General features: G+C 65.3%; 96 protein-coding genes and 4 tRNA genes. 54 read left to right on the top strand and 46 right to left on the bottom strand.

All coding sequences use genetic code 11. The features are described from left to right. From CH278_RS11520 to CH278_RS11510, 3 genes are all read left to right on the top strand, one after another. Positions 1-193, top strand: a 193-nt coding sequence (locus CH278_RS11520; protein WP_143536242.1) for an MBL fold metallo-hydrolase, incomplete at its 5' end; no start/stop codon positions are given. A gap of 145 nt (positions 194-338) precedes the next feature. Continuing rightward, positions 339-1,013, top strand: coding sequence for a DUF5642 family protein (locus CH278_RS11515; RefSeq protein WP_371129016.1), 675 nt, complete (start codon positions 339-341; stop codon positions 1,011-1,013). A gap of 169 nt (positions 1,014-1,182) precedes the next feature. Continuing rightward, the gene (locus CH278_RS11510; RefSeq protein ID WP_094621939.1) at positions 1,183-2,298 is read left to right on the top strand and encodes a DUF4192 domain-containing protein; all 1,116 of its coding nucleotides are present in this window, start codon (positions 1,183-1,185) and stop codon (positions 2,296-2,298) included. Between the two features lie 12 nt (positions 2,299-2,310). Here the strand turns inward: CH278_RS11510 and galE are convergent, their stop codons facing one another. Together galE and CH278_RS11500 are read right to left on the bottom strand one after the other, a co-directional pair. After that, positions 2,311-3,291 carry a UDP-glucose 4-epimerase GalE gene (galE, locus tag CH278_RS11505; protein ID WP_027496874.1) on the bottom strand — a complete coding sequence of 327 codons (981 nt, stop codon included), beginning with the start codon at positions 3,289-3,291 and terminating at the stop codon, positions 2,311-2,313. 46 nt (positions 3,292-3,337) lie between these two features. Beyond that, on the bottom strand, positions 3,338-4,024 hold the full coding sequence (locus tag CH278_RS11500; protein WP_027496875.1) for a metal-dependent transcriptional regulator: 687 nt from the start codon (positions 4,022-4,024) through the stop codon (positions 3,338-3,340). A gap of 185 nt (positions 4,025-4,209) precedes the next feature. Between CH278_RS11500 and CH278_RS11495 the strand changes: the two genes are divergently transcribed. Beyond that, complete coding sequence (locus tag CH278_RS11495; protein WP_052054723.1) at positions 4,210-5,478, top strand: acetoin utilization protein AcuC; 1,269 nt, start codon at positions 4,210-4,212, stop codon at positions 5,476-5,478. Positions 5,479-5,542: 64 nt separating this feature from the next. Beyond that, a complete protein-coding gene (locus CH278_RS11490) occupies positions 5,543-8,200 on the top strand; it encodes a bifunctional acetate--CoA ligase family protein/GNAT family N-acetyltransferase (RefSeq protein WP_094621946.1) in 2,658 nt (885 codons plus the stop codon). A 138-nt stretch (positions 8,201-8,338) separates the two neighbouring features. Here the strand turns inward: CH278_RS11490 and CH278_RS11485 are convergent, their stop codons facing one another. From CH278_RS11485 to CH278_RS11475, 3 genes are all read right to left on the bottom strand, one after another. Further along, on the bottom strand, positions 8,339-9,310 hold the full coding sequence (locus tag CH278_RS11485) for a sigma-70 family RNA polymerase sigma factor (protein ID WP_027496878.1): 972 nt from the start codon (positions 9,308-9,310) through the stop codon (positions 8,339-8,341). 169 nt (positions 9,311-9,479) lie between these two features. Beyond that, positions 9,480-10,961: a N5-glutamine methyltransferase family protein gene (locus CH278_RS11480; protein ID WP_094621945.1), complete on the bottom strand. Its 1,482-nt coding sequence runs from the start codon at positions 10,959-10,961 to the stop codon at positions 9,480-9,482. Positions 10,962-11,006: 45 nt separating this feature from the next. Beyond that, positions 11,007-11,375, bottom strand: coding sequence for a DUF3099 domain-containing protein (locus tag CH278_RS11475; RefSeq protein WP_027496880.1), 369 nt, complete (start codon positions 11,373-11,375; stop codon positions 11,007-11,009). Between the two features lie 91 nt (positions 11,376-11,466). Here CH278_RS11475 and CH278_RS11470 point away from each other — a divergent pair, with 91 nt between their 5' ends. Beyond that, a complete protein-coding gene (locus CH278_RS11470) occupies positions 11,467-11,703 on the top strand; it encodes a DUF3039 domain-containing protein (protein WP_027496881.1) in 237 nt (78 codons plus the stop codon). Positions 11,704-11,741: 38 nt separating this feature from the next. Here the strand turns inward: CH278_RS11470 and CH278_RS11465 are convergent, their stop codons facing one another. Beyond that, positions 11,742-12,842 carry a YihY/virulence factor BrkB family protein gene (locus CH278_RS11465; protein WP_052053314.1) on the bottom strand — a complete coding sequence of 367 codons (1,101 nt, stop codon included), beginning with the start codon at positions 12,840-12,842 and terminating at the stop codon, positions 11,742-11,744. Positions 12,843-13,033: 191 nt separating this feature from the next. Between CH278_RS11465 and CH278_RS11460 the strand changes: the two genes are divergently transcribed. Further along, complete coding sequence (locus CH278_RS11460; protein WP_032400812.1) at positions 13,034-14,773, top strand: DEAD/DEAH box helicase; 1,740 nt, start codon at positions 13,034-13,036, stop codon at positions 14,771-14,773. A 149-nt stretch (positions 14,774-14,922) separates the two neighbouring features. On the opposite strand, the gene CH278_RS11455 is transcribed toward CH278_RS11460, so the two are convergent. Next, entirely contained in the window at positions 14,923-15,117 is a 195-nt protein-coding gene (locus CH278_RS11455) for a DUF7455 domain-containing protein (RefSeq protein ID WP_027496884.1), read from the bottom strand. A 233-nt stretch (positions 15,118-15,350) separates the two neighbouring features. On the opposite strand from CH278_RS11455, the gene CH278_RS11450 reads away from it, so the two are divergent. Together CH278_RS11450 and CH278_RS11445 are read left to right on the top strand one after the other, a co-directional pair. Continuing rightward, positions 15,351-16,280 carry an EamA family transporter gene (locus CH278_RS11450; RefSeq protein WP_052053313.1) on the top strand — a complete coding sequence of 310 codons (930 nt, stop codon included), beginning with the start codon at positions 15,351-15,353 and terminating at the stop codon, positions 16,278-16,280. A 71-nt stretch (positions 16,281-16,351) separates the two neighbouring features. Then, the gene (locus CH278_RS11445) at positions 16,352-16,711 is read left to right on the top strand and encodes a DUF952 domain-containing protein (RefSeq protein WP_032370442.1); all 360 of its coding nucleotides are present in this window, start codon (positions 16,352-16,354) and stop codon (positions 16,709-16,711) included. Positions 16,712-16,789: 78 nt separating this feature from the next. Here the strand turns inward: CH278_RS11445 and CH278_RS11440 are convergent, their stop codons facing one another. Further along, positions 16,790-18,118 (bottom strand): RNA polymerase sigma factor, encoded by a 1,329-nt coding sequence (locus CH278_RS11440; RefSeq protein ID WP_032365052.1) that lies wholly within the window; start codon positions 18,116-18,118, stop codon positions 16,790-16,792. Between the two features lie 160 nt (positions 18,119-18,278). After that, positions 18,279-19,103 carry a polyphosphate--glucose phosphotransferase gene (gene ppgK, locus CH278_RS11435; protein WP_052053353.1) on the bottom strand — a complete coding sequence of 275 codons (825 nt, stop codon included), beginning with the start codon at positions 19,101-19,103 and terminating at the stop codon, positions 18,279-18,281. Between the two features lie 198 nt (positions 19,104-19,301). Here ppgK and CH278_RS11430 point away from each other — a divergent pair, with 198 nt between their 5' ends. After that, a complete protein-coding gene (locus CH278_RS11430; RefSeq protein ID WP_373557324.1) occupies positions 19,302-20,201 on the top strand; it encodes an inositol monophosphatase family protein in 900 nt (299 codons plus the stop codon). A 48-nt stretch (positions 20,202-20,249) separates the two neighbouring features. On the opposite strand, the gene cei is transcribed toward CH278_RS11430, so the two are convergent. Next, a complete protein-coding gene (cei, locus tag CH278_RS11425) occupies positions 20,250-20,930 on the bottom strand; it encodes an envelope integrity protein Cei (protein ID WP_027496890.1) in 681 nt (226 codons plus the stop codon). Positions 20,931-21,475: 545 nt separating this feature from the next. Here cei and CH278_RS11420 point away from each other — a divergent pair. Beyond that, positions 21,476-21,778, top strand: a complete 303-nt coding sequence (locus tag CH278_RS11420; protein WP_027496891.1) for a DUF4193 domain-containing protein — start codon at positions 21,476-21,478, stop codon at positions 21,776-21,778. A gap of 86 nt (positions 21,779-21,864) precedes the next feature. On the opposite strand, the gene CH278_RS11415 is transcribed toward CH278_RS11420, so the two are convergent. Beyond that, the gene (locus CH278_RS11415) at positions 21,865-22,359 is read right to left on the bottom strand and encodes a DUF3093 domain-containing protein (protein WP_032365098.1); all 495 of its coding nucleotides are present in this window, start codon (positions 22,357-22,359) and stop codon (positions 21,865-21,867) included. Between the two features lie 196 nt (positions 22,360-22,555). On the opposite strand from CH278_RS11415, the gene dut reads away from it, so the two are divergent. Together dut and CH278_RS11405 are read left to right on the top strand one after the other, a co-directional pair. Further along, a complete protein-coding gene (gene dut / locus CH278_RS11410; protein ID WP_027496893.1) occupies positions 22,556-23,023 on the top strand; it encodes a dUTP diphosphatase in 468 nt (155 codons plus the stop codon). 78 nt (positions 23,024-23,101) lie between these two features. Continuing rightward, positions 23,102-23,929: a DUF3710 domain-containing protein gene (locus CH278_RS11405; protein WP_094621937.1), complete on the top strand. Its 828-nt coding sequence runs from the start codon at positions 23,102-23,104 to the stop codon at positions 23,927-23,929. Positions 23,930-23,935: 6 nt separating this feature from the next. Here CH278_RS11405 and CH278_RS11400 read toward each other — a convergent pair whose 3' ends face one another. Next, positions 23,936-24,646, bottom strand: a complete 711-nt coding sequence (locus CH278_RS11400; protein ID WP_256991961.1) for an alpha/beta fold hydrolase — start codon at positions 24,644-24,646, stop codon at positions 23,936-23,938. Between the two features lie 167 nt (positions 24,647-24,813). Between CH278_RS11400 and CH278_RS11395 the strand changes: the two genes are divergently transcribed. Together CH278_RS11395 and CH278_RS11390 are read left to right on the top strand one after the other, a co-directional pair. Further along, positions 24,814-25,191 carry an OB-fold nucleic acid binding domain-containing protein gene (locus CH278_RS11395; protein ID WP_027496896.1) on the top strand — a complete coding sequence of 126 codons (378 nt, stop codon included), beginning with the start codon at positions 24,814-24,816 and terminating at the stop codon, positions 25,189-25,191. A 112-nt stretch (positions 25,192-25,303) separates the two neighbouring features. Further along, the gene (locus CH278_RS11390) at positions 25,304-25,963 is read left to right on the top strand and encodes a DUF3159 domain-containing protein (protein ID WP_027496897.1); all 660 of its coding nucleotides are present in this window, start codon (positions 25,304-25,306) and stop codon (positions 25,961-25,963) included. On the opposite strand, the gene CH278_RS11385 is transcribed toward CH278_RS11390, so the two are convergent. After that, positions 25,937-26,596 carry a potassium channel family protein gene (locus tag CH278_RS11385; protein ID WP_032365054.1) on the bottom strand — a complete coding sequence of 220 codons (660 nt, stop codon included), beginning with the start codon at positions 26,594-26,596 and terminating at the stop codon, positions 25,937-25,939. The genes CH278_RS11390 and CH278_RS11385 overlap by 27 nt on opposite strands. Positions 26,597-26,645: 49 nt before the next feature. Further along, the gene (locus tag CH278_RS11380) at positions 26,646-27,311 is read right to left on the bottom strand and encodes a potassium channel family protein (RefSeq protein ID WP_027496899.1); all 666 of its coding nucleotides are present in this window, start codon (positions 27,309-27,311) and stop codon (positions 26,646-26,648) included. Positions 27,312-27,491: 180 nt separating this feature from the next. Here CH278_RS11380 and CH278_RS11375 point away from each other — a divergent pair, with 180 nt between their 5' ends. Genes CH278_RS11375 through CH278_RS11365 form a run of 3 tightly spaced genes read left to right on the top strand, consistent with a single transcriptional unit; the run spans position 27,492 to position 31,797 of the window. Further along, the gene (locus CH278_RS11375) at positions 27,492-29,489 is read left to right on the top strand and encodes an APC family permease (RefSeq protein ID WP_032365101.1); all 1,998 of its coding nucleotides are present in this window, start codon (positions 27,492-27,494) and stop codon (positions 29,487-29,489) included. Continuing rightward, positions 29,486-30,757 carry a class I SAM-dependent RNA methyltransferase gene (locus CH278_RS11370; protein WP_094621935.1) on the top strand — a complete coding sequence of 424 codons (1,272 nt, stop codon included), beginning with the start codon at positions 29,486-29,488 and terminating at the stop codon, positions 30,755-30,757. Before CH278_RS11375 ends, CH278_RS11370 begins: the two co-directional genes overlap by 4 nt. 44 nt (positions 30,758-30,801) lie before the next feature. After that, a complete protein-coding gene (locus tag CH278_RS11365; protein WP_256991960.1) occupies positions 30,802-31,797 on the top strand; it encodes an iron-siderophore ABC transporter substrate-binding protein in 996 nt (331 codons plus the stop codon). Here CH278_RS11365 and CH278_RS27210 read toward each other — a convergent pair. After that, positions 31,749-31,946: a hypothetical protein gene (locus tag CH278_RS27210; RefSeq protein ID WP_143536241.1), complete on the bottom strand. Its 198-nt coding sequence runs from the start codon at positions 31,944-31,946 to the stop codon at positions 31,749-31,751. The genes CH278_RS11365 and CH278_RS27210 overlap by 49 nt on opposite strands. A gap of 25 nt (positions 31,947-31,971) precedes the next feature. Between CH278_RS27210 and CH278_RS11360 the strand changes: the two genes are divergently transcribed. Next, positions 31,972-32,493 carry a CGNR zinc finger domain-containing protein gene (locus tag CH278_RS11360; RefSeq protein WP_027496903.1) on the top strand — a complete coding sequence of 174 codons (522 nt, stop codon included), beginning with the start codon at positions 31,972-31,974 and terminating at the stop codon, positions 32,491-32,493. 22 nt (positions 32,494-32,515) lie between these two features. On the opposite strand, the gene CH278_RS11355 is transcribed toward CH278_RS11360, so the two are convergent. After that, entirely contained in the window at positions 32,516-33,355 is an 840-nt protein-coding gene (locus CH278_RS11355) for an ABC transporter permease (RefSeq protein ID WP_027496904.1), read from the bottom strand. Next, positions 33,352-34,365: a daunorubicin resistance protein DrrA family ABC transporter ATP-binding protein gene (locus CH278_RS11350; RefSeq protein WP_045841783.1), complete on the bottom strand. Its 1,014-nt coding sequence runs from the start codon at positions 34,363-34,365 to the stop codon at positions 33,352-33,354. The genes CH278_RS11355 and CH278_RS11350 overlap by 4 nt, the downstream gene beginning before the upstream one ends. A 164-nt stretch (positions 34,366-34,529) precedes the next feature. Between CH278_RS11350 and CH278_RS11345 the strand changes: the two genes are divergently transcribed. Next, positions 34,530-35,285 carry a sigma-70 family RNA polymerase sigma factor gene (locus CH278_RS11345; protein ID WP_027496905.1) on the top strand — a complete coding sequence of 252 codons (756 nt, stop codon included), beginning with the start codon at positions 34,530-34,532 and terminating at the stop codon, positions 35,283-35,285. After that, positions 35,282-36,040 (top strand): anti-sigma factor, encoded by a 759-nt coding sequence (locus CH278_RS11340; RefSeq protein WP_094621934.1) that lies wholly within the window; start codon positions 35,282-35,284, stop codon positions 36,038-36,040. Before CH278_RS11345 ends, CH278_RS11340 begins: the two co-directional genes overlap by 4 nt. A 42-nt stretch (positions 36,041-36,082) precedes the next feature. On the opposite strand, the gene glsA is transcribed toward CH278_RS11340, so the two are convergent. Further along, positions 36,083-37,909: a glutaminase A gene (gene glsA, locus CH278_RS11335; RefSeq protein WP_094621933.1), complete on the bottom strand. Its 1,827-nt coding sequence runs from the start codon at positions 37,907-37,909 to the stop codon at positions 36,083-36,085. A 180-nt stretch (positions 37,910-38,089) separates the two neighbouring features. Between glsA and dxs the strand changes: the two genes are divergently transcribed. After that, entirely contained in the window at positions 38,090-39,970 is a 1,881-nt protein-coding gene (gene dxs, locus CH278_RS11330) for a 1-deoxy-D-xylulose-5-phosphate synthase (RefSeq protein WP_094621932.1), read from the top strand. Here the strand turns inward: dxs and CH278_RS11325 are convergent. The 9 genes from CH278_RS11325 to CH278_RS11280 all read right to left on the bottom strand — a co-directional run bounded on the left by CH278_RS11325 (position 39,957) and on the right by CH278_RS11280 (position 50,594). Further along, the gene (locus CH278_RS11325; RefSeq protein ID WP_094621931.1) at positions 39,957-41,189 is read right to left on the bottom strand and encodes an MFS transporter; all 1,233 of its coding nucleotides are present in this window, start codon (positions 41,187-41,189) and stop codon (positions 39,957-39,959) included. The genes dxs and CH278_RS11325 overlap by 14 nt on opposite strands. Positions 41,190-41,417: 228 nt before the next feature. After that, positions 41,418-42,815, bottom strand: coding sequence for a sugar porter family MFS transporter (locus tag CH278_RS11320; protein ID WP_032365061.1), 1,398 nt, complete (start codon positions 42,813-42,815; stop codon positions 41,418-41,420). 218 nt (positions 42,816-43,033) lie between these two features. Continuing rightward, positions 43,034-43,780 (bottom strand): SDR family oxidoreductase, encoded by a 747-nt coding sequence (locus tag CH278_RS11310; protein WP_094621929.1) that lies wholly within the window; start codon positions 43,778-43,780, stop codon positions 43,034-43,036. Next, positions 43,777-44,280 (bottom strand): flavodoxin family protein, encoded by a 504-nt coding sequence (locus tag CH278_RS11305; protein WP_094621928.1) that lies wholly within the window; start codon positions 44,278-44,280, stop codon positions 43,777-43,779. The genes CH278_RS11310 and CH278_RS11305 overlap by 4 nt, the downstream gene beginning before the upstream one ends. Positions 44,281-44,319: 39 nt before the next feature. Then, a complete protein-coding gene (sigJ, locus tag CH278_RS11300) occupies positions 44,320-45,201 on the bottom strand; it encodes an RNA polymerase sigma factor SigJ (protein ID WP_094621927.1) in 882 nt (293 codons plus the stop codon). Between the two features lie 112 nt (positions 45,202-45,313). Further along, positions 45,314-47,419, bottom strand: a complete 2,106-nt coding sequence (locus tag CH278_RS11295; RefSeq protein ID WP_094621926.1) for a 3-hydroxyacyl-CoA dehydrogenase NAD-binding domain-containing protein — start codon at positions 47,417-47,419, stop codon at positions 45,314-45,316. Then, a complete protein-coding gene (locus CH278_RS11290) occupies positions 47,416-48,642 on the bottom strand; it encodes a thiolase family protein (RefSeq protein ID WP_094621925.1) in 1,227 nt (408 codons plus the stop codon). The genes CH278_RS11295 and CH278_RS11290 overlap by 4 nt, the downstream gene beginning before the upstream one ends. 72 nt (positions 48,643-48,714) lie before the next feature. Continuing rightward, positions 48,715-49,992 carry an HRDC domain-containing protein gene (locus CH278_RS11285; RefSeq protein ID WP_094621924.1) on the bottom strand — a complete coding sequence of 426 codons (1,278 nt, stop codon included), beginning with the start codon at positions 49,990-49,992 and terminating at the stop codon, positions 48,715-48,717. Between the two features lie 59 nt (positions 49,993-50,051). Next, the gene (locus tag CH278_RS11280) at positions 50,052-50,594 is read right to left on the bottom strand and encodes a DUF3000 domain-containing protein (RefSeq protein ID WP_239536507.1); all 543 of its coding nucleotides are present in this window, start codon (positions 50,592-50,594) and stop codon (positions 50,052-50,054) included. Between the two features lie 221 nt (positions 50,595-50,815). Here CH278_RS11280 and hemE point away from each other — a divergent pair, with 221 nt between their 5' ends. The 5 genes from hemE to CH278_RS11255 are packed head-to-tail and all read left to right on the top strand — an operon-like array spanning position 50,816 to position 56,961. Beyond that, on the top strand, positions 50,816-51,889 hold the full coding sequence (gene hemE, locus CH278_RS11275; protein WP_032387502.1) for a uroporphyrinogen decarboxylase: 1,074 nt from the start codon (positions 50,816-50,818) through the stop codon (positions 51,887-51,889). Beyond that, the gene (locus tag CH278_RS11270) at positions 51,886-53,241 is read left to right on the top strand and encodes a protoporphyrinogen oxidase (RefSeq protein WP_094621922.1); all 1,356 of its coding nucleotides are present in this window, start codon (positions 51,886-51,888) and stop codon (positions 53,239-53,241) included. Before hemE ends, CH278_RS11270 begins: the two co-directional genes overlap by 4 nt. 5 nt (positions 53,242-53,246) lie before the next feature. Then, positions 53,247-53,942, top strand: coding sequence for a hydrogen peroxide-dependent heme synthase (gene hemQ, locus CH278_RS11265; protein ID WP_027496920.1), 696 nt, complete (start codon positions 53,247-53,249; stop codon positions 53,940-53,942). Next, positions 53,939-54,643 carry an HAD family hydrolase gene (locus CH278_RS11260; protein ID WP_256991959.1) on the top strand — a complete coding sequence of 235 codons (705 nt, stop codon included), beginning with the start codon at positions 53,939-53,941 and terminating at the stop codon, positions 54,641-54,643. The genes hemQ and CH278_RS11260 overlap by 4 nt, the downstream gene beginning before the upstream one ends. Then, positions 54,640-56,961 carry a molybdopterin-dependent oxidoreductase gene (locus CH278_RS11255; RefSeq protein ID WP_256991958.1) on the top strand — a complete coding sequence of 774 codons (2,322 nt, stop codon included), beginning with the start codon at positions 54,640-54,642 and terminating at the stop codon, positions 56,959-56,961. The genes CH278_RS11260 and CH278_RS11255 overlap by 4 nt, the downstream gene beginning before the upstream one ends. Here CH278_RS11255 and CH278_RS11250 read toward each other — a convergent pair. The 6 genes from CH278_RS11250 to CH278_RS11225 all read right to left on the bottom strand — a co-directional run bounded on the left by CH278_RS11250 (position 56,939) and on the right by CH278_RS11225 (position 62,613). Continuing rightward, the gene (locus CH278_RS11250) at positions 56,939-57,397 is read right to left on the bottom strand and encodes a MaoC family dehydratase (RefSeq protein ID WP_027496923.1); all 459 of its coding nucleotides are present in this window, start codon (positions 57,395-57,397) and stop codon (positions 56,939-56,941) included. The two genes, CH278_RS11255 and CH278_RS11250, sit on opposite strands and share 23 nt — an antisense overlap. An 88-nt stretch (positions 57,398-57,485) precedes the next feature. Then, entirely contained in the window at positions 57,486-58,298 is an 813-nt protein-coding gene (locus tag CH278_RS11245) for a polysaccharide pyruvyl transferase family protein (RefSeq protein WP_094621921.1), read from the bottom strand. A 125-nt stretch (positions 58,299-58,423) separates the two neighbouring features. Then, a complete protein-coding gene (msrB, locus tag CH278_RS11240; protein ID WP_027496925.1) occupies positions 58,424-58,852 on the bottom strand; it encodes a peptide-methionine (R)-S-oxide reductase MsrB in 429 nt (142 codons plus the stop codon). A 27-nt stretch (positions 58,853-58,879) separates the two neighbouring features. Continuing rightward, entirely contained in the window at positions 58,880-60,157 is a 1,278-nt protein-coding gene (locus CH278_RS11235; RefSeq protein ID WP_371832503.1) for a glycosyltransferase family 87 protein, read from the bottom strand. Positions 60,158-60,204: 47 nt separating this feature from the next. After that, positions 60,205-61,779: an alpha/beta fold hydrolase gene (locus CH278_RS11230; protein WP_032365068.1), complete on the bottom strand. Its 1,575-nt coding sequence runs from the start codon at positions 61,777-61,779 to the stop codon at positions 60,205-60,207. A 48-nt stretch (positions 61,780-61,827) separates the two neighbouring features. Next, positions 61,828-62,613, bottom strand: a complete 786-nt coding sequence (locus CH278_RS11225) for a pyrimidine reductase family protein (RefSeq protein WP_032372512.1) — start codon at positions 62,611-62,613, stop codon at positions 61,828-61,830. A 34-nt stretch (positions 62,614-62,647) separates the two neighbouring features. Here CH278_RS11225 and zapE point away from each other — a divergent pair, with 34 nt between their 5' ends. Then, the gene (gene zapE / locus CH278_RS11220) at positions 62,648-63,661 is read left to right on the top strand and encodes a cell division protein ZapE (RefSeq protein ID WP_032391468.1); all 1,014 of its coding nucleotides are present in this window, start codon (positions 62,648-62,650) and stop codon (positions 63,659-63,661) included. A 21-nt stretch (positions 63,662-63,682) separates the two neighbouring features. Here zapE and CH278_RS11215 read toward each other — a convergent pair whose 3' ends face one another. From CH278_RS11215 to CH278_RS11190, 7 genes are all read right to left on the bottom strand, one after another. Then, a complete protein-coding gene (locus tag CH278_RS11215) occupies positions 63,683-64,210 on the bottom strand; it encodes a GNAT family N-acetyltransferase (protein WP_256991957.1) in 528 nt (175 codons plus the stop codon). Then, positions 64,207-64,659, bottom strand: coding sequence for a hypothetical protein (locus CH278_RS27965; protein ID WP_032382104.1), 453 nt, complete (start codon positions 64,657-64,659; stop codon positions 64,207-64,209). The genes CH278_RS11215 and CH278_RS27965 overlap by 4 nt, the downstream gene beginning before the upstream one ends. A 17-nt stretch (positions 64,660-64,676) precedes the next feature. Continuing rightward, the gene (locus CH278_RS11210; RefSeq protein WP_032370465.1) at positions 64,677-65,384 is read right to left on the bottom strand and encodes an alpha/beta hydrolase family protein; all 708 of its coding nucleotides are present in this window, start codon (positions 65,382-65,384) and stop codon (positions 64,677-64,679) included. Beyond that, positions 65,377-65,727 carry a hypothetical protein gene (locus tag CH278_RS11205; RefSeq protein WP_032370466.1) on the bottom strand — a complete coding sequence of 117 codons (351 nt, stop codon included), beginning with the start codon at positions 65,725-65,727 and terminating at the stop codon, positions 65,377-65,379. Before CH278_RS11205 ends, CH278_RS11210 begins: the two co-directional genes overlap by 8 nt. 126 nt (positions 65,728-65,853) lie before the next feature. Further along, positions 65,854-65,928 (bottom strand) — tRNA-Val (locus CH278_RS11200). Between the two features lie 38 nt (positions 65,929-65,966). Continuing rightward, positions 65,967-66,037: transfer RNA gene (locus tag CH278_RS11195), tRNA-Cys, on the bottom strand. Positions 66,038-66,054: 17 nt separating this feature from the next. After that, positions 66,055-66,126: transfer RNA gene (locus CH278_RS11190), tRNA-Gly, on the bottom strand. Positions 66,127-66,391: 265 nt separating this feature from the next. Here CH278_RS11190 and CH278_RS11185 point away from each other — a divergent pair. From CH278_RS11185 to pdxS, 9 genes are all read left to right on the top strand, one after another. Beyond that, positions 66,392-66,463 (top strand) — tRNA-Val (locus CH278_RS11185). A 147-nt stretch (positions 66,464-66,610) separates the two neighbouring features. Next, positions 66,611-67,003, top strand: coding sequence for a TIGR02611 family protein (locus CH278_RS11180; RefSeq protein WP_094621941.1), 393 nt, complete (start codon positions 66,611-66,613; stop codon positions 67,001-67,003). Positions 67,004-67,104: 101 nt separating this feature from the next. Then, positions 67,105-69,165: a threonine--tRNA ligase gene (gene thrS, locus CH278_RS11175; protein ID WP_032365075.1), complete on the top strand. Its 2,061-nt coding sequence runs from the start codon at positions 67,105-67,107 to the stop codon at positions 69,163-69,165. 1 nt (position 69,166) lies between these two features. Then, positions 69,167-69,721, top strand: coding sequence for an HIT family protein (locus CH278_RS11170; RefSeq protein ID WP_032365076.1), 555 nt, complete (start codon positions 69,167-69,169; stop codon positions 69,719-69,721). Positions 69,722-69,746: 25 nt separating this feature from the next. Continuing rightward, a complete protein-coding gene (pgsA, locus tag CH278_RS11165) occupies positions 69,747-70,430 on the top strand; it encodes a phosphatidylinositol phosphate synthase (protein ID WP_027496936.1) in 684 nt (227 codons plus the stop codon). Then, positions 70,427-71,332 (top strand): phosphatidylinositol mannoside acyltransferase, encoded by a 906-nt coding sequence (locus tag CH278_RS11160; RefSeq protein WP_032370467.1) that lies wholly within the window; start codon positions 70,427-70,429, stop codon positions 71,330-71,332. Before pgsA ends, CH278_RS11160 begins: the two co-directional genes overlap by 4 nt. Next, positions 71,329-72,453 carry a glycosyltransferase family 4 protein gene (locus CH278_RS11155; RefSeq protein ID WP_032365078.1) on the top strand — a complete coding sequence of 375 codons (1,125 nt, stop codon included), beginning with the start codon at positions 71,329-71,331 and terminating at the stop codon, positions 72,451-72,453. The genes CH278_RS11160 and CH278_RS11155 overlap by 4 nt, the downstream gene beginning before the upstream one ends. After that, positions 72,453-73,478, top strand: a complete 1,026-nt coding sequence (locus CH278_RS11150; RefSeq protein ID WP_032365079.1) for an NUDIX hydrolase — start codon at positions 72,453-72,455, stop codon at positions 73,476-73,478. The genes CH278_RS11155 and CH278_RS11150 overlap by 1 nt, the downstream gene beginning before the upstream one ends. Positions 73,479-73,717: 239 nt before the next feature. Continuing rightward, a complete protein-coding gene (gene pdxS, locus CH278_RS11145) occupies positions 73,718-74,593 on the top strand; it encodes a pyridoxal 5'-phosphate synthase lyase subunit PdxS (RefSeq protein ID WP_094652899.1) in 876 nt (291 codons plus the stop codon). A 22-nt stretch (positions 74,594-74,615) separates the two neighbouring features. Here the strand turns inward: pdxS and CH278_RS11140 are convergent, their stop codons facing one another. Beyond that, entirely contained in the window at positions 74,616-75,269 is a 654-nt protein-coding gene (locus CH278_RS11140; protein WP_230591905.1) for a hypothetical protein, read from the bottom strand. Positions 75,270-75,309: 40 nt separating this feature from the next. On the opposite strand from CH278_RS11140, the gene CH278_RS11135 reads away from it, so the two are divergent. The 12 genes from CH278_RS11135 (at position 75,310) to CH278_RS11080 (ending at position 88,511) form a co-directional block, all read left to right on the top strand. Beyond that, entirely contained in the window at positions 75,310-76,161 is an 852-nt protein-coding gene (locus tag CH278_RS11135) for an acyl-CoA thioesterase (RefSeq protein WP_027496942.1), read from the top strand. Further along, positions 76,158-76,760 carry a pyridoxal 5'-phosphate synthase glutaminase subunit PdxT gene (pdxT, locus tag CH278_RS11130; RefSeq protein WP_027496943.1) on the top strand — a complete coding sequence of 201 codons (603 nt, stop codon included), beginning with the start codon at positions 76,158-76,160 and terminating at the stop codon, positions 76,758-76,760. Before CH278_RS11135 ends, pdxT begins: the two co-directional genes overlap by 4 nt. 88 nt (positions 76,761-76,848) lie before the next feature. After that, the gene (locus tag CH278_RS11125) at positions 76,849-77,607 is read left to right on the top strand and encodes a YebC/PmpR family DNA-binding transcriptional regulator (protein WP_027496944.1); all 759 of its coding nucleotides are present in this window, start codon (positions 76,849-76,851) and stop codon (positions 77,605-77,607) included. 106 nt (positions 77,608-77,713) lie between these two features. Then, positions 77,714-78,331: a crossover junction endodeoxyribonuclease RuvC gene (gene ruvC, locus CH278_RS11120; protein WP_032370470.1), complete on the top strand. Its 618-nt coding sequence runs from the start codon at positions 77,714-77,716 to the stop codon at positions 78,329-78,331. Next, on the top strand, positions 78,328-78,933 hold the full coding sequence (gene ruvA / locus CH278_RS11115) for a Holliday junction branch migration protein RuvA (protein ID WP_027496945.1): 606 nt from the start codon (positions 78,328-78,330) through the stop codon (positions 78,931-78,933). The genes ruvC and ruvA overlap by 4 nt, the downstream gene beginning before the upstream one ends. A 54-nt stretch (positions 78,934-78,987) precedes the next feature. Further along, positions 78,988-80,016: a Holliday junction branch migration DNA helicase RuvB gene (gene ruvB / locus CH278_RS11110; protein ID WP_045841916.1), complete on the top strand. Its 1,029-nt coding sequence runs from the start codon at positions 78,988-78,990 to the stop codon at positions 80,014-80,016. 138 nt (positions 80,017-80,154) lie between these two features. Next, entirely contained in the window at positions 80,155-80,580 is a 426-nt protein-coding gene (gene yajC / locus CH278_RS11105) for a preprotein translocase subunit YajC (RefSeq protein ID WP_027496947.1), read from the top strand. Between the two features lie 160 nt (positions 80,581-80,740). Further along, positions 80,741-82,495 (top strand): protein translocase subunit SecD, encoded by a 1,755-nt coding sequence (gene secD, locus CH278_RS11100; RefSeq protein ID WP_094621917.1) that lies wholly within the window; start codon positions 80,741-80,743, stop codon positions 82,493-82,495. Between the two features lies 1 nt (position 82,496). Further along, entirely contained in the window at positions 82,497-83,678 is a 1,182-nt protein-coding gene (gene secF / locus CH278_RS11095; RefSeq protein ID WP_027496949.1) for a protein translocase subunit SecF, read from the top strand. Positions 83,679-83,698: 20 nt separating this feature from the next. Then, positions 83,699-85,402 (top strand): ABC transporter substrate-binding protein, encoded by a 1,704-nt coding sequence (locus CH278_RS11090; protein WP_094621916.1) that lies wholly within the window; start codon positions 83,699-83,701, stop codon positions 85,400-85,402. Further along, positions 85,399-85,956: an adenine phosphoribosyltransferase gene (locus CH278_RS11085; RefSeq protein WP_094621915.1), complete on the top strand. Its 558-nt coding sequence runs from the start codon at positions 85,399-85,401 to the stop codon at positions 85,954-85,956. Before CH278_RS11090 ends, CH278_RS11085 begins: the two co-directional genes overlap by 4 nt. 224 nt (positions 85,957-86,180) lie before the next feature. Beyond that, positions 86,181-88,511, top strand: coding sequence for a RelA/SpoT family protein (locus CH278_RS11080; RefSeq protein ID WP_179274574.1), 2,331 nt, complete (start codon positions 86,181-86,183; stop codon positions 88,509-88,511). Between the two features lie 72 nt (positions 88,512-88,583). Here the strand turns inward: CH278_RS11080 and CH278_RS11075 are convergent, their stop codons facing one another. Both CH278_RS11075 and CH278_RS11070 read right to left on the bottom strand, forming a co-directional pair. Beyond that, positions 88,584-89,381, bottom strand: a complete 798-nt coding sequence (locus CH278_RS11075; RefSeq protein WP_051365143.1) for a peptidylprolyl isomerase — start codon at positions 89,379-89,381, stop codon at positions 88,584-88,586. After that, complete coding sequence (locus CH278_RS11070) at positions 89,378-90,241, bottom strand: peptidylprolyl isomerase (RefSeq protein ID WP_027496954.1); 864 nt, start codon at positions 90,239-90,241, stop codon at positions 89,378-89,380. Before CH278_RS11070 ends, CH278_RS11075 begins: the two co-directional genes overlap by 4 nt. A gap of 191 nt (positions 90,242-90,432) precedes the next feature. Here CH278_RS11070 and CH278_RS11065 point away from each other — a divergent pair, with 191 nt between their 5' ends. Genes CH278_RS11065 through CH278_RS11055 form a run of 3 tightly spaced genes read left to right on the top strand, consistent with a single transcriptional unit; the run spans position 90,433 to position 93,027 of the window. After that, positions 90,433-91,125 (top strand): MBL fold metallo-hydrolase, encoded by a 693-nt coding sequence (locus CH278_RS11065; protein ID WP_027496955.1) that lies wholly within the window; start codon positions 90,433-90,435, stop codon positions 91,123-91,125. A gap of 2 nt (positions 91,126-91,127) precedes the next feature. Next, positions 91,128-92,399 (top strand): histidine--tRNA ligase, encoded by a 1,272-nt coding sequence (hisS, locus tag CH278_RS11060; protein WP_027496956.1) that lies wholly within the window; start codon positions 91,128-91,130, stop codon positions 92,397-92,399. Beyond that, positions 92,389-93,027: a hypothetical protein gene (locus tag CH278_RS11055; RefSeq protein ID WP_027496957.1), complete on the top strand. Its 639-nt coding sequence runs from the start codon at positions 92,389-92,391 to the stop codon at positions 93,025-93,027. Before hisS ends, CH278_RS11055 begins: the two co-directional genes overlap by 11 nt. An 11-nt stretch (positions 93,028-93,038) precedes the next feature. Here CH278_RS11055 and CH278_RS11050 read toward each other — a convergent pair whose 3' ends face one another. Continuing rightward, on the bottom strand, positions 93,039-93,509 hold the full coding sequence (locus tag CH278_RS11050) for a DUF3237 domain-containing protein (protein ID WP_032370476.1): 471 nt from the start codon (positions 93,507-93,509) through the stop codon (positions 93,039-93,041). A gap of 128 nt (positions 93,510-93,637) precedes the next feature. Here CH278_RS11050 and CH278_RS11045 point away from each other — a divergent pair, with 128 nt between their 5' ends. Beyond that, complete coding sequence (locus CH278_RS11045) at positions 93,638-94,666, top strand: Rv2578c family radical SAM protein (protein WP_027496959.1); 1,029 nt, start codon at positions 93,638-93,640, stop codon at positions 94,664-94,666. A gap of 11 nt (positions 94,667-94,677) precedes the next feature. On the opposite strand, the gene ypfJ is transcribed toward CH278_RS11045, so the two are convergent. After that, positions 94,678-95,595, bottom strand: coding sequence for a KPN_02809 family neutral zinc metallopeptidase (gene ypfJ / locus CH278_RS11040; RefSeq protein WP_032365115.1), 918 nt, complete (start codon positions 95,593-95,595; stop codon positions 94,678-94,680). A gap of 169 nt (positions 95,596-95,764) precedes the next feature. On the opposite strand from ypfJ, the gene aspS reads away from it, so the two are divergent. Further along, positions 95,765-97,552: an aspartate--tRNA ligase gene (aspS, locus tag CH278_RS11035; RefSeq protein WP_027496961.1), complete on the top strand. Its 1,788-nt coding sequence runs from the start codon at positions 95,765-95,767 to the stop codon at positions 97,550-97,552. 81 nt (positions 97,553-97,633) lie between these two features. On the opposite strand, the gene CH278_RS27455 is transcribed toward aspS, so the two are convergent. Continuing rightward, the coding region (locus CH278_RS27455; protein ID WP_094621914.1) for a hypothetical protein at positions 97,634-98,478 on the bottom strand (845 nt) is incomplete at its 5' end.

Raw genomic sequence — 98,478 nt, 5'->3', positions numbered from 1 at the left:
GGACACGTTGTTCTCCGGTGGGCCCGGTGCGACGGGTCGGTCGTATTCGGATTTCCCGACGATCATCGGCTCGATCCGGGATCGGTTGTTCGCGTTGCCTGCCGAGACCCGAGTCAACACCGGGCACGGAGACGGAACGAGTATCGGGGACGAGTCCCCGCACCTCGAAGAATGGATAGCCCGCGGAAACTGACACCGACGACACTGCCGTAGCTCGCCTGCCGCGTTCGAGGTAGGTGGAATGAGACAGTGGTGGGGACGCCGAAGCGCTCGCTGCGGCGTCCCCACGAACTCGAAGAGGACTTCACGTGAGCCGCGCCGCACAGACCCGCCTGACCATCGCTGCCACGTCGGCGGCGATCGGAGCATTCGTGCTGGTGGGGTGCAGCTCCACCGTCACCGGAACAGCCGAGCCCACTGCCGGTGGCACCACCGCATCGCAGCCCGGCACGGACCTGAACACACTGCTCATCGACCCGGCGAGCTTCCCGGCCCCGTACGACGCGTTGGTTCTGCCCCAGCAGGCCATCTCGCAGGCCGCTCCCGATCTCAGCGGAATACCGGCCGGCGCCGAGGTCAGCCCGGCGGGGTGCAAACCAGCGGACCAGGACTTCGGCCCGACCGGTACGGCGATGATCGTCGGCACCGACAACGACAGTCGATCCACGATCTCCATCGAACTGACCGCTGTCGACCAGCCGCTCTCGGCGCGCAAAGAGCAGCTCGAACAGTGCGGCGAAGTGACCGCAACCAAGTCCGGTGCCACCTCCACGGTCACGTCCACGCTGACACCCGCACCGCCGATAGACGCTGACGACACACTCGCCGTGCGACAGACCGTCTCGTCGGGCACCGGCGGGGATGCCGTCACCCAGTCGATGTTGACCCTGATGGCGCAGGTCGACGGCGTGCGGATCTCGGCGACATTCATGTCCTTCGGGTCCGCCACACCCGATGCAATGACGTTGGACGAGCTGTTCACGGCCGCGGTGCAGAAGGTGAACCAGAGCTGACGTTCTCCCGCCGGAGTGGCGGCCTCTCTAGCAGAGCGGACCGACACGGTCCGCTCGGCGGAGGCGGGTGGACGCCGTTTCATCCACAGAGAGTCCGGCATGCACAGGGTGCTGCTCGGCCCCTGGTCGAGCCGGGAAGGCACCACGGAGCCTCGTAAGACTTCGAGGCATGTACACACCCACGAACTCCCACGACCCCTTCTCCGGTCGACACCGCGTACGGATCGGTGACGCGAGCGAACTGTTGGCCGCGATCCCGGCGATGCTCGGCTTCGATCCCCATCGATCCATGGTGCTGATCGCGCTCGAGGACGGCGGCACCAGCATCGGCCCGACGATGCGGCACGACCTCGTGCTGGCCGGCGAGCACACCGATCGACGTGCGGGTAGCGACACTCGCGCCACGCCGGACATGCTCGACGTCATCGACTACCTGGCGGGCTACTGCGCATTCGAGAACATCGTCTCGGTGATCGCTGTGTTCGTCGACGACAGACTCGGCCGCAACGAGCGAACGCACTACACACTCGACGTTCAGGATCTGGTGAACGAGCTCGAGGTCACCCTCCCGACGTTTGGCGTGCGGCTCGAAGCCGCCTTCGCAACCTCGGCCATTGCCGATGCCGCGCACTGGTGGTCGCTGCAGGGCCCACGGCAGCACGGTCGTATCGCCGATCCGACGGCATCGCCGCTGACGGTGGCCAGAGTGCTGGACGGCTATCCGGTGCGACGATCGAGAGACGAGCTCGCCGAATTCATCGCACCCGGCCCGGTCGAGACGGTGCAGGCAGTCGCCGCCGAGATGGCAAAGTTTCGGCGCAGCGGTGCACTGTCGCTGACCGACCACCTGACAGCGGTGTTGTCCTACCTCGCGCGGTCTCCCTACGACTCCGAGCTCGAGACCACCGACTTCGCGCGGGTCGCCGTCGCGATCGGGCATGTGCAGGTCCGGGACGCGGTGCTGGCACTGACTCTCGGTGAGGATGCAGATGTCGTCGAGGAATTCTGGGCGCACCTCGTCCGTGTGGTTCCGAACCACGAAAGAGCAATAGCAGCAACACTTCTCGCGTTCAGTGCCTACGTGCGAGGAGACGGACCGATGGCCCGAATCGCGATCGATGCGGCCCTGAAGGCAGACAGCTCCCACAGTTTGGCGTCGCTGTTGGACCGGTCGCTCGGTGTCGGTGCCAGTCCTGCCCTGGTTCGCGAAGTCGCCGAGAGTGGGTTCGCCTGTGCGCGAGCCTGTGGCATTCGGCTACCGGGCGACCCGTTCGGTCGGCGCTGATCTGGAGTCTGCTCAGCGAGCCGCGTGAGAACGGTCGCCGAGCTGCTGCAGAAAGTCCCACGCATCGGACACGATGCGATCGAGATCGGTCAACTCCGGCGTCCAGTGCAGTTCCTCGACGGCACGGGCGCTCGATGCAATCAGTACGGCCGGATCACCGAGCCTGCGAGGCGCATGTTCGACGGCAATGGGCAGTCCGGTGACGCGCTTGCACGACGAGATGACCTCGTCGACGGAGAATCCCGTTCCGCTGCCGAGGTTGTAGATGGAGTGCCGACCGGGTTGGGCGGCATCGACGGCGAGGATGTGCGCTTCGGCGAGATCGGCGACGTGGATGTAATCGCGGACGGCTGTGCCGTCGGGAGTGGGCCAGTCCGTGCCGAACACCGAGATCTTCTCTCGCTGACCGAGGGCGACCTGTAATACGAGGGGGATGAGATGGGTCTCGACGACGCGGTTCTCACCGAAACCCTTGTACGCGCCGGCCACGTTGAAGTACCTCAGACTGGTAGCGGCGAGACCGTAGGCCGCTGCGTACGAGGTGATGGCGTGGTCGATCGCGAGTTTCGTCGCACCGTACGGGTTGGTGGGACGTGTGGGGTCGTCCTCGGTGATGGGAGTCTTCTCGGGCTCGCCGTAGGTGGCCGCGGTGGAGGAGAACACCAACTTGGGGGTGCCGGAGGACCGGATCGCGTCCAGAAGAGCCAGGGACGTCACTACGTTCCCACTCCAGTACTTGTCCGGCGACACAACCGACTCGCCCACCAACGACTGCGCTGCGAAATGCAGAACTGCATCGAAGTCGCCGCCCGTCAATACTTCCGCCGCGACGTCTTTGATGTCACCCTCGACGAAAGTGACCCCGGCGGGAACGGCATCCCGATTACCGGTGGACAGGTTGTCCACGACGACGACCTCATGGCCGCGTTCGTCGAGTACCGCCGCGCACACACTGCCGACGTACCCTGCACCACCGGTAACGAGAAGCTTCACTGTTCGATCTCCCTCACACGCGGCAGAGGCCGTCCGTGGGAAGAGATCAGACCTTCTTCACCTGAACGGCATGCGCCATTTCGTCGGATATGTCGACACCACTGTGTCCTGGCACCGTGATCGTCACCGACCCGGGCTTGGCTTCGACTGTAACCCGGGCATCGGGAACCACGCCCGCCTCGCGTAGCTGAGCGATGACCTCGGGGTCGGACTGAACGTGCTCGGCCAAGCGGCGAACGACGACCGCCGTAGGCTCGCCGAGCGGTACGTCGGTGAGACGAATGAGAGCCTCCGGTGCCAGTGTCGTCTGACCCAGACCCAACTCCGCCAGACCAGGGATCGGATTACCGTAGGGCGAGGTCGTCGGGTTGTTCAGCACGGTGACCAACCGGCGCTCGACCTCCTCGCTCATCACGTGTTCCCAACGGCACGCCTCGGCGTGCACATCTTCCCAGCGCAGTCCGATGATGTCGACGAGCAGACGCTCCGCGAGACGGTGCTTGCGCATGACCGCGACGGCCAGGCTGCGGCCCTTCTCGGTCAGCTCCAGATGCCGGTCGCCGGCGACGGACAGAAGACCGTCGCGCTCCATTCGGGCGACGGTCTGACTGACGGTGGGACCACTCTGCTCCAGCCGCTCGGCGATCCGCGCGCGGAGCGGGATGACGCCTTCTTCTTCCAAATCGTAGATCGTCCGGAGGTACATCTCCGTGGTGTCGACCAGATCCTTCACACTCAACCCCTTCGTCGGGTTCGATCCTACCGTCAGCGGCTCTGAATCGGCGCTGCACCCGATGGCGGCGGGCGCGGCGCATCACAACCCCGGAAGCCGCTCGCCGTGGCGCGTCACAACCGGGTACCGAACACAACACCGGAACCCGGCAACACCATCCCGCGCGGCAACGTAGTTTTGTCCGTATGTCTGATCAGGCGACACGCGCCGCCGTATCCATTCCGAACCGTCCCGAGGACATCGTCGTGTGGAGCGCGGACTATCTCGGTTACCGGTGGAGCGACGACCATCCGATGAACCCGACGCGGCTCGATCTGACGATGGCCCTCGCCACCGATCTCGGTGTGTTGGCGGGCGTGGAGCTCGTCGAACCGTCGGCGGCACCGGACTCGGAGCTGCTGCGTTTCCATACCAGCGCGTACATCGAGGCCGTCAAGCGCGCGCCGTCGCAGGGTCCGGCCCTGCGAGACCCCGACGACGTCGTCCACGGTCTCGGTTCCGACGACAACCCGGTGTTCGAGCACATGCACGAAGCCAGCGCGATGCTGACCGGCGGCTCCTTGGCGGCCGCGCGTGAGATCGCGTCGGGGCGGGCCAGGAGAGCAGTGAGTATCGGCGGTGGAATGCACCACGCGATGGCCGATTGGGCCTCGGGCTTCTGCGTCTACAACGACGCCGCCATTGCCATTTCGTGGTTGCTGGACAACGGGTTCGACCGCATCGCCTACATCGACGTCGACGCACACCACGGTGATGGCGTCCAAGCAGCGTTTCTCGGTGATCCTCGGGTGCTGACGGTCTCGTTGCATCAGCACCCGGCAACACTGTGGCCGAACACCGGATGGTCGACGGAGGTAGGGACCGAACGCGGCGAGGGTTCCTCGATCAACGTCCCACTGCTGCCCGGAACCGCAGATCGGCTCTGGCTGCGCGCTTTCCACGCGATCGTTCCGGGCGCGATCGGAGCGTTCCGGCCGCAGATCATCGTCAGTCAATGCGGCGTCGACAGTCACCGCGAGGATCCGCTTGCAGATCTCGCGCTCACCGTCGACGGGCAGAACGCGGCCTTCCTGGCGATGCGCGACCTTGCGGACCGTTACTCGGAGGGACGGTGGTTGGCCGTCGGGGGAGGCGGGTACGGCCTCGTTCGGGTGGTTCCACGGGCCTGGACTCACCTGATCGCCGCTGCCCTCGGCCGCGACATCGATCCGATGGCACCCCTACCCGACACCTGGCGCGAGCGAGTGAGAACCATGGCACCGAGCGTGGATCTGCCCCAGACCATGGGCGACGGTGGGGATGTCGACTATCCCGCCTGGGACGGTCCCGGCGGATCGTTGGCCGGAACGGACGGCACCGACCGGGCACTCGAACGCGTCGACTCGGCCATCATCGCCACTCGTCGAGCAGTGTTTCCGCTGCTCGGACTCGATCCGGAGGACCCGCGTGACTGATTCCACCGGTACCGACCCGGCCGCCGAACAGGCCGCCGCGACAGACGAGAAGAGCAGCAAGGAACTGGCACGAGAGCGCGCGGAAACAGAATTTCCGCGGCACTGGGTCGCCGACGTTCTGACGTCGGACGGCGGCGTCGTGCACCTGCGGCCCATCGTGCCCTCGGACTCCGAGGCCATCGTGGCTTTTCACGGACGACTGTCGGAGCGCACCAGATACCTTCGGTACTTCGGCCCCTATCCGACGATGCCGCAGCGGGACGTTCTGAACTTCACCACTGTCGACCATCACGACCGTGTGGCCTTCGTTGCAGTACTGGGCGACGACATCATCGCGGTCGGCCGGTACGAGCGGCTACCCGAGGGCGACGGCAACTCGGCCGAGGTTGCATTCGTCGTCGCCGACGCCCACCAGGGCCGCGGACTCGGACCCATCCTGCTCGAGCACCTCGCGGGTGCGGCCGCCGAGAACGGCGTCAACATGTTCGTCGCCGAGGTGTTGGCCGAAAACCGCAACATGGTCACCGTGTTCCGGGAGGCCGGATATCAGGTGAGCCGTTCCTTCGAGGGCGGTGTTCTACGGCTGGAATTCGCCATCGATCCGAGCGAGGCGTTGCTGTCGGTGCGGAACTCTCGCGAGCGCGCGGCCGAGGCCCGTAGCGTTCGCAACGTACTCAGCCCTCGATCGGTCGCCGTCATCGGCGCATCGACCGACAGCTCCAAGGTGGGCAACGCGGTGCTGGCGAACCTGCTCGCCGGTAACTTCACGGGCCCGGTGTACCCCGTCAACGCCGACCACCGCTCGGTGCGCGGTGTCCGCGCGTACGCCACCGTGCACGACATCCCGGACCCGGTCGACCTTGCTATCGCTGCGGTTCCGGCCGATGCCATCGACGCAGTGCTCGGCGACTGCCTGGACAAAGGTGTCAAAGCACTGCTCGTGGTGTCGGGTGGATTCGGCGAGACCGGGCCAGCGGGGCAGGAGAGCGAACGCAGGCTGGTGCTCGCCGCCCGTGCCCACGGGATGCGATTGATCGGGCCCAACGCGCTCGGCGTCGCGAACACCGACCCTGAGTTCGGGTTGAACGCCACATTGGCACCGCATCTGCCGACCCCGGGCAACGTCGGCTTCTTCTGCCAGTCCGGCGCACTCGGCATCGCAATTCTCGACGAGGCAGCCAATCGCCGACTGGGTCTGTCGACGTTCGTCTCTGCCGGCAACCGAGCGGACGTCTCGGGTAACGACCTGTTGCAGTACTGGGACTCCGACCCGGCGACTGAGGTGATTCTGCTGTACCTGGAGAGCTTCGGAAATCCCCGCAAATTCACCCGAATCGCTCGACGGGTAGCGCGCAGCAAGCCGATCATCGCGGTCAAGAGCGGCCGCGGAGCCGTACCACCCGCACACGCCATCGGTGCCGACATCGACGATTCCATCGTCCGAGCGTTGTTCGCCCAAGCCGGAGTGATCCAGGTCGACACCATCTCCGAACTGTTCGACTGCGCAGTACTGTTCGGCAACCAACCCCTCCCGGCCGGCCCACGCGTCGCCGTCGTGGGCAACTCCACGGCCCTGGGAGTCCTGGCCGTCGACGCCGCTCGCGCCAAAGGCTTGCATGCCGATATCCCGACCGACGTCGGACCGCAGGCCGGTCCCGAGGATTTTGCCGCGGCCGTCTCGTCGGCACTGGCCGCCTCCGACATCGATGCAGTGATCGTCGTGTTCGTGCCCCCGGTCGCGGTCGAGGTCGAACCGTTCGCGACTGCGCTGGGCAATGCGGTCCGGGGATCCGACAAGCCGGTGCTGTCGACTTTCCTTGCCACCGAAGGTATCCCGGATGTGCTGGCTGTACGCGGGCCCGGCGGGCACCCGGTTCGGGGCTCGGTTCCGTCCTATTCGAGCCCCGAACGAGCCGTGGCGGCACTCGCCGCCGCGTGGCGGTATTCGTCCTGGCGCTCGCGGCCGGTGTCGAATCTGGTTCGGCCCAAGAGCATCGACGGCGATCGCGCCAAGCAGCTGGTCCGGGATTGGCGTTCGGCAGGGGGCCAAGGGCGCTGGCTGTCGGATTTCGAGACTGCCGAACTGTTGGCCTGTTACGGCCTCGACGTCGTGGCGTTCCGCGCCGTCACCGACGAGAACGAGGCCGTCGCGGCGGCCGACGAACTGGGGTACCCGGTTGCCGTGAAGGCGACAGGGAAGCGGTGGCGGCACCGGCCCGATCTGGGCGGTGTCCGCTTGGACGTCGCCGACGCCTCGGCAGTACGGGTGGCATACCGCAACCTGGCCGCCGAATCCGGAGAGCCGCTACTGCACGTCCAGCGCATGGCAGTCAAGGGAATCGGCTGCGTGGTGCGGGTTCAGGACGACCCGTCGTTCGGATCGCTCATCTCGTTCGGTCTGGCCGGAGTGATCTCGGATCTGTTGGGCGACCGTGCCTACCGTGTGCTGCCGTTGACCGAGGACGAAGCGGCACAGTTGATCGACGCGCCGAAGGCTGCTCCGCTGCTGTCGGGCTACCGAAACGCCGTGCCGGTCAACAAGAGTGCGCTGATCGACCTCGTCCAGCGCATATCTGCGCTGGCCGAGGACATTCCCGACATCCGTGAGATTTCTTGCGAACCGGTGCTGGCATCCGCCGACGGCGCATACATCACCGATGCGCGAGTACGAATCGGGCCCGAACCGACGAAGGCAGACCTCGGTCCCCGACGATTGCGTTGACGAGGACTGTGTCGCCGAAAACGAGAGAAGCGGCGACCGAGCCGACGTCCCGAGGGGAAAAGAACGTCGGTTCGGCCACCGCGTCGGATGGCGCGAACGGGAGTGGTCACCGTCGCTCCACCGGTCGGAGAACCGGAATCAGCTGGCGTACGAACGCAACTTCTCGGCGCGGTCACCCTGGCGAAGCTTGACCATCACCTCGCGCTCGATCTGACGCACGCGCTCGCGAGACAGTCCGAAGAGCTTGCCGATCTGATCGAGGGTGCGCGGCTGGCCGTCGTCCAAGCCGTAGCGCAGACGAATGACCTGCTGCTCACGTTCGTCGAGGGTGCCGAGCACGACGCGAACGTCGCTGTGCAGCAGCCCGGCGATGACGGCGTTCTCGGCGGACGTGGCTTCCGAGTCCTCGATGAAGTCACCCAGCGGCGCTTCCTCGTCGCTACCCACCGGCATGTCGAGGCTGACCGGATCCCGGCTGTGGTCGAGCAGATCCGCAATCTTCTCGACTGCGATGCCCGATTCACTCGACAGCTCTTCGTCGGTTGCCTCGCGTCCGAGCTGCTGATGCAGCTCCCGCTTGATCCGGGCGAGTTTGTTGACCTGCTCGACGAGGTGGACAGGGAGCCGAATCGTTCGGCTCTGATCTGCCATGCCGCGAGTGATGGCCTGACGGATCCACCACGTTGCGTAGGTCGAGAACTTGAAGCCCTTCGCGTAGTCGAACTTTTCCATGGCGCGAATCAGGCCCAGGTTGCCCTCCTGGATCAGGTCGAGCAACGGCATTCCGCGACCGGTGTAGCGCTTGGCGAGCGAGACGACCAACCGGAGGTTTGCTTCGAGCAGATGGCTGCGCGCCGCGCTTCCGTCCCGCACGATGATGGCCAGGTTGCGCTTCTTGACTGCGCTCAACCGCTTCGTGTTCTCGAGAACCTGCTTGGCGTACAGACCTGCCTCGATCCTCTTGGCCAGGTCGACCTCTTCTTCAGCCGTCAGCAACGCGGTGCGGCCGATGCCGTTGAGGTACACGCGAACGAGATCGGCTGCTGGGCTCTGGGCGTCCAGATCGGCATCGGTGGGCCGCGGACGAATCGTGGTGCTGGGGCTGGTCATGACTTGCCTCCTGGTCGGTGGTGTCTCACAGGTTCAACGCTCGGGACGCTCCGATAAGTTCCCACGCCGATCCTTGTGATACCCGCCTGACCAGGGAATACGGCGGGTCCGTCCTGAGAAGTTGCTGAGAACGTTCGCAGCGGGAACGGCAGCGCAGCCCCAGGTCCGTTCAGCGAGCCGGCAACACGAGTCCGTGCCGCACCAGACCCTGCATCAGCGTCACCGCATGCCCCGCCAGTTCGTCGGCATCCTCACCGTGCGCGGCGGCGAGCAGCTCGACCAGTTCGCCCACCGCGAGCCCATCCGGACGCAGGCCCGCCAGAAGCGCGGCACCGAGCTCGTCGACGTCGTGCTGCCACTGTGGTCCGTTTCCCCGGTGGACACGGATCGCCACTGGAGCCCAGCCCTCGTCGCCGGGAAGAAACACCCGTTCGAGCGCGGTGTTGGGGTCGAGAGTCAGTACCGAGTCGAGAATGTCGTTGTCACGGAGCCACTCGAGCCGAGAGAAATACTCGAGCGACTCGTTCCCGAGCGGGTCGGAGAACCCGTGCGTCAACTCCTCGGCGAGCAGATCCGTCGGAGAGTCCGTCTTGCGTAGATAGACGAACCCGAAACCGACGCCCTCGACACCCGCGGCGGCGAAATGATCGAGCCAGGACTGGGCCACCGCGGCCGCATCGGGGTCGCGCGGGTCCAAACCGCCGTCGCGCATCCAGGTGCCCACATACAGAGCGGGGTCTGCCACGTCACGCTCGACCACCCAGGCGTCGACGCCGTGGGCGGGAAGCCAGGACGCCACTCTCGTACGCCAGTCCTCGCCCTCGAGGTGCACCCACGACGCGAGGATGGCAGCAGTCCCACCGAGGGTGAGGTGCTCGGGTGCCTGGGCGATCATCAACGCGCTCGCGCCGTCGAGGTCGAGGCCGGAATCTCGGTACGAGTGCAGTACTTCGGCGCGTCCCACGACGAACGGGGGATTGGCGACGATTCGATCGAACGTACGTCCGGCCACCGGCTCGAACCACGAACCGTGCAGCAATTCGACGTCGAGACCGTTGAGGGCCGTCGTCGCTGCCGCCAGATCCATCGAACGCGGGCTGATGTCGGTCGCGGTCACCGTCGTTGCGTAGTCGCACGCGTGGACGGCTTGGACGCCGCATCCGGTCCCGACGTCGAGGACGGTGTCCACTGGCGAGGTCGGTGTACCGCGCAACAACGACAGCGACGCCTGGCCGACGCCGAGCACATGATCGGTGGCCGTGTCGGCGACGCGCATGCTGCCGTCGGGATCGGAGACGATCCACCGGGTTCCGTGCCCGGCGTCGAGGGGCCGGATGTCGAGCAGGGTGCGCACCGTGGATCCGGTACGAGCGAGAATGCCGGCCGAGATGGCTTCGGAGACGGTCAGCGGTGCGAGAGCGGCCGCGACCTCGTCCTCGGGGCAGTCGTCGACCAGCAGGAACAATCGCACCAAGACACCCAGATCTCCGCCGCCGAGGCTCGCATTGCGGACCGGTACCGGTTCGCTGCGTCCCAGTGCGGCGTGGGCGTCGGAGCCCAGCAACCTCAGGACGCCGTCGGCGTCGTATCCCGCGCGATCGAAGGCTTCACGGAGGGCAGCGGCGGCAGCGACCAGTGGGGACGGAAAAATCTGTGCGTTCACCGAGCAAGTGTCGCACCGCCTGTCGGCTTCCTGTCAGTCCTCGCCGGCTTCGATCACGCGGTGATTGCTCGATTCGATGGCCGGACTGTCGATGGTCCGGTAGTCGTACCGGCTCATTTCGTCCTTGGTACGCGGCGGCCGATCGTTCGCGATCAACACCGCCATCCATGGGAGCGGAATGGACAGACCGACGATCGCCATGGATATCCATGGGTTCATCCACATTCCGTATGCCAGTGCAGCGAGCACCAAGGCCGGTATGCGGAAGGACATGATGAACATGTACTTGCGGACACGCGCTTTGTGCTGCTCTTCCACCGACTGTTGCGCCTCGGTGATCAGGACGGGCCCATCCGGCGAGTCGCTGTACGCGCTTCCGTCGAACCCTGGGGTTCTCGTCATACCTCCACTGTGGCACTACCGCTCACAGATTGCATACGACGAGCTGTGCGACCGGTTCGAACACAGTGTGGCGACGGATTAATCTGTGTTCATGAGCACTCAGACGAAGGACCGTCCCGACATCGCTCCGGACGAAACCACCGACGATGACCGGCCGAAATTCTTCCATTACGTCAAGAAGAACAAGATCGCCGAAAGCGCCGTCATGGGTACCCATGTGGTAGCGCTGTGCGGCGAGGTGTTTCCGGTCACCAAGTCTGCAAAACCGGGCTCACCGGTGTGCCCGGACTGCAAAAAGGTCTACGAGGGCCTCAAGAAGGGCGAGTGACGGCTCACGTTCGACGGTGACTCCGCCGGGCCCGACCGTCACTGAGACGGTTCGGGCCGGTCGGATCGCTGCCGATCGCCGACGACTCCGATCGGCCCTGCGGGTTTGATCGGCCCTGTGACTTTGATCGGGCCTGTAGCCAAACGCCGTGCTACCGCGGTCACCGGTCCCGACGGCTTGTCGTCCGCCGCTGCCTGCGCTGCGAGCCACTCACGCATTTGATCCATTCGGGTTGCTCTGGCCGGCCAGAACTCCTGGATCGTCGCGTTGAACTCGGCTCCGAGGACCACGGCGAAGCCGAGAAAGAACGTGAAGAGCAGAAACGCGATCGGAGTTGCCAGCGCACCGTAGGTGTAGCCGGTGCTGGTGACCCAGGTCAGGTACCGGCGGAGTACGGCGCTGGCAATCATGAAGAACACCCCGGCCAGCAGTGCTCCGCCGAGCAGACGATGCCAGGGCAGTGACGTGTGCAACGCCAGCTTGTACAACGTGGTCAGGCCGATGATCAGCAGCAAGCCGACGGCCGGGTAGTACAGGAAGTCGACGAGTTCGCTGCCGACGGTCAGCCACGAATCGGGCAGTATCTGCTGGACGTACACCGGTCCGAGTGCGACGAGCGGAAGCACGAACACCGCGATGATCAGGAAGCCGACGTACAGGAGCAGCGCGAAGAACCGCTGCCAGACGGGATTTCGAGCGTCGGCCTGTCCGTGTGCTTCGACGATGGAGTCAACGAACGTCGAGATCGCCGACGAGCCCGCCCACAGCGAGAGCAGAAAGCCGACCGAGACGATTTCGCCACTGCCCTGTGCGAGTACGTCTCGGACGGTCGGCGCGATGATCTGATCGACGACACTGCTGCTGAAGAGCGTGTTGCTGAAGGTGATGATCTTCGACTCGATGATGTCGACGGTGTTGGGGCCGAACCATCCTCCGACGAAACCGAGACTGCCCAGCACCCCGAGCAGAAGGGGCGGTAGCGACAGCGTCTGCCAGAAGGCGGCGGTCGCGGCCTTGCTGAAGATCGAATCGTCCCAGGCCTTGCCGAGCGTGCGCAGAGTCACTTTCCACACCGCACGTAGCGGGTTTCTCGCCGACAATCGCGGCGGCGTGGGAGTTGGGCCTGCAGACTCGCTCATGGTGCCTCCAGCATTCCTGACCGATGCCGACTTCGCCTAACGACCGACGCGCCGTGTCGCGTCCGACATCACCCCAGCGATGCGGGATCCGTCGGTACGGAGCGATAGGCTCCTCGGCGGACACTGCAGGGCTACCGAGAGCGCGAGGAATTTACATCGATGCCAGGAACCGGCGGCCAGTGAGCGCTGACATGTTCGATCCCACACCACCATCCACCGATCAGACGGCTGCGCCCGTCGCCGGCGGGGCACCTCTACGTGCCTGGCAGCGACGCGCGCTGACGAAGTATCTCGTCGCCTCGCCCAAGGACTTCCTGGCGGTGGCGACCCCGGGTGCAGGTAAGACCACGTTCGCCCTGCGCGTCGCCGCCGAACTGCTCGCGCACCGCACCGTCGATCAGGTGACGGTGGTGGCACCCACCGAGCACCTCAAGCATCAGTGGGCCGAGTCGGCGGCGCGGGTGGGCATCGCGTTGGACTCACGCTTCTCCAACTCGACCGGGCAGACCTCGAGTGACTACCACGGTGTGGTGGTGACCTACGCCCAGATCGCCTCGCATCCGTTCAAGCACCGAGTGCGCACGGAGGCCCGCAAGACTCTGGTGATCCTCGACGAGATCCACCACGGTGGTGACGCGAAGAGCTGGGGCGAGGGCATCCGCGAAGCGTTCGGCGACGCCACCCGACGCCTTGCGTTGACGGGTACTCCGTTCCGCAGCGACGACAGTCCCATTCCGTTCGTCAATTACGAACCGGATCAGGACGGCCTGATGCGGTCGAAGGCCGATCACGCGTACGGCTACTCCGACGCCCTCGCCGACGGAGTCGTTCGCCCGGTCGTCTTCCTCGCGTATTCCGGGGAGGCACGGTGGCGGGACAGCGCAGGCGAGGAGTACACCGCTCGGTTGGGCGAGCCGCTGAATGCGGAGCAGACCGCACGGGCCTGGCGTACCGCCCTCGACCCGCAGGGCGACTGGATGCCTGCGGTGCTGTTGGCTGCGAACACACGATTGGCACAGTTGCGGTCGGGCGGTATGCCCGACGCAGGTGGTCTCGTGATCGCGACCGACCAGACGGTGGCGCGGGCCTACGCCAAGCTGATCGAGGTGATCACGGGGGAGACGCCGACCCTCGTCCTCTCCGACGACCCCACATCCTCGGCTCGTATCGCCGAGTTCGGCAAGAGTGATCAGCGGTGGATGGTTGCCGTTCGCATGGTGTCCGAGGGTGTCGACGTTCCGCGTCTCGCCGTCGGCGTCTACGCCACCAGTGCATCCACTCCGCTGTACTTCGCGCAGGCAATCGGTCGTTTCGTGCGATCACGCCGTAAGGGCGAGACGGCGAGCGTCTTCCTGCCGTCGGTACCGGTCCTGCTCGACCTCGCCTCACAGCTCGAGGCTCAGCGCGACCATATTCTCGGCAAGCCCCACCGCGAGAAGGACGGCTTCGACGACGAGCTGCTGGCCGACGCCAACAAGCAGAAGGACGAGCTGGGCGAGGAAGAGAAGGCGTACACCTCCCTCGGCGCGGATGCCGAGCTCGATCAGGTGATCTACGACGGTTCCTCGTTCGGGACCGCGACGTTCTCGGGCAGCGACGAAGAGGCCGACTATCTCGGGCTCCCCGGCCTGCTCGACGCGACGCAGATGCGCGACCTGCTTCGCCAGCGTCAGCAGGAGCAGATCGACAAACCCGCTCCGGGCCCGGCGGTCCCCGCGCCTGCCGTCGTCAACGACAGGGCCACCAGTGCCGGCCAGTTGGCCGGCCTGAGGCGGGAACTGAACAGTTTGGTTGCGGTGTACCACCACCGGACGGGGAAGCCGCACGGCGTCATTCACGGCGATCTGCGTCGAATCTGCGGTGGCCCGCCGACGGCGATGGCATCGGCGGAGCAGCTGGGTGAGCGAATCGCGCAGTTGCGCAAGATGTAGCACCCGACGGACGAGTGCTGCCGGCGGACTGTGCCGGTGACACGACAACGACGGACGGTCCAGAGACCGTCCGTCGTTGTGATCGTGCGTTGATGCAGTTGTATCGGTACAGCTGTGGCGAACTGGCGTCCCCCGACGTGTCGGTGGGGTTACACCGTGGAGTCCGATTCGGTCATCACCGTTGCGTTCACTTCACGCAAGCGGGCTTCGTGCTCGGTGGCGTGGTGACCGCAGAAGAGAAGCTCTCCACCGGTCGAGAGCACGACACGCGCGCGAGCCCCTGCACCGCACCGGTCGCACCGGTCCGCTGCTGTCAATTGTGGGCTGGTCAATGTTCCGGGCATGACTCCTCCGTACTGGCTTGCAGGTATGTCCCGTTCGCCTGGGGCCGGTCCGCCGCGTCGGTATGGCGCGGTTCGTTCACTCTGTCAGACGTATGGCGGTCACGCGTTGTTCCCGAGCGCGTTTCTTTGTGTTGTCACTAACACGAAACATGTCCTACGAGCAGGAACGCCGTGGATCCTGTTCGCTGACAGCTGATACGGAATGGGACGGGTGGCGGCAGTAGGGTCCCGGTGTGGCTTCGACTTCTTCTTCACTGTCCGGCGCTTCGAGGCTGGGTATCCCCTCGCTGTTCGTGATCGGTGCCGTATGCATGTACGTCGGTGCGGCCATCGGAGTGTTCCTGTTCGACACGGTGAACCCGGCTGCGGTGGCCTGGCTGCGGGGCTTCGGTGCCGCTGTCGTCCTGATCGCCTGGCGTAGGCCGTGGCGTCGACGCGGCGGTGCCGGATCCGCATGGACGGTACGACGCGCGGTGACCGCTGCCGCGTTCGGAGCGGCCACCATCGGCATGAACGTGATGTTCTACGAGGCCATCGCTCGGCTGCCCCTGGGTGCGGCGGTCGCCATCGAGTTTCTGGGCCCGATCGTCGTCGCCGCAGCAGGATCTCGGAAGCTCACCGATGCACTCGCGGTCGTTCTGGTGGTCGCCGGCGTTGCTGCCATCGCGTCGGCTCAGTTCGAGGGCGGCGAGGTGGGATTGATCGGAATCGCGTTCGCGCTCGGTTCGGCGGCTCTGTGGGCGGCGTACATCGTGCTGGGCAAGTCCGTGGCCGACGCCGGGCAGGGGCTCGACGACATGGCCGCCGGTTTCGGAATCGCATCGGTGGTTCTCGCCGTGCCGCTGTTCGCACCGTTCGCATTCGCGCACACCGACGTTCTGAGCGACTGGCGCATCTGGGTTCTGGGCCTGGGCGTCGGATTGCTGTCGAGCGTCGTTCCGTACGTTCTCGACCAGTACGTCCTGGTCCGAGTGGGTCGGGCTCGCTTCGCGTTGCTGTTGGCGTTGCTGCCCGCGACCGCGACTGTCGTCGGTGCCGTGGTGCTGACCCAGGTGCCGACGCTGCTCGAGTCCCTGGGAATCCTTGCCGTCATCGCCGCAGTGGTGCTCGGCGGCCTGCCGGGCCGAACGCGCGGTGGGGCACCCACGCTGCCCCCGCCCTGACTTCCAGGACACGGCTCGGGGACGCGCGGGGTAGGGGACACGAGGCCCCGAGAACCCGGCACAATGGCGGTGTGACCGAACGAACCGACGTCCTCGTACATCTGTGCACCACGGAGGAGTGGTCGAGAATCCGGGGCGGTACCGAGTACACGCCGGAGTCGTTCGCCGAACTGGGTTTCGTTCACCTCTCCACGCCCGAGCAGGTGCATCTGCCCGCGAACCGGCTCTTCCCAGGACGCACCGATCTGGTGCTGCTGGCGCTGGACCCAGCGCGGTTGAGTGCGCCGGTGCAGTGGGAGCCGGGTGTGCCGTCCGACCCGCAGTCGATGCTGTTTCCGCACCTGTACGGACCGCTACCGCTCGAGGCCGTCACTGCCGCCGTCGAGTACCGACCGGGGCCCGCCGGGGATTTCGGGACGCCCGTGCTCTGACCGAAAGCCTGGCAGTCGCCAGCAACGAGAAGCGACCGCCGATCCGAAGATCGACGGTCGCTTGTCGTTCGAAGATTGTCAGTCCAGGTAGTCGCGCAGAACCTGGGACCGCGACGGGTGCCGCAGCTTCGACATCGTCTTGGACTCGATCTGACGAATTCGCTCGCGGGTGACTCCGTACACCTGCCCGATCTCGTCGAGGGTGCGGGGCTGTCCATCGGTGAGGCCGAAGCGGAGGCGAACTACGCCTGCTTCGCGCTCGGAGAGCGTCTCGAGCACCGACTGCAGCTGATCCTGCAGAAGCGTGAACGACACCGCGTCGACCGCGACGACAGCCTCGGAGTCCTCGATGAAGTCCCCGAGCTGGCTGTCACCCTCGTCACCGATGGTCTGGTCGAGGGAAATCGGCTCGCGAGCGTACTGCTGGATCTCCAGCACCTTCTCGGGCGTGATGTCCATCTCCTTGGCGAGTTCCTCCGGAGTGGGCTCGCGGCCCAGATCCTGCAGGAGCTCACGCTGGATGCGTCCGAGCTTGTTGATGACCTCGACCATGTGCACCGGGATACGAATGGTCCGGGCCTGGTCTGCCATGGCACGGGTGATGGCCTGGCGGATCCACCAGGTGGCGTACGTCGAGAACTTGTAGCCCTTGGTGTAGTCGAACTTCTCGACCGCGCGGATCAGACCCAGGTTACCCTCCTGGATGAGATCCAGGAACGCCATGCCGCGGCCCGTGTAGCGCTTGGCCAGCGAGACGACGAGGCGGAGGTTTGCCTCGAGCAGGTGGTTCTTGGCGCGGTTGCCGTCACGGCAGATCCAGGTCATGTCACGCCGCTGGGCGACGGGGAGCTTCTCGCCCTTCTCCGCGGACTCGCGCATCTTCTCGACGGCGAACAGTCCTGCCTCGATGCGCTTGGCGAGTTCGACCTCTTCCTCGGCGTTGAGGAGGGCGACCTTGCCGATCTGCTTGAGGTACGCGCGAACCGAGTCCGCTGATGCGGTGAGCTCGGCGTCCTTGCGGGCCTGACGCAGGGCTTCGGATTCCTCTTCGTCCCAGACGAAGTCGCCGGACGCCTTGTCCTCGGCGGTCGGCTCGCTCGTTGCGTCTTCTTCGGTGTCGTCGCCTGCGGCGACGACCTCGACGACGTCGTTCGCTGCGGCGGCGAGATCACCTTCGGAGATGTCGATGTCTTCGATTCCCGGGGTGCTCTCGTCGACGTCATCGCCGGTGGCGGGAGCAGCTGTCTTCTTCGCTGCGGCCTTCTTGGCCGGTGCCTTCTTGGCGGCGGCGCGTTTGGCCGGTGCCTTCTTAGCCGGTGCCTTCGCGGCGGGTGCCTTGACAGCAGGTTCAGGTGTCGCAGTTCCAGGTTCGGAATCTACGGTCTGACGGATATCGGTGGCTGCCACGTACGCCCTTTCGTGACGAAGTCGTGCGGCGTCACGCCAGAGTTGTTTCCGGCGGAGAGGTCTTCGGATTCGGCCGGCTGCGTACCGGCACACACCATTGTAACGACCTCTCAGGAGTTTGTTACCTACCCTCGTCCTTCGCAGGTGGCGACACCGCGTGTCAGTGCGGTGATCCAGCCGATGTACCGGTCTCGGCAGACGTGACGGCACTGTCCGCAGCGAGGGCCGCTCCGACGATGCCCGCCGTGTTCAGCAGGGTCGCGGGGACCACCGGAGTTCGGTTGGTCAGGTGCGGAATCCACTTCTCGCTCTTGCGACTGATTCCGCCACCGGCGATGAACAGGTCGGGCCACAGCAGCGCCTCGAACGTCGCGAGCACGGTGGAGACCTCTTTTGCCCATTCCTTGTAGGACAGCCCCTTGTTCTCCTTCACCGAGGACGCCGCGCGATGCTCGGCTTCCTTGCCACCGATCTCCATGTGTCCGAACTCGGTGTTCGGCAGCAGAACTCCGTTGTGCAGAACGGCGGAACCGATCCCGGTGCCGAACGTGAGCAGAACGACGACCCCGTCCTTGCCCTTGCCGCCGCCGTACTTGTCCTCGGCGACCCCGGCGGCATCCGCGTCGTTGAGGACGGTGATGTTCTCGTTTCCGATGGCCTTCGCGAACAGTGCGCGCGCATCGGTGTCGATCCAGCTCTTGTCGATGTTGGCGGCCGAACGAGCCACACCGTTGGTGACCACCGCGGGCAGAGTGACGCCGATCGGTCCGGTCCACTCGAAATGAGCGACGATCTCGGCCACGGTCCGCGCGACGGCGTCGGGGGTCGAGGGCTGAGGCGTCTCGATCTTGTAGCGATCGCCCACGAGCTCACCGGTGTTCAGGTCGACGATGCCGCCCTTGATGCCGCTGCCACCGACGTCGACGCCGAACCCGTGACGCTCGGCCGTCGCCGCGGTGCTGTTGTCCGAACCTGGCTGTGTCATGTCGATGCCGCTCCTGGCCTGATCGAATTCGTGTGTGCCGTCGCTTCGGAACAATAGTGCCGACCGTTCGTCGACGTGACGCCGACGCTGCAGCGGACCGCCCGCCGAGTGGCGCGGTGGTGCCGCGCCGGCGAAGTGTGTTGCGATGTACGCGTGTCGAAACATGACGGAACGCAGACCCACACCGCCACTGAGCAATTGCCCCAGACGCCGGCCACCGTAGAACGGTCGGATACCGAACCGACGACACGTGATGTGGAGGCACTGCGCGGGGTCGCCGTTCGGGTTGCCACGGAGGCAGCCGAACACGTGCGAACGCGTCGTCCGCAGGTGTTCGGTGGCAGTCCCGCTGCGGAGGCAGCTGCCGTGCAGTCCAAGAGCACACCGACCGATCCGGTCACCGTCGTGGACACCGAAACCGAACGTGTTCTTCGCGAATTGTTGGCGCGGCTGCGTCCCACCGATTCCGTCCTCGGTGAGGAGGAAGGTGGCGGAGACGAATCCGTCGACGGAGTTCGGTGGGTGCTGGATCCGATCGACGGAACCGTCAATTTCATGTACGGCATTCCCGCGTACGGGGTCTCTGTCGCCGCGCAGATCGACGGAGTGAGCGTGGCAGGGGCCGTCGTCGACGTGGCCCGCGATGTGGTCTATTCGGCTGCGCAGGGGCATGGGGCGACGGCTCGGTACGCAGACGGTCGTATCGAACGGCTGCAGTGTTCGGGTGTGACCGAATTGTCGATGACGTTGTTGGCCACCGGATTCGGGTACGGATCACGACGCCGCGCGGCGCAGGGCGCGATCATCGCCGAACTGCTGCCGAAGGTGCGAGATATTCGCCGAATCGGTTCTGCAGCACTGGATCTGTGCATGGTCGCGTCCGGTGCGGTCGACGCACACTTCGAGCACGGGCTCAGCCCGTGGGACTGGGCGGCGGGGTCGCTGATCGCTGCCGAAGCCGGAGCCCTCGTCGATGTTCCCGCAGCGACGTCGACGAGTGCGGACGGCGTCGTCACCGTGGCGATGGCCCCGGGAATCGCCGAACCCCTGACCGCCGCCCTACGACTCGTCGGCGCACTCGATCCGATTCCGAGCTGACGGACTGGTCCGTCTCAGCAGCGCGATCGACTCAGCAGCGCGATCGACTCAGCAACGAGACTGACGCGCGGCGGCGAGCAGATCGGGGTCGAGGGGCTGCGGCGCGGCACCGGGGGCTGCGCCCGCCAGCGTGCGTAGCACTTCCTCTGCGTCGTCGTTCGGCTGAATCTCGCTGAAGTAGGTGCCGAGTGCCAGATCCACCGAGTCGTCGGTCCTCGAGTCCTCGATGAGTTCTGCACACGGTGCGAGGAGCCACACTGCGCTCGCGGCACCGATACCCGCGGATCCGAATCGGATCTGGCCTTGGCACTGCATGTTCTGGTCGACGTAGACGGGATCGTTGCCCACCTGCACGTCCGGAGCACTCGCGAAGCCGTAGTCGCTGAGCTGAGCCGCCACGTGTGCAGCTTGGCCGCGTTCGCCGTTGGCGTTGAACACTCGTACCTTCGATGCCGACAGGGCGGCAGGCTCGACGTCGAGAAGTGTCGTCGGGTCGACTTCCTCGCCGAGGGCAACCGGCTGCGTTCCGTCGGTGGCAGCGGTCGTGGTGGGGGTGTTGCACTCGGCAGTGGCCGATGTCGTCTCGGTGGTGGTGAACACCTTGACCCACACGACCACGGCGAGCAGAGCGAGTACTGCGAATACGGCGATGATCGGAAGTGCGCGGCGTCGACGGAACGGACGGCCGCGGTCGTCGACCGGCTGGCCTTCGGTGATCAGAGAAACCACAGTGATTCTTCGCCTTTCCGTCGGCAGTCGCCGAGACCGGTACACGGAGTCGGTTCACACCGACGCGTGCCTACTGTAGATGCCCGCGGTCCTCGGCGACGGCACACTCGGCCGCGAGCTCGCCGAAAGCAGTGCACGCGACCCGTTTGCACCGCGAAAACCAGCAGCAGAACTGCTTCTGCGGACTGCGGAATGAAGCCGGTCGTCTCGGTGTTGATGCGGCGTGCACGGAGGCAATGAAGTGATCGGCGATTCGGTTTCGGCTTTGGGGTCGGCGTCGGCTATTGTCTGGCGGCCGCAGTGCTTAAGAAACAGAAAGCTGCCGGTGAATCGTCGATCAGGTGAGCGAAATCTCGATCGAGTTTCAACCGGCGGAATTCGGGAACTACCCGGTGTAGTTTCCGGCACCGCGTGATGAACCTGTTCGATCGAGAATCAAATCGGTGGGAGCGAGCAAGCGCCCTCTTCACAGCCGACGGCCACAAGCCGACCACACCGGCAGCTTCCACCACACACACGTACGAAGATGAGGGGTTACGAGAACAATGGCAACCGATTACGACGCTCCGAGAAGAACAGAATCCGACGACGTCTCGGAGGACTCTCTCGAAGAACTGAAGGCTCGCCGCAACGAGGCGCAGTCCGCAGTCGTCGATGTGGACGAGTCAGACACCGCCGAGTCCTTCGAGCTCCCGGGTGCCGACCTGTCCGGCGAAGAGCTTTCGGTCCGGGTGGTTCCCAAGCAGGCGGACGAATTCACCTGTTCGAGCTGCTTCCTGGTGCACCACCGCAGTCGACTGGCCAGCGATGCCAACGGCGTCCTCATGTGCCGGGACTGCGCTGCCTGATCGACGGCAGGCCCTGATCGAGGGCAGGCGATGCCCGGCCGAGCGGCCGGGCAGTGAGGTTTCGCAGCGAGAGCCCGACGGCTGGGTCAGCGAGCTTCCACGCCGTGGGCACTGAGCACGGCGAGTAGATCCTCCGGCCGCTTGGTGCTGATCAACCAGTAGGGCGTCGGGTCGTCCGGGTCGTCCAGTACGACGATCACCATCTGTTTCACCCAGGTGCGGTGCTGTACGAAGGCAAGCGGGTCCAGCTGCCTTCCCAGCGCCGCACTTTTTGCTGTCGCGGGCACCACGGCTGCCTTGGACGCGACATCGAGAGGCAGATGCGCTTTGCCGACCCGTAGCTCGAGGCCGGCGGACGACGACTCGGTCGAGTCCGAGCTCGGATCGGTGGCCACCACCTGCACACGTAACCTGCTGAACGCCACCAGAGCCCAGGCGACCAGGGGCAGGAGCAACACGTAGGGCAGCCAGGCGCGAACACCGGGGGCACCCATGTGTACCTCCGCTGCGAGTAGTACCGCCAGCGCTGCGCCGGCCACCCACCACCAGAGGGGTACCCACAGTCGTTCGGCGTAGAGCACCGACTCCGAGCCGGGGGAACCGGCACGCGAGGTGGGGTCGTCGGACTCGGGGTTCGCCCGATCGGCCTGTCGATCTGCAGTCACCCCACCTAGGGTAGTCGCCGCGCCGACGGCGAAGCAGATCAGCGTAGTCTCGTTCGACGTGAGTGACGAAGTCATCGAGTCCCGCAACACGCTTTCTGGCGACCAGCTCGAGGTGCCCCCGGACCGCCCCGGGGAGGTTCGACTTCGCCGGTTGGACCCAGATCTACCGGTGCCCACGCGTGCGCACGAGGGTGACGCGGGTGTGGATCTGCGGATCACCGCCCCAGTCACGATCGCTCCCGGCGAACGGGTTCTCGTGGGCACGGGGATTGCGGTGGCCTTGCCCCTCGGGATGGTGGGGCTGATCCACCCGCGCTCGGGCCTGGCGGCCAAATCGGGACTGTCGGTCGTCAACACCCCTGGCACCATCGACGCTGGATACCGCGGGGAGATCAAGGTCTGCTTGATCAACCACGATCTCCGGACGCCCATCGTGCTCGATCGCGGCGATCGAATCGCTCAGTTGGTGGTGCAGCGCGTCGAATTGGTCGAGTTCGTCGAAGTGGATCGACTCGACGACACCGTTCGAGGGGACGGCGGTCACGGTTCGACCGGCGGACATGCGAGTCTGGTGCAGTGACGTCCTACGTAGTGCGTCTGTCGCGACGGTCGTCGGTGTACAGCGAACTGAATGCAACCGAGAAGAAGAGAGCTGAACATGTTCGGACGGCGTAAGAAGAACGACGCCGGCAGTGCCTCCGCGTCCAGCGCGGAGCCATTCGTCGACGGCCGCGACGACGACAACGACGATGCGACCGCGGACACCACCGTCGAGGGGCCCCACGATCTCGGTGATCTGGACGAGGATCGCGAGACCGTCGCGGCGAACCGGCTGGATCTCGGCTCGGTGTTGATCCCTCTCCCCGAGGGCGGGCAACTGCAGGTCGAGATGTCTCAGGCGGGCAGCCCGCAAGCAGTACACATCGTCACCCAGTTCGGGCGCATCACCATCGCCGCCTACGCTGCCCCGAAGTCTCCGGGGCAGTGGCGCGAGGTGGCAGCCGATCTGGCGACATCGCTCCGCAACGACAAGGCCGAGACGACCGTGGAGACCGGGCCGTGGGGCCGCGAGTTGGTCGGTGTCACCGCCAACGCCGATCTGCGCTTCATCGGTGTCGACGGGTATCGCTGGATGGTTCGATGCGTCCTCGCCGGGCCGTCGGGCGCGGTGGCGGAGGGCCAGCCCCTGGTCCAGCTCGCGCACTCGATTCTTCGACAGACCGTCGTCGACCGCGGCACCGATCCACACCCGGTGCGTACTCCGTTGCCGGTGGTTCTGCCGCAGGTATTGGCCGAGCAACTGGCGGCTGCCGCGCAGCAGCAAGCAGCGCAGCAGGCCGCGCCGGCGCAGCCCACCGCCCCTGATGCGAACACCGATGCGGCGCAGCAGCAGTCGACTCCGCAACCGAACGCCGAACAACCCGGTGCCGAGCGCGCTCCGCGCCGCGGAGCGTCCGGATCGGCGATTCAGCAACTGGGGGGCTGATCGGCGTCAGACGTCGTGCGCCGCGGTCAGAGCGTCGACGGCTTCTCGGCCCAGGACCCCCGGGTCGAGTCCGATGTCCGTCAAAGTCACGGTCCGCAGTACGCCTCTCGGCAGGGCGCGAGCCCACTGCTCCGCAACCGCGATCGGATGCACCGGGTCGTCCACCGCGCCGACCACGACGGTCGGCGCGTCGATCCGCGCGAGACGGTCCAACTCCGGGCCTCGGTACGAGGCCGCCTCGTCCAACGCGCGGGGGAGCGCCGGCCACTGCGACGCCCAGGATCGCGCCAGGGTGCGCGCGAGCCATTCTGGGCTCGACTCGGCCATGGTCGCCGTGACGCTGTCGAGCCCGTGTTCGCGAAGCGACCCAGCCGTGAACCGTGCACTCAGTGCAGCCGGTGAGCCGGTGGGATCGCCCGTCCACGCCGGCAGCGCCAGCGCCAACGCGACGACACTCGAGCGGTTGCGTTCGGCCCAGTGCGCCGCGACGGCTGCACCCAGTGAGATTCCGGCGACCACGACGGGACCGTGCGCGCGTACAGCCTCGTCGAGTGCACCGAGATAGCTCCCCACCACGCCGGTCGGGTCGGGTTCCACGGCGACAGTGGCCAATCCCACAACGTCGAACGCCTGCCCGAATGCCTCCTGTGCGAACTGCGCGTCCGATCCCGTCCCCGGTAGAACGATCGCGGTGGAGGTCTCGAATCGGGTGTGCACGAGACGATTGTGCACGCCCCCGTTCGACGGCGTGGCGGTGGTTGGTCAGCGCGCCGGATCGGGTCTACAGTGGCGAAGTACCAGCTATGACGAGGGAAACTCCCAGGTCGCCGCAACTGCTCCCAGGAGTGGAGCTGCGAGACGACCCCCACCCGCAGGAGCGCACAATGGCACCCGCTGCCGCAGGATACTTTCGCCGCTTGACGCGAAAGTTGACCGAGGACATCGATCAGCTCGACGCCGAGGAGATGGCCGAATCCTCCGAAGCGTCCGGAGCCCGACGCGCCTGCGATTGCTCGCGTGGCGAAGAGGTCACGATGTTGGGTCGTCTACGCAGCGTCGAAGCGTGTTCCAAGGCCGCGAACGCCAACATCGAAGCGGAATTCTTCGACGGCACCGACACGGTGACTCTCCTGTGGATCGGCCGGCGCAAGATTGCCGGAATCGAGCCGGGCAAGACGGTCCTGGTGCGTGGCCGGGTCGGCGAACGCGATGGGCGCAAGATCGTCTACAACCCGTACTACGAACTGCGCGACGACAACTGATCGTCCCCGGTATGGCACTCTCGTTCTCGTGACGAACAGCGACGATGCAGTGCCGCACCCGAGAACGTCGAACACGCCGGAACCGGTACCCGACACGTCGACGCCGGACGCCGTGAAGACCGCCGCCCCCACCGTGCTCGAGCAGCTCGGCGGTGTGAGCGGATTGGTGTATTCCACGCTGCCCGTGGTCGTCTTCGTCCCGTTCAACAGCTATTTCGGCCTGTCGGTCGCTCTGTGGGCGGCGTTGGGTGTCGCCGCGGCCGTTCTGGTGTGGCGGCTGGTGCGCCGCAGCCCGATACAACCGGCGATCTCCGGATTCTTCGGCGTCGGCATCTGCGCATTCATCGCGTACCGCACCGGGGACGCCAAGGGCTACTTCCTGTTCGGCATCTATACATCACTCGTCTACGGCGGGGCGTTCGTGCTGTCGGTACTCGCCCGGTGGCCGCTCGTCGGCGTCATCTGGGGTTACCTCAACGGCAAGGGAACATCGTGGCGTCGGGAGCGGTCTGCGGTTCGTTACTACGACGTGGCCACCATCGCCTGGGCGTCGGTGTTCGCTGCGCGCTACATCGTTCAGTCCCAGCTCTACGACTCGGACCAGACCGGCTGGCTCGCGGTGGCACGGATCGGGATGGGGTGGCCCCTGACCGGCGTAGCCCTATTGGTGACTCTGTGGGCGGTGCGTCAAGCGGATCGAGCGCTCGACCTCGCATCGAACGACGAACAGGCCGACGAGCTGCCGTCAGGTCAGACCGACCGCAGCACGTAGTTCGTCCTCCACCTCTTTCGCCGCGACGAAGAGCAACTCGTCACCGCCTTCGAGCGGATCGTCGTGCTGCGGAACGATGACACGGCCACCGCGAAGAATCGTCACCAGTGCTGCGTCCCGCGGTAGCTGGAGCTTGCGTACCGGCTTGCCCGCCAGGGGCGTGTTCTCGGGCAGAGTGATCTCCACGAGATTTGCCTGTCCCTTGCGGAATGTCATCAGGTGGACCAGATCGCCTACCGAGACGGCCTCCTCCACCAGTGACGCCAGCATGCGCGGGGTCGAGACTGCGACATCGACACCCCAGGCCGCATCGAAGAGCCATTCGTTTCTGGGGTCGTTGACCCGGGCCACCACGCGGTTCACGCCGAACTCGGTTTTGGCCAGCAAGCTGAGCACCAGGTTCGCTTTGTCGTCGCCGGTAGCGGCGATCACCACGTCGTAGTTCTCGAGATGGGCGGCCTCGAGCAGACTCAACTCGCAGGCGTCCGCGAGCACCCATTCGGCCTCGGGTACTGCGGCCTGATCGACGTGGTCGAGTTTGCGTTCGAGGAGCATCACCTCGTGCTCACTTCGGATCAATTCGCGTGCAATGGATCTGCCGACTGCGCCGGCACCGGCGATGGCGACTTTCATGGCTTCCCGTTCGGGTCGATGGGGGAGGAGAACAACGTACGGGCGAGCATCAGTCGTCCGACGGCGGCGGATTGCCGGCCAATGCGATGGCCTCGGCGACGGTCCCGGAGACGGCAGCGACGTACACCTCGTCGCCTGCCTGGATCACGGTGCGCTTGTCGGGCAGCAGTCCGGTGCCGAAACGGATGACGAACGCGGCCCGCGACCGGGTCGCATCCTCGAGTACCGACAATTTCTTGCCGATCCACGCATCGTGGAAGTCGAGCAGCACCACCGCGACGCTCCCGGACGGATCTCGCCACTTGGTGGTGGGGTCGTCCCGCAGAAGATTGTGCAGAAACCGGTCGGTCGCCCACGGCACTGTGGCCACGGTCGGAATACCGAGGCGCTCGTACACGGCGGCGCGTTTGGCGTCGTAAATCCGTGCGACGACCTTCTCGACGCCGAACGTCTCGCGCGCGACGCGCGCGGAGATGATGTTGGAATTGTCACCGGATGATACGGCTGCGAATGCCTCCGCCTTCTCGATTCCGGCGCGCACCAACACATCTCGGTCGAATCCCATACCGACTACTCGATGCCCGCCGAAGTCGGGGTCGAGGCGCAGAAACGCGGTTTCGTCGCGGTCGATGATCGCCACCTCGTGCCCGATGCGCTCGAGCGCCCCGGCCAGCGATGCGCCGACACGGCCACACCCCATCACAACTACGTACAACGCCCAGCTCCGTCCCGATCTCGATTGCCGACCAACACTGCCGACGACATTGCCACCGTGTGCATGCGAGCACCAACGTATCGGGGATTCGTCACCGGCTCGACCGTGGGTGGGCATCGGATGGAAGTCAAAGGGCGCGTGGTTGCGCCGCCGGCGACCCGACGGCCTACGCTTCTGATCGTGTCCAAGGTCTCGACTGCCGCAAAGCGGCTGGTTCTCGGTAAGCCGTTCCGCAGCGACAAGCTCGGTCATACCTTGCTACCCAAGCGAATCGCGCTACCGGTGTTCGCCTCGGACGCCATGTCCTCGGTTGCGTACGCACCCGAAGAGATCTTCCTGGTGTTGTCCGTGGCCGGGATATCGGCGCTCACGTTCACTCCGTGGATCGGTCTCGCGGTCTGTGTCGTGATGGCGGTGGTGGTCGCCAGCTACCGGCAGAACGTGCACGCCTACCCGTCCGGCGGTGGTGATTACGAGGTCGCGACCACCAACCTCGGTCCTGCGGCGGGTCTGACCGTGGGTAGTGCGTTGTTGGTGGACTACGTGCTGACCGTGGCGGTCTCCATTTCGGCGGCCGCGTCGAACATCGGTTCGGCCGTACCCTTCGTCGCGCAGCACAAGGTGCTGTTCGCGGTGGTGGCCATCGTGTTCATCACGTCGATCAACCTGCGCGGTATCCGCGAGTCGGGTGCCGCGTTCGCCATTCCCACATACGCCTTCATGGGCGGCATGTTCCTGATGTTGGGCTACGGGTTGTTCCGGGTCTACGTGCTCGGAGACGACATTCACGCCGAGTCGGCGACGTTCGATCTGAAAGCGGAGGACTCGCATCTGTACGGGATTGCGTTCGCGTTCCTCGTCGCGCGGGCGTTCTCGTCGGGTTGCGCGGCGCTGACCGGAGTCGAGGCCATCAGTAACGGGGTGCCTGCATTCGAGAAACCCAAGTCCCGTAACGCGGCAACCACGCTGTTGCTGCTCGGCGGTATCGGCATCACGTTGTTGATGGGCATCATCGTGCTGGCGCAGAAGATCGGCATCAAGTACGCGATGGACCCGGAGACGCAGCTGATCGGGGCACCGGATGGCTACCACCAGAAGACGTTGATCGCGCAGTTGGCGGAGGCAGTGTTCAGCGGGTTCCCCGTTGGGTTCTTCTTCATCACCGCCGTGACGGCGTTGATCCTGGTACTCGCCGCGAACACGGCATTCAACGGCTTCCCCGTGCTGGGCTCGGTGCTCGCTCAGGACCGGTATCTACCCCGACAGTTGCACACACGCGGCGATCGCCTTGCCTTCAGTAACGGCATTCTGTTCCTGTCCGGCGCAGCCATCGTGTTCGTCGTGGTGTTCGGAGCAGAGGTCACCAAGCTCATCCAGCTCTACATCGTGGGTGTGTTCGTCTCGTTCACCCTGAGCCAGACCGGCATGATCCGGCACTGGACCCGCCTGCTCCGAACCGAGACCGATGGCGAGCAGCGCGGCAGGATGCAGCGCTCGCGGGTGGTCAACAGCGTCGGTCTGGCCATGACGGCGACCGTTCTCGTGATCGTGTTGATCACCAAGTTCGCTGCCGGAGCCTGGATCGCGATCGTGGCGATGGTGGCCATCTTCATCCTGATGCGGATGATCAGAAAGCACTACGACACCGTGGCGCGCGAGCTCGAGAACGAGGTGTGGGACGGCGTGCTACCCAGCCGCACGCACTCGATCGTGCTGGTGTCCAAGCTGCACATGCCGACCCTGCGGGCTCTCGCCTACGCACGCGCGACCAGGCCCGACACTCTCGAAGCCGTCACCGTCAACGTCGACGAGGTGGACACCCGAGCATTGGTACGTGAATGGGAGGCCAGTGACGTCTCGGTACCCCTCAAGGTCGTCGAATCGCCCTACCGCGAAGTCACCAAGCCGGTTCTGGACTACGTCAAACGAGTTCGACGCGACTCACCACGTGATGTGGTGACCGTCTTCATCCCCGAGTACGTCGTCGGTCACTGGTGGGAGCAGGTCCTGCACAACCAGAGCGCGCTGAGATTGAAGTCCCGACTGCTGTTCCAACCCGGCGTGATGGTCACCAGCGTTCCGTGGCAGCTGCGCTCGTCGGAGAAGGCCAGGCGCGAGGTGCTCGGAAATGCGCCGGGTGCATCGCGTCGCGGCTACGAACCGCCGGCGGGCAAATGACCGAGAACTGGTTCGGGCTGGTGCTCGACGTCGAACTGGGCGCTCCCGGACACGGTGGGTTCTGCGTGGCCCGTCACGAAGGTCGAGTGGTGTTCGTCCGCCACGGGCTACCGGGGGAACGCGTCATGGCCAAGGTGACCGAGGATCGCGGTGGGTCGTTCTGCCGCGCCGACGCGATCGAGATCCTCACCGCGTCTCGGGACCGCATCGACGCTCGCTGCCCCATCTCCGGGCCCGGTGGTTCGGGATGCTGCGACTATTCTCACGCGACCCCCGAAGCCGGTCGTCGACTCAAGTCCTCCGTCGTCGCCGAACAGCTGCGCCGCGTCGCGGGCATCGAGAGGGACGTTCCGGTCGAGGAGTTGCCGGGCACCGGCGACGGCACCGGATGGCGGACCCGTGTTCGGCTGGCAGTCGATTCGGGTGGACGGCCCGGCTACCACCGCTATCGAAGCAGTTCGATCGTCACGGAGTTGTCGTGCCCGCAAATGGATCCGGCTGCGTTCGACGGATTGTCGGACCGTGAGTGGCGCGCAGGTGCCGAATTGCAGGTGGTCCTCGACGGTAGGGGTGAACGCCATGTGGTGGAGGTGGCACCGGCCCAGTTGACGCGAACCGGACGCCGGTCTCCGGGCCGCCGCGGTGCGTCGGCGCGTCGAGCAGCGTCGTCCCGGGCCAGGCCGGAAAAGGCTGTCATCGGGTCGGGTCGCGTCACCGAATTCGTCTCGGCGCGGCCGTGGACACTCGATGCCACCGGCTTCTGGCAGGCGCACAAGGGAGCGGCCCAGGTGTACACCGACGTCGTGCGCGACTGGGCGGACGCCGATCCGGGTGACGGCGCATGGGATCTCTACGGCGGTGTCGGCGTGTTCGCGGCGGCTCTCGCCGAGCGGGTGGGATCGAGCGGACGAGTCACCAGCGTCGAGTTCTCGCGCCGGGCCGCCGAGGACGGGCGTTCGGCGCTGCACGACCTTGCTCAGGTCTCGTTCGCGCCGGGCCGGGTCGAGCGATCGATGGATTCGTTGCCGGAATCGGTGGCGGTGGCGGTACTCGATCCGCCGCGAGCCGGTGCCGGACGCGACGTCATCGAAGGTCTCGCGACGCGGTCTCCCCGCACGATCGTCCACATCGGCTGCGATCCGGCATCGTTCGCGCGGGACGCGAGCCTTTACCGGGCAGCCGGTTACGAGCTGACGGACGTGCGCGCGTTCGACGCGTTTCCTCTGACCAGCCACGTCGAATGTATCGGCCGCTTCGTCCGTAAATAGGGTTGCCTCACCAATCTTGGCGAGTCTGACGTACCGTTTCTCGGGTGAGAATTCGTCGCACCGTCGGTGCTGTGTCGGTCGCCATGCTGTTCCTGACCGCCGTCGTCTCGTGTGGGTCGGGCGGGGATGACGGACCCGGATCGGAGGCGCCGTCCGACGGATCGGCGGCTGCGTTCCCTGTCACGATCGATACCGAGTTCGGCGACGTGACCGTCGACAGTGCCCCGCAGCGCGTCGTCGCGCTCGGCTGGGGCGACGCGGAAACCGCACTCGCGCTCGGTGTCTCACCGGTCGGTGCGAGCGACTGGCTCGCCTTCGGCGGCGACGGCGTCGGTCCGTGGGCGGCCGGGCTCTACGACGCACCACCGCAGATCATCGGGACGCAGGAGCCGTCGTTCGAGCAGGTCGCGGCGCTGGAGCCGGATCTGATCCTCGACACCAAGAGCTCCGGTGACGCCGATCGGTACGCCACGCTTTCCGCCATTGCTCCGACGGTGGGTATACCGGCGGGGGCGGACAACTACCTGACAACGCTCGAGCAGCAGGTCACGATGGTGGCCACGGCACTCGGCAAGCAATCCGAAGGGGACGCGCTGCTCGCAGGAATCGCCGACCGTTTCGATGCAGCGGCCGCTGCCCATCCGGAATTCGCCGGCAAGACAGCGGTGGTCGGGGCCTACAGCGGCACCGGATACGGCGCATACATCTCGTCGAACAGTCGACTCGAGTTCATGAAGAAGCTCGGCTTCGTCACCAGCCCGATCATCGATTCTCTTCCGCCGCGCGGCTTCTCGGTTCCGATTTCCGGGGAGGAGCTCGACCTGCTCGACGCCGACGTACTGATCGTCTTCCCCATCCAGAAGGCGCCGTCCGAGGTGACCGACAATCCGCTGTTCCAACGGATTCCGGCTGTCGCGGACGGCCGCTACGTCGTGTTCGACGACCCGGAAGTCGCGAAGTCCTACGCCACCAACTCGGCGCTGTCCATCGGCTATGCACTCGACACGGTGGTGCCTGCGGTGGCGAACGTGCTGGGGTGATCCACTTCGGCAACCGGGGCGAACGTCTGCGCGGGTACCGAGACGATGCGTTGAGCTCCGCAGTGGCAGCCCTGGTAGCCGACGAGGCCTTCGCTGGTGTCGTGGAGCGAGCGGGTGGTCCAGGAGTGTCTGCTGTGTTCGATGTCCATGCATCCACTGTGATGTAATGGTCTTGTGCACATCAACCCTTACGGAGAATATGCCGTGAAACTGGGCATCGACCTCCTCAACCGGCCACCCACGTCGCCGAGCGAATTGGGTGCCCGCTGCATCGACGCCGGCCTCGTTCCCGACTGGACTGCCACCGACGCCGATCTCGCGGACACACTCGAGTTTCTCCGCGAGTGGGCTCGCGTGGTGGATGCAGAGACAGCCGAGGAGCGGGCCGAGGCACTGAACGCCCTCCTTGCACAGGCATCCGCGTACCCGCGGTTGACCAACCATGCCGACGACGGCTGGCACATGCACTATCGCGATCCCAACATCGCGTTGGGTGGCGTCATCAGGGCACTGGTCGGTGTCGGTACCGCGCTGCACTTGACCGGTCGCGGAATGGACAGACTCCATCGGTGCGCCGCAGCCGACTGCACGACCGCCTTCGCCGACACCTCACGCACCGGACGGCAGCGGTACTGCGGAACCGTGTGCTCGAATCGGGACGCAGTCCGCCGACACCGAGCCCGCGCCGCATCCTGACGCTTGCACCGGGAGGCGCGGATCAGGACTTGCGGTTGTACAGCCGCATCGTGATCGGTCCGAAGATCGCCAGCATCGCCGCCGACAGCACCAGAGTCACTCCGAGTTGGCCGGTGTCGACATCGCCCTGCATCAGGCCTCGAAGTGACGTCACCAGAAAGCTGACCGGGTTGACGTCGACGAACGCACGAAGCCACCCCGGCATCGTGTTGGGGTCGACGAAGATGTTGCTCGCGAACGTCAGCGGAAACAGGATGAACATCGACATCCCCATCACGGCTGCCTCGGTGCGCACGATCATGGCGATCATCGTCCAGATCCAGGACAGACAAAACGAGAACACGAGCAACAGCACTATCGATGCGATCACACCGAGCAGCCCGCCTTGCGGCCGGAAACCGAGAATCAGCCCCAAGATCAGTACGATCACCGACGCCAACGTGTAGCGCACGACGTCACCCAGCAACGCACCGACCAGCGGCGACGGACGCCAGATCGGCAACGATCGGAACCGGTCGAACACACCCTTCTCGATGTCCTTGTTCATCGTCACGCCGGTGTACATCGTGATCATCACCACGGTCTGCACCAGGATGCCCGGCAGCAGAAACTGGATGTACGCGTCGGTCGAACCGGCCAGAGCGCCACCGAACAGGTACGTGAACAACAGCGTGAACATGATCGGAAACGCCGTCACGTCGAACAACTGCTCCGGTACGTGCTTGATCTTCAGCAACGCCCGCCAGCCGAAACTCAGCGAGGTCGACAGCGAAGACGGACGCTCCGGCCTCGGACCTGCGGCTGAGAGAACATCGATGATCGTCGACGCCTGTGGGGCGGATCGTTGGGCCTCGGTGGTCATGACGCGATCTCCCCGTTGTCGATTTCAGCTTTTTTCGCACCCACCGGCTCCACTCCCGCTCCCGCGTCGTGCCCGGTCAGCGCCAGGAACACCTCGTCCAGACTCGGCTGACCGAGGGTGAAGGATGCGATGGCGATTCCGGCGGATTCGAGAGCAGGAAGGATCGGTGCCGCCTGCGCCGGATTGTCCAGTCGTGCGGACACGGTGAACGGGTCGGCGTCCTCGGTCACGGTGCTGCCGACCAGATCTCGAACGATTCTCGCGGCGGCATTCCGGTGCCCGGCATCGAGCACGCGCAGGTGCAGTGAGTTCGATCCCACCGATGCCTTCAGCTCGCCCGTCGTGCCCTCGGCGATGACTTTGCCGTGGTCGATCACCGCCACGCGCCCGGCCAGGTGGTCGGCCTCGTCGAGATACTGCGTCGTCAGCAGTACCGTCGTGCCGCCTGCTACCAGTGCACGGACGATCTCCCAGACGTGATTGCGACTGCGCGGGTCCAGGCCGGTGGTGGGTTCGTCGAGAAAGATCAGCTCGGGGGTGACGATGATGCTCGCCGCGATGTCGATGCGCCTGCGCATGCCACCGGAGTAGGTCTTGACCTGTCGCGGTCCGGCGTCGGCGATGTCGAATGCTGTCAACAGTTGATCAGCGCGCGCTCGGGCGGCCGGACGTGAGTAGCCGAGCAGCCGCGCCAGCAGAACGAGATTCTCGGTGCCGGTCAGATCCTCGTCGAGCGAGGCGAATTGACCCGTGAGAGAGACTTTTCGGCGAACGGCCTCCGGCTCGGTTGCCACGTCGTGTCCCAGGACTCGTGCGCTGCCGCCGTCTATCGGAAGAAGTGTCGCCAGCATCCGGATGGTCGTGGTTTTCCCGGCCCCGTTGGGTCCGAGTACGCCGTACACCCCGCCGGACGGGATCGACAGATCCACGCCGTCGACTGCGGCGGTGGTGCCGAAATGTTTGACGAGCCCGTGGGTTTCGATGGCCGTCATGCGTGTCCGTCCCTCCATCGAGCTGTCCGCCCGATTGCCCGCGTTTGTCCGATTCTCGCACCCAGGATGAAGCCCGGTCCAATTCTGCGCAAACGAATTTCGGTCGCGGACCATCCCTCGGGGTGTTTGTTCCGAATATGTACTGCGGCGGGAAAACGCGGAGGTTTCGATATGAGGGCTACATGACCACTAGTGTCATGATCGATGAACTCGATCATGAACCCGTCTGCTGGGACGACAGTCCGATGAGCGTGCCGTTCTCCGACGCTTCCGGATCTGCGGGCACCGGCCGTGACCGAACGCCGCCCGAGTCCGAGGACAGCACCTCGGTCGAGGATGCGGTGTGCGCAGTACCGAGCCCGCAGCTGAAGAATCTGCGTGCCGAGGAGACGGACCGTCTCCGTCGCCTGATGGCCGCCGTTGCCCAGGGCGACCGGTCGGCCTTCGCCGAACTGTACGACGCCACGTCCTCCCGTGTGTACGGGATGGTGGTGCGCGTGCTTCGCGATCCGGGGTACAGCGAGGAGACCGCGCAGGAGGTGTTCCTCCAGATCTGGCGTGCGGCACCGAATTACGATCCGAGCCAGGGGAGTCCGCTGGCGTGGATCATGACGCTGGCACATCGCCGGGCGGTCGATCGGGTACGTAGCGAACAGTCGGGTACCGACCGCGAGGCGGCGTACGGTGCCGTGAGTCACACACCCGAGCACGACGAGGTACTCGAGACGGTGACCCAGCGGCTCGAATCGGAGGCGGTCGTGGCCTGTCTCGACACTCTGACCGATACGCAGAGCGAGTCGGTACGAATGGCTTATTACAGCGGGTACACCTATCGCGAGGTTGCCGAACGGCTCGGGGTGGCCGTGCCGACGATCAAATCGCGCATACGAGATGGATTGATCAAGTTGAAGACATGCCTGGGGGTGATCCCGCAATGAGTGAAGCGTCACGGCAACGACTGCTGGACGAAGCGGAGGTCTATGCCCTCCACGCGATGAGCGAGTCCGAGCGGCGCGCCATCGAATCCGAGCGAATCCGCGTCGACGAGACGACCCGGGCACAATTCGACATCCTCGTGGGTGAGATTCACGAAACGCTGGCGTTGGCTGCGGCGGCAGACGCCACTCCCGCACCCGAACGCGTGCGGGAGGCCGTGCTAGCGCGTGTCGCCGCGAGCGATCAGGAGCCGACGGTCCGAGAACTTCCGCCGAACGTCACTCCACTGCACCGGCACCGACGTGAGCGCTCGAAGACGTGGCGATACTCGTTGGTGTCCGCGGCTGCCGCGATCGTCGTCGCAGTCGGCGGTGTAGTCGTCGTCACGCAGACCATGGGCTCGGACCCGCAGCCTTCCCAGGCCGAGCAGATCGTCGCAGCGCCCGACGCTCGTGAGGCGTCCGCGGAGTTCCCGGGTGGCGGCACTGCAAAGGTGTCGTACTCGCTGAGCCGAGATGCGGTCGTGGTGACTCTGAACGGTGTCCCGGAGCCGCCCTCGGGCCGGGTCTACCAGATGTGGTTCGTCGACGGTGCGCCGCGCTCCGCCGGCGTTGTCACCGAGGATCAGCTCACGTCGAGCGACGGCACCGTGGTGGACGGCATGGGAGCGTCGACCAACTTCGCGTTCTCGCTCGAGCCTGCCGGCGGCTCGGCGCAGCCCACCGAGGTCCTCACGATGATCACGCTCGACGCCTGATCAGGGGCCAAGCACGTCCACTCGGGCGGTTCGACAGTCGGATCAGATGCCGATGTCGAACCGCCCGAGCGTCTTGACGACGGCCGCCATCTGGCCGTACGCGCCGCTGGCCAGATTTTCCAGTAGCGCCAGCTTCACTTCCGGGGCGTCCCGAGTCAGTGCCTCGAAATGCGATACCGACACGACCACCAGATCGACAGGGGTGTCGGCCACCATGTCCAGCAGGAACGGCACCGACATCAGCAGCGGCATCTCGCCGAAGCTCATCCCGGGGGAGAGCGTCGTGATGCGGTGTTTGCCCCCGTCTGCGGACACGGCCGTCGATGTCACTTCTCCGCGCAGAATCAAGAACAGACCCGCTGCCGGCGCACCACGGTGAACGATGACGTCGCCCCGTGCGTAGTGACGTTTCTCCAGATAAGGAGTCACCGAGTCGAATTGCTCGGTGGACAGACCGGCGAGCAACGGGTGCTCGGCCGGAGTGATCTCTGCCGGTTGCCGCGCGCCGGAGCAGTGCCGATCGAGCAGCAGGTTCTCTGCCCACTGGATGGCCGAGCTCAGACTCGAGTACACCCGGCCCGCCGGATCATTCGGGTCCAGGCTCGACGTCGTGTGGCCCATGATGGCTCTGGGATCCACCAGGCACACCACACAGCCGTGGTCGGCGAGATCGCGGCGTAGGTCCTCGAACATCGAACGGGCGATGTCGCTCACCTCGTCGACGCCACGAACGTCGATGACGAGTGCATCGAGATTCCGGTCGAGGTTGCCGATCTCGCGGACCGCTGTCTCGGCACCCGAGAACAGCAGGTCCCCGTGCAACTCGTAGACCCGCGCGCGGTCGCCGACTGCAGCGAGTGTGGCCTGTTCGATCTCGGATCGTCGTTTTCGCGACGGTGCCTCGGTGAGAACGTACCGACGTCGAATCGACGATTTCGCGGCCCGAGTGACGTGCAGAAAGTGCAATTCGAGTCTGGTGGAGAGTTCTCGGCAGGCAGCAACGCCGCGCACGCTGTTGCCGTGCGAATCGAGGCGGGGGGAGTAGACGGCGATGCCCATCTGCCCGGGAAGCACCGCCAGGATGCCGCCGCCGACCCCACTCTTGGCCGGCATACCCACCCGCGCCACCCAGTCGCCTGCGCCGTCGTACATGCCACAGGTCGTCATCACCGACAGCACGCGTTCGACCAGTGCGGGTGCCAGGGCGCGCTCCTTGGTGTGGGGATTGACTCCGTTGTTGGCCATCGTCGCGGCCATCATGGCCAGATCCGCCGCCGTGACGTCGATCGAGCACTGGCGGAAGTAGAGGTCGACGGCGGCCTCCGGATCGTGGTCGATGATGCCGAAGGACCGCAGCATGTAGCCGATGGCGCGATTGCGGTGTCCGGTGCGCGCTTCGGATCGATACACCGCGTCGTTGAAGCTCAGAGACCTTCCTGCGTACCGGGAATACGACGCTCGGATGCGCTCGAATCGTTCCTCCGCGGTGCGGCCGCCGATGAGCGACGCGGACGTGATCGCACCCGCGTTGATCATCGGGTTTCGGGGCCGCTCGGTGACGGCGTCCAGGCTGATCTCGTTGAACGGCTCACCCGAGGGTTCGACGTCGATCTTGCCCGCGACGACGTCGAGACCGCGGTCGGCCAGCGCGAGTGCATAGGTGAAGGGCTTGGAGATGGATTGGATGGTGAACGGCATCCTCGTGTCGCCGACTTCGTACAGGTAACCGTCGGTGGTCGTCAGGGCGATACCGAAGCCGTCCGGCGTCACGGCTGCGAGTTCGGGGATGTAGTCGGCAACCTGTCCCGACGCGTCGTCCCGGCACAGTTCGTGAACCCGGGTCAGGATGGCATCGACGACGTTGCTCATGGGCGACACTGTATGTCGGGTGTCCGTTTCGAGCGTATTCGAGGTTAGGGGCGACTGACCCCGGGCACCTGCCTACTCGACGGTAGTGTCGGCGAGACAATGCTGGACGGGGCGGCTGGGTGCAGCCACTCCGTAGACTGGTTTTTCGAATATGTTTTCCGGCCGGAGGGAGCGATCTCGTTGGGTGTCCTAGCGCGAATTCAGACGCCCGAGGACTTGCGCGACCTCGATAGTGCGGAGCTGGCCGAACTGGCTCGCGAGATCCGCGCCTTCCTGGTCGAGAAGGTATCGGCAACAGGGGGCCACCTCGGTCCCAATCTGGGAGTGGTGGAGCTGACTCTGGCGATCCACCGCACCTTCGACTCACCGCGTGATCCGGTCATCTTCGACACGGGCCACCAGGCCTACGTGCACAAGATGCTCACCGGACGCGCCGGAATGTTCGACACACTGCGCAAGCAGGGCGGGCTGTCCGGCTATCCGTCTCGGGTCGAGAGCGAACACGACTGGGTCGAGTCCTCGCACGCATCGGCGTCCTTGTCGTATGCCGACGGGTTGGCCAAAGCGTTCGCCCTCAAGGGAGAGACCGACCGGCATGTCGTGGCTGTGGTCGGTGACGGCGCGCTGACAGGCGGTATGTGCTGGGAGGCGCTGAACAACATCGCCGCCGGCCGAGACCGGTCGCTGGTGATCGTCGTCAACGACAACGGCCGTTCGTACGCCCCGACCATCGGCGGGCTGGCCGATCACCTGGCAGCTCTGCGACTGCAGCCGGGATACGAGAAAATTCTCGACAACGGCCGCCGGATCGTACGACGGATCCCCGTCGTCGGCCGCGCCGCCTACACGATGCTGCACGGCATGAAAGCCGGAGTGAAGGACGCCATCAGCCCGCAGGTCATGTTCACCGATCTCGGTATCAAGTACCTGGGCCCGGTGGACGGTCACGACCAGCACGCCATGGAATCGGCACTGCGCAGAGCAAAGGCGTACGGCGGACCGGTCATCGTGCATGCGGTGACCCGCAAGGGCATGGGCTACATCCATGCCGAGAACGACGTGGCCGACCAGATGCACGCCACCGGCGTCATCGATCCTGCGACCGGCCTGGCCCGATCCAAATCGGCTCGGGATTGGACGTCGGTGTTCTCGGCGGCGCTCATCGAGCAGGGCGAGCAGAACGAGGACGTCGTGGCCATCACCGCCGCAATGGCCGCGCCCACCGGGCTCGCGGCGTTCGGGGTGCGGTTTCCGGACCGAATGTTCGACGTGGGTATCGCCGAGCAGCATGCGATGACGTCGGCCGCCGGGCTTGCGCTCGGCGGCATGCATCCCGTGGTCGCCATCTACTCCACGTTCCTCAACCGCGCGTTCGATCAACTGCTGATGGACGTCGCCCTGTTGGGCCTTCCCGTCACCATCGTGTTGGACCGCGCGGGAGTCACCGGTGCCGACGGCGCGTCCCACAACGGCATGTGGGACATGTCTCTGCTCGGCATCGTTCCGGGCATGAAGGTGGCAGCGCCACGAGACGCCGCCACTCTTCGAGAGGAGCTGGCCGAGGCGATCGCCACCTCGGACGGCCCTACGGCACTTCGCTTCCCGAAGGGCGCGGTCACCGAAACGGTGCCTGCGGTGCGCAGGTTGGACGGAATACTCGATGTGCTGACCGAGCCGTCCGAGGCCACCGGCGACGTGCTGATCGTTGCCGTCGGGGTGTTCGGGTCGCTCGCCCTCGACGCCGCGAAAAAGCTCGAAGCAGAGGGTATTTCGGTTGCCGTCGTGGATCCACGCTGGGTGCTCCCGGTCCCGCAGTCGCTGCTCAAGATGGCCGAGGATTACCGGTTGGTCGTCACCGTCGAGGACAGCGGCCTGCACGGCGGGATAGGTTCGACGCTCTCGGCCGCGCTGCGCGGTGCCGGTGTCGACGTGCCCTGCCGCGATCTCGGTGTGCCGCAACGATTCCTGGACCACGCATCTCGGGAGCAACTGCACCACGAGTTCGGACTCACCTGCGAAACCGTGGTGCAGCAAGTTTCGCATTGGGTCAAGAGCCTCTGACGGCGTCGGCCGGCTCCGCCTCGCTTCCGACCACGACGCGGCGGCCGGCCACCGCACCTGCTGCAGCCATGGGAATCGTCACCAACAGAAGAAACACAATCGACGGTTCCCACCGCTGCGTCGCCGAATGAACGGCCCCGCACACCAGCGGACCGGCAGCAGCCAGCACGTATCCGACCGTCTGCGCCATGGAACTGAGCGACGCAGCATCACGGGCGTTCGAGGCCCGCAGATTCATCAACGTCATCGCGAGCGACAACTGCCCGCCCTGGCCCAAACCGAGCAGTACCGCCCACACCAGGGCCCAGGAATCGGCCGACGACACTATCCCGAGCAGGCCCACGCACGTCGGTAGCGTCACGGCGACCGCCAACGCGCTCTGATTCCCCAACCTGGTCGCGAGGCTCGGAATCGTCAATGCAGTCAGCACGCTGCTGACCGACAATGCCGTCAACAGCAGACCGGCATCACGCGCGTCCACCCCGCGATCACGAAAGATCGTCGGTAACCACGCGATCATCGAATACGCCATCAGCGACTGCAAACCCATGAATGCCGTCAACGACCACGCAACGGGCGATGTCAGAACCCCCGTGCGACTCCGAGGAGCGTCGTCGGGGACTGTCGCCGACCCGGCAACCGACAGCCCGCGCGACAGCGTTCGCCCGAAGACCGCCATACTTCCGGCGGCCAATACGACCGGAATCGACCACAGCCCCAGAACAATCCGCCAACCACCGTCGAACGCCTCGGCCAACGGAACGGACACTCCCGACGCCACTCCCGCACTGGCACTGATCACAGCGGTCAACACCCCGGTCAACAACCCCAGTCGTCGCCCCGCCGCCGCATCGGGTTCACCTGTCGAGCTCCACTCCCTGCCCCTGGGTCGTTCCGACAGGCTCCACTCCCTGCCCCTGGGTCGTTCCGACAGGCTCCACTCCCTGCCCCTGGGTCGTTCCGACAGGCTCCACTCCCGCACCACCAGACGGACGAAAACCGGACCCAACACATTCGCCACCGCGATACCCGCCGCCGCGACGAGAGTGCCGACCACGAGGATCGGCCACGACGGCACCGCGCGTACAGCTGTGCCGACGGCCACCAGGGACAGGCACACCACAAGAACGTGCGTGACAGGGACCCGGCGCACGAAATAGCGTGCGGTGGCGGCGAATACACCGAGGCAGATCACCGGGCCCGTGGTCAGCAACGCCATGGATGTCGAGTTCGCGGACTAGAACTCGGCGATGTCGGAGGTGAGTGCCGACGTACTGCCGAACAGCAGGCGCAGGCTCAGTCCGAACACCACGACGGTGCCCACGGCGCATGCGATACGAAGCTTCATGTCCTACTTTCGACGGCAGATCGACCGACAGAGTGCACCCCCACCCTGCCTTATCGGTCCGAAAAACCGTGGACCCGCCGTCGTTCGGGCAACCTCGATTCAGACGCCCATCTCTTCGAGTTCCATCCCTTTGGTCTCGGTGATCTTGTATTTGACGAAGAAGAAGGAAAGGAGAGCGAACAGTGCGAAGAACGAGTAGATGAAGCCGAGTCCGATGGTGTCGGACAACGGCGGGAATGCCAATGTGATGGCGAAGTTCGCTATCCAGTTCGCGGCGGTACTGATGCCCAACGCCACTGCACGCATTCGATTGGGGAACATCTCTCCGAGCATCACCCACATGATCGGTCCCCATGTTGCTGCGAAGAAGACCACGAACAGATTTGCGCCGACGAGCGCTACCGGGCCCCACGGCGACGGCAATTCCAGTTGGTCGCCGCTTCCGACGGCTTGCGTGAACGAGACTGCGGCCAGGACCAAACCGACGAACATGCCGATCGAGCCGATCATCAACAGATTTCGGCGACCGAATCGATCGACGAACAAGATTGCGACGAATGTCATCGACACATTGATGACGGACGTGATCACCGACGTGACGAACGATTGATTCTCGCTGAAGCCCACCGACTTCCACAGCGTCGTCGAGTAGTAGAAGATCGCGTTGATCCCGACGAACTGCTGCAGAATCGCCATCGTGATACCGACCCACACGATCGGCTGCAGACCGAATTTGGGTCCTCGGATATCGGCGAACGAGGATTTGGATTCTCGCCGGAGAGTCAGGCGAATTTCCCGGATGCGTTCGTCGGGGTTCACTTCGCCGGTGATGTCGCCCAGAATGCGTGCAGCTTCCTCGTCGAGGTGTTTACCCACCAGGTACCGAGGTGATTCTGGAATGAGTGTCGCGAGAAATCCGTAGACCAATGCGGGCGCGACGCCGACCAGGAACATCCACCGCCACGCTTCGAGGCCGAACCATAGATCGTTCGACGGTCCGCCTGCCGCGTTCTGAAGAACCGCATCCGAGAGCAGCGCGGCAAAAATGCCGACCGTGATGGCCAGTTGCTGCAGCGATGCCAATCCACCGCGATAGCGAGCCGGTGCTATCTCCGAGATGTACGCGGGCGCGATCACCGACGCAATTCCGATACCCAGCCCGCCGAGGACCCTCCACAACATCAGATCGGGGACACTGAAGGCGAACCCGGACCCCACCGAGGAAATGGTGAACAGCGCAGAGCCGAGCAGCATCACCTTCTTGCGGCCCCAACTGTCGGCCAGGCGACCGGCGAACCAGGCTCCGACCGCGCACCCGAGGAGTGCGATTGCGACCGCGAACCCCGTGACGAACGAGGACAGAGCGAAATTCTCCTGGATCGAGTCGACTGCACCGTTGACGACGGACGAATCGAATCCGAACAGAAACCCGCCGACAGCGGCGGCGATGGTGACTCCGATGACCTTTGCGGTGTGCCGATCGGTCGATTGCGTCATGGCATGAACCAGCTTTCGGGTGAACAGCGTCCATGGTGGTCATCGCCATCTTCGTCCTCGCACACACGGAATGGGAGCGAAATCGCCTCGATATTCGTGGCGTGCAGCAATCCAAGTGCCGAAATAGGTGAATTGTCCGATATTGCGCTGTCGAACTCGAAGTTGCGGACGGAAAACTGCCGTAAGTCGTCCATAGCTTCGAGTTCGGCGGCAGGTGGCTATCGCGCCAGGGTGGCCGACCACTGATCGAAGGTCTGGAAACCGTGATCCGAACCGGTCGTGGTGACCAGCGTTCCGTCTCGCATCGCGCGACCGTATGCGCCGGGAATCGGGACCTCGAGCACCAGGCCACGGGCACCGATGGCACGTGCATAGCGCCGCACCATCTCGGCCATCCGTTCTTGTCTCGGCCCGCCGAGGTCGGCAACGCGGCCCGCGGGGGAGTGCTCGGCCAGGTCGATCAATCGATCGGCGACCTCGCGGGCGGCGATCGGTTGCGAGACCATCTTCGGGACGATGCTCACCGGACCGAACGACGCGCGTGCACGGATCTGAGCGGCGAATTCGTGGAACTGAGTGGCTCGCAGGATCGTCCACGGCACCGACCCGGACCGAATCATGTTCTCCTGCTCGACTTTTCCGGCGTAGTACGAGTGCGGAGCCTTGTCTATCCCCACGATGGACAGCGCCACATGGTGGCCGACTCCGGCCTCGATCTCGGCCGCCAGCAAGTTGCGGGTGACGGCGGAGAAGAACGCTGTCGACTCCTTCGCCGAGACGGTCTGCGTCGACGAGACATCGACGACGGCGTCGACCCCGGCGATGGCGTCGGCCAGTCCGTTGCCGCTCACGAGATCCACGCCCGCCGATCGCGAGAGCACGACGACCTCGTGCCCACGCATACGTGCTACTTCGACGACATGCGTTCCGACGGTTCCTGTTCCACCTGCTACGGCCAGCTTCATTGGATATCCCCGATCGAAGTCGGGCTCGCCTGCGTCGTTCTCAAATTCTCGGCGAACAGTCGAGCGCGTCGCACATCGGCATCGTTCGGACGGCTTTGTCGGATTCCGCCGAAGAGAGCGAAGGGAAAGAAGGTGTCTTTGGCTCGGCACGAGAATGCATCCGAAATGTCGAAGCCCTTGCTGTGCAACGAGTCTGTGAGGGAACGGGAGAATCGATGCAGCGAAGATTCGGCGAATCCGCTGGTTGCCAGAACGAATGCCCTGTGGTGGTCCACGTTCGGCAAGGACGCCACGAACGACAGTAACTGGGGGTGGTGCTTGCCCAAGTAGATGCCCGATCCGAATCCGACCAGGTCGTATTCCGCGATGCGGGCGGGGTCTATCTGGTCCGGTGTTCTTACCTCGGCACCGAGACCATCGGCGATGGCCTCGGCAATTCTCCAGGTGTTGTGGTGCGGACCGGATACGCACACGATCACGCTCTTGGATTTCGGCTTCATGATCTATTGACGACGCAGCCCGCGTAAATGTCTGTGTGTTCAGTCCCAGTGCCGAAGCTTGTCCGGGTTCAACACGATCCATACGTTCGCCACGACGCCGCCCGCGACACGGAAACCGACAACGGCGAAGACGGTACCGGCGCGCCGAAAGACGATCCCGGACGATCCGTTCACCGGCTCTATCGACCCGTCGAGTTCGGTCGACTTCGCGGTGATTCCGCGGATGAATCGTGCCACCCGGTCGGAGCCGAGAATCGGATTGCGTGCGGCGGTGATCTTTCCGCCGCCGTCGCTGATCAGCGAAACCTCCGGCGCGAGAACGGCTGTCAGTTCCGCGAGAGTCCCGCTGCTCGACACCGCCGCGAACGCACGCACGAGTCGGTCGTGTTCCGCCGGGTCGCTGTCGTGAGCGCGCGGATCCCGAACGCGCTTGCGCGCGGCGGATGCAAGTTGCCGACAAGCGGCGGAAGAGCGATCCAGGGTGACTGCGATGTCGTCGAACGGCAACCCGAACACATCGTGCAACACGAATGCCACTCGTTGGGCCGGACCGAGGGAGTCCATCACTATCAGCAGAGCCAAGCTCACGGAATCGTTTCGAGCAACTCGATCGGCGGGGTCGGCAGACGTCAGCGATGTGTCTCGGTCGGGCACAGGTTCGGGCAGCCATTGACCGACATACTGTTCACGACGTACGCGCGCAGAACCGAGCACATCCAGGCAGATGCGACTGACGACACGGGTCATCCACGCCAGGGGGATGTCGATCACGGCGCGCTCGGTCTCGCTGAGCCGATACCACCGTACGAATGCTTCCTGGACTGCGTCCTCGGCCTCGCTGTACGAGCCCAACATGCGATAGCCGACTCGAATCAGGTGATCCCGGTCGGCGGCTGCGTCATGTTCTGTACGGGTGGTCATCGGGTTCGAAACTAGACGACCCTGCGACAGTGGGACCAGTCGCTGTCGAGTTCGAGGTTATGGACGAAAATGCGATGAAATTTGTCCATAACCTCGAACTCGGCGGGCAGAGCTAGACGCTGGCCACACCCGGCGCGAGGAAACGCTGACCGGTTGCGGCCTCGGACGCGCCGCTGCGATCCAGGTACGGAGTGATACCACCGTTCCAGAATCCGAAGCCGCCGCCGAGGAGCAAGCAGAGATCGATGTCCTGGGCCGCCGCGACGACGCCTTCGTCGAGCATGATCTTGATCTCGTCGGCAAAGGCGTTGCGGGTCCGCTCGAGAACCTGCTCGGCCGTCGATGGCGAATCACCCTGCGGCCACAGTGCGGCCACCTCGGGATCGACGACCTGGCCCTCGGGTCCGTAGGTCCACACGCCGGGCTTCTTCGCCTCGACGAGTGCACGGAACCCGGCGGAGTCCTTGAACCGCTCCGGGTACGCCTCGGCGAGGGTTTCGGCCGTGTGCAGAGCAACCGCCGGTCCGACGAGGGCAAGCAAGGTCAGCGGGCTCATCGGCATGCCGAGTTCGCCCACTGCGCCGTCCGCCACATCGAACGGAGTGCCCTCGTCGATTGCGCTGATGATCTCGTTGGACGCGCGAGTGACCAGCCGGTTGAAGACGAATCCGGGAAGATCGGCCGACAGGACGGCCGACTTCTTCAGCGTCTTCGCGGTAGCAAATGCCGTTGCGAGAGTGGCGTCGTCGGTCTTCTCGCCCTTGACGACCTCGAGCAGCGGAAGAACCGCGACGGGGTTGAAGAAGTGGAAGCCGACGACCCGCTCGGGGTGCTTCAGGTCCGCAGCCATCTTCGTGATCGACAACGACGAGGTGTTGGTCGCGAGAATGGTGTCGGCGGAGACGAATTCCTCGACCTCGGCGAACACCTTCTTCTTGACGTCCAGGTTCTCGAACACGGCCTCGATGACGAAGTCGGTGTTCGCGAAGGCGGACTTGTCGATCGAGCCGGACACCAACGCCTTCAGCCGATTCGCGGCATCGGGGGACAGACGCTTCTTGCCGAGCAGCTTGTCGATTTCACCGTGTACGTAGCCGACGCCCTTGTCGATGCGCTCCTGATCGATGTCGGTGAGAATCACCGGCACCTTCAGCTGGCGGACGAACAGCAGCGCCAGTTGGCTGGCCATCAGGCCGGCACCGACGATGCCGACGCCGGAGATCTTGCGGGCGAGGGACTTGTCCGGCGCACCGGCGGGACGCTTCGCACGCTTCTGCACCAGATCGAAGGCGTACAGGCCGGCCCGCAATTCGTCCTTGACCAACAGTGTCGACAGCGCGTCGTCCTCGGCTGCGAAAGCCGTGTCGAGAGAAGCTGAATCGGTGATATCGGTGTTCTTCGCCAACTCGAGCAGATCGACAGCGGCGACAGGGCCCGGCGCGAAATTGCCGGTCTTGCCGGCCACGATGCCCCGGGCACGCGCGATGGCGTCGTCCCAGGCCTGCCCGCGATCGATCTCGGGACGGGCCGGGGTGATCTCACCCTTGATGACTTGAGCTGCCCATGCCAGCGACTGCTCGAGGAAGTCGGCACCGCCGAAGAGGGCGTCGGCGATACCGAGGTCGAGTGCCTGCTGCGGCTTGAGGACGCGGTTCTGGTTCAGCGCGTTCTCGATGACGACGGTGACGGCGTTCGATGCTCCGATGATGTTGGGCAGCAACTGCGTTCCGCCCCATCCGGGGACCAGGCCGAGGAATGCTTCGGGCAGGCCGAGCGCGGCAGCGTTCTCGGCAACCGTGCGGTAGTGCGAGTGCAATCCCACTTCGAGTCCGCCGCCGAGAGCGGCACCGTTGATGAAGGCGAACGTCGGAACCGTCGACTCGCGCAGGCGCCGGAAGACCTTGTGGCCGAGCTGCCCGATCTGCAGCGCCTCGTCCTTGGTCTTGATGTTCGGCACACCGTTGAGGTCTGCGCCGACGGCGAAGATGAACGGCTTGCCGGTGACGGCGATGGCCACCGGGTTCGCAGCGAATGCCTCGTCGAGGGCGGCGTCGAACTTGGCGAGGCCGCCGGGACCGAAGGTCGACGGCTTGGTGTGGTCGAACCCGTTGTCCAACGTCACGAGGGCGATGGAACCCTCGAGCCCCGGTACCGACACGATCTTGGTGAAGGCGTTCGTGACTACCTCGTCGGTAAACGCTGTGGTGATGTCACTCATTTGGCTGCTCCCGAATAGTCAGCGTGGTTGGGGTTCTCCCAGATGACGGTGCCGCCCATGCCGAGACCGATGCACATGGTCGTCAGGCCGTAGCGGACGTCGGGTTGCTGGGCGAACTGACGGCTCAGCTGCGTCATCAGGCGAACGCCCGAGGATGCGAGGGGGTGGCCGCACGCGATGGCCCCGCCCCACTGGTTCACGCGGGGGTCGTCGTCGGCGATGCCGTAGTGCTCGAGGAAGGCGAGAACCTGAATGGCGAAGGCCTCGTTGATCTCGAACAGGCCGATGTCCTCGATGCTCAATCCGGTTCGGCCGAGCAGCTTTTCGGTTGCGGGAACCGGACCGATACCCATGACGGCGGGATCGACGCCGGCGAAGCTGAAGCCGACCATCCGCATGCCGATGTTCAGGCCGAGCTCGTGCGCGGTGTCCTCGCCGGCCAGGATCGCGGCGGTGGCACCGTCGTTGAGTCCGGCGGCGTTGCCTGCGGTGACGCGGCCTGCGGGGCGGAACGGCGTCTTGAGCTTGGCGAGGTCCGCGATGGTGGTGCCGGGACGGGGTGGCTCGTCCTCGGTGGCCAGGCCCCATCCTGCTGCTGATTTGGTGGCCACGGGTACCAGGGTGTCGGCGATGTAGCCGGCCTTCTTGGCCGCGTCGTACTTGTTCTGGCTGGCGACGGCGTAGGCGTCGGTGCGGTCCTTGGTGATACTCGGGAACCGGTCGTGCAGGTTCTCGGCGGTGTTACCCATCACCAGTGCACTGGGATCGACGAGCTTGTCGGCGAGGAAGCGCGGGTTGGGATCGACGCCCTCACCCATCGGGTGGCGGCCCATGTGCTCGACGCCACCGGCGATGACGACGTCGTACTGGCCGAAGCCGATGCCCGATCCGGTGGTGGTCACCGAGGTCATCGCACCCGCGCACATGCGGTCGATGGCGAATCCCGGGACGCTGCGGGGGAGTCCGGCCAGCAGAGCGGAGGTCCGGCCGATGGTCAGGCCCTGATCGCCGGTCTGTGTGGTCGCGGCGATCGCGACCTCGTCGATGCGCTCGGGAGGGAGGTTGGGGTTCTTACGGAGCAGTTCGCGTATTGCTTTGACGACGAGGTCGTCTGCGCGAGTGTCGGCGTACATGCCCTTGGGGCCTGCTTTGCCGAACGGGGTACGGATGCCGTCGACGAAGACGACATTCCTCTGTGAGCTGGTGGACGGGGGTACAGACACGCTTTTCGATCCTCCCGACAGATGCGGACGACTCGTCCGGGTACCCGGACGTGCCACCCACTGTAGCGGGTATTACTCGTCGGTAACTTGGGAAGGGTACAGTGCCTTCGCCAGAACCGGCACCACCAGCGAGCGTTGCCACGGACGAGCCCCACCTTCGGTCAGCCGGGCGTCGATCATCTCGGCCGGATCGAGACCGTCGTCGGGAGTTCGCCAATCCCACACGAGTCGTCGCAGCAGATCCGGCATCAACAAGTTTTCGACCGGGACCGATACCGATTCGCTCAGTTCGGTCATCGCAGCTCGCACGTCGGCGAGCCGGGCCGCCGCGTCCGGATCGCGACGGGCCCATCGATTGACCGGTGGTGGACCGTCGAACGATGCCGCCATCGACGGCAATTCCGCGGTGGGCAGCGCCCGCGCTCGGGTCAGGGCCGAGGCCCACAACCGAGAGGACCGACGCTGACGGGGGCCGCCGAAGACGGGTAGCTGTTCGAGTTCACGTGAGGACTTCGGATCGGCCGTCGCCGCGGCGACGATCGCCGAGTCGGGCAGGACCCGGCTGGGCGCGACGTCGCGCTTGGCCGCCAATTGGTCTCGGGTGGTCCACAATTCGCGGACGGCAGCCAACGTTCGTGGTGACTTGATCGCATGGATTCCCGATGTCCGACGCCATCTGTCGGTTTTCGGTTTGGGCGGGCCCAGGGCGAGGATGTGGGCGAACTCCTGTGCTGCCCACTCGGTTTTGCCCTGTGCCTCGAGTTCGGTGGCCATCGCGTCTCGCAGCTCGAGCAGAACTTCGACGTCGAGGGCGGCGTAGTTGAGCCAGGTGTCGGGGAGGGGTCGGGTGGACCAGTCGGCCGCGCCGTGCCCCTTCTGCAGGGCCAGGCCGAGGGTTCGCTCGACTATCGCACCGAGGCCGACGCGGTCGAATCCGGCCAGGCGGCCGGCGAGTTCGGTGTCGTACAGCGTGGCGGGGACGAGCCCCAGTTCGGCGAGACCGGGCAGGTCCTGGTCCGCGGAGTGCAATACCCATTCGAGCGGGTTGATGACCTCGGCCAGGGGTGCGAGGTCGCCGGTGACGGGAATGGGGTCGAGCAACACGGTGCCTGCGCCGCGGCGGCGGAACTGCACGAGGTACGCACGTTGGGAGTAGCGGAAGCCGGACGCGCGCTCGGCGTCGACAGCGAGGGGCCCGTGGCCTGCGGCAAGTGCCTCTGCGGCTGCGCGAACGGCATCGGCGGTGTCGACGACGTCGGGAACCCCGTCAGCGGGGGCCAACAACGGAACGGCGACAGGCTCGTTTGCTTCTACATCCGACGCGGCGTCCGGGGAACTCTCGGCTGACATGAGATGTGACTCTAGGCCCTGGGGCCGAACGGACCGGCAACTATGTACGACTGGAACTGCTATGTCCGACTGGAACTGCGCTGACCGAGGGTGGTGATGCCCGCGGGCGGCAGGCCCGCGGCGTAGGCAAGGACCTCGCAGAACGCCTCGACGTGGGTCGAGAGATCCTCCGACGTCGCCGTCCAGGACGCGCGAAGTTCGAGTTGGTGAGCCTTCGGCGGGCCGGCGATGTCGCCGTACCGTACCGAGCTGGTCGAGGTGACCGTGCCACCGAGCGCGTTCAACGGTTCCGATCGCGATTCGAGGGCGTCGACCAGCCAACTCCAGCCGACCTCGGGGAGCAGTGGATCGTCGGCGAGGGACTCGTCCACGTCGGCCTGGATGTACGCGACCAGGCGGTGAGTGCCGTTCCAGGCCTCGGCACCGTCGGGGTCGTACAACAGGATCAGACGGCCGAACGCGTCGCCGTCGCTCTGTTCGTCGATCTGCTCGGAGTCGGCGTGCTTGACCTCGGCACCGATCGCATAGCTATAGGGAGCGAGTCTCTGCGGCGGCCGAATCGGACCGATTTCGATCGCCGGGTGTACCTGCGCCCGATGCATCGCGTCGATGGCGGCGCGGAAAGGCGCAGGTTCGGCGTCAGATCGGTGCTCGGTCACGTCACCGGACGTTAGACGCGTCACGTTGTCCTGCGATGGAGGCGCGCCGAGCCGTGATCGAACTGCGCCGAGCGTCCGTCGAACGATCCGAGTGTCCTGAACTGCGATGAGTGTCTCGCCCTCGAGGGTAGCGGCGGTTGTCGCACGTGGCAGCATGGACGGTGATGAACGCCGAATCGCACACCGCAGCCCCCGCCCGACGAGAACTTCCGGAGGCGCCGTTTCTGGCCGCGATCGACGGTCGACCGACGTCGAGGCGGCCGGTGTGGTTCATGCGTCAGGCCGGCAGGTCCCTTCCGGAGTACCGCAAGATCCGGGCAGGCATCGGGATGTTGGACTCGTGCTTCCGGCCCGATCTGGTCGCCGAGATCACCCTGCAGCCCGTACGTCGTCACGACGTCGACGCAGCGATCCTCTTCTCCGACATCGTGGTTCCGCTCAAAGCCGCGGGCATCGATCTCGACATCGTCGCCGGTACCGGACCGGTGGTTGCGCATCCGGTGCGTTCGGCTGCGGACGTCGCGGCTCTGCCCGTCCTCACCTCCGACCAGGTGCAGCCGGTGGCCGACGCCGTCCGCATTCTCACTCGTGAGCTGGGAACCACCCCGCTGATCGGATTTGCCGGCGCACCCTTCACCCTTGCGTCGTACCTGGTCGAGGGTGGTCCGAGCCGCAATCACGAGAAGACCAAAGCTCTGATGCGGTCCGATCCGGCTACGTGGCACGCCTTGCTCGACGCATTGGCCTCCACCACGATCACCTTTCTGCAGGCCCAGCTGGCTGCGGGCGTCGACGCCGTTCAGGTGTTCGACTCCTGGGCGGGTGCACTCTCGCTCGCCGATTACCGCGAGTACGTATTGCCGCACTCGACACGAGTGTTCGACGCCGTGTCCTCGGCCGGCGTCCCGAAGATCCACTTCGGGGTCGGCACCGGAGAACTCCTCGGTGCCATGGGCGAGGCCGGTGCCGACGTGGTCGGGGTCGACTGGCGGATTCCGCTCGACGACGCGGTGCACCGGGTGGGCCACGGCAAGGCTCTGCAGGGCAATCTCGATCCCGCAGTGCTGTTCGCGGGCTGGGACGCAGTCGAGGCCGAGGTCCGACGCATTGCCGCCGAGGCGGATCGTGCGATTGCGGCCGGTGCCCGCGGACACGTGTTCAATCTCGGCCACGGCGTGCTTCCCGATACCGATCCCGACATCCTGACTCGGGTCGTCTCGTTGGTGCATTCGTTGTGACCGTCCGGCGTTACGCCGTCGTGGGCGGCGGAATTTCCGGCCTCGTCGCGGCGTATCGCCTGCGGCAGGCGTGCGGGCCCGACGCTGAGATCACCGTGGTCGAGGCATCGTCCCGGGTGGGCGGCACCCTGCGCACCACCTCGGTCGGCGATCAGTCGCTCGATGTCGGTGCCGAGGCGTTCATCGGGCGCCGTCCGGAGGTGCCCGCCCTGCTTGCGGAACTGGGGCTCACCGAACAGCTCGTGCACCCGTCGACGGTGCGACCGCTCGTCTTCTCCGGTGGACGCACTCATCCGCTTCCGGTGGGCACCCTGATGGGTATCCCGTCGTCGGCGGAGTCCGTCCGGGAGCTGGTCGATCCGTCCGAGCTGCTCATCATCGACACCGAGACCGAGCGGCCGTTTCGATGGGTCCGGGGCTCCGATGCCAGCGTGGCCGATCTCGTGGGCACACGTTTCGGGAACCAGGTGGTGAGCCGTTCGGTCGATCCACTGCTCGGCGGGGTCTACTCCGGTTCGGCGAGCTCCATCGGTGTCCGTGCTGCGCTGCCGACGCTGGCCGCTGCGTTGGACAACGGCGCGGCGAACCTGACCGAGGCTGTGCTGACGGCACTCCCGACTCCGTCCCCGGGGCCGGTGTTCGGTGGACTCCGGGACGGCTACGCGGTGCTGCTCGACGCCGTGATTACAGCCACCGACGCTCGCGTTCTGCGCGAGACGAGCGTCGGCCAGATCCGCCGTGAGTCGGGCGGCTGGTTCGTCGATCGGGTGGGTGAGGTCGACGGGGTCGTGCTGGCGGTACCGGCACCGATACTGGCCGATCTCATCGCAGACCTCGCACCGGACGCGTCGCGCGCTGCCCGTGAGATCGAACTGGCGTCGTCGACGGTCGTGGCGATGGCGTTTCCGACGTCGACCGAGCTGCCGCAGAATTCGGGAATTCTGGTGGCGACGGACGCGGGGCTGGACGTGAAGGCGTTCACGCTGTCCAGTCGAAAGTGGCCGCACCTGGCCGAGCGTGACGCGGTACTGCTGCGAGCCTCGCTCGGGCGTTTCGGCGACGACACCGCCGCGCAGCGATCCGACGAGGACACGATCGACGTCGCGCTCGCCGACCTGGCCACGGTCGCGGGTATCGACACCCGGCCGCTGGCAGTGACCGTCCAGCGGTGGCCGGGCGGATTGCCGCAGTACGCTCCCGGACACCTCGACCGCGTCGCCGCCATCGAATCCGGAGTGTCCGAACTCGCCGGGCTCGCCGTGACCGGAGCGTGGCAGCGCGGCGTCGGGGTACCGGCCTGTATTGCGTCCGCCACCACCGCTGCCGCCCGTCTGGTCGAGGTGGCACGATAGGGGCCATGGCACGCCTCGATTACTCAGCGCTCAATTCGACTCTTCGGTACTTGATGTTCTCGGTCTACAAGGTCACACCCGGGGTTCTGGGCGACGACCGCGCGGCCGCTGCGAAGGAAGCCCGGGCATTCTTCGAGGGCCGTGAGGACAAGGGTGTCGTCGTGCGCGGCGTCTACGACATCGCCGGCATGCGGGCCGATGCCGACTTCATGGTGTGGACGCACGCCGAGCGCATCGAGGACCTGCAGGCGACGTACTCCGACTTCCGGCGCACCACCGCGCTGGGCAAGGCGAGCACGCCGGTATGGAGCAACACCGCACTGCACCGCCCCGCCGAGTTCAACAAGAGCCACGTGCCTGCGTTCATCGCGGGCGAGGATCCGGGCGCGTACATCTGCGTGTACCCGTTCGTCCGCTCGATCGACTGGTACCTGCTGCCCGACGAGGAACGTCGGACGATGCTCGCCGATCACGGGAAGGCAGCGCGCGACTACAAGGACGTGCGCGCCAACACCGTCCCCTCGTTCGCGCTCGGTGACTACGAGTGGATCCTGGCTTTCGAGGCACCCGAGCTCGACCGCATCGTGGACCTGATGCGCGATCTCCGGGCCACCGAGGCACGCCGACACGTGCGCGAGGAGACGCCGTTCTTCACCGGCCCTCGGGTCGAGGTGGACGCGCTCGTCGAATCACTACCGTGACGGGGACGGACACACCCATCGTCGACGCCGTTCTCTTCGACTTCTCCGGCACACTCTTCCGACTGGAAGAGGAGCCGTCGTGGTTCGACGGTGTGCACGATGCCGACGGCGTTCCGGTCGACGGAGCCGGAGCCGCCGAGCTCATGCGACGCATGACCGCTCCGGTCGGCGAGACCGTCGAGTTCGACGACGCCACTCGGCACGCATGGCGTCATCGCGATCTGGATCCGGCCCTGCATCGGCAGGCGTATCTGCACGTTCTGGCGCAGTCCGGCATCACCGCCGAGGCACAGGCCGAATCGGTGTACGGACGAGTCATCGACGCCGACTCCTGGACGCCCTATCCCGACACGGAAGCGGCACTGTCGACATTGGCGGGACGGGCGATTCGCGTCGGGGTGCTGAGCAACATTGCCTTCGACATCCGTCCTGCGTTCACTGCTCGGGGCCTGGACCGGTACGTCGACGAATTCGTGCTCTCGTTCGAGGTCGGGCACGTCAAACCGCAACCGGAGATCTTCCGACATGCGGTGGCCGCTCTCGGCGTCGAGCCCGCGCGGACGCTGATGGTGGGCGACAGTGCCGAGGCCGACGGCGCGGCACAGGAGATCGGGTGCAGTTTCGCACTCGTCGATCCGGTGCCGACGGCCGAGCGTCCCGACGCACTGCTGGCAGCGTTGAGCGCGTTCGGGATTCGATGACCGGAGTGACCGGCGTCCAGCACATGGGCCACTGGGGGATGTTCCGCGCCGACTCGGACGGACGTGACGTCACCGCGATTCATCCTCAGGTGACGGACAGCAATCCTTCCCCGGTGCTGGGCAACCTCGTCGGCTCGGTGACCCATCGATCCCGCGTCACCTCGCCTGCGGTACGCAGGGGCTGGCTCGAGAACGGTCCCGGCCCCACCGACAGGCGCGGTAGCGAGGAGTTCGTCGACGTCTCGTGGGACGAGCTCACCGACCTGTTGTCGCGCGAGTTGCGCCGCGTGGTGGACACATTCGGCAACAACGCCATCTACGGCGGGTCGTACGGTTGGGCCAGTGCCGGCCGCTTTCATCATGCGCAGAGTCAGGTACACCGCTTCCTGAACTGCATCGGCGGCTACACGCGATCCGTGCACAGCTATTCGCTCGGTGCGACCGGCGTCATCATGCCGCACGTGCTCGGCGCGCACTGGAAGATGTTCTCCCGCTCCACATCCTGGTCCGTGATCGCCGAACACACCGAACTGCTGGTGGCGTTCGGCGGAGTTCCGGTGAAGAACACCGGCATCAATCACGGTGGTACGTCGGATCATCCGACCGTCGGTTCGCTCGACGCGATGCGCGCCCGCGGCGGGCAGATCGTCACCGTCGGTCCATTGCGCAACGACATGTCGGGCGAGGCGCGGTGGATCGCCCCACGGCCCGGAACCGACGTGGCGATGATGCTGGCTCTGGCATACGTCCTGGCCGACGAAAAACTGCACGACACAGCGTTTCTGGAGGAATACTGCGAGGGTTACCCCGAGTTCGAGCGCTACCTTCTCGGTGTCTCGGACGACACTCCCAAGACCCCGCAGTGGGCGTCGGAGATCTGCGGTATCGAGCCGTCCGTAATCGCAGAGCTGGCACGGGACATGGCGTCGAAACGCACGATGGTGACCGTCACGTGGTCCCTGCAACGTACGCAGCACGGTGAACAGGCTCCGTGGATGGGCATCACGTTGGCAGCGATGTTGGGCGAAATCGGCGTGCCCGGTGGGGGATTCGGACACGGATACGGCTCGATGAACGAGCCCGGCCTCGCTCCTGTGCCCTATCCGTTGCCGACACTGCCGCAGGGAATCAATCCGGTGGCCGATCTGATCCCGGTCGCAGCTGTCTCGGACATGCTGCTCAACCCAGGGCACGAATTCGACTACGACGGCCGACGTTTGGTCTATCCCGACATCAAAGTGGTCTATTGGGCGGGCGGCAACCCGTTTCATCACCACCAGGATCTGGGACGATTGCGCCGGGCACTCGGCAGGCCCGATACCGTCGTCGTCCACGATCCCTACTGGACGCCGATGGCCAAGCACGCAGACGTCGTAGTCCCGTCGACCACATCGCTGGAACGGTCGGATCTGAGCTGCACACGCAACGATCCACTGCTCGTGGCCATGGCGCCGGCTGCCGAGCGATTCGCCGATTCACGCGACGATTACGACACTTTCGCGGAACTCGCTACGAAACTCGGTGTGGGGCAGCAGTTCACCGAGGGGCGCACGTCACAGCAATGGCTCGAGCACATGTACGGGCAGTGGCGCGAGTACTTGCGGGCCGACGGCGTGCAGACCCCGGAATTCGAAGACTTCACGCGTGAGGGCTCGTTCCGGATGAAGACCGAGGACGAGTTGACGTTCCTGGAGGATTTTCGCCAGGACCCGATCGGCAACGCGCTGCGGACACCGAGCGGCAAGATCGAGATCTTCTCGGCGACGGTCGCGGGGTTCGATTACGAGGATTGCCGCGGGCACCCGATGTGGTTCGAGCCGCAGGAATGGCTCGGCGGGCCGCGGGCCGAGCAGTTTCCTCTGCACTTGATCGCCAACCAGCCGCGCACCAGGCTGCATAGTCAGCTCGATCACGGTGCGGTGAGCCGGAATTCGAAGGTTCAGGGCCGAGAGCCGATACGAATGCACCCGTCTGCGGCGGAGGCCAGGGGAGTGTCTGACGGCGATGTGGTGCGAGTGTTCAACGACCGCGGTTCGTGCCTGGCCGGGGTGGTCGTCGACGAGGGGATGCTGGAATCGGTGGTGCAGTTGTCGACCGGTGCCTGGTACGACCCGTTGGACCGGGCCGACCCAGGGTCGATGTGCGTGCACGGCAGCGTGAACGTTCTCACCACCGACGTCGGGTCGTCGTCGCTCTCGCGGGGGTGCACCGGGCAACACGTGCTGGTGGAGATCGAACGGTACGACGCGCCGTTGCCGCCGATCACTGCGTTCGATCCACCGGTGACACGATCGGTCAGAACACCACCCGCGAGATGATTTCGGCAACCAAGGCCGGCTTGTCCTCGCCTTCGATCTCGAGCGTTGCGGTCGTCACGATCTGCAGCGCTCCGCCCGACGCGTCCTCGACAGAGGTGAGGGTGGTCCGCAACCGGACATGGGATCCGACCTTGACCGGGTTGATGAAGCGAACTTTGTTGGAGCCGTAGTTGATTCCGAGTTTGGTGTTCTCGATGGTGTAGATCTGCCAGTTGAGCATCGACACCAGGGACAGGCTCAGGAATCCGTGGGCGATCGGAGCGCCGAACGGGCTTTCTTTCTTCGCTCGTTCGACGTCGACGTGGATCCACTGGTGGTCGCCGGTGGCGTCGGCGAATGTGTTCACCCGTTCCTGGGTGATCTGGAGCCAGTCGCTGGTTCCCAGTTCTTCGCCGACGGCCGCCTTGATCTGCTCTGGTGAGGTGAAAGTGCGCATGCTCACAGTATGCACCGTCGTAATAGGGCGCTCGAAAGCGATCGTGTGGGAGCGAACGATGACCGGCTCGGGTTTCGGCCAGTCGAATTCAAGCTGTGTGGGGCGGAGCGAACGGAAAGGCCCCGATCAGCTTGTCCTGAATTTTTTTCAGATTCGGGACCGGCCGATATTCGTGCTGTAGCTGCGCCATTCGATCGTGATCTCGCGCAAGGTCCGACGAATGCTGGACAGCTTGTCGGTCGAAAGCAGAGTAGTAATCGGCGAATTTGTATCCGTTGCCGCCTATGTCTTGCGGCAGCTTTATCCATGCGTTGGGGATGCCGTACGAGTCTGCGACGATCAACCCGTGCAGACTCGTGGACATCACGAAGTCACATGCAGTGATGTCGGCGATGACCTTGGCCGGCTTTCTGGACGGGTCGATCAACGTGACGCTCTTGTCTCGCGCAAGCGAGCGCACTACGGGATCCTTCTTGTGCACCCAGTGGTAGACGAGGCCGATCCGGCCGGGTACACGTGGGGAGCGTGCATAGACTCTGTTCGCCAGCAGCCCGGGGTCCCCGACCGCGACCTCGCGCTCGGACTTGATGCGTCCCAGCGACAGATGTCCGCGAACCGCGTAGAAGTCGAAATCGGGGTAGCTGAAGTCTCGTTCGTGGGCGGCGTCACTGAGCATGAAACCCGAGCCCCAGACCTTGAGACCCTTCCGGGCCTGCATGAGCTGGACCATTTCCAGGGTGGAACCTGCCCCGATCATGTCGCAGCGCTTCGCGCGACGCCAGGAACACTTCTGCCCGAACAATGTTCCGACCAGTCCCGGCGTCAATTCGTCACCGAAATTGGGTGTGACGCCGGTGATTTTCACCTGGCGCCACCAGAAGGTCTTGATCGACGTGGCCACAACCCCAAAGCTACCCTAACGATCGGGTCAAGCAGAGGTAATCTCCGGAGTTCGCGGCTCGGTTTCGACGCATCCTCAGCGCAGGTTCGCCGAGTGCGCGGCGATCCCCGGGATGTCCGGACCGATCAGGATGCAGGCTTGAGCACCAGAGAAATCGAGTTGATGCAGTACCGCTGGTCGGTCGGGGTGGGGTAGCCCTCGCCCTCGAAGACGTGGCCGAGGTGGCTGTGGCAGTTGCGGCAGACGACTTCGACGCGGCGCATACCGAGGGTGGTGTCCTCTTTCAGGATGACGGCGTCGCTGTCGGCCGGGTCGAAGAAAGACGGCCATCCGCAATGCGATTCGAACTTCTCGGTGCTGCGGAACAGTTCGGCTCCGCAGGCGCGGCACTCGTAGATGCCTTCGGTGGTGGTGTCGGTGTATTCGCCGACGCCCGGGCGCTCGGTACCGGCCTGACGCAGAACCGCGTACTCCTCGGGTGTCAGCTTCTCCCGCCACTGCGCGTCGGTGAGCTGGACGGCCGGAGCGGCATTGTTGTCTGTTGCTGAACTCATGCTGACACGCTAATACGATTTGCCGGGTTATGCCGTTTTCGCTGGTGACGCGGTCGGTAACAGGTAGTTGGGCTCGATTCCCTCGTCGAGCCGTCCCTCTGTTCTCGCGGCGAACCAGCGTCCGACGAGCACTCCGAAGATCACGACGATCAGCAGCGCCCAACCGAAGGTGGTGCGGAGATAGTCGAGGGCCCGTCCGGTTTCGATCCACCGTCCGGACAACCAACGATCGGCGTTCATGAACCCGTAGATCGCGAGCCAGGCCGGCCAGTTCCGGAGTAGCGAGTTCCTGAGCACGACCGTCATGAGCAAGGGGAACAGCATCATCGAGTAGTACATCTGGCCCAGTGAGCCCAGCAGCCAGTGCGCGGTGAGGATCAGGCCGGAGGTGGTGGCGAAGAAGAACAGTCGATCTTCTCGGCAGTACCGGTAGAGCAACCACAGCGAGACCAACACCATGATGCCCAGGACGGCGCGGATGCCGAGGGTCAGGAACTCGGGCACTCCGTAGTAACGGCCGTTGCCAACGACAGCGCTGTTGAAGTAGTCACGCGTCTGCAGCAGGTACGGCAGCGTCCGATCGATGAAATTCATGGGATCGACGGACAACGGCCAGGCAATGGCCATCATCACCACCGGGATGGCGATCGAGGTGATGAACACCTTCCACTGTCTCGTCATCAGGGGGAGCAGCAGCAGTGGTGCGAGCATCGGCTTGATCGCCAGGGTCAAGCCCATCGCGACACCGGCGGACAAATCCTTGCGCTGCAACAGGAATCCGAGAAACGCCACTTCGCCGAGGAGTACGAAACCGTTGAAGTTGGTGAACACCAGTGTGTTCGTCACCGTCTCGCTGACGAAGGCAGCCAGGAGCAGGGCGGGTGCAGCCACCGAGTCCAACCGGAAGCCGAAGATGCGCAGCAGGATGTACAGCGCGACGAGGATGGCCACGGTGCTGGCAAGGATGAACAGCCAGCGAGAGCGCTCCGGGTCGATGATGGCGATGGGGGAGAGCAGCATCGTCGCGCTCGGCTGGTACAGGTAATGAGGATCGACCGAATCGAAGTTCGCGGTGTACACCGGCTGCCGGTTGAGGAACGCGAGAGCAGCGTTGTACACCGGGTTGAAGTCGTTGGTGACATCGCCGTTGACCGCCCTGATCACCACCCGATGCACGACGGTCATGATGGCGATCGGCCAGAGCGCGTACTTGATTACTTCGGCGGTGGTCCGCCCGGTACGCGGCTCCAGAAAGCTAAGTGACACCCGCGAACGGTACCCGAGACGGTCGGTGCGCCCGTTCAGGACACCCCGCGGGGCCCGTGTCTTTCGCGGCCCTCCGAGGAGTCGAGTCAGGCCGGACAGACGGTGCCGTCGGTCGGAAGCGTCGTGTCTCGCGCGTAAGTGACAGCAGCACTCTGCAGGCACTGCGACCCGCCGATGCTCGGATGCCCGCTGCCCTGCCAGGCGGCGGAGGCGACGGCGGCACCCGTCGCACCGATCAGGCCGGTGACCGAGGACAGGCCGCCGTTGCCGACGATCGGGTCGCCGGCGTTGGACAGAACCAGGACCGGAACGTCCAGCGAGGTGGGTAGTGGGACGGAGGGAGCCGTCGGCCAGGACGAGCACAGCAATGCCGTCAGGGCAGCGTCGGTTCCGTAGATCGGGTAGCGGTCGGTCCACCCCGTTGCCAGGTCGCGGACGCCCTGCGGAGAAGGCCACTGCTGCCCGTCCGTGCAGCGGGCGACGAACTGGCCGTCGGTGCCGTACGCCGCCCGGCCTCGTTCGGCGAGCGCTGCGAGCGCAGTCGTGTCGGAGGCGGCGGCAGCGGAAAGCGTCGAGGACAGATCTCTCGCCCGCGTCGACGCGTCTCCCGCGGTCGAAGCCAGGGCAAAGGTGATCGCGTCGAGAACTTCGTGTGTGGACAGCGGTGCGAACTCGCCGCCGGCGGCGCGCTTGATCAACTGTGCCACTGCGGCCGTCGGGTCACTTCCGAGCGAGCAGTTCAGCGCGACGCAACGCTGTGCGAAGGCAGCGAACGCCGCTTCCTTGCCCTGAGTTCGCTGCTCGGCGAGCGTTGCCTGGTCGGCGTTGACGCCCGTCGGCGAATCGAGGATCAGGCGCGCGACGTTGTCGGGAAACTTCGCGGCGTAGGCCATGGCGGTGAGAGAACCGTTTCCCGCTCCGATCAGGCCGATCCGGTCCACGCCCCACAACTGTCGAAGCCGATCGAGATCGTCCGCGGCGTACCCGGTGCCGAAGGCGAGCTCCTGCGGCTGCAGGGTGTCGGTGCATTCGATGGTGGCGTCTCGTCCGGCGTCGACCGCGCGGTCGACGGAGTCCGAGTCGGATCTGGAGAACTGTCCCAGGGCATCGACGGCAGCCTTGGTAGGCGCCTGGGGTGTGTCGTCGATGCAGTCCACGGCCGTCGAGCGTCCGATGCCGCGGCGATCCACGGCAACGATCGGATGTGCCTCGAGCAGCGTGGCGAGTGGGCCGGCGGCCATCGTGGCCAAGGTTGCGATGGACGAACGATCCGAACCGGACGTGAACACCAGGGGCCCGGCATCGACGGGTGTCCGGTCGAGCGTGGCCCGAAGCGCCCCGACGGCGAAGGTGCCGAACATCTGACCGCTGGCGTCGACATCGGCCTCGTACTCACCGCATTCGAGTGTCAGGCCCGGCGTGGTGGCGGTGAGCCCGAACATTCCGAGGGTGGCCGAGGTGCACTCGGACCAATCGAGGTCGGTGGTCGGAACAGCGAGTGCAGCCGGTTCGGGCGGGGTTTCTGGCGACGACTCGGCGGGCTGACCGGGCGAGCGCTGCTCCACCGCCACTTCGGGACGGATCGACGGGCCGCCTCCACAGGCCGCGCAGACCGTGGCGACGAGGAGTACTGCGGCGAGCAACGAACGTTTCTGCGTCACGGTGCGAGGCTATCTACTTTTGCTTCGCTGCCGCGCCCGCGTCTCTCGTCACGGCCGCACCCAGCGGGTCAACAGCGTGCCGTCGGTGTCGCCGAGCACGAGTGCGCGCTGCATGGAGGTATCGGCGGCGTGTGCGGCATGGGCGATGCGGCCGGCAGGCCCACTGATCACCTTCGGTGAGATCGTCAGGCACACGTCGTCCGCCGCCCCGTCGGACACCAGCTGACCGAACAGTCCTGGTCCGCCCTCGCACAGCACGCGACCGAACCCGAGCTGGGACAGAGACTCGACAATGTCGGTGGTCGACACCGATTCGCCGGACACCTCGAGCACCGTCGCCCCGGCCGTCCGGAGTTCGCCTACCGCAGAGCGGTCCGCCGCGGCGGACGTGAGCACCACCGGCATCACCGCTGTGTCCGTCAGTAGGCGAGACCGCGCATCGATGGAGCCGGAGGCGGTGACGACCACGATGGTCGGCACCGATTCCTGACCGTTCGCCTGCCGGCGAGAGATGACATCGGGAGACAGGGCGACCCCGCCGTAGTTCTCTCCGCGCACGGTGCCGGCACCGACGAGCACCGCATCGCACAGCTCTCGCAGGATGCCGAACAACCGGGTGTCTGCCGGGGTGCCCAGCCCGGCCGAGGCACCGTCGGAGGTGACGGACCCGTCGATACTGGAGACGAAGTTGGTACGGATCCACGGTCGGCCCACATCGGTCGGGTAGGCATACAGGGATCGCAGACCGTCGTCGTCCACTTCGGTTCCGACGGCGGGGAGCGCTGCGGCGGCCTGCTCCGATGTGAAGTAGGTCCCAATATCGAGAAGCTGCATGAGTCACATGAGACCACGTCGTTACGCTCGATCAATGCCCGCACGCCTTGTCGACCGAAATCCCGTGGTCCCCTCCGATCAGCTGATCGCGCAGATGGTTCCGCCGGCGATGTTCGACGACGTCAGCTTCTCCTCGTACATTCCCGATCCCAAGGAGCCGACGCAGGCCGCTGCAGTCGCGAAAGCCGAGGAATTCGCGAACAAGGTGCAGAAGATTCGCGGCAAGGGCAAGCGCGGACTGTTCGGTAAGAAGACCCCGGCCACCGGTGCGGGGCTCTACCTCGACGGCGGCTTCGGCGTCGGTAAGACACACTTGCTGGCCTCGATCTATCACAGCGTCCCCGAACCGAAGGCGTTCGGCACGTTCGTGGAGTTGACGCACGTCGTCGGTGCATTGGGCTTCAACAAGGCTCTCGAAGAGCTCTCGAACCACAGTGTTCTGTGCATCGACGAGTTCGAGCTCGACGATCCGGGCGACACGATGTTGGTCTCGCGACTGCTGTCGGAGCTCTCGCAGCGCGGCGTGTCCATCGTGGCGACGTCGAACACCCTGCCCGGCCAGCTCGGCGAAGGCCGCTTCGCAGCCGAGGACTTCCTGCGGGAGATCAAGAAGCTCGGTTCGATCTTCGAGTCCGTCCGCGTCGACGGTCCCGATTACCGGCACCGCGATCTGCCGCCGGCCCCGGAGCCGACGTCGGAGGCCGAGCTCATCGAGCGTGCCGACGGTATCGAGGGCGCGACCCTGGACGACTTCGACGACCTGCTGGCGCACCTGAGCACGCTGCACCCGTCGCGCTACGGCAAATTGCTGGACGGTATTCCCGCGGTGTTCCTGAAGAACGTGCACCCGGCTTCCGATCAGGCAATTGCGTTGCGACTGGTCGTCCTCGCCGACCGCCTGTACGACGCGGGTATTCCGGTGACGGCCTCGGGTGGCAAGCTCGACGAGATCTTCACCGAGGAGATGCTCGCGGGTGGTTATCGGAAGAAGTACCTCCGTGCGACGTCCCGTCTGCTCGCGCTGTCTCGTTTTGCTGCCGTCGGCTGACCTGCTTCGGTCGCGGCAGGCTCAGAGCTGCACCTGCATGACGTAGTCGTCGTGCGTCCGGTCGCCGACGACGAACGTCTTGGTGCCGGCTATCTCGAATCCGTGTTTGGCATAGAACTTCTGGGCGCGGACGTTCTGTTGGTTGACGCCCAGCCACGCCCCTCGGCAGCCGTGCCGACGAGCACTGTCCAGCGCCGACGTCATCAGGCGCGCTGCGACTCCGCCGCCGTGTTCGGTGGGTCGGACGTACAGCTTGCTGATCTCTACCGTCGGCTCGTGGGACAGCGCCGAGCGGATGCCGGAGTCGGTGGGAGTGCCGAACACCAGCATCGCGTATCCGAGTACCTGTGCCTCAGCCGACTCGTCGAGCAGTACGGTCCGGTTCGGGTCGACGATGTACATCTCGAAGTGCTTGGCAGACAACACGTTCGAGATGAAAGTCTCGATATCACCGGGTTGCGTTCCCGGTGGGCAGGCCAACGGGAAGGTCAGTGCGGCCAGGTCGGCGACTCGGTGCGCATCCGCCGGGCCCGCCTCACGAACGCTCACAGCTGATCGACGGCATTCTTCGCGTCCCGCAACGACAGCCCTGTTCGATCGCGCAGCAGCTTGATCGCCGCAATCGCTTTGCCTTCCGATTTGAGTGCCGTCAATCGGGGGAGGAGGTCGTCCCATCGCACGGGACCCGAACTCGCTGCATCGAGAATGGTCGACGGGGGAGGAAACGGTGCTCCGCGTTGCATCGTCTCGATTGCGTTCTTGGCATCGAGCAATCCGGCACCGGTTCGATCACGGAAGACCTTGATGGCCTGAATCTTCTTGTCGGCGGCCAACAATTGGTGAATTTCGGCTCGCGCACCGTCGTCCAGTCCTACCAGTTTCGAGCTCTGGGACGTGGCACGCGATCTGTCCGGCTTTCGACGCGCGAGGAACCAGGCCGCGAGCACCGCGGTATCGACGAGGACCAGCGCAACGATGAACCATCCCCAGGTCGGCATAACGTCAGTACACCACTTCAGCGTGACGGGTCGAAGAGCGGGACGACGCCCGGCCGATCGGCGGGCAGCGACTCGAACAGTGAGACAGCAGCATCGAGAGTCCGCTGCGCTGCGTCGTACTTCGCCGGTGCGAGATCGTGGCCTGCACCGTCGATGTCGATCAGCAGTGTGGGCGCGGGAACCAGCGCGAACGCCGCCCCGAGTTCTTCGGTGGTAGCGAACGGATCCTTGGTGCCGTGCAGCACAACAGTGGGGGTACGTAGGTCGGGCAGATGGTGGGTCCGAAGCTTGTCGGGCTTTCCCGGTGGGTGCAGGGGATAGGACGTCAGCACCAGACCGTCCACGAGACCCGGCTGCTCCGACGCGATCATCGATCCCTGCCTGCCGCCGTACGAATGCCCGCCGAACACGACGAACCCGTCGGTTTCCGCACGCAGTCGATCGACGGCCGCGGCGATCCCCATCCGGTCCTCCTCGGAACGGGAGGGATGCGGAGGACCCTTGGCCTTGCGGACTCGGAACGGGAGGTCGAACCGCAAGACCGTGAAGCCGGCCGCCGCCCACATCGACGCAATGTTCTGTAGGAGCACCGACCCGCAGTTGCCGCCCGCACCGTGAGTGAGAGCGAGCCCTCCGCGCGACGGGATCGGCGGCGTGTGAAGAAACGCGACGCCCCCGCCGAGTTCGATGTCGGCGGGGGCGTCGGGAACGTCGTGTTCAGCCATCGGTCGAGGACGTTACCTTTTCGTCGCTGCCGGCGTGATCGGTGTCCGTGCTGTCTGTTTCGGAGCTGTCGGATGCATCCTGATCGTCGGCATCCACCATCTCACCGTTGTCGTCGACCATGTCGGCAAAGGCTGTACCCGCGACGGTGCCGTTGGTTCCGGGGAGAGCCACAGTGGGCCGAGCGCCGGGTCGGTATCGGTCGTCGAGTCCCTCGACCGATTTCTTCGCTTCTTCGAGTGTGGCGTCGTCGACCTGAGGCTCTTCGCTGTCGGTCGCGTTACCGGGGCCGGCCGTGTCGGTGGGTGTTTCGTCCGTGGGTGCACTGCGAGCATCGTCCGACACGTGAGTGTCCTTCCATCGAAGTGTGTGCGTCGTCTCCACTGTGCACTTCTATGGCGTGAATCACCACCGAGACTGGGTAAGCCACAAAAAAGGACCCCCTCGAAAGGGGGTCCTTTGTTCTGACTGTGGTGCGCGATACTGGGATTGAACCAGTGACCTCTTCCGTGTCAGGGAAGCGCTCTCCCGCTGAGCTAATCGCGCATGTCCTCGCATCGGCCTTCACAACCGATGCACTAGCGAGGTGGAGACGGGAATCGAACCCGTGTGCACGGCTTTGCAGGCCGTTGCCTCACCACTCGGCCACTCCACCATGGGTCGAGACCCTCGAGCGGATGACGGGATTCGAACCCGCGACCCTCACCTTGGCAAGGTGATGCGCTACCACTGCGCCACATCCGCATACCCCGGAGGCAATCACTGCTGGGCAGTTGCTGTCTCCGTGGTGCGGGGAAAACATTAACCCAACGGGAGTGAAACTCACAAATCTCGTGGTCAGCCCCAGAATTCGGGTCTCTGGCGGCTGTGAACCGTGTGAAAGATGGGGTCGGGCCGGGTCCGGGGGAGCGAGGTCTGCGCTCGATGCAGGCGTCGAATGCGACATCGACGAGCCGGAGCAGGCGATTCGATCCACTGCGACACCTCGTGTTAATGTTTTGCCTCGTTCGGTCCCGTGGCTCAGTGGAAGAGCGTCCGCTTCACACGCGGAAGGTCGCTGGTTCGATCCCAGCCGGGACCACAGACGAAGAAAGCCCGCACCGCTTGTCGGTGCGGGCTTTTTCGTGTTCCGTCCCGGTAATCTGACCCGGTGAGCACCGACGGATCCACGTCCCGCGAGGCGGACGGCAAGACCAGCACAGCGGACTCGAGTGGTCCGGCAGAACAGCTGGCGAAGAAGCATCGACGGTTTCGGTCTCGCATCGCCGAGAACAAGTCGCTCGATCTCGCCTACCGGATCACTGTCGGTGTCGTCGGAGCTCTGGTGTTGGCGTTGGGTGTGCTGGCCATTCCGTACCCCGGCCCCGGCTGGCTGATCGTGTTCGCAGGACTGGGCATCCTGGCCTCGGAGTTCGAGTGGGCCAAGGGCGCGCTGCGCTTCGTCCGCAAGAGGTACGACGCGTTCATGGCCTGGTTCTCGAAGCAGTCGATCGTCGTCAAGGGACTCGGCGTGTTGTTCACGACGGTCGTCGTGCTCGCAACACTGTGGCTTCTGGGCACTTTCGCGCTGGTCGGAGGTTGGTTCGGCCTCGACTGGACCTGGCTCGAGAGTCCCTTGTGACGCACGCGCCGCGCTGAGGGCCGCGCGGTGGCCCGTTGCCGATAGGCTGTCGGAGGCCTTCCTGGCCAGATGAACCGATCGAGGAGTACATCGCTGTGAGCATGCCCGTTGTCGCCGCCGTCTCGCCCGCCCGCATCTCGGTGCAGGCAGGAACGACCGCAGGTACGGCGCTACGCGACACCGGTCTGCCGAACAAGGGTCCGGACGCGATCGTCGTCGTGCGAGATCCGGAGGGCAAGCTCCGTGATCTGTCGTGGGCTCCAGACTCCGATACCGAGGTCGAGCCGGTCCCGGCGAACACCGAGGACGGGCGAAGCGTCATCAGGCATTCGGCTGCGCACGTTCTTGCTCAGGCCGTTCAGGAGCTCTTCCCCGATGCCAAGCTGGGCATCGGCCCGTTCATCAAGGACGGCTTCTACTACGACTTCGACGTGAAGCAGCCGTTCACCCCAGAGGATCTGACTGCGCTCGAGAAGAAGATGAAGCAGATCGTCAAGGCCGGGCAGCGGTTCTCGCGTCGGGTGTACGAATCGGTCGATCAGGCCCGTGAAGAGTTGGCGAACGAGCCCTACAAACTCGAACTGATCGACGACAAGTCCGGGATCGACGATCCCGAGGTCATGGAAGTCGGCGGGGGAGAGCTCACCGCGTACGACAACCTCAATCCCCGTACCGGTGAACGCATCTGGGGCGATCTGTGCCGCGGCCCGCACATCCCCACCACCAAGTACGTGCCGGCGTTCAAGCTCACCCGCAGCTCGGCTGCGTACTGGCGGGGCAACCAGGACAACGCCGATCTGCAACGCATCTACGGCACCGCCTGGGAGTCCACCGAGGCGCTCGATGCGCATCTCGAGTTGCTCGCCGAAGCCGAACGTCGTGATCACCGCAAGCTCGGTTCCGAGTTGGACCTGTTCAGCTTTCCCGACGAACTGGGTTCCGGTCTTCCGGTGTTCCACCCCAAGGGCGGCGTGATCCGCAACGAACTCGAGAACTACTCACGTCAGCGCCACATCGAAGAGGGCTACGAGTTCGTCAACACCCCGCACATCACCAAAGGCCATCTGTACGAGGTGTCCGGTCACCTCGATTGGTACCGGGACGGCATGTTCCCGGCGATGCACCTGGATGCCGAACTCGACGAGAACGGCGACGTGCGCAAGCCCGGCCAGGATTACTACCTCAAGCCGATGAACTGCCCGATGCACAATCTGATCTTCCGCTCCCGCGGCCGCTCGTACCGTGAACTGCCGCTGCGCTTGTTCGAGTTCGGCTCGGTGTACCGCTACGAGAAGTCCGGCGTCATCCACGGTCTGACCCGAGTGCGCGGCATGACCCAGGACGACGCGCACATCTTCTGCACTCGCGACCAGATGCGCGGCGAGCTCACCAGCACCCTCGAATTCGTTCTCGGGCTGCTCAAGGACTACGGACTCGACGACTTCTACCTCGAACTGTCGACTCGTAATCCTGAGAAGTCCGTCGGCAGCGACGAAGTTTGGGAAGAGGCGACCACCACCCTCGCCGAGGTGGCCGCGGCGTCGGGTCTGGATCTGGTGCCCGACCCGGGCGGTGCCGCGTTCTACGGTCCGAAGATCTCGGTGCAGGCGAAGGATGCGCTCGGCCGCACCTGGCAGATGTCGACCATTCAGCTCGACTTCAACCTGCCCGAGCGTTTCGAGCTCGAGTACACCGGTTCCGGTGGTACCAAGGAGCGCCCGGTGATGATTCACCGTGCCCTGTTCGGATCCATCGAGCGGTTCTTCGGTGTGCTGACCGAGCACTACGCCGGTGCTTTCCCGGCCTGGCTGGCGCCCGTACAGGTCGTCGGAATTCCGGTGGCCGAGGTGCATCAGGACCACCTCTTCGCGGTGGTGAAGGAACTGAAGAAGCGCGGAGTCAGGGCCGAGGTCGATGCGAGCGACGACCGGATGCAGAAGAAGATCTTCAATCAGACAGCCCAGAAGGTCCCGTTCATGCTGCTGGCCGGCGAGCGAGACGTCGAAGCAGGTGCCGTCAGCTTCCGATTCCGGGACGGCACTCAGGTCAACGGGGTTCCGGTGGCGGAGGCCGTGACCGTGATCACCGAGTGGATCGCCGCGCGAAACAACGCATCACCGACCGCCGAACTTGTGCAGACCAGTACCGCCGGAGTGAGCTGACATGGAAGAACACGACGAGTCGATCGTCGCCACCGGTGCCGGTGAACCGGATCGGCTGCAGCGATTGTGGACTCCCCATCGGATGTCGTACATCGCCGAGGCCCCCCAGGGTTCGGCGGAGGGTTCGGTGAAGTCGACCGAGCCGTTCTCCGACATCCCGAAGATGACGGACGAGGACGGACTGGTCGTCGCGCGCGGCGAATCGGTGTATGCCGTACTCAACCTGTACCCGTACAACCCCGGCCACACGATGATCGTGCCGTACCGACGTGTCGCGGCGCTCGAGGATCTCACGCCCGCCGAGAGCTCGGAGCTGATGGCGTTCACGCAGAAGATGATTCGCGTGATCAAGCGAGTGTCGAGCCCGCACGGTTTCAATGTCGGCCTCAACCTCGGGGCGGCTGCAGGCGGTTCGCTGGCCGAGCACCTGCACCAGCACATCGTGCCGCGGTGGGGTGGTGACGCGAACTTCATCACGGTGATCGGCGGTGCCAAGGTGATGCCGCAACTGCTCCGCGACACTCGGGCCCTGCTTGCCTCGGCCTGGAACGAATGAACCACCGGCAAGGGGAGCGTGCGGCGTGCTGAGCATCTTCGGCCGTGCGCCGGTCTCGAAGTTGACGGCCCCATTGGGCCGCGCGCTCAACAGCACCGGCCTGACTCCGGACTCGGTGACAATCATCGGCACGGTCGTCACAGTGACCGCTGCGGTGACGATGTTCCCTGCCGGCTACCTGTGGTGGGGCTCGATCGTCATCACCCTGTTCGTTCTGTTCGACATGCTCGACGGCGCGATGGCTCGCGCACGAGGAGGCGGCACCAAATACGGTGCCGTTCTCGACGCGACGTGCGACCGCGTTGCGGACGGCGCGATATTCGGCGGCTTGGCCTGGTGGGCCGTGTATTCCGAGAACGACAAGCTACTGCTCGTTGCCACTCTCGTCTGCCTGGTCACCTCGCAGGTCATCTCGTACGCCAAAGCGCGCGCCGAGGCCAGCGGCCTGTCCGCGGACGGTGGTTGGATCGAACGACCCGACCGCCTCGTCATCGTTCTGGTCGGGGCCGGGCTCACCGGTGTCGGAAGACATTTCGACATTCCGTGGCTGGACAGTCTCATCTATCCCGCAATGTGGATTCTTGCCGCGCTGAGCATCGTGACCGTGTTCCAACGAGTGCTCGCCGTCCGCGGATCCGAGGGTGCCCGCGACATCATCGTGCCGCCGGCTCCGTCGGTCTCCGACGACGGCGGTGTGGAGCCGACATGAATCTGTCGGAACGCGCGTCCGACGCCGGGTACGCCGCGGGGTGGCGTCTCGTCCGGTCGTTACCCGAGGGTGTCGCCCGTCGGTTGTTCGACCGCGGTGCCGACTTCGCCTCGTCCCGTAATGGCGGCCCGGATCAGCTGCGCCGCAATCTCGCTCGGGTGCTGGGGACCACGGCGGAGCAGGTCCCGGATGACCTGATCCGAGACAGTGTTCGCTCCTACGCCCGGTACTGGCGTGAGGCATTCCGGCTGCCGTCCATGGACCTGGCCGCTCAGGCGGCCGTCATCGATCGGTGCGTGTACGGCAAGGAACATCTCGAAGCGGCGCTCGGTGCCGGCAAGGGAGTGGTGCTCGCACTACCGCACAGCGGCAACTGGGACATGGCCGGAATGTGGTTGGTACGGACGCACGGTGGCCTGTCGACCGTGGCCGAGAGGCTGAAGCCGGAGTCGCTGTACCAACGCTTCGTGGCGTATCGCGAGAGCCTGGGATTCGAGATCTTTCCGCTCAGCGGCGGCGAGCAACCGCCCCTGCTCGCGTTGTCCGACAGACTGCGCCAGAACAAGGTGGTCTGCCTGCTCGGCGAACGAGACCTGGCCAAGCACGGAGTACCGGTGACCTTCTTCGGGGAACCGACACGAATGCCGGCGGGTGCGGCCAAGCTCGCCATCGACACCGGTGCCACGCTGCTCCCGGTACACGGCTATTTCGACGGCGACGGTTGGGGATTCGACATCTCGCCCGCGGTGGACGTCTCGCAGGGAGTAGCCGCTGCGACCCAGACGGTTGCGGATCATTTCGCCGCCGGTATACGCGCTCATCCCGCCGATTGGCACATGCTGCAGCCGCTGTGGATGAGCGACTGGTCGGCAGAGCGCCGGGCCCGAATCGAGGGCACATGAGAATCGGCATGGTGTGCCCGTACTCGTTCGACGTGCCGGGCGGAGTGCAGGCCCACGTCCAGCAGTTGGCCGAGGTCTTCATCGAGCGCGGTCACCGGGTCAGTGTGCTGGCCCCTGCCTCGGAGGGTGTCGAGCTCCCCGAATTCGTGGTGTCTGCCGGTGAGGCGCTGGCCATTCCGTACAACGGGTCGGTCGCCCGGCTGCGATTCGGCCCGGTGACGTACTCACGGATCCGAAAGTGGATCTCGGAGAACGACTTCGACGTGCTGCACATTCACGAGCCCAATGCGCCGAGTCTGTCGATGCTCGCACTCAAGGCCGCGGACGGCCCGATCGTGGCCACGTTCCACACGTCGACCACCAAGTCTCTCGTGCTCAGCACGTTCCAGGGCGTGCTGCGGCCCTATCACGAGAAGATCAGCGGTCGGATCGCCGTGTCCGAGTTGGCGCGGCGATGGCAGGTCGAGGCGCTCGGGTCCGATGCGGTCGAAATTCCGAACGGAGTCGACGTGCCGGCGTTCGCCGACGCAGACGTGCTCGACGGCTATCCGCGTCCGGGCCGGACAGTGCTGTTCCTGGGCCGCTTCGACGAACCGCGCAAGGGAATGGCCGTGCTGCTGGGCGCGCTACCGGCCCTCGTCGAATCTCACCCCGACATCGAAATTCTCATCGTCGGCAGGGGCGACGAGGACAAGCTCCGCAAGGAAGCAGGCGCGCTGGCCTCGCATCTGACCTTCCTCGGCCAGGTGGACGACGCGACGAAGGCTTCCGCGATGCGTAGCGCCGACGTGTATTGCGCCCCCAACCTCGGCGGCGAAAGCTTCGGCATCGTTCTGGTGGAGGCGATGGCAGCCGGAACCCCCGTGGTGGCAAGCGAACTGGACGCTTTCCGTCGGGTCCTACGCGACGGCGCATGTGGCCTGCTGGTTCCGATCGACGATTCCGCGGCCCTCGCGGCAGCCGTCACCTCCATTCTGTCCGACGACGCCGTCCGCGAGCGTCTCGTCGACGCCGCCTCGGCGGCCGTGTCCACGTACGACTGGCCTGTTGTCGCCGAGCAGATCCTGCGCGTGTACGAGACGGTCACCCTCGGCGGACAGAAAGTGCGAGCCGCGAGCTGATGACACTGTCTGCCGTCACCATCCTGGTTCTCGGACTGATCGCGGTTCTGATCCTCGTCGTCGGGCTGTGGGCCTACGGAACCGCCAACCGACTCGATCGGCTCCACGTTCGCACCGACCTCGCCTGGCAGGCCCTCGACGCCGCACTCGCGCGCCGAGCCGTCGTCGCGCGAGCCGTGTCGGCCGCCACCCGGGGCTCGGTGTCGTCGAGCAAAGAGCTTGCTGCACTGGCAGATCGAGCCGAACGCGCCGACCGGTCGCAGCGGGAGGAAGCGGAGAACGCGGTGTCCATGGCACTCGCCGTCGTCGAACCGGCCGCTCTGCCACCACAACTTGTCGCCGAACTCGCCGACGCGGAAGCACGCGTGTTGATCGCACGACGCTTCCACAACGACGCCGTCCGAGACACCCTCGCTCTACGGGTACGCCGTCCGGTCCGGTGGCTGCATCTCGGCGGCACCGCCGCCCTGCCGTCGTACTTCGAGATCGCGGAGCGCTCGGCCGCGGCAACGTTCGGTAGTGAGACTCGGGCGACGCCGCGTACCTCTGCGCGGGTGGTGTTGCTCGACGAGCGTGGCCGTGTCCTGCTCCTGCGTGGACACGACCCCACGGTGCCCGAGACGTTCTTCTGGTTCACCATCGGAGGTGCGGTCGAAAAGGGGGAGTCCCTTCGCGAGGCAGCGGTACGCGAAGTGCACGAGGAGACCGGCCTGACCGTCGACGCGTCCGACCTGCGCGGACCGCTGTGGCGTCGAGTTGCGACCTTCCCGTTCAACGGAACGTTGATCCGGTCCGAGGAACTGTTCTTCGCGCATCGGACGCAGGAGTTCGAGCCCGAGAGTGCCGGGTTCACGGACTTCGAGCGACGAACCGTCACCGGGCATCGCTGGTGTACCGAGGCAGACATCCGGGCGCTGAGTGCGGTCGGCGAAAACGTGTATCCACAGGATCTGGCCGAACTTCTCGACGAGGTCAACGTAGCGCTCGCGCGACGCGGCGACCCGGACGTCAGGGCCATCCGCTGACAATCTGGACCTTTCCGACCAGTCCAGCAATCGTCAAGTGGTTATGGGAAACGACGCGGTAGCGGCCTACAGTTCTGGGCGCGTCGCCGCGCCGGCCCGCCCCTTCGCGGGCAGGGCAGCGGCTCTGCGCGAAGATCCGGACTGCCGAGAACACAGGAGTTGGCTTGAGTACCCCACACGCCCCCAATTCGCCCGCTGCTTCCACTGGATCCGCTGACGGCGGGTCCAACGAGAACGGAATCGGCACCGCTCGCGTCAAGCGCGGTATGGCCGAGATGCTCAAGGGCGGCGTCATCATGGACGTGGTCACCGCAGACCAGGCGAAGATCGCCGAGGATGCCGGTGCCGTTGCCGTCATGGCGCTCGAGCGCGTTCCCGCCGACATCCGCGCGCAGGGCGGGGTGTCGCGGATGAGCGATCCGGACATGATCGACAGCATCATCTCCTCGGTCAGCATTCCGGTGATGGCCAAGGCCCGCATCGGGCACTTCGTCGAGGCGCAGATCCTGCAGAGCCTGGGTGTCGACTACATCGACGAGTCCGAGGTCCTCACCCCGGCCGACTACGCCAATCACATCGACAAGTGGAATTTCACCGTTCCGTTCGTGTGTGGTGCCACCAACCTGGGTGAAGCACTGCGTCGAATCACCGAGGGCGCAGCCATGATTCGCTCCAAGGGCGAGGCCGGCACCGGCGACGTCTCGAACGCGACGACCCACATGCGCAAGATTCGCGACGAGATTCGCCGTCTCACATCACTTCCCGAAGACGAGCTGTACGTCGCGGCGAAGGAACTGCAGGCTCCGTACGATCTCGTCGTCGAGATCGCCCGTGCCGGAAAGCTGCCCGTCACGTTGTTCACCGCCGGCGGCATCGCCACCCCGGCCGACGCGGCGATGATGATGCAACTCGGTGCCGAGGGAGTGTTCGTCGGATCGGGAATCTTCAAGTCCGGCAACCCGAAAGAACGTGCCGAGGCAATCGTCAAGGCCACTACCTTCTTCGACGACCCGGATGTCCTCGCCAAGGTCTCCCGTGGACTCGGCGAGGCGATGGTCGGCATCAACGTCGACGACCTGCCCGTCGCGCACCGGCTCGCCGAGCGCGGTTGGTGACCGTCCTCTTCCGGTTGCGTAGCTACTGACTGCGCTCCAGTGCCGGGCGGTCCGGATGGTCCCACCGGACCGCGAAGTCCGGCCGCTCGGCGTAGTCGTCGATCGCGTCGTAGTACTCGAGCAGTGCCGTGCAGGTCCATTGGTCGGCCGTGTCGGTTCTCCGACGCAGCGCACCCTCGGACAACCGCAACTGCACTCGAAGATCGACGTCCAGTCCTCGGCCCAGCAGCATCGGGCCGGCAATCAGGACTATGTGATTCGGCGCGGCCTCGACGGTACGAGCGCGGGCGGATCGATCGGTTGCCTCATCCCACAGACGCGGCAGATAGTGACCTCGGCCACCGGAACGCAGCGGCGCGATGACCTCGCGGATCACGGCATCGTAGTCGAACCACACAGTGCGGTAGCTCAATTCGTCCGTTCGCGAATACTCGAATCGAATGGACGCCGGCCGGACGTAATCGTGCAGGTCGACGACGTCGGCAGGCCTGCCCTGTGCGCGGGCGTGTTCGGCTGTGCGAGTGGCGAACTCGACCGGCTTCGCGGCGTCGGCACCGTCGACGACAACGATCGTTCGCGACCCGGCGGGGCACGCATCGACGATCGACCTGGTCAGAAGATCGGGAAATATCGGTATCGGTTGACCCACACCGACCATCTTGCCTGGTCCACTCATTGTTAGCCTGAGCCGTTGTCACAGAAAGGTGGACACAGCCATGGCCAGCATCGAGGACATTCTCGAATTGGAACGAATCGAGAACGACATCTATCGGGGACGCACGTTCCCGAGCCGGCTGCCGCGGACGTTCGGCGGCCAGGTTGCCGGCCAGGCGCTCGTCGCGGCCGTGCGCACCGTGGCACCCGAGTTCCGCGTGCATTCGCTGCACGGCTACTTTCTCCGGCCGGGTAACCCGAACGAGCCGGCCGTGTTCATGGTCGATCGTATTCGGGACGGCCGGTCGTTCTGCACCCGTCGAGTGACCGGAATTCAGCACGGCAAGGCCATCTTCACGATGTCCGCCTCGTTCCACGGCGACGACGACGGGATCTCCCATCAGGACCTCATGCCCGAGGTGGTCGGACCGGAATCGTTGCCCGACCCGACCACTCTGGCGGAGTACGACACCTCCTACTACAAGGAGTGGTCCGAATGGGACATCCGTCTCATTCCCGACGATCAGACCGTCAAGCATCCCAGTTTCGCTGCGCAGCAACGGGTCTGGTTCAGGTACCGCGACACGCTGCCCGACGATCAGGTGTTCCATGTCTGCGCGCTCGCCTACATGAGCGACATGACGCTCATCGGATCGGCCAAGGTGCCGCACCCGGACGCCGTCACGCAGACGGCCTCCCTCGATCATGCGCTGTGGTTCCTCAGGCCGTTCCGAGCGGACGAATGGCTGCTCTACGACCAGACGTCGCCGTCCGCTGATTTCGGACGAGCACTGGCACAGGGGCGAATCTTCGACATCTCCGGTCGTATGGTCGCCGCCGTCGTCCAAGAGGGACTGATGCGCTTCGAGCGGGACACCTCGAAGCCACACGTCGATCCCTTCGGATTGAAGTGACGCCGCCGACGATCGGCGTACTCGCACTGCAGGGCGATGTTCGCGAGCACTTGGCCGCACTGGAGTCGAGCGGTGCGCACGGAATCACCGTGCGGAGGCCGGACGAACTCGCCCGAATCGACGGGTTGATCATTCCCGGCGGCGAATCCACGACGATGAGCACTCTGCTCGGTGTATTCGATCTGCTCGGGCCGCTGCGCGCTCGTCTGGCCGAGGGTATGCCCGCGTACGGATCGTGCGCGGGGATGATCCTGTTGGCGTCGGACATTCTCGACACCAGGCCCGACGCGGAACACCTCGACGGTCTCGATATCACCGTGCGCCGCAACGCTTTCGGCCGACAGGTCGACTCGTTCGAGACCGATCTCGAATTCGCCGAGATCGAGGGCGGACCGATGCGCGCAGTGTTCATTCGTGCGCCTTGGGTCGAGCGTGTCGGTGCGGACGTCGAAGTACTCGCCACCGTCCCGAACGGGCCAGCTGCGGGCCGCGTGGTTGCCGTGCGGCAGAACCGAGTGCTGGCCACCAGCTTCCATCCCGAGGTCACCGGAGACGATCGAGTGCACCGACTCTTCGTGGACATGGTGCGCAGCGCGTAGAAACCCGTAATCGCCGGTTGGGGCGGAGCGATGACACGGGCGAGTAAAGTCGACAACACCGAATTCGAGCAGGAAGGGGCTCTATCGCATGAGCGGCCACTCAAAATGGGCCACCACCAAGCACAAGAAGGCGGTGATCGACGCCCGACGCGGCAAGTCGTTTGCCAAGCTCATCAAGAACATCGAGGTGGCGGCCCGCACGGGTGGTGGTGACCCCACGGGCAACCCGACGCTCTACGACGCCATCCAGAAGGCGAAGAAGACGTCGGTTCCCAACGACAACATCGAACGTGCGCGCAAGCGCGGAGCCGGCGAAGAAGCGGGCGGAGCCGACTGGCAGACCATCATGTACGAGGGTTACGGCCCCAACGGTGTCGCCATCCTCATCGAGTGCCTCACCGACAACCGCAATCGTGCAGCAGGCGAGGTTCGAGTAGCAATGACTCGAAACGGCGGAAACATGGCCGATCCGGGTTCGGTGTCCTACCTCTTCTCACGCAAAGGCGTCGTGACGCTCGAGAAGAACGGACAGAGCGAGGACGACGTGTTGATGGCGGTTCTCGAGGCCGGTGCCGAGGAAGTGAACGACAACGGCGACACGTTCGAGATCGTCAGTGAGCCGACCGATTTGATCGCAGTGCGTACCGCACTGCAGGACGCGGGCATCGACTACGACTCCGCGGAGGCGAGCTTCCAGGCTTCGGTCAACGTCCCGGTGGACGCGGACGGAGCGCGCAAGGTCTTCAAGCTGATCGACGCCCTCGAAGACAGCGACGACGTGCAGAACGTCTGGTCCAACGTCGACCTGTCGGACGAGGTCATGGCCGAACTGGACGACGAGGACTGACCCGGTCCTTTTGCTCACGGTGATCGACCGGGTGTCGTAGCCCTGATCCGTCGGTGCGCTCCGCTACGCTATCGAACAACAGTTCGTAAGCGGAAGGTGTGGTGGCGTGCGGGTGATGGGTGTCGACCCCGGTCTCACCAGGTGTGGGCTCAGTTTGATCGAGGGAGGCGTCGGTCGCACAGTCGTCGCTCTCGACGTGGATGTGGTCCGGACTCCCGCCGACATGGATCTCGCGCAGCGTCTGCTGCGGATATCCGAAGCAGCGGAATACTGGCTCGATACACACAAGCCGTCGGTCGTGGCGATCGAGCGAGTGTTCGCTCAGCACAACGTACGGACGGCCATGGGCACCGCGCAGGCAGGCGGCGTCATCGCACTGGCTGCGGCCCGGCGCGGTATCGACGTCTGCTTCCACACTCCCAGTGAGGTGAAGGCAGCCGTCACCGGCAACGGTTCGGCCGACAAGGCGCAGGTCACCGCCATGGTCATGCGCATTCTCGGGCTGCAGACCGCGCCGACTCCCGCTGATGCCGCAGATGCGTTGGCTCTGGGTATCTGTCACTGCTGGCGCGCCCCGATGATCGCCCGGATGGCCAAAGCCGAGGCGATGGCCGCCGAACAGAAGCGCAAGTACGACGCGCGTCTGGCCGAGGAACGCAAAGCTCGCGCCGCCGTGGCGCGCAAAATCGAGAAACTGGCCAAGAAGGAGGCGGGCGCACGGTGATCGCATCCATTCGCGGGTCGGTGATCGACATCGCTCTCGATCACGCAGTACTCGAGGCGGCCGGTGTCGGATATCGCGTCAATGCCACACCGGCGACGTTGGCGACGCTGCATCGGGGGAGCGAGTCCACTCTGCTCACCACCATGATCGTTCGCGAGGACTCGCAAACGCTGTACGGGTTTCCCGACAAGGAATCACGTGAGCTGTTCGAGCTGCTGCTCACGGTTTCCGGAGTCGGGCCACGAATTGCGATGGCCACACTTGCGGTACACGAACCCGACTCCCTGCGAACAGCTTTGGCGGACAGCGACATCGGGGCCCTCACCAGAGTTCCCGGTATCGGCAAGCGCGGGGCCGAGAGGATGGTGGTCGAGCTGCGAGACAAGGTCGACGCCGTTGTCGGCCGCGCCGGCAGTTCCGCGGTGCCCGGTTCCGGGGCCGGCAACTCGATGCGCGATCAGATCGTCGAAGCCCTGATCGGTCTCGGATTTCCGGCGAAGCAGGCCGAGGAGGCCACCGACGCGGTACTCGCACAGCAGCCCGAGGCCACGACGTCCACCGCACTGCGGGCCGCGTTGGCGTACCTCGGTAAGTCCAGGTAGGTCGGCGTGACCGAGGACGACGAGTTCGGGGAATCCCAGGTCGGTGCGGAGGCCATGTCCGACGACCTCGACATCGAGACCAGTCTGCGTCCGAAGAACCTCACCGATTTCATCGGTCAGCCTCGGGTGCGTGAGCAACTGCAGCTGGTGCTCTCGGGGGCGAAGATGCGCGGCGGCACCCCCGATCACATCCTGATGTCGGGTCCGCCCGGCCTGGGAAAGACCAGCATGGCGATGATCATCGCCGCGGAACTCGGCACGTCACTGCGGTTGACCTCCGGGCCCGCCCTCGAGCGTGCGGGCGATCTGGCCGCGATGCTCAGCAACCTCGTCGAAGGGGACGTGCTGTTCATCGACGAGATTCATCGGATCGCCCGGCCGGCCGAGGAAATGTTGTATCTGGCCATGGAGGACTTCCGTGTCGACGTGATCGTGGGCAAGGGGCCGGGAGCGACATCCATTCCCTTGGAGGTCGCCCCGTTCACTCTCGTCGGTGCGACCACCCGGTCCGGCGCGCTCACCGGACCGCTGCGCGACCGCTTCGGGTTCGTGGCGCACATGGATTTCTACGAGCCGAGTGAACTCGAACGAATTCTGATGCGATCCGCCGGGATTCTGGGTGTCCCCATCGACCGTGACGGCTGCGCCGAGATCGCAGGACGCTCGCGTGGCACACCCCGAATCGCGAACCGACTGCTGCGCCGAGTTCGCGACTACGCGGACGTGCGCGGGGACGGCACCGTCACCCAGGACACCGCCAAGGCCGCGCTCGTGGTCTACGACGTGGACAAGCTCGGACTGGATCGCCTCGACCGTGCCGTCCTCAGCGCGCTGATCCGAAGTTTCGGCGGGGGACCGGTGGGAGTGTCCACTCTCGCTGTCGCCGTCGGCGAGGAGCCCTCGACGGTCGAGGAAGTGTGTGAGCCGTTCCTGGTACGGGCCGGGATGATCGCCCGCACGCCGCGCGGTCGCGTCGCCACCGCCGCCGCCTGGCACCACCTCGGTCTCACCCCACCGCCGGACCTCGCAGTCGGGGGAATTTCGGTGCGATCGGCCGAGGTCCAGCAGGGATTATTCGAGTGAAACGGCCGCAACACGAGACGAACGGACCGAGCGGGCCACAGGTGATGGCACACTGGGTAGCTGCGAGGCCCGCACCAGCGATGTTCTCGCACGAGACAATGACGATTATCGAACCGAACTTCGAGGACTGACCTTCCGATGGATTTGCTGTTTCCGCTGCTGATCGTGGCCCTTCTGGTACCGCTGTTTCTCAACGCGCGCCGACAGAAGAAGGTGCTGGCCAAGACCACGGAAATGCAGGACTCGCTGAAGGTCGGCGACGAGGTCGTCACCACCGCAGGCCTGTATGCACGAGTGGTCCTGGTCGAGGACGACACGATCGACCTCGAGATCGCCGACGGCGTCATCACGACGTGGTCACGCGCCGTCGTGCGTGAGGTTCTGCCCGACGACACCGAGTTCGACGACGGCGAGTCGGACGAGAACACCTTCGATTCGGTGCCCGGCGCCGGCACCGCCGCGGTCGGCCCCACCGAGCCGGCAGCTCCGTCGCTGCACAAGGACGTCGGGAACCCCGCCGACGAAACCGTCGAGCAGACGACGAAGCGCCTCGAAAAAGAGTGACGTAACGAAGATCCGAACCGCTGTCGGAGACACAATCCGGCAGCGGTTTCGTCTGCGGTGAGCGTCGTGGTGCACAATCGCACCGCCCGCCGCTGACACAACGAGGCACGAGCCAACAGGAACAGACACTTTTCCACCGCCCAGAGGAGAATCACACACCGTGGCACCTTCCAGCGGATCGGTGCATCCCGCCCGCTATCTCGCCGTCTTCGCGGTGCTGATGGCGGCGGTGTATGCCCTGGTCTTCTTCACCGGAGACAAAGACCCCTCGCCGAAGTTGGGAATCGACCTGCAGGGCGGCACGCGAGTGACGCTGACTGCACGCACGCCCGACGGGAATGCGCCGTCGCAGGACAGCCTCAAGCAGGCGCAGCAGATCATCGAGACCCGCGTCAACGGTCTCGGCGTGTCCGGTTCCGAGGTGGTCATCGACGGCGACAATCTCGTCATCACGGTGCCCGGTGACGACAGCTCTCAGGCGAGAACTCTGGGGCAGACCGCTCGACTGTTCATTCGTCCGGTGGTGGGGTCGGTTGCACCATCCGCAGGCCAGGCGACGCCGGGTTCTCCGCAGACCCCGACGGACCCGGCTGCGCCGGCAGATCCGGCGACAGCCGTCGATCCTGCTGCTCCAGCTGCTCCGCAGAGTCGGGTGTTTCCGGCGCAGGATCCGACGACGGTAGACCCGACCCCCGCTCCGACAACCGGTGCTCCGGCCTCGGACGCCCCGACCTCGAGTGATCCCGCCGAAAACGCGTCGCTGTCCGACGCCGATCGCGCAGCCCAGGAGATCGCCGACGCGAAGGCGCTTCGTCAGAGCGAGGATCAGCAGATACAGCAGCTCGCCATGCAGTCGCTCGATTGCAACGCCGCGGACCCGCTTGCCGGCAACGACGATCCTGCACTCCCGCTCGTGGCCTGCTCCACCGACGGAACAGCTGTCTACCTTCTCGGTCCGACGATCATCGACGGTCAGCAGATCGCCGACGCGACGTCGGGATTCGACAACCAGCAGGCTCAGTTCCAGGTGAGCCTGACGTTCGATTCCGAGGGGTCGAACACCTGGGCACAGTTCACGGCTGCGAACCTGCAGAAGCAGGCCGCATTCGTACTGGACTCGAAGGTGATCAGCGCGCCGGTCATTCAGGGTGCCACTCCCGCCGGTAGTGCCACGTCGATCACCGGCAACTTCAACGCGCAGAGCGCTTCCGAACTGGCCAACACGCTCAAGTACGGTTCGCTGCCACTGTCGTTCGTGTCCTCCGAGGCCGAAACGGTCTCGGCCACATTGGGATTGGCGTCACTCGAAGCAGGCCTGATCGCCGGTGCCATCGGCTTGGCACTCGTGCTGGTCTACTGCCTGCTGTACTACCGAGCCCTCGGCCTGCTCACGGCTCTGTCGTTGGCGCTGGCCGGGCTCGTCGTCTACGGCATTCTGATCCTGCTCGGTAGGTGGATCAGCTTCACCCTCGACCTCGCCGGCATCGCCGGCCTGATCATCGGTATCGGTATGACCGCGGACTCTTTCGTGGTGTTCTTCGAACGCATCAAGGACGAGATTCGCGAGGGCCGCAGCTTCCGATCAGCAGTGCCCCGCGGTTGGGCCCGCGCACGCAAGACCATCCTGTCCGGGAACGCGGTCAGCTTCATCGCCGCTGCCGTTCTGTACGTACTGGCAGTGGGTCAGGTGCGCGGCTTCGCGTTCACCCTGGGACTGACGACCATCCTCGACGTCATCGTCGTGGTGCTGGTGACGTGGCCGCTGGTGAATCTGGCGTCGAAGTCGAAATTCTGGTCCAAGCCGTCCGTCAACGGTCTCGGCGCGGTCCAGCAGATCGCGCTCGAACGAAAGCGCGCCGCCAACAAGGCAGTCGCCGTCAAGACCGGCGCCGCGTCGCCGTCGAAGGAGGCATGACATGTCCGATACGGCCACCTCGACCCCATCGCCTCTCGACGATTCGAGCGTCGACCAGTCCACGCAGCCCAGGCACAGTTGGTTATCTCGTCTCTACACCGGCACCGGTGCATTCGAGATCGTCGGACGCCGCAGGTTCTACTACGTGCTGACCGGCGTCATCGTGCTGATCTGCCTGCTCAGCTTCCTCGTGCGTGGGTTCACGCTCGGTATCGACTTCGAGGGCGGCACCCGCATCGCATTGCCCGCCGCGGACAACATCTCCACCGAGCAGGTCGAAACCGTCTACAACGACTCGCTGGGTATGCCCCCGGTGTCGGTCCAGACGGTCGGCTCGGGTGCCGCGGCCACGGTGCAGATCCGTTCCGAGGCGCTCGATCCAGCCGAAGTCGACACTCTTCGACAGGCGCTGTTCCAGTCCTTCCAGCCGCAGGACAACTCGGGCACCGCAACGCCCAATGCCATCAGCGTCTCCGACGTGAGTGAGACATGGGGGAGTCAGATCACCCAGAAGGCTCTGATAGCCCTCGCGGTGTTCCTGGTGATCGTCAGCATCTACATCGCCATCCGATACGAACGGGACATGGCGCTGGCGGCCCTGGCCGCATTGGGCTTCGACCTCGTCGTCACCGCGGGCGTCTATTCACTCGTCGGCTTCGAGGTGACCCCGGCCACGGTGATCGGTCTGCTGACCATTCTGGGATTCTCGCTGTACGACTCCGTCGTGGTGTTCGACAAGGTGGAGGAGAACACCCGAGGCATCTTGAACCTGCACCGCAAGACGTACGCGGAGCAGGCCAACCTTGCCGTGAATCAGACTCTGATGCGATCGATCAACACGACCGTGATCGGCGTTCTGCCGGTTATCGCGTTGATGATCGTCGCGGTCTGGCTGCTGGGCGTGGGAACGCTCAAGGATCTCGCTCTCGTGCAGCTCGTCGGCATGATCGTCGGTGCCTACTCGTCCATCTTCTTCGCCACGCCGCTGTTGGTGACCCTGAAGGAGAAGTGGGGCCCGGTCGCGGTCCACACTCGCAAGGTCCACTCCAAGCGTGCCGACGCGGCGGCGCGCGCCGCCGGTCTCGCACCCGAACCGGTGGCCGTCGGCGTGGATGTCAGCAAGGCGTCGGCACCGCAGCCCGGCAATCGCCCCACTGGGAAGCGGAACAAGAAGCGCCGATAGCGAGATCGTAGAGATGGAGAGTGCACGTGGAACGTAGGTGGAGCGCGGCACTGCTGGCAGCGGGTCTGGCCGCAGCGTCGCTCACCGCATGTTCGGCCTCGGAGGACAAGGTGCCTTCCATCGGGTACTCGTTCGACAACGTGGTGAACAACTACAACGCCAGGACCGTCGACGGGGCCGCGTCGGGAGCGCGTCAGGCGTTCACACGAGTCCAGGTCGGGTTCAGCTATCTGGGACCGGACGGTGATGCGCTGTCGGACAACGACATCGGTACTGTCGCCGTGGTGCCAGGGGACGTTCTGACGCTGCAGTACACGATCGCGCCTGCGGCGAAATACTCCGACGGCGCACCGATGGCGTGCGATGACCTGGTGCTGGCGTGGGCCGCCAACAGCGGCCGGTTCGCCACCGACCGTCCCCTGTTCGACGCGGCGTCGACGGCGGGATACTCCGACATCGCGAGCATCGACTGCGTCCCCGGGTCCAAGGACGCCACCGTCGTCTTCGCTCCGGGCCGGAGCTACCAGAACTGGCGAGCTCTGTTCGGTGCCACCGATCTGTTGCCCGCACACGTGGCTGCGCGCGCGGCCGGGGTACCGAACGTCGTCGATCCCATCGTGGCCGGCGATGACGGTGTCGTCTCTCGAATCGCCGATTTCTGGAACACCGGGTGGACGTTGACGCCCGGTTCTGTCGACACGTCTCTGTTGCCGTCGGCCGGTCCGTACCGCGTCGACTCGTACACCGCCGAGGACGGGTTGGTTCTGGTCGCGAACGACGCCTGGTGGGGCATTCCGCCCGAGACGCAGAGAGTCGTGATCTGGCCCAAGGGCACCGACGTCCCGGCGAAGATTGCCGATGGATCTCTGGACGTGATCGACCAGGGTGCGGGCGCGATCGATCTGGGTTCGACAGAGGGGTTCGAGACCGTCACGGAACCGTCGCGAGGCGTCGAGCAGCTGACGTTCGCGACCCAGGGCGCGCTGGCGGAGGCGAGCGCTCGCCGGGCCGTGGCCGCATGCATCCCGCGAACAGACCTGTTCGACACACTCGGGCACCCTGGCCTCGAGGCACCGCCGGCCGGGCCCGGCTCCGGCGTCGTCGATTCTCGGCTGATGCAGCCGGACACTCTGGTGTACCCCTCGGTTGCCGCGACGGTCGGCGACCGGTACCAGCGGTCGGACCTGGACCGCGCGGGCAAGGAACTGGCCGCGTCGGGTAACAGTGCGCTGACCGTACGCGTCGGATACCTCGCACCGGACGCCCGCCGCGCCCAGCTGGTCAGCCGAATGGCGACCGATTGTGCGGCGGCGGGGATCACCGTCGAGGACGCGAGCTCGCCGGAGTTCACGCCGTCCGCGCTGCGTGCCGGAGCAGTGGACGCCGTTCTCGGCGGCGCGGGCTCACTGCCAGGGCCGACCGGCTCGGCGTCGTCCGTCGTCGCACGGTACTCGTTGCGAACCGGTGTCGGCCTCAACGTGGGCGGGTACAGCAACGGGCGGATCGACTCGATCGTCGACCAGCTGGCGGTGACCGACGATCCCGAGCGCGTGCTGGCGTTGGCGACCGAGGGCGAGAACATTCTGTGGAACGACATGCCTTCGCTTCCGCTGTACAGCGAGCCGCGCACCACCGTCGTCAGCGACGGTATGCAGGACGTCGTGGCCAACCCCACGGCGGCCGGTGCCGGCTGGAACATGGATCGGTGGGTACTTCTGAAATGAGCGATGCGACAGTGACTCAGGACGGCGGGGTGCGCGGTGATGCCGTATCGGCCGTGCATCGGCTGACGCGGTGGGTGGACGATTTTCCCGTGGACGGGGTGCGGTTCGGCGACCTGACCCCGGTGTTCGCGGAGGGGCCCGCGTTGCGCAGTGTCGTCACGGCACTGGCGGAGGGTTTCGAGAACGTCGATCTGGTGGCCGGCATCGATGCCCGAGGGTTTCTGCTGGGAGCGGGCGTGGGACTCGAGCTCGGTTGCGGGGTGCTCGCTGTACGCAAGGCGGGCAAACTGCCGCCGCCCGTGCACTCGCGAACCTACGATCTCGAGTACGGAACCGCAGAACTGCAGATTCCGACCTCCATCGAGCTGGCCGGTCGACGGGTGCTCGTGGTCGACGATGTCCTCGCCACCGGCGGTACCGTCGATGCGACAGCTCGGTTGTTGGCCGAGCAGGGCGCGGTGGTGGTCGGGGCGACCGTGGTGCTGGAAATCGAGGCGCTCGACGGCCGCGGCAAGTGCAGTGACTACCCGCTCGCCTGCCTGGTTCGAGTCTGAGGACTAAAGTCGACTGATACAGCGTCGACCGGATCTGTCCTGGCGTCGGCGCGAATGTGTGGCAGGAGGTGATGAGAGTGACCCGTTACATCGATCAGCCCTTGCCAGAGCGGCCCGCAGTCGCCGATCGGCCGGGAACCGGTGCGGATTCGGTCGGGTCCGGCGATACGAGCGCGGTCGTCGATACCGCAGTGGTCAACGATCCGGTGGTGGACAGACCGGGCGTGCGCGAGCCGGCGTCGAGTGATTCGGCGCAGGCCGACGACCAGGCGCCGTCGGGTGCACGCAATTCGGCACCCGTGCCCACCTCGGCCTCCCGTCGAGTTCGGGCGCGGCTCGCTCGTCGCATCACGGCCGGACGCAGCGCGGCGGTCAAGCCCGTCCTCGAACCTCTGGTCAGTCTGCATCGCGAGCTGTATCCCAAGGCCGATTTGACGCTGCTGCAGCGGGCCTACGACGTCGCGGACGAGCTGCATTCCACACAGATGCGCAAGTCCGGCGACCCGTACATCACCCATCCACTTGCCGTGGCGAACATCCTCGCCGAACTGGGCATGGACACCACCACACTGGTTGCGGCGCTGCTGCACGACACGGTGGAGGACACCGGCTACTCGTTGGCCAAGTTGACCGAGGAGTTCGGTGACGAGGTGTCCCATCTGGTCGACGGGGTCACCAAGCTTGACAAGGTCGTACTGGGGACGGCCGCCGAGGGCGAGACCATCCGCAAGATGATCATCGCGATGGCGCGGGACCCGCGGGTGTTGGTCATCAAGGTCGCCGATCGACTGCACAACATGCGCACGATGCGATTCCTGCCCCCGGAGAAGCAGGCCCGCAAGGCCAAGGAAACACTGGAAGTCATTGCGCCGCTTGCTCATCGGCTGGGTATGGCCACCATCAAATGGGAGCTCGAAGACCTGGCCTTCGCCATTCTCCATCCCAAGAAGTACGACGAGATCGTTCGGCTGGTCGCCGATCGGGCACCGTCCCGCGACACGTACCTCGAGAAGGTACGGGCCGAGATCAACGCCACACTGGCGGCTTCGAGGATCAGCGCCGTCGTCGAGGGACGTCCCAAGCACTACTGGTCGATCTACCAGAAGATGATCGTCAAGGGCCGCGACTTCGACGACATTCACGACCTCGTCGGAGTGCGGATTCTGTGCGACGAGATTCGCGACTGCTATGCCGCGGTCGGCGTCGTGCACTCGCTGTGGCAGCCGATGGCGGGCCGCTTCAAGGACTACATCGCGCAGCCACGGTACGGCGTCTACCAGTCGCTGCACACCACGGTGATCGGGCCCGAGGGCAAGCCACTCGAAGTGCAGATTCGCACCAGGGACATGCACCGCACCGCGGAGTTCGGTATCGCTGCTCACTGGCGATACAAGGAGACCAAGGGCAAGCACTCGCAGGACAACGCCGAGGTCGACGACATGGCGTGGATGCGCCAGTTGCTCGACTGGCAGCGTGAAGCGGCCGACCCGGGCGAGTTCCTCGAATCGCTGCGCTACGACCTGGCGGTCAAGGAAATCTTCGTCTTCACCCCGAAGGGCGATGTAGTCACGCTTCCCGCCGGATCGTGTCCGGTCGACTTCGCCTATGCGGTGCACACCGAAGTGGGTCACCGCTGTATCGGAGCCCGGGTCAACGGTCGCCTGGTGGCACTCGAACGAACCCTCGACAACGGCGAGGTGGTCGAGGTCTTCACGTCCAAGGCCGTCACGGCCGGGCCGAGTCGAGATTGGCAGGGCTTCGTCGCGTCACCGCGTGCGAAGACCAAGATCCGGCAGTGGTTCGCCAAGGAACGTCGCGAAGAGGCCCTCGAAGCCGGTAAGGACGCCATCGCGAAAGAGGTCCGTCGCGGCGGACTTCCGTTGCAGCGCTTGATGAATGCCGAGTCCATGTCGGCCATCTCCCACGAACTGCGGTACGTGGACGTGTCAGCGTTGTACACCGCGGTCGGTGAGAACCACGTTTCTGCTCGCCACGTCGTGCAGAGGCTGGTCGCTCATCTCGGTGGTGTCGGTGACGTCGAGGAAGAACTCGCGGAGCGCTCTACGCCGTCGACCATTCCGACGAGACCGCGTCAGGTCGGAGACGCCGGGGTACTGGTCACCGGTGCCGAGGGTGTCGTGGCAAAACTCGCCAAGTGCTGCACCCCTGTACCCGGGGACGAGATACTGGGGTTCGTCACCCGCGGCGGGTCGGTCAGTGTCCACCGCACCGACTGCACCAATGCGCGGTCGCTCGAGGAGCAGTCCGAGCGCTTCATCGAGGTGCAATGGGCACCGTCGGCCTCCTCGGTGTTCCTCGTGGCCATTCAGATCGAGGCCCTGGACCGGCATCGGTTGCTCTCGGACGTCACGAAGGCTCTGGCCGACGAGAAGGTCAACATCCTCTCGGCATCCGTCGCGACGTCGGGCGATCGGGTGGCGATCAGCAAGTTCACGTTCGAGATGGGTGACCCCAAGCATCTGGGGCACGTGCTCAACGTCGTGCGCAACGTGGAGGGCGTGTACGACGTGTACCGGCTCACCTCGGCGGCCTGACCGAATTCCGACCCGATACGACGACAGGGTGAGCAGACATTTCTGCTCACCCTGTCGTCGTCGTGCGGTACCTCAGGTTGCCGAGGTGATGACCACCGGATTCGCCGGTGCTCCGTCCTCTGCACCGCCGCTGACTCCACCGGCCGCAATGGCGTCGAGGGTCTGCAGGCCGGCTTCGGAGATGGTGCCGAACACCGTGTACTGCGGCGGCAGCACAGAGTCGGCGTACACCAGGAAGAACTGGCTGCCGTTGGTGTCAGGGCCTGCGTTGGCCATGGCCAGGGTGCCACGGGGGTAGACGACCGGGTTCTGGGCCTGCGCGGGATCGTCGGCGAACGCCGTTGTGGGGTATTCGTTGGCGAAGCTGTAGCCGGGGCCGCCACGACCCGATCCCGACGGGTCGCCGCATTGCAACACTTCGAGGCCGGGGGATGTGGTCAACCGATGACACGGTGCGCCGTCGAAGTAGCCCTGCTGAGCCAGGCTGACCACACTGTTGACGGCGCACGGGGCCTCGGTACGGTCGAGCGTCATTCCGATGTCGCCCTGGGTCGTCGACAGCGTCACGTCGACCGTTCCGAAGACGTCGATGTTCTCGGTCGGAGGCGGAGCAACCTCCTTGGCGGCCGGAGACTCCGCCGGGTACGCACACGAGACCGTATCGGTGGTCGGCTGCGGAACGGGCGGCAGCGCACCGAACCGCGACAGATTCAGCGGCGGCCGCGGGGTGGTCGTCGCGGCCGACGTCGAGGCAGCGGTCGTCGAACCGGCCGGAGCGGGCGCGGCAGCGGTCTCCGTCGATCCGGAGCAGCCGGCGAGAAGAAGTACCGCAGCGGAGGCTGCGATCACCAGACCGGGTACGCGTGTCACAGGTCGCTCTGCATCGAGGTGATGTCCACCGGCTCGGCCGGTGCGCCGTCGGAGGCACCGCCCTGCGCACCCTTGGCCGCGATGGCATCCAAGGTGGCGAGACCGGTCTCGTCGATCGTGCCGAAGGCGGTGTAGGCGGGTGGGAGTTGCGAATCGCCGTAGACGAGGAAGAACTGGCTGCCGTTGGTTCCCGGGCCGGCGTTGGCCATCGCCAGGGTTCCGCGGGGGTACAGGACAGGAGTCTGCGCGGCAGGATCGCCCTCGGCGTACGTGTCGGTGGGGAACTCGTCGGCGAACTGGTAGCCCGGCCCGCCACTACCGGAGCCGGTGGGGTCGCCGCACTGCAGCACCTGCAGGCCGGCACCCGTCGTCAGGCGGTGGCAGGTGGTGCCGTCGAAGTAGCCCTGATTGGCCAGGGACACGAAACTGTTCACCGTGCACGGGGATTCGGGGTTGTTCAGTGTCAGGCCGATGTTGCCGGCGGTGGTGGCCATGCTGTAGCTCAAGGGTTCGTCGCTGGTGGGGATGTTCTCGGTGCGGGGAGGGGTGTTGGGCTTGGCGGCCGGCTGTGCGGCGGCAGGGTACGAACAGTTCACCGTCTCGGGCAGCGGTTCCGTACGGCCCGCAGCGATGATCGAATCGGCCGGTGCAGACGTGGTCGAGTCCTGCGCCGTGCTCGCGTCGTCGTCACCGCGGGTCACCACGAAGACGACCGAGACAACGGCCACGACCGCAACCACACCGAGGATGGAGCCGGCGATCGTCAACTGCTTCCGACGTCGTGCTCGCTCTGCGCGTCGTACGAGTTGGCGTTCGAGCTTTCGCTTGGCAGCCTCGCGCCGTTGCTCGTTGCTGGGCAATTCGTGTCCTCCCGCTTGTCCTGGTTCGACCACGCCTGCTCGCTGAGCGGGTGGGTCGTGTGGTAGCCGGCCGACAATCGGCCAACGCGAGTTTGCCATCATTGCCTGAGAGCATGCTGGGGGGACCCGACGAGAACCTCCCCACTAAGCTGGCTCGGTACTTCGGCCTCTGCCTCTTAGGAGCGATTGTCTTGCTCGTCACCGGATTCCCCGCAGGAATGTTTCAGACGAACTGCTACATCCTCGCTCAGGACGACGCCTCCGAGTGCGTCGTGGTCGATCCCGGCCAGGATGCCGCCGATCCGTTGGTCGACTTCCTGACGCGATCCTCGCTGACCCCGACGGCGGTGCTGCTGACCCACGGTCATCTGGACCACACGTGGTCCGTGGAGCCGATTTGCTCGAAGTACGGAATCCCCGCATACATCGCGCCCGAGGATCGATACATGTTGGCGGACCCGATCAAAGGGACCGGTCCGACGCTCGCTGCCGTGCTCGGCGACCTCGAGTTCCACGAGCCGGACGAGGTGATCGAGTTGGCGCACGAGCAACGTCTGAGCCTCGCGGGAATCGACTTCACGGTCGTGCACACTCCAGGGCACACGCAGGGCTCGGTGGTGTTCCTCACCGAGGCCAACGGTCCCGACGGGACGGTTCCGTTGGCGCTGACCGGCGACACCTTGTTCGCCGGGTCGATCGGCCGGACGGATCTGCCCGGCGGCGACCACGATCAACTTCTACGGTCCATCGCGTCGCGGTTGCTGCCGCTGCGCGACGAGACCGTCGTGCTCCCCGGACACGGCGGACAGAGTTCCATCGGTCAGGAGCGCGGGTCCAATCCGTTCCTCGTTGGACTCGGCGACCCCGAGCAAGGAAAGCTGTGACCGTGAGCAAGCCGACCACCTTTTCCGCGCCCAAGGGCATTCCCGATTACTTCCCCCCGAATTCGGCCGAATTCGTCGCTGTCCGGGAGGGCCTCCTCGGTGCCGCCCGCGCCGCCGGGTACGGCCATATCGAACTCCCGATTTTCGAGGACACCGGGTTGTTCGCCCGGGGAGTCGGCGAATCGACCGACGTGGTCAGCAAGGAGATGTACACCTTCTCCGATCGCGGCGACCGATCGGTGACATTGCGTCCCGAGGGAACCGCCGGGGTCATGCGCGCTGTGATCGAGCACGGCTTGGACCGCGGGGCGCTGCCGGTCAAGTTGGCCTACGCCGGACCGTTCTTCCGGTACGAGCGCCCGCAGGCCGGCCGCTACCGCCAACTGCAGCAGGTCGGTGTCGAGGCGATCGGCGTCGACGACCCGGCGCTGGACGCCGAGGTCATCGCCGTGGCCGACGCGGGGTTCCGCGCCCTCGGTCTCACCGGCTTCAGGCTCGAGATCACCTCGCTCGGTGACGACACCTGCCGCCCGCAGTATCGAGAGTTGCTGCAGCAGTTCCTCTTTGCGCTTCCGTTGGACGAGGACACGCGTCGACGCGCCGAGATCAACCCGCTGCGGGTTCTCGACGACAAGCGGCCGGAGGTTCGCGAGATGACTGCCGACGCGCCGTTGATGCTCGACCATCTCTCCGATTCTGCGAAGCAGCACTTCGACGAGGTGCTGGCCTACCTCGATGTGATGAATGTTCCTTACCTGGTCAACCCGCGCATGGTTCGTGGACTCGACTACTACACGAAGACGACGTTCGAGTTCGTGCACGACGGCCTCGGGGCCCAATCGGGCATCGGCGGCGGCGGCCGCTACGACGGCCTGATGGAGCAGTTGGGCGGGCAGGCGCTGTCCGGTATCGGATTCGGGCTCGGTGTCGACCGCACCGTCCTCGCGTTGGCCGCCGAGGGCAAGACCGCAGGCACGACGTCGCGGTGTCAGGTGTTCGGCATCCCGATGGGTGCCGCGGCCAAACTTGCGATCGTCGACATCTCGGCGCAGTTGCGTGAACGCGGAATTGCCGTGGACATGGCGTACGGAAATCGCGGCATGAAGGGAGCGATGAAAGCGGCCGATCGTTCGGGAGCCCGATACGCGCTCGTGCTGGGCGATCAAGAGCTGTCGGCCGAATCCATCGTGATGAAAGACCTTTCGAACGGCGAGCAGGAGACGGTCGCGTTGGCCGACGTGGTCGACGTCCTCGGAGTGCACCTTGGCCGATGACCCTCGGCCCTCGGCGGGTCCGGTAGCCCTCGATCTGGTCTCGGCGGAGTTCCTCGCGCCGCGGTTGCGCAAGATCGTGGTCGGTTCGCTACTGGTCGGAGTCGTGCTGGGCGTCGTTCTGGCGCTCGTCGTCCCCGTGTGGGTGGCAGTCCTCGTCGGAGTGATCGTCGGTGGTCCGGCGGCGCTGTCGGGTTGGCTGGGATTGCGCCGCCGGGTGTGGCTCGACGGGCCACGGCTGTGCGCTCGGGGACTGCGTACCCGACGGCTGAACATGCCGGAGGTGGTGACGGCGGAAATGACCATCCGCACGGCCGGAATCGACCAGATCTCGCTGCGGCTCTACGACGGTCGTACTCGTATCGTTCTGCCGTTGGCGCTCTACACCAGGGGCGGCGGCCGCGAACTGCCGATTCTTGCGTTGCGCACGCTCGCCGATTCGCTGTGGACCACCGAACTCGTTCCCGCGGCGGCCATCGCGTCGGTGCTCGTGGACCAGCTGCGGGCCGAGGCGCGCGACGCCGGGCTGGACGAACGGCCCCTCTACCGAGCGATCGAACTGGTTCGCAGCAAGGGTCGCACTCCGCATGCGACGTTGACCGACCGTGAGGTCGCGCAGCTGCTCGGATGAGCGGACGGCTGTCAGGTCACCAGGAAGGCGTCGAGCACCACGGCCTCGGCCGATCGTGAGCCGGAGGTGACGACAAGGGCCCGGTTCAGGTACGTGAACTTCGGAACAGCGGTCGACACTCGCAACGTGCCGCGGAAGTAGTAGGTCGCCGGGTCGACCTCTCGGTCGGGATCGTTCAGAGCGTCGATGACCTCGGCCGGTCCGAACTGGACTCCACGATAGTCGAGCGAAAGGTAACCGCCGGTTGCCAATTCGAGGACGAGATCGCTGCTGAACTCGGTGCACCCGTCGGGCCGGGTGACGCTGACGACGGTCGATCGAGCAGCAAGAGTGCCCTCGATGTCGGGGCCGGGTGCGGCCCCGCCGAGGACGGTGGTGACGACTCGGTCGCCTTCGGGCACCGATCCGATCTCGATGGCCGGTCCCAGTGTGAGGCCCAGGCGCAGAATGGGTTCCAGGGTCGGTGTGTTCGGGGCGGTCACGTGCGGTGCACTCCTAGGATCGACTTCGGGCCCTACGCTATCGCTTGTCGGCTGCCGGACCCGACCGGGGGATGCGGGGGAGCGATGCCGACCTTGACACGGCATAGAACAAATGTTCGACTGTGTGCATGCGATGGGCCGGTCAGACTCTCGATGCCGCAGACGAGGGCGCGCTACCGGGGCTGGAACGGTCCGGGCTCGTCCGCAGCGTGCAGACCCCGGAGTTCGAGGGCATCACCTTCCACGAGGTGCTGTGCAAGAGTGCCCTGAACGAGGTTCCGGGCGAATCGCAGGTGCCGTTCTCGTGGACCGTCAATCCGATGCGTGGATGCTCGCATGCGTGCCGGTACTGCTTCGCGAGGCCGACACACGAATACCTGGACCTCGATTCCGGCAACGATTTCGACTCGCAGATCGTCGTCAAGACGAACGTTGCGGCAGTCCTCCGCAAAGAGCTCGCACGTCGATCCTGGAAGCGGGAGCCGGTCGCGCTGGGGACCAACACCGATCCCTATCAACGCGCCGAGGGGCGATATCGGTTGATGCCCGGCATCATTCGCGCGTTGACCGAGTCGGGTACGCCGTTCTCGATCCTGACCAAGGGGACGCTGTTGCGACGGGATCTGCCGCTGCTGACCCTGGCTGCACAGAAGGTCGACGTACACGTGAGCATCAGTTTGGCGATCCACGATGCGGATCTGCAGAAGCAGCTCGAACCCGGAACACCAAGTCCGCGAGCACGATTGGACCTCATCCGCGCCGTGCGGGATGCGGGACTCGACTGCGGTGTGCTGGTGGCGCCGGTCATTCCGTTTCTCACCGACGGAGCCAGACAACTCGACGGGCTGATCGCTGCGCTGGCCGAGGCCGGGGCGACGACCGTCACGGCGCTGCCGATGCATCTTCGATCGAGCACCAAGGACTGGTACATGAGCTGGCTGGTGAAGGAGCACCCGGCGTTGGTACGCAGATACCGCCAGCTCTACGGACACGGGGCGTACGTCACTCCGGAGTACAAGCAGTGGCTGAAGGCGAGAATCGATCCGCTGCTCGACACCTACGGTTTCGCCGCCGACCAGACCCGCGCGTTGCCCGCGAACGAGCCTGCCGAACCCCGCGGGTTGGTGGCCTCGGGGCCGGCACTCACGCTGTTCTGAGTAGTACTGGTTCAGGGATTGTCGAGGTCGCGAGCCGAGAACGTGTCGCAGGCCGCCACTTGTCCGGTCTCGTAACCGGTGGAGAACCACGCCTGGCGTTGGGCGGAGGAGCCGTGCGTCCAGCCTTCGGGGTTGACCCGGCCGGTGGACGCCTGCTGAATCCGGTCGTCGCCCACCGAGGATGCGGCCGACAGTGCGTCGTCGATCTGGGCGGAGGTCAGCGGTTCCAGAAATGGGACGCCGCTCTTCGGGTCGACGGTCTCGGCCGCGTAGTGCGCCCAGATTCCGGCGTAGCAATCGGCTTGCAATTCCACCCGCACGCCACCGGACTCGGGACCCTGAGGGTCTTGCTGTGCGCGCCCGATGTCGCCCAGCTGGTTCTGGATGTGGTGGCCGATCTCGTGCGCGACGACGTACTCCTGTGCCAGTGGCCCACCGCTGGAGCCGAATTGATCGACGAGGACCTGAAAGAAGCTCGTATCGAAATACGCCGTGGAATCGGCCGGGCAGTAGAACGGCCCGACGGCACTGGTGGCGTTACCGCAGCCGGTGTTCGTTGCTCCCGAGAACAGATTCACGCCGGGCTGAACGTAGGCGACGCCGGTCTGGGCTTGGAGCTGAGATTCCCAGACGGTGTCCAGACTTCCTACGGTGAAGTCGATACGGCAATCGACGTTGCTGTTCGCGTCTGCGACGTCACAGTCGAGAGTTCCCGACGTCCCGGAGCCGTTCTGACCCGCAGAGCTGTCGCCACCGCTGATCTGGTTCAGGATTGCTCCCGGGTCGCCGCCGAAAAGCAGCGCGAGGACGATGATGACCAGTCCACCGGCACCACCGCCGATCGCCAACTTGCCGCGTCCGCCGCCTCCGCCGCCACCGCCGACGGAGACTCGGCCCGGTGTCGTTTGCGAGCCTTCTCTGAACGTCATGTTGGAGTTCCCCTCCGCCGAGCCCGCATCTGCGGTGCGAACCGATGCCGCCACTGTCGGCCTTAGCTTCGCATGCCGGGACGGCATCTCGTTTCCTTCTATGGTGATGTGCTCCGTAGGATCGGTGAGCGAAGAACACGATCAGCGGATTTTTCTCGAAAGGACACCCGTGCTGCGCACCCATCTCGCCGGCTCATTACGCCCCGAGCACGTCGACCGAACTGTGACGTTGACGGGATGGGTGGCCCGTCGACGCGACCACGGTGGCGTCATCTTCATCGATCTGCGTGACGCCTCCGGTGTGTCTCAGGTCGTCTTCCGCGAGGGAGCAGCACTCGAGCAGGCCCACCGACTGCGCGCCGAGTACGTGGTGAAGGTGACCGGCAAGGTCGAGGGTCGTCCGGAGGGCAACGCGAACTACGAGATCCCCACCGGCGCCATCGAGGTCGAGGCATCCGAGATCGAGGTCCTGTCCGAGGCCGCACCGTTGCCGTTCCAGCTCGACGATCAGCCCGGTGAGGAAGCACGCCTCAAATACCGCTACCTCGACTTGCGCCGTGAGGGCCCCGGCCATGCCATTCGACTGCGTTCGCACGTCAACGCCGCCGCCCGATCGGTTCTGGCGCACCACGAGTTCGTCGAGGTCGAGACCCCGACGCTGACGCGGTCCACCCCCGAAGGCGCACGGGATTTCCTCGTTCCCGCTCGTCTGCAGCCGGGTAGCTTCTACGCACTGCCGCAGAGCCCACAGCTGTTCAAGCAGCTGCTGATGGTCGGCGGTATCGAGCGGTACTACCAGATCGCTCGCTGCTATCGAGACGAAGACTTCCGTGCCGATCGTCAGCCCGAGTTCACCCAGCTCGACGTCGAGATGAGCTTCGTCACCCAGGACGACGTCATCCTGTTGGCCGAGGAAATTCTGGCGTCGCTGTGGAAGCTCGTCGGGCACCACTTCACGGCACCCATCCCGCGGATCACCTATGCCGAGGCCATGCGCCGGTACGGCTCCGACAAGCCCGATCTTCGATTCGACATCGAACTGGTCGAGTGCACGGACTTCTTCTCCGACACCACGTTCCGCGTCTTTCAGGCTCCGTACGTCGGTGCGGTCGTCATGCCCGGCGGTGCGTCGCAGCCGCGCAAGCAACTCGACCGTTGGCAGGAATTCGCCAAGCAGCGTGGCCACAAGGGCCTGGCCTACGTCCTGGTCGGTGAGGACGGCACCCTCGGCGGCCCGGTCGCGAAGAACCTGACCGACGCCGAACGGGACGGCCTCGCTGCGCACGTCGGCGCGAAGAACGGCGACGCGATCTTCTTCTCCGCCGGTCCGGTCAAGGCCTCCCGCGGACTGCTGGGCGCTGTCCGCGGCGAGATCGCACGCAAGCTCGACCTGATCGACCCCAAGGCGTGGGCGTTCGTGTGGGTCGTCGACGCGCCGCTGTTCGAGCCCACGTCCGACGCCACCGCCAGTGGCGACGTCGCCGTCGGGTCCGGGGCGTGGACGGCCGTGCACCATGCGTTCACGTCGCCGAAGCCGGAGTCGATGGACACATTCGACACCGATCCGGGATCTGCTCTGGCCTACGCCTACGACATCGTCTGCAACGGAAACGAGATCGGCGGCGGCAGTATTCGTATCCACCGCAAGGACATTCAGGAACGAGTGTTCGCGATCATGGGGATCGGCAAGGAAGAGGCCCAGGAGAAGTTCGGCTTCCTTCTCGATGCCTTCAGCTACGGCGCGCCGCCGCACGGCGGAATCGCGTTCGGTTGGGATCGCATCACCGCGCTGCTTGCCGGAGTCGATTCCATCCGTGAGGTCATCGCATTCCCCAAGTCCGGTGGCGGCATCGACCCGTTGACCGACGCGCCCGCACCGATCACCGCGCAGCAGCGCAAGGAATCGGGCGTCGACTTCACGCCGGAGAAGAAGGAAGAAGCGCCGACAGAGGCCTAGCCTCCACCCGAGGTCCGCAAGAACGAATGTCCCCGTAACGCAGTGCGTTACGGGGACATTCGCGTCTGTCGTTGTGCGAGATCAGCGCGCGGGAGTCAGGGGCCCGCCGGTGAGCACGCGGTAGGCGTAGTTGGTGGCGATCACCGAGACCGGAAGGGTGACGAGCAGGCCGAGGCCGCACAGCAGAATGCCGACGAAGTTGATGGCGGCGAGGGCCAGCAACAGCAGCAGGACCGGGCCGAAGTTCTTGACCGTCAGGTCGATACTCGACTTGATCGACTCGATCGCCGACTGGTTTCGATCGATCAGGAAAGTCAGTGCGAAGTTCGCGAGGAAACCGATCACGATCAGCAGGACGGTGCCCAGGAACGGAACGAAGCTCAGCACGACGCTGGCCACCGTCCAGATCACAGCCAGTACCGCAATCTGCGGAACGTTCGTGAGTTGGAAGAACCTGCCGAACGCCGGCTTCTGTGGCCCACCCGTTTCGTCCAACGCTCCCCGTACGTATGCCGCATTCACGAAGTAGGACACGAATGTCGCGATCGTGGTCACCACCAGGAATACGCCCGACGTCGCCGCGACGGCAGTACTTTCACCTCGGTCGGCGGCAGCGACCGCGGCCGTCAGGGTCGATGCGAACGTGACGATGAACACGGCGACGCTGACCGCCCACACGATGGCCGTGATACCGAGCCACGGTCCGGTGTTGGCCTTGAACTTTTCGAAGCCGTAGCTCAGTGCGGCACCGACGTCGAGTCGACCGGGGTTGGGTCCGAGAGGTGTCTGTCCGTAGTTCTGATTTCCGTAGTTCCCGTAGTTCCCGGGCGGCGGTGGGTAATTGCCGAGCGGGGGTGGATAGCCACCGGGCGCACCCTGAGGTGGGTAGTTTCCGGGCGGCGGTGGGTAGTTTCCGGGAGGGGGAG

The organism is Rhodococcus sp. 05-2254-5 (genome assembly GCF_002258575.1).
Lineage (GTDB): Bacteria > Actinomycetota > Actinomycetes > Mycobacteriales > Mycobacteriaceae > Rhodococcoides > Rhodococcoides fascians.
The sequence above is the reverse complement of the archived record's forward strand: the minus strand, read 5'-3'. Positions and strand labels throughout refer to the sequence as shown.

Coding starts and splice junctions, on each gene's coding strand:
- CH278_RS11510 (WP_094621939.1), top strand. CDS start 1,183: ATGTACACACCCACGAACTCCCACGACCCCTTCTCCGGTCGACACCGC.
- CH278_RS11495 (WP_052054723.1), top strand. CDS start 4,210: ATGTCTGATCAGGCGACACGCGCCGCCGTATCCATTCCGAACCGTCCC.
- CH278_RS11485 (WP_027496878.1), bottom strand. CDS start 9,310: ATGACCAGCCCCAGCACCACGATTCGTCCGCGGCCCACCGATGCCGAT.
- CH278_RS11475 (WP_027496880.1), bottom strand. CDS start 11,375: ATGACGAGAACCCCAGGGTTCGACGGAAGCGCGTACAGCGACTCGCCG.
- CH278_RS11470 (WP_027496881.1), top strand. CDS start 11,467: ATGAGCACTCAGACGAAGGACCGTCCCGACATCGCTCCGGACGAAACC.
- CH278_RS11465 (WP_052053314.1), bottom strand. CDS start 12,842: ATGAGCGAGTCTGCAGGCCCAACTCCCACGCCGCCGCGATTGTCGGCG.
- CH278_RS11460 (WP_032400812.1), top strand. CDS start 13,034: ATGTTCGATCCCACACCACCATCCACCGATCAGACGGCTGCGCCCGTC.
- CH278_RS11455 (WP_027496884.1), bottom strand. CDS start 15,117: ATGCCCGGAACATTGACCAGCCCACAATTGACAGCAGCGGACCGGTGC.
- ppgK (WP_052053353.1), bottom strand. CDS start 19,103: ATGACACAGCCAGGTTCGGACAACAGCACCGCGGCGACGGCCGAGCGT.
- CH278_RS11420 (WP_027496891.1), top strand. CDS start 21,476: ATGGCAACCGATTACGACGCTCCGAGAAGAACAGAATCCGACGACGTC.
- CH278_RS11405 (WP_094621937.1), top strand. CDS start 23,102: ATGTTCGGACGGCGTAAGAAGAACGACGCCGGCAGTGCCTCCGCGTCC.
- CH278_RS11395 (WP_027496896.1), top strand. CDS start 24,814: ATGGCACCCGCTGCCGCAGGATACTTTCGCCGCTTGACGCGAAAGTTG.
- CH278_RS11385 (WP_032365054.1), bottom strand. CDS start 26,596: ATGAAAGTCGCCATCGCCGGTGCCGGCGCAGTCGGCAGATCCATTGCA.
- CH278_RS11370 (WP_094621935.1), top strand. CDS start 29,486: ATGACCGAGAACTGGTTCGGGCTGGTGCTCGACGTCGAACTGGGCGCT.
- CH278_RS27210 (WP_143536241.1), bottom strand. CDS start 31,946: ATGGACATCGAACACAGCAGACACTCCTGGACCACCCGCTCGCTCCAC.
- CH278_RS11355 (WP_027496904.1), bottom strand. CDS start 33,355: ATGACCACCGAGGCCCAACGATCCGCCCCACAGGCGTCGACGATCATC.
- CH278_RS11350 (WP_045841783.1), bottom strand. CDS start 34,365: ATGGAGGGACGGACACGCATGACGGCCATCGAAACCCACGGGCTCGTC.
- CH278_RS11345 (WP_027496905.1), top strand. CDS start 34,530: ATGACCACTAGTGTCATGATCGATGAACTCGATCATGAACCCGTCTGC.
- CH278_RS11340 (WP_094621934.1), top strand. CDS start 35,282: ATGAGTGAAGCGTCACGGCAACGACTGCTGGACGAAGCGGAGGTCTAT.
- glsA (WP_094621933.1), bottom strand. CDS start 37,909: ATGAGCAACGTCGTCGATGCCATCCTGACCCGGGTTCACGAACTGTGC.
- CH278_RS11325 (WP_094621931.1), bottom strand. CDS start 41,189: ATGGCGTTGCTGACCACGGGCCCGGTGATCTGCCTCGGTGTATTCGCC.
- CH278_RS11320 (WP_032365061.1), bottom strand. CDS start 42,815: ATGACGCAATCGACCGATCGGCACACCGCAAAGGTCATCGGAGTCACC.
- CH278_RS11310 (WP_094621929.1), bottom strand. CDS start 43,780: ATGAAGCTGGCCGTAGCAGGTGGAACAGGAACCGTCGGAACGCATGTC.
- CH278_RS11305 (WP_094621928.1), bottom strand. CDS start 44,280: ATGAAGCCGAAATCCAAGAGCGTGATCGTGTGCGTATCCGGTCCGCAC.
- sigJ (WP_094621927.1), bottom strand. CDS start 45,201: ATGACCACCCGTACAGAACATGACGCAGCCGCCGACCGGGATCACCTG.
- CH278_RS11295 (WP_094621926.1), bottom strand. CDS start 47,419: ATGAGTGACATCACCACAGCGTTTACCGACGAGGTAGTCACGAACGCC.
- CH278_RS11285 (WP_094621924.1), bottom strand. CDS start 49,992: ATGTCAGCCGAGAGTTCCCCGGACGCCGCGTCGGATGTAGAAGCAAAC.
- CH278_RS11280 (WP_239536507.1), bottom strand. CDS start 50,594: ATGCATCGGGCGCAGGTACACCCGGCGATCGAAATCGGTCCGATTCGG.
- hemE (WP_032387502.1), top strand. CDS start 50,816: ATGAACGCCGAATCGCACACCGCAGCCCCCGCCCGACGAGAACTTCCG.
- hemQ (WP_027496920.1), top strand. CDS start 53,247: ATGGCACGCCTCGATTACTCAGCGCTCAATTCGACTCTTCGGTACTTG.
- CH278_RS11255 (WP_256991958.1), top strand. CDS start 54,640: ATGACCGGAGTGACCGGCGTCCAGCACATGGGCCACTGGGGGATGTTC.
- CH278_RS11250 (WP_027496923.1), bottom strand. CDS start 57,397: ATGCGCACTTTCACCTCACCAGAGCAGATCAAGGCGGCCGTCGGCGAA.
- msrB (WP_027496925.1), bottom strand. CDS start 58,852: ATGAGTTCAGCAACAGACAACAATGCCGCTCCGGCCGTCCAGCTCACC.
- CH278_RS11225 (WP_032372512.1), bottom strand. CDS start 62,613: ATGCAGCTTCTCGATATTGGGACCTACTTCACATCGGAGCAGGCCGCC.
- zapE (WP_032391468.1), top strand. CDS start 62,648: ATGCCCGCACGCCTTGTCGACCGAAATCCCGTGGTCCCCTCCGATCAG.
- CH278_RS27965 (WP_032382104.1), bottom strand. CDS start 64,659: ATGCCGACCTGGGGATGGTTCATCGTTGCGCTGGTCCTCGTCGATACC.
- CH278_RS11210 (WP_032370465.1), bottom strand. CDS start 65,384: ATGGCTGAACACGACGTTCCCGACGCCCCCGCCGACATCGAACTCGGC.
- thrS (WP_032365075.1), top strand. CDS start 67,105: ATGCCCGTTGTCGCCGCCGTCTCGCCCGCCCGCATCTCGGTGCAGGCA.
- CH278_RS11170 (WP_032365076.1), top strand. CDS start 69,167: ATGGAAGAACACGACGAGTCGATCGTCGCCACCGGTGCCGGTGAACCG.
- CH278_RS11160 (WP_032370467.1), top strand. CDS start 70,427: ATGAATCTGTCGGAACGCGCGTCCGACGCCGGGTACGCCGCGGGGTGG.
- CH278_RS11155 (WP_032365078.1), top strand. CDS start 71,329: ATGAGAATCGGCATGGTGTGCCCGTACTCGTTCGACGTGCCGGGCGGA.
- CH278_RS11150 (WP_032365079.1), top strand. CDS start 72,453: ATGACACTGTCTGCCGTCACCATCCTGGTTCTCGGACTGATCGCGGTT.
- CH278_RS11140 (WP_230591905.1), bottom strand. CDS start 75,269: ATGAGTGGACCAGGCAAGATGGTCGGTGTGGGTCAACCGATACCGATA.
- CH278_RS11135 (WP_027496942.1), top strand. CDS start 75,310: ATGGCCAGCATCGAGGACATTCTCGAATTGGAACGAATCGAGAACGAC.
- CH278_RS11125 (WP_027496944.1), top strand. CDS start 76,849: ATGAGCGGCCACTCAAAATGGGCCACCACCAAGCACAAGAAGGCGGTG.
- ruvB (WP_045841916.1), top strand. CDS start 78,988: ATGTCCGACGACCTCGACATCGAGACCAGTCTGCGTCCGAAGAACCTC.
- yajC (WP_027496947.1), top strand. CDS start 80,155: ATGGATTTGCTGTTTCCGCTGCTGATCGTGGCCCTTCTGGTACCGCTG.
- secF (WP_027496949.1), top strand. CDS start 82,497: ATGTCCGATACGGCCACCTCGACCCCATCGCCTCTCGACGATTCGAGC.
- CH278_RS11085 (WP_094621915.1), top strand. CDS start 85,399: ATGAGCGATGCGACAGTGACTCAGGACGGCGGGGTGCGCGGTGATGCC.
- CH278_RS11045 (WP_027496959.1), top strand. CDS start 93,638: ATGCGATGGGCCGGTCAGACTCTCGATGCCGCAGACGAGGGCGCGCTA.
- ypfJ (WP_032365115.1), bottom strand. CDS start 95,595: ATGACGTTCAGAGAAGGCTCGCAAACGACACCGGGCCGAGTCTCCGTC.